Origin of the sequence: Vibrio sp. 10N.222.51.C5 (assembly GCF_041474575.1) — a bacterium.
In the GTDB taxonomy this organism is placed as follows: Bacteria; Pseudomonadota; Gammaproteobacteria; order Enterobacterales; family Vibrionaceae; genus Vibrio; species Vibrio crassostreae_C.
Genome location: NZ_JBFRUJ010000039.1, coordinates 1 through 115,343 on the forward strand (window position 1 = coordinate 1; position 115,343 = coordinate 115,343).

Annotated in this window: 99 protein-coding genes, 3 tRNA genes, 1 pseudogene and 1 riboswitch (1 of these 104 running past the window's edge); of the genes and pseudogenes, 46 read left to right on the forward strand and 57 right to left on the reverse strand. The window is 43.9% G+C overall.

Going from position 1 to position 115,343, the window contains the following annotated elements:
* Nucleotides 1-45: 45 nt before the first annotated feature.
* The 5 genes from aqpZ to AB4558_RS12695 form a co-directional block, all read right to left on the reverse strand.
* The gene (gene aqpZ / locus AB4558_RS12675) at nt 46-735 is read right to left on the reverse strand and encodes an aquaporin Z (protein WP_372126738.1); all 690 of its coding nucleotides are present in this window, start codon (nt 733-735) and stop codon (nt 46-48) included.
* 242 nt (nt 736-977) lie between these two features.
* Entirely contained in the window at nt 978-1,784 is an 807-nt protein-coding gene (locus AB4558_RS12680; RefSeq protein WP_019823193.1) for an endonuclease/exonuclease/phosphatase family protein, read from the reverse strand.
* 79 nt (nt 1,785-1,863) lie between these two features.
* Nucleotides 1,864-3,492 (reverse strand): PTS transporter subunit IIBC, encoded by a 1,629-nt coding sequence (locus tag AB4558_RS12685; RefSeq protein WP_017070319.1) that lies wholly within the window; start codon nt 3,490-3,492, stop codon nt 1,864-1,866.
* 59 nt (nt 3,493-3,551) lie between these two features.
* Nucleotides 3,552-5,285 carry an alpha-glucosidase gene (locus AB4558_RS12690; RefSeq protein WP_372158846.1) on the reverse strand — a complete coding sequence of 578 codons (1,734 nt, stop codon included), beginning with the start codon at nt 5,283-5,285 and terminating at the stop codon, nt 3,552-3,554.
* 68 nt (nt 5,286-5,353) lie between these two features.
* On the reverse strand, nt 5,354-6,319 hold the full coding sequence (locus AB4558_RS12695; RefSeq protein WP_017070321.1) for a LacI family DNA-binding transcriptional regulator: 966 nt from the start codon (nt 6,317-6,319) through the stop codon (nt 5,354-5,356).
* Between the two features lie 140 nt (nt 6,320-6,459).
* Between AB4558_RS12695 and AB4558_RS12700 the strand changes: the two are divergent.
* Nucleotides 6,460-6,801 (forward strand): annotated as a pseudogene (locus AB4558_RS12700) (DDE-type integrase/transposase/recombinase); the annotation flags it as partial.
* A gap of 20 nt (nt 6,802-6,821) precedes the next feature.
* Here AB4558_RS12700 and AB4558_RS12705 read toward each other — a convergent pair.
* A complete protein-coding gene (locus AB4558_RS12705) occupies nt 6,822-7,070 on the reverse strand; it encodes a YkgJ family cysteine cluster protein (protein ID WP_017059389.1) in 249 nt (82 codons plus the stop codon).
* Nucleotides 7,071-7,229: 159 nt separating this feature from the next.
* Between AB4558_RS12705 and AB4558_RS12710 the strand changes: the two genes are divergently transcribed.
* On the forward strand, nt 7,230-7,667 hold the full coding sequence (locus tag AB4558_RS12710; protein WP_017059388.1) for a YcgN family cysteine cluster protein: 438 nt from the start codon (nt 7,230-7,232) through the stop codon (nt 7,665-7,667).
* 105 nt (nt 7,668-7,772) lie between these two features.
* Here the strand turns inward: AB4558_RS12710 and AB4558_RS12715 are convergent, their stop codons facing one another.
* The 6 genes from AB4558_RS12715 to gap form a co-directional block, all read right to left on the reverse strand.
* A complete protein-coding gene (locus tag AB4558_RS12715; RefSeq protein ID WP_372075007.1) occupies nt 7,773-9,659 on the reverse strand; it encodes a BCCT family transporter in 1,887 nt (628 codons plus the stop codon).
* Between the two features lie 124 nt (nt 9,660-9,783).
* A complete protein-coding gene (locus tag AB4558_RS12720; protein WP_372075006.1) occupies nt 9,784-10,137 on the reverse strand; it encodes a hypothetical protein in 354 nt (117 codons plus the stop codon).
* A gap of 276 nt (nt 10,138-10,413) precedes the next feature.
* Nucleotides 10,414-11,367, reverse strand: a complete 954-nt coding sequence (locus AB4558_RS12725) for a ChaN family lipoprotein (RefSeq protein WP_017059385.1) — start codon at nt 11,365-11,367, stop codon at nt 10,414-10,416.
* A gap of 75 nt (nt 11,368-11,442) precedes the next feature.
* The gene (gene rlmA / locus AB4558_RS12730) at nt 11,443-12,258 is read right to left on the reverse strand and encodes a 23S rRNA (guanine(745)-N(1))-methyltransferase (protein ID WP_017059384.1); all 816 of its coding nucleotides are present in this window, start codon (nt 12,256-12,258) and stop codon (nt 11,443-11,445) included.
* A gap of 111 nt (nt 12,259-12,369) precedes the next feature.
* Entirely contained in the window at nt 12,370-13,254 is an 885-nt protein-coding gene (locus AB4558_RS12735) for a D-hexose-6-phosphate mutarotase (protein ID WP_017059383.1), read from the reverse strand.
* 242 nt (nt 13,255-13,496) lie between these two features.
* Complete coding sequence (gap, locus tag AB4558_RS12740) at nt 13,497-14,492, reverse strand: type I glyceraldehyde-3-phosphate dehydrogenase (protein WP_017059382.1); 996 nt, start codon at nt 14,490-14,492, stop codon at nt 13,497-13,499.
* A 319-nt stretch (nt 14,493-14,811) separates the two neighbouring features.
* On the opposite strand from gap, the gene msrB reads away from it, so the two are divergent.
* Nucleotides 14,812-15,249 (forward strand): peptide-methionine (R)-S-oxide reductase MsrB, encoded by a 438-nt coding sequence (msrB, locus tag AB4558_RS12745; RefSeq protein ID WP_080582205.1) that lies wholly within the window; start codon nt 14,812-14,814, stop codon nt 15,247-15,249.
* Nucleotides 15,250-15,424: 175 nt separating this feature from the next.
* On the opposite strand, the gene AB4558_RS12750 is transcribed toward msrB, so the two are convergent.
* Nucleotides 15,425-16,231: a DUF2989 domain-containing protein gene (locus tag AB4558_RS12750; protein WP_017059380.1), complete on the reverse strand. Its 807-nt coding sequence runs from the start codon at nt 16,229-16,231 to the stop codon at nt 15,425-15,427.
* Nucleotides 16,232-16,344: 113 nt separating this feature from the next.
* Between AB4558_RS12750 and AB4558_RS12755 the strand changes: the two genes are divergently transcribed.
* Nucleotides 16,345-16,626 (forward strand): YeaC family protein, encoded by a 282-nt coding sequence (locus AB4558_RS12755; protein WP_010437067.1) that lies wholly within the window; start codon nt 16,345-16,347, stop codon nt 16,624-16,626.
* 143 nt (nt 16,627-16,769) lie between these two features.
* Here AB4558_RS12755 and ansA read toward each other — a convergent pair whose 3' ends face one another.
* On the reverse strand, nt 16,770-17,786 hold the full coding sequence (ansA, locus tag AB4558_RS12760) for an asparaginase (RefSeq protein ID WP_017063439.1): 1,017 nt from the start codon (nt 17,784-17,786) through the stop codon (nt 16,770-16,772).
* Nucleotides 17,787-17,904: 118 nt separating this feature from the next.
* The gene (gene sppA / locus AB4558_RS12765; protein WP_029235699.1) at nt 17,905-19,755 is read right to left on the reverse strand and encodes a signal peptide peptidase SppA; all 1,851 of its coding nucleotides are present in this window, start codon (nt 19,753-19,755) and stop codon (nt 17,905-17,907) included.
* A 279-nt stretch (nt 19,756-20,034) separates the two neighbouring features.
* On the opposite strand from sppA, the gene AB4558_RS12770 reads away from it, so the two are divergent.
* From AB4558_RS12770 to AB4558_RS12780, 3 genes are all read left to right on the forward strand, one after another.
* Complete coding sequence (locus AB4558_RS12770) at nt 20,035-22,044, forward strand: NADPH-dependent 2,4-dienoyl-CoA reductase (protein ID WP_017070327.1); 2,010 nt, start codon at nt 20,035-20,037, stop codon at nt 22,042-22,044.
* Between the two features lie 207 nt (nt 22,045-22,251).
* Nucleotides 22,252-22,800 (forward strand): NAD(P)H nitroreductase, encoded by a 549-nt coding sequence (locus AB4558_RS12775; RefSeq protein ID WP_017059376.1) that lies wholly within the window; start codon nt 22,252-22,254, stop codon nt 22,798-22,800.
* Nucleotides 22,801-22,915: 115 nt separating this feature from the next.
* The gene (locus AB4558_RS12780; RefSeq protein ID WP_372158847.1) at nt 22,916-24,910 is read left to right on the forward strand and encodes a DNA topoisomerase III; all 1,995 of its coding nucleotides are present in this window, start codon (nt 22,916-22,918) and stop codon (nt 24,908-24,910) included.
* A gap of 38 nt (nt 24,911-24,948) precedes the next feature.
* On the opposite strand, the gene AB4558_RS12785 is transcribed toward AB4558_RS12780, so the two are convergent.
* From AB4558_RS12785 to AB4558_RS12795, 3 genes are read right to left on the reverse strand one after another with little or no spacing between them, the layout of a single operon-like run.
* On the reverse strand, nt 24,949-25,950 hold the full coding sequence (locus tag AB4558_RS12785; protein ID WP_372158848.1) for a DUF3080 domain-containing protein: 1,002 nt from the start codon (nt 25,948-25,950) through the stop codon (nt 24,949-24,951).
* Nucleotides 25,951-25,956: 6 nt separating this feature from the next.
* Nucleotides 25,957-26,643, reverse strand: a complete 687-nt coding sequence (locus tag AB4558_RS12790; RefSeq protein ID WP_372158849.1) for an SDR family oxidoreductase — start codon at nt 26,641-26,643, stop codon at nt 25,957-25,959.
* Nucleotides 26,644-26,668: 25 nt separating this feature from the next.
* Nucleotides 26,669-26,794 (reverse strand): hypothetical protein, encoded by a 126-nt coding sequence (locus AB4558_RS12795; protein ID WP_017063447.1) that lies wholly within the window; start codon nt 26,792-26,794, stop codon nt 26,669-26,671.
* A 110-nt stretch (nt 26,795-26,904) separates the two neighbouring features.
* Here AB4558_RS12795 and AB4558_RS12800 point away from each other — a divergent pair, with 110 nt between their 5' ends.
* Nucleotides 26,905-27,825: a histone deacetylase gene (locus AB4558_RS12800; RefSeq protein WP_017089854.1), complete on the forward strand. Its 921-nt coding sequence runs from the start codon at nt 26,905-26,907 to the stop codon at nt 27,823-27,825.
* Between the two features lie 193 nt (nt 27,826-28,018).
* On the forward strand, nt 28,019-30,145 hold the full coding sequence (locus tag AB4558_RS12805) for a methyl-accepting chemotaxis protein (protein WP_372075002.1): 2,127 nt from the start codon (nt 28,019-28,021) through the stop codon (nt 30,143-30,145).
* A 75-nt stretch (nt 30,146-30,220) separates the two neighbouring features.
* Here AB4558_RS12805 and AB4558_RS12810 read toward each other — a convergent pair.
* Nucleotides 30,221-30,311 (reverse strand) — tRNA-Ser (locus AB4558_RS12810).
* A gap of 570 nt (nt 30,312-30,881) precedes the next feature.
* Complete coding sequence (locus AB4558_RS12815) at nt 30,882-31,559, reverse strand: hypothetical protein (protein ID WP_102319804.1); 678 nt, start codon at nt 31,557-31,559, stop codon at nt 30,882-30,884.
* Between the two features lie 325 nt (nt 31,560-31,884).
* Between AB4558_RS12815 and AB4558_RS12820 the strand changes: the two genes are divergently transcribed.
* Nucleotides 31,885-32,430: a hypothetical protein gene (locus tag AB4558_RS12820; RefSeq protein ID WP_102319803.1), complete on the forward strand. Its 546-nt coding sequence runs from the start codon at nt 31,885-31,887 to the stop codon at nt 32,428-32,430.
* Nucleotides 32,431-32,460: 30 nt separating this feature from the next.
* Here the strand turns inward: AB4558_RS12820 and AB4558_RS12825 are convergent, their stop codons facing one another.
* The 3 genes from AB4558_RS12825 to AB4558_RS12835 all read right to left on the reverse strand — a co-directional run bounded on the left by AB4558_RS12825 (nt 32,461) and on the right by AB4558_RS12835 (nt 35,806).
* Nucleotides 32,461-32,949, reverse strand: a complete 489-nt coding sequence (locus AB4558_RS12825; RefSeq protein WP_102319802.1) for a hypothetical protein — start codon at nt 32,947-32,949, stop codon at nt 32,461-32,463.
* 309 nt (nt 32,950-33,258) lie between these two features.
* Nucleotides 33,259-34,236 carry a hypothetical protein gene (locus AB4558_RS12830; protein ID WP_102319801.1) on the reverse strand — a complete coding sequence of 326 codons (978 nt, stop codon included), beginning with the start codon at nt 34,234-34,236 and terminating at the stop codon, nt 33,259-33,261.
* A 64-nt stretch (nt 34,237-34,300) separates the two neighbouring features.
* Nucleotides 34,301-35,806, reverse strand: a complete 1,506-nt coding sequence (locus AB4558_RS12835; RefSeq protein ID WP_102319800.1) for a hypothetical protein — start codon at nt 35,804-35,806, stop codon at nt 34,301-34,303.
* A gap of 107 nt (nt 35,807-35,913) precedes the next feature.
* Between AB4558_RS12835 and AB4558_RS12840 the strand changes: the two genes are divergently transcribed.
* Nucleotides 35,914-36,066, forward strand: coding sequence for a hypothetical protein (locus AB4558_RS12840; RefSeq protein WP_157936679.1), 153 nt, complete (start codon nt 35,914-35,916; stop codon nt 36,064-36,066).
* 2 nt (nt 36,067-36,068) lie between these two features.
* Here the strand turns inward: AB4558_RS12840 and AB4558_RS12845 are convergent, their stop codons facing one another.
* From AB4558_RS12845 to AB4558_RS12855, 3 genes are all read right to left on the reverse strand, one after another.
* Nucleotides 36,069-37,166 (reverse strand): site-specific integrase, encoded by a 1,098-nt coding sequence (locus AB4558_RS12845; protein WP_102319798.1) that lies wholly within the window; start codon nt 37,164-37,166, stop codon nt 36,069-36,071.
* 626 nt (nt 37,167-37,792) lie between these two features.
* Nucleotides 37,793-38,350: a carboxymuconolactone decarboxylase family protein gene (locus tag AB4558_RS12850; protein WP_055024802.1), complete on the reverse strand. Its 558-nt coding sequence runs from the start codon at nt 38,348-38,350 to the stop codon at nt 37,793-37,795.
* A gap of 18 nt (nt 38,351-38,368) precedes the next feature.
* Nucleotides 38,369-39,187, reverse strand: a complete 819-nt coding sequence (locus tag AB4558_RS12855; protein ID WP_102319797.1) for a peroxiredoxin family protein — start codon at nt 39,185-39,187, stop codon at nt 38,369-38,371.
* A gap of 122 nt (nt 39,188-39,309) precedes the next feature.
* On the opposite strand from AB4558_RS12855, the gene AB4558_RS12860 reads away from it, so the two are divergent.
* From AB4558_RS12860 to AB4558_RS12885, 6 genes are all read left to right on the forward strand, one after another.
* Nucleotides 39,310-39,903, forward strand: a complete 594-nt coding sequence (locus tag AB4558_RS12860; RefSeq protein WP_102319796.1) for a TetR/AcrR family transcriptional regulator — start codon at nt 39,310-39,312, stop codon at nt 39,901-39,903.
* Nucleotides 39,904-40,068: 165 nt separating this feature from the next.
* A complete protein-coding gene (locus tag AB4558_RS12865) occupies nt 40,069-40,890 on the forward strand; it encodes an AraC family transcriptional regulator (RefSeq protein WP_198589006.1) in 822 nt (273 codons plus the stop codon).
* A gap of 141 nt (nt 40,891-41,031) precedes the next feature.
* On the forward strand, nt 41,032-41,832 hold the full coding sequence (locus AB4558_RS12870; RefSeq protein WP_102319795.1) for an SDR family oxidoreductase: 801 nt from the start codon (nt 41,032-41,034) through the stop codon (nt 41,830-41,832).
* Nucleotides 41,833-41,877: 45 nt separating this feature from the next.
* Nucleotides 41,878-42,189 carry an EthD family reductase gene (locus AB4558_RS12875; RefSeq protein ID WP_102319794.1) on the forward strand — a complete coding sequence of 104 codons (312 nt, stop codon included), beginning with the start codon at nt 41,878-41,880 and terminating at the stop codon, nt 42,187-42,189.
* Nucleotides 42,190-42,307: 118 nt separating this feature from the next.
* A complete protein-coding gene (locus tag AB4558_RS12880) occupies nt 42,308-42,952 on the forward strand; it encodes a DsbA family oxidoreductase (protein ID WP_102319793.1) in 645 nt (214 codons plus the stop codon).
* A gap of 65 nt (nt 42,953-43,017) precedes the next feature.
* Nucleotides 43,018-43,458: a YiiD C-terminal domain-containing protein gene (locus AB4558_RS12885; protein ID WP_102319792.1), complete on the forward strand. Its 441-nt coding sequence runs from the start codon at nt 43,018-43,020 to the stop codon at nt 43,456-43,458.
* A gap of 5 nt (nt 43,459-43,463) precedes the next feature.
* Here the strand turns inward: AB4558_RS12885 and AB4558_RS12890 are convergent, their stop codons facing one another.
* From AB4558_RS12890 to AB4558_RS12910, 5 genes are all read right to left on the reverse strand, one after another.
* Nucleotides 43,464-43,583: a transposase family protein gene (locus AB4558_RS12890; protein ID WP_102319791.1), complete on the reverse strand. Its 120-nt coding sequence runs from the start codon at nt 43,581-43,583 to the stop codon at nt 43,464-43,466.
* 362 nt (nt 43,584-43,945) lie between these two features.
* Nucleotides 43,946-45,223, reverse strand: a complete 1,278-nt coding sequence (locus AB4558_RS12895) for a site-specific integrase (protein WP_102319790.1) — start codon at nt 45,221-45,223, stop codon at nt 43,946-43,948.
* A gap of 88 nt (nt 45,224-45,311) precedes the next feature.
* Nucleotides 45,312-45,402: transfer RNA gene (locus AB4558_RS12900), tRNA-Ser, on the reverse strand.
* Nucleotides 45,403-45,540: 138 nt separating this feature from the next.
* A complete protein-coding gene (locus AB4558_RS12905) occupies nt 45,541-47,349 on the reverse strand; it encodes a DUF3413 domain-containing protein (RefSeq protein ID WP_136981682.1) in 1,809 nt (602 codons plus the stop codon).
* A gap of 28 nt (nt 47,350-47,377) precedes the next feature.
* Nucleotides 47,378-47,605, reverse strand: a complete 228-nt coding sequence (locus AB4558_RS12910; RefSeq protein WP_004734063.1) for a YejL family protein — start codon at nt 47,603-47,605, stop codon at nt 47,378-47,380.
* A gap of 84 nt (nt 47,606-47,689) precedes the next feature.
* Between AB4558_RS12910 and yejK the strand changes: the two genes are divergently transcribed.
* From yejK to AB4558_RS12925, 3 genes are all read left to right on the forward strand, one after another.
* Entirely contained in the window at nt 47,690-48,694 is a 1,005-nt protein-coding gene (gene yejK, locus AB4558_RS12915) for a nucleoid-associated protein YejK (RefSeq protein WP_017061190.1), read from the forward strand.
* A gap of 105 nt (nt 48,695-48,799) precedes the next feature.
* Nucleotides 48,800-50,203, forward strand: coding sequence for an Hpt domain-containing protein (locus AB4558_RS12920; protein WP_372158850.1), 1,404 nt, complete (start codon nt 48,800-48,802; stop codon nt 50,201-50,203).
* 76 nt (nt 50,204-50,279) lie between these two features.
* The gene (locus AB4558_RS12925) at nt 50,280-51,458 is read left to right on the forward strand and encodes a chemotaxis protein (protein WP_102394516.1); all 1,179 of its coding nucleotides are present in this window, start codon (nt 50,280-50,282) and stop codon (nt 51,456-51,458) included.
* A gap of 104 nt (nt 51,459-51,562) precedes the next feature.
* On the opposite strand, the gene nhaC is transcribed toward AB4558_RS12925, so the two are convergent.
* Nucleotides 51,563-52,999, reverse strand: coding sequence for a Na+/H+ antiporter NhaC (gene nhaC, locus AB4558_RS12930; RefSeq protein WP_017063453.1), 1,437 nt, complete (start codon nt 52,997-52,999; stop codon nt 51,563-51,565).
* Nucleotides 53,000-53,499: 500 nt separating this feature from the next.
* Here nhaC and asd point away from each other — a divergent pair, with 500 nt between their 5' ends.
* Entirely contained in the window at nt 53,500-54,618 is a 1,119-nt protein-coding gene (gene asd, locus AB4558_RS12935) for an aspartate-semialdehyde dehydrogenase (RefSeq protein WP_017061186.1), read from the forward strand.
* 152 nt (nt 54,619-54,770) lie between these two features.
* On the opposite strand, the gene AB4558_RS12940 is transcribed toward asd, so the two are convergent.
* On the reverse strand, nt 54,771-55,613 hold the full coding sequence (locus tag AB4558_RS12940; protein WP_029235134.1) for an ion transporter: 843 nt from the start codon (nt 55,611-55,613) through the stop codon (nt 54,771-54,773).
* 149 nt (nt 55,614-55,762) lie between these two features.
* Entirely contained in the window at nt 55,763-56,401 is a 639-nt protein-coding gene (locus AB4558_RS12945) for a YchE family NAAT transporter (RefSeq protein ID WP_017061184.1), read from the reverse strand.
* A gap of 638 nt (nt 56,402-57,039) precedes the next feature.
* On the opposite strand from AB4558_RS12945, the gene adhE reads away from it, so the two are divergent.
* Nucleotides 57,040-59,745 (forward strand): bifunctional acetaldehyde-CoA/alcohol dehydrogenase, encoded by a 2,706-nt coding sequence (gene adhE, locus AB4558_RS12950; protein WP_017061183.1) that lies wholly within the window; start codon nt 57,040-57,042, stop codon nt 59,743-59,745.
* Between the two features lie 186 nt (nt 59,746-59,931).
* Here the strand turns inward: adhE and AB4558_RS12955 are convergent, their stop codons facing one another.
* From AB4558_RS12955 to sodB, 3 genes are all read right to left on the reverse strand, one after another.
* Entirely contained in the window at nt 59,932-60,615 is a 684-nt protein-coding gene (locus AB4558_RS12955) for an SDR family oxidoreductase (protein WP_017061182.1), read from the reverse strand.
* Between the two features lie 278 nt (nt 60,616-60,893).
* Nucleotides 60,894-61,397 carry a VC2046/SO_2500 family protein gene (locus AB4558_RS12960; RefSeq protein WP_276605597.1) on the reverse strand — a complete coding sequence of 168 codons (504 nt, stop codon included), beginning with the start codon at nt 61,395-61,397 and terminating at the stop codon, nt 60,894-60,896.
* A gap of 247 nt (nt 61,398-61,644) precedes the next feature.
* Nucleotides 61,645-62,229: a superoxide dismutase [Fe] gene (gene sodB / locus AB4558_RS12965; RefSeq protein ID WP_004734050.1), complete on the reverse strand. Its 585-nt coding sequence runs from the start codon at nt 62,227-62,229 to the stop codon at nt 61,645-61,647.
* Between the two features lie 269 nt (nt 62,230-62,498).
* On the opposite strand from sodB, the gene AB4558_RS12970 reads away from it, so the two are divergent.
* On the forward strand, nt 62,499-62,837 hold the full coding sequence (locus tag AB4558_RS12970) for a Grx4 family monothiol glutaredoxin (protein ID WP_004741702.1): 339 nt from the start codon (nt 62,499-62,501) through the stop codon (nt 62,835-62,837).
* A gap of 98 nt (nt 62,838-62,935) precedes the next feature.
* On the forward strand, nt 62,936-63,565 hold the full coding sequence (locus AB4558_RS12975; protein WP_017061180.1) for a DsbA family protein: 630 nt from the start codon (nt 62,936-62,938) through the stop codon (nt 63,563-63,565).
* A 191-nt stretch (nt 63,566-63,756) separates the two neighbouring features.
* Here the strand turns inward: AB4558_RS12975 and AB4558_RS12980 are convergent, their stop codons facing one another.
* Nucleotides 63,757-65,082, reverse strand: coding sequence for a Na+/H+ antiporter family protein (locus AB4558_RS12980; protein WP_029235135.1), 1,326 nt, complete (start codon nt 65,080-65,082; stop codon nt 63,757-63,759).
* A 65-nt stretch (nt 65,083-65,147) separates the two neighbouring features.
* On the reverse strand, nt 65,148-65,792 hold the full coding sequence (gene rnt, locus AB4558_RS12985; protein ID WP_017061178.1) for a ribonuclease T: 645 nt from the start codon (nt 65,790-65,792) through the stop codon (nt 65,148-65,150).
* 188 nt (nt 65,793-65,980) lie between these two features.
* Between rnt and motY the strand changes: the two genes are divergently transcribed.
* Nucleotides 65,981-66,862, forward strand: a complete 882-nt coding sequence (gene motY, locus AB4558_RS12990) for a flagellar protein MotY (RefSeq protein WP_017063457.1) — start codon at nt 65,981-65,983, stop codon at nt 66,860-66,862.
* 95 nt (nt 66,863-66,957) lie between these two features.
* Here the strand turns inward: motY and AB4558_RS12995 are convergent, their stop codons facing one another.
* A complete protein-coding gene (locus AB4558_RS12995; protein WP_004734047.1) occupies nt 66,958-67,392 on the reverse strand; it encodes a DUF2753 domain-containing protein in 435 nt (144 codons plus the stop codon).
* A gap of 200 nt (nt 67,393-67,592) precedes the next feature.
* Complete coding sequence (gene gloA, locus AB4558_RS13000) at nt 67,593-68,009, reverse strand: lactoylglutathione lyase (protein WP_004734046.1); 417 nt, start codon at nt 68,007-68,009, stop codon at nt 67,593-67,595.
* Between the two features lie 754 nt (nt 68,010-68,763).
* Between gloA and AB4558_RS13005 the strand changes: the two genes are divergently transcribed.
* Entirely contained in the window at nt 68,764-71,517 is a 2,754-nt protein-coding gene (locus AB4558_RS13005) for a cation-transporting P-type ATPase (protein WP_136981685.1), read from the forward strand.
* Nucleotides 71,518-71,695: 178 nt separating this feature from the next.
* Here the strand turns inward: AB4558_RS13005 and nth are convergent, their stop codons facing one another.
* The 11 genes from nth to AB4558_RS13060 form a co-directional block, all read right to left on the reverse strand.
* On the reverse strand, nt 71,696-72,331 hold the full coding sequence (nth, locus tag AB4558_RS13010; RefSeq protein WP_048610522.1) for an endonuclease III: 636 nt from the start codon (nt 72,329-72,331) through the stop codon (nt 71,696-71,698).
* 164 nt (nt 72,332-72,495) lie between these two features.
* Nucleotides 72,496-73,188, reverse strand: coding sequence for an electron transport complex subunit E (locus AB4558_RS13015; RefSeq protein ID WP_012603531.1), 693 nt, complete (start codon nt 73,186-73,188; stop codon nt 72,496-72,498).
* A complete protein-coding gene (rsxG, locus tag AB4558_RS13020) occupies nt 73,188-73,817 on the reverse strand; it encodes an electron transport complex subunit RsxG (RefSeq protein ID WP_372158851.1) in 630 nt (209 codons plus the stop codon). Before rsxG ends, AB4558_RS13015 begins: the two co-directional genes overlap by 1 nt.
* A gap of 13 nt (nt 73,818-73,830) precedes the next feature.
* Complete coding sequence (gene rsxD / locus AB4558_RS13025) at nt 73,831-74,877, reverse strand: electron transport complex subunit RsxD (RefSeq protein ID WP_372158852.1); 1,047 nt, start codon at nt 74,875-74,877, stop codon at nt 73,831-73,833.
* Complete coding sequence (gene rsxC, locus AB4558_RS13030) at nt 74,877-77,057, reverse strand: electron transport complex subunit RsxC (protein WP_372158853.1); 2,181 nt, start codon at nt 77,055-77,057, stop codon at nt 74,877-74,879. The genes rsxD and rsxC overlap by 1 nt, the downstream gene beginning before the upstream one ends.
* A 7-nt stretch (nt 77,058-77,064) precedes the next feature.
* The gene (rsxB, locus tag AB4558_RS13035) at nt 77,065-77,658 is read right to left on the reverse strand and encodes an electron transport complex subunit RsxB (protein WP_004734040.1); all 594 of its coding nucleotides are present in this window, start codon (nt 77,656-77,658) and stop codon (nt 77,065-77,067) included.
* A 2-nt stretch (nt 77,659-77,660) separates the two neighbouring features.
* Entirely contained in the window at nt 77,661-78,239 is a 579-nt protein-coding gene (gene rsxA, locus AB4558_RS13040; RefSeq protein WP_004734039.1) for an electron transport complex subunit RsxA, read from the reverse strand.
* Between the two features lie 269 nt (nt 78,240-78,508).
* Nucleotides 78,509-79,513, reverse strand: a complete 1,005-nt coding sequence (locus tag AB4558_RS13045) for a substrate-binding domain-containing protein (RefSeq protein WP_136973536.1) — start codon at nt 79,511-79,513, stop codon at nt 78,509-78,511.
* A 284-nt stretch (nt 79,514-79,797) separates the two neighbouring features.
* On the reverse strand, nt 79,798-82,899 hold the full coding sequence (locus AB4558_RS13050) for a beta-galactosidase (protein ID WP_372158854.1): 3,102 nt from the start codon (nt 82,897-82,899) through the stop codon (nt 79,798-79,800).
* Between the two features lie 121 nt (nt 82,900-83,020).
* Nucleotides 83,021-83,923, reverse strand: coding sequence for a MalM family protein (locus AB4558_RS13055; protein ID WP_102321135.1), 903 nt, complete (start codon nt 83,921-83,923; stop codon nt 83,021-83,023).
* A 107-nt stretch (nt 83,924-84,030) separates the two neighbouring features.
* Nucleotides 84,031-85,275: a carbohydrate porin gene (locus AB4558_RS13060; protein WP_102321134.1), complete on the reverse strand. Its 1,245-nt coding sequence runs from the start codon at nt 85,273-85,275 to the stop codon at nt 84,031-84,033.
* A gap of 831 nt (nt 85,276-86,106) precedes the next feature.
* Between AB4558_RS13060 and AB4558_RS13065 the strand changes: the two genes are divergently transcribed.
* Nucleotides 86,107-88,224, forward strand: a complete 2,118-nt coding sequence (locus AB4558_RS13065) for an alpha-galactosidase (RefSeq protein WP_372074421.1) — start codon at nt 86,107-86,109, stop codon at nt 88,222-88,224.
* Between the two features lie 475 nt (nt 88,225-88,699).
* On the forward strand, nt 88,700-90,073 hold the full coding sequence (gene melB / locus AB4558_RS13070) for a melibiose:sodium transporter MelB (RefSeq protein ID WP_372074419.1): 1,374 nt from the start codon (nt 88,700-88,702) through the stop codon (nt 90,071-90,073).
* A 170-nt stretch (nt 90,074-90,243) separates the two neighbouring features.
* On the opposite strand, the gene AB4558_RS13075 is transcribed toward melB, so the two are convergent.
* Nucleotides 90,244-90,319: transfer RNA gene (locus tag AB4558_RS13075), tRNA-Asn, on the reverse strand.
* A 508-nt stretch (nt 90,320-90,827) separates the two neighbouring features.
* Here AB4558_RS13075 and uvrB point away from each other — a divergent pair.
* The 3 genes from uvrB to luxU all read left to right on the forward strand — a co-directional run bounded on the left by uvrB (nt 90,828) and on the right by luxU (nt 94,918).
* Entirely contained in the window at nt 90,828-92,858 is a 2,031-nt protein-coding gene (gene uvrB, locus AB4558_RS13080) for an excinuclease ABC subunit UvrB (protein ID WP_017062180.1), read from the forward strand.
* A gap of 302 nt (nt 92,859-93,160) precedes the next feature.
* Nucleotides 93,161-94,549 carry a quorum-sensing sigma-54 dependent transcriptional regulator LuxO gene (gene luxO / locus AB4558_RS13085; RefSeq protein WP_004734031.1) on the forward strand — a complete coding sequence of 463 codons (1,389 nt, stop codon included), beginning with the start codon at nt 93,161-93,163 and terminating at the stop codon, nt 94,547-94,549.
* A gap of 24 nt (nt 94,550-94,573) precedes the next feature.
* The gene (gene luxU / locus AB4558_RS13090; protein ID WP_017062179.1) at nt 94,574-94,918 is read left to right on the forward strand and encodes a quorum-sensing phosphorelay protein LuxU; all 345 of its coding nucleotides are present in this window, start codon (nt 94,574-94,576) and stop codon (nt 94,916-94,918) included.
* 74 nt (nt 94,919-94,992) lie between these two features.
* On the opposite strand, the gene AB4558_RS13095 is transcribed toward luxU, so the two are convergent.
* A complete protein-coding gene (locus AB4558_RS13095; RefSeq protein WP_017062178.1) occupies nt 94,993-95,880 on the reverse strand; it encodes a YvcK family protein in 888 nt (295 codons plus the stop codon).
* 194 nt (nt 95,881-96,074) lie between these two features.
* A riboswitch (molybdenum cofactor riboswitch) is annotated at nt 96,075-96,227 on the forward strand.
* Between AB4558_RS13095 and moaA the strand changes: the two genes are divergently transcribed.
* The 11 genes from moaA (at nt 96,216) to AB4558_RS13150 (ending at nt 106,367) form a co-directional block, all read left to right on the forward strand.
* Nucleotides 96,216-97,205, forward strand: a complete 990-nt coding sequence (gene moaA, locus AB4558_RS13100; protein WP_009848642.1) for a GTP 3',8-cyclase MoaA — start codon at nt 96,216-96,218, stop codon at nt 97,203-97,205. Its footprint overlaps the riboswitch before it by 12 nt.
* 86 nt (nt 97,206-97,291) lie before the next feature.
* Entirely contained in the window at nt 97,292-97,804 is a 513-nt protein-coding gene (gene moaB / locus AB4558_RS13105) for a molybdenum cofactor biosynthesis protein B (RefSeq protein WP_004734027.1), read from the forward strand.
* Nucleotides 97,805-97,816: 12 nt separating this feature from the next.
* A complete protein-coding gene (gene moaC, locus AB4558_RS13110; protein ID WP_004734026.1) occupies nt 97,817-98,296 on the forward strand; it encodes a cyclic pyranopterin monophosphate synthase MoaC in 480 nt (159 codons plus the stop codon).
* Complete coding sequence (gene moaD / locus AB4558_RS13115) at nt 98,293-98,538, forward strand: molybdopterin synthase sulfur carrier subunit (protein WP_017063465.1); 246 nt, start codon at nt 98,293-98,295, stop codon at nt 98,536-98,538. Before moaC ends, moaD begins: the two co-directional genes overlap by 4 nt.
* Before the next feature lie 2 nt (nt 98,539-98,540).
* Nucleotides 98,541-98,996 carry a molybdopterin synthase catalytic subunit MoaE gene (gene moaE, locus AB4558_RS13120; RefSeq protein WP_102321131.1) on the forward strand — a complete coding sequence of 152 codons (456 nt, stop codon included), beginning with the start codon at nt 98,541-98,543 and terminating at the stop codon, nt 98,994-98,996.
* Nucleotides 98,997-99,648: 652 nt separating this feature from the next.
* On the forward strand, nt 99,649-101,280 hold the full coding sequence (locus AB4558_RS13125) for an ABC transporter substrate-binding protein (protein WP_372074417.1): 1,632 nt from the start codon (nt 99,649-99,651) through the stop codon (nt 101,278-101,280).
* 114 nt (nt 101,281-101,394) lie between these two features.
* Entirely contained in the window at nt 101,395-102,315 is a 921-nt protein-coding gene (gene oppB, locus AB4558_RS13130) for an oligopeptide ABC transporter permease OppB (protein WP_017062174.1), read from the forward strand.
* Nucleotides 102,316-102,330: 15 nt separating this feature from the next.
* A complete protein-coding gene (gene oppC / locus AB4558_RS13135) occupies nt 102,331-103,233 on the forward strand; it encodes an oligopeptide ABC transporter permease OppC (RefSeq protein ID WP_017062173.1) in 903 nt (300 codons plus the stop codon).
* A 42-nt stretch (nt 103,234-103,275) separates the two neighbouring features.
* Nucleotides 103,276-104,247, forward strand: a complete 972-nt coding sequence (locus AB4558_RS13140; RefSeq protein ID WP_012603544.1) for an ABC transporter ATP-binding protein — start codon at nt 103,276-103,278, stop codon at nt 104,245-104,247.
* Entirely contained in the window at nt 104,244-105,230 is a 987-nt protein-coding gene (gene oppF, locus AB4558_RS13145; protein WP_017062172.1) for a murein tripeptide/oligopeptide ABC transporter ATP binding protein OppF, read from the forward strand. Before AB4558_RS13140 ends, oppF begins: the two co-directional genes overlap by 4 nt.
* 198 nt (nt 105,231-105,428) lie before the next feature.
* A complete protein-coding gene (locus AB4558_RS13150) occupies nt 105,429-106,367 on the forward strand; it encodes a glutathione S-transferase family protein (RefSeq protein ID WP_102321139.1) in 939 nt (312 codons plus the stop codon).
* A gap of 82 nt (nt 106,368-106,449) precedes the next feature.
* On the opposite strand, the gene pta is transcribed toward AB4558_RS13150, so the two are convergent.
* Together pta and AB4558_RS13160 are read right to left on the reverse strand one after the other, a co-directional pair.
* The gene (gene pta, locus AB4558_RS13155) at nt 106,450-108,615 is read right to left on the reverse strand and encodes a phosphate acetyltransferase (protein WP_017062170.1); all 2,166 of its coding nucleotides are present in this window, start codon (nt 108,613-108,615) and stop codon (nt 106,450-106,452) included.
* A 147-nt stretch (nt 108,616-108,762) separates the two neighbouring features.
* Complete coding sequence (locus AB4558_RS13160; protein WP_017062169.1) at nt 108,763-109,959, reverse strand: acetate kinase; 1,197 nt, start codon at nt 109,957-109,959, stop codon at nt 108,763-108,765.
* 341 nt (nt 109,960-110,300) lie between these two features.
* Here AB4558_RS13160 and yfbV point away from each other — a divergent pair, with 341 nt between their 5' ends.
* The 3 genes from yfbV to AB4558_RS13175 all read left to right on the forward strand — a co-directional run bounded on the left by yfbV (nt 110,301) and on the right by AB4558_RS13175 (nt 113,739).
* Complete coding sequence (gene yfbV / locus AB4558_RS13165) at nt 110,301-110,753, forward strand: terminus macrodomain insulation protein YfbV (RefSeq protein ID WP_017062168.1); 453 nt, start codon at nt 110,301-110,303, stop codon at nt 110,751-110,753.
* 302 nt (nt 110,754-111,055) lie between these two features.
* Complete coding sequence (locus AB4558_RS13170; protein ID WP_017062167.1) at nt 111,056-112,021, forward strand: ABC transporter substrate-binding protein; 966 nt, start codon at nt 111,056-111,058, stop codon at nt 112,019-112,021.
* Between the two features lie 251 nt (nt 112,022-112,272).
* On the forward strand, nt 112,273-113,739 hold the full coding sequence (locus tag AB4558_RS13175) for a sensor domain-containing diguanylate cyclase (protein ID WP_017069188.1): 1,467 nt from the start codon (nt 112,273-112,275) through the stop codon (nt 113,737-113,739).
* Between the two features lie 138 nt (nt 113,740-113,877).
* On the opposite strand, the gene dusC is transcribed toward AB4558_RS13175, so the two are convergent.
* Nucleotides 113,878-114,834, reverse strand: coding sequence for a tRNA dihydrouridine(16) synthase DusC (gene dusC, locus AB4558_RS13180; RefSeq protein ID WP_017069187.1), 957 nt, complete (start codon nt 114,832-114,834; stop codon nt 113,878-113,880).
* A gap of 175 nt (nt 114,835-115,009) precedes the next feature.
* Here dusC and AB4558_RS13185 point away from each other — a divergent pair, with 175 nt between their 5' ends.
* Nucleotides 115,010-115,343 carry the 5' portion of a YecA family protein gene (locus AB4558_RS13185; RefSeq protein WP_137002094.1) on the forward strand. It continues 287 nt past the right edge of the window, so the window shows 334 of its 621 coding nt (coding positions 1-334); its start codon is at nt 115,010-115,012; its stop codon lies off the right edge, out of view.

The following is a 115,343-nucleotide window of genomic DNA, read 5'->3' on the forward strand; positions in this document are numbered from 1 at the left end:
CGCGATGAACCTTTTTCTTTTATTGCTTTAGACGTTTTTCAGCGCTTAATCTGAACCTCTTACCGCTTTGTATATCATCGCGCCAATCACGGCACCAATAATCGGTGCAACCCAGAATAGCCACAATTGCGAAACGGCCCAATCACCGACAAATACAGCCACGCCGGTACTTCGAGCAGGGTTCACAGAGGTGTTGGTTACAGGAATACTGATAAGGTGAATCAAGGTCAAACAGAGACCAATCGCGATAGGTGCAAATCCAGCCGGTGCTTTCGAATCAGTCGCGCCCATAATCACGAATAGGAAAACCATGGTCATGACTACTTCACAAACGAGAGCCGCAGTGAGCGAGTAACCGCCCGGTGAGTGTTCACCATAACCATTGGAAGCAAAGCCAGAGGCAGCTGCATCAAAGCCAGCTTGTCCTGAAGCAATCACAAATAGCACGCCGCCCGCGATAATACCGCCAATCACTTGGGCAATAATATAAGGCGCAACATCCTTGCCATCAAAGCGACCACCACTCCAAAGACCAATTGTAACAGCAGGGTTGAGATGACAGCCGGATATATGGCCAATAGCAAAAGCCATGGTGAGTACGGTTAAACCAAACGCGAGGGAAACCCCGAGTAAGCCGATACCTACATCGGGAAAAGCAGCGGCTAAGACGGCACTACCACAACCACCTAACACCAACCAAAATGTACCGAATATTTCTGCGATATACCTATTCATAACGATCCTTATTAATCTTTACCAGTATCAATAAGATAGTTTAGATTTCGCAGAAGTGTGAAATCTTGTGTATATAGTTGAAAGAAAGAACAGAGAATCTTATGTAATCACTTCGAACTCGCACTAAAGATCGTTAAGGTCAGTCGTATTCTATCGCTATTTTAGCAAGTAAGAGTGACCTGATAATTAGCCGTATTTGTGTCAGTATTCTTTTTATTTAAACTACGATGAGTTGATAAAAATTAAGTAAGTTCTACTTCTACCAACACCCCAAAGTGATCTGATACAACCGGATAAAAATCGTGATTAAAAATCACCTTATGCTGCTTTACCACTACAGGCTGATTACTAAGTACTAAATCAATGCGTAACGCTTGGCTATTTTGCTCCCAACCATCAATGTTTTTAATGACAGTGGTTCCATCATCTTTGATTTCAGCAACTTCATAACAATCCATCAAACCGCGTTGTAATACGTAATCATAGCCTTCATTACGTATATGGCTTGGGTTGTTGAAATCGCCTAATAGAAAGCTCAACTCTGTTGGTAAAGTTGCCTTGATTCGGTCGAACTGATCCTCAAATGAGTTCTCTGAGTCATTCCACCAGCCACAATGACAATTATAAAGATTAAAATCACCCTGTTGAGAGGTCACTTTAATACGCACTGCTCGCCGATGTTTCCAAAAGCTCACATCATAGTTATCACTTAAATCAATGACCTCATGTTCGACAATCGGTAGTCGCGTTAAAAATGAGAGCCCCTCTTGATATACTTCATAACTTTGATGAACGAAATCCCACGTAAGTTGGTAGTGATGACCGTATTCCATGAGTTTTTTCTGTAATAAATAACCATAGTTATTCGCCAACACAGTGTGATTGGTTAATATATTGGCATCAACGGCCGGGCTATCTTGATGTTGATTCACTTCCTGTAATGCAACCACATCGCACCCTTGCTCGATAATGGCTTGCGCGACCACATCTAACTTTTCTAGCTGTTTTTCTTCTTGCCAACTGTGGGTATTTAGTGTCATTAACTTCATTATTATTCACTTATTTATTCTAGTGAGATAAAACGCAGCGCAAGGCTGCGTTTCTCGAGGTTATTTGATCTAAAAAGAATTACGCAGGTTGTGCTGAATATTTCTCTATTAACTTAGATTTAATAACATCCACCCCAGGGCCATAAATAACTTGTACACCCTGTTCTTTAATCACAGCACCAAGAGCCCCTGTCGGCTTCCATGACGCATATTCAGCAACCAACTTCGGATCATTAACTGTAATACGCAAGCGAGTCATACAAGCATCAATCTCAGCAATATTGGCACGGCCACCTAAATTCTGAATAATAATGTTCATCTTCTCATCTTCTGACATCGATTCTGAGCTTTCATCCAGGTAGTTACCCATACGACCCGGTGTTGGTAACTTCAATTTCACGATTAGGAAGCGGAACAATCCATAGTTAACCACAAAGAAAACAATAGAAACTAATGCAAAGCGAACCAGATCACCACCGATGCCCGCTGAAACCATCATAGGTATACGAGTGAGTAACTCAATCAAACCAAAGGCATGTACACGTAGGTCCATCACATCGACCAACGCAAATGCAACTCCTGTTAACACAGCATGTGCAACATACAAAACGGGAGCGATAAACATAAACATGAATTCAATAGGCTCAGTCACACCGGTTAATAACACAGCAAGACAGGCAGATAAGAACATTGGCTTATATTGTGCGCGCTTATCACTATCAACACAGTGATACATCGCAAGTCCAATACCAATCAATGAAGAGGCTGCGATAATAACTTGGCCTGCTTTAAAGCGTGCTGGGTGCACCGTATCTAACAGGTGTTGGTAAGTTGTCGGATCGCTTAATTTAAGATTATTTAAATCGCTGACCCAAGCAAGCCATAATGGATCTTGACCATAAACACTTGAGCCCGCATTCATCCCAGTCAAAAGCTCATAAGTACCACCCAACTCGGTGTAATTCATTGGAATAGTTAAAGTGTGGTGTAAACCAAATGGCAGTAATAAACGCTCTAACGTACCATACAAGAAAGGAGCAGTGATCGGCGCAGTGTCTTTAGAGGTAGCAATCCATTGACCAAAATCATTAAGCGCACCTTGAATTAAAGGCCATATTACAGATAAACCAAACGCAATAATCAGCGAATAGAAAATAACAACAAAAGGTACAAAACGCTTACCGTTGAAAAATGCTAATGCCTGAGGTAAGCGAGCGAAGTCATGATAGCGGTTAAATAAGTTGGCACCTAAATAGCCAGACATAATACCGATAAACACACCCATATTTAGGGCAGGAGCACCCAAAATATTCGTGAAGAATTGAGAGACAGGTAACTCAGAACCAAATAGGCTCATCACAACCGCTTCTGGGTCACTGAGCATAGCGTTATCCACGCCCAATATAACCCCAGTGATACGGTTGATTAAGATGAAGGCAATTAGCGCGGCAAATGCGCCACCTGCACGCTCTTTTGCCCACGAGCCACCAATCGCGACCGCAAATAATAGGTGAAGGTTAACAATGATCCCCCAACCTATGTTTTCCATTATAGCGCCTAGTGTTTCAATGGCACCAAACCCACCCGCATACATTGCGACCACTTTACCTAGTGATATCATGATACCAGCGGCAGGCATCACCGCGATAACAACGATAAGGGACTTCCCAAATCGTTGCCAAAAATCAAACGATAGTAACTTACTCATAAATAGTTCCTTGATTTAAATACAGGCTAACGTTATCAGCGCATAGCCATAAATATAATTTAGTGCTTTCTTGCAAATATATACGCGGCATAAGCGGGGGCTATTTGCGTTGTTATAAAATCTGAGCGAACGTGTTCATTGTTAATATTCTGATTATCAAGCATTAACTCGCCTAATTGGGTGCAGTCGATATCAACAACGCTCTCTTGTGGACTTAAATTGGTAATAATGGTCCATGTCATATCTTGAGCAACACGTTGATAAACATAGATATTAGGATCGTTAGCTAGCAGTAATTGATAACGGCCAACCACTAAGCTTTCATGTGACTTACGCAAAGCAATCAACTGCTTATAGAAACCTAAGATCGAATTTGGATCTTGCTGTTGTTGCTCAACATTGATATCTGCATACTGTTGATTCACCGAGAACCAAGGTTGCACCTCAGAAAAACCGGCAAAATCCTGGTCATTCCATTGCATTGGCAAGCGACTGTGGTCGCGGGATACTTGATTTAACAAGGCTAAGATATCGGCATCGCTCTGACCTTGTTGCGATAGCTTTTGAATTAAATTTCTCGCAGATACATCGTTAAATTCGTCAAGAGAAGTAAACTGATGATTTACCAGACCAATCTCTTGGCCCTGATAAATAAATGGAGTCCCTTTCATCAAGAAATAACAACTCGCTAACGCGGTAGCACTGGCATACCTAGAGTTAGGATCGGCAAAAGTATCAATACTACGAGCTTGATCGTGGTTTTCTAAATAAAGCGCATTCCAGCCTTTACCTTCTAAGGCATCTTGCCAACGCGATAAAATGCGTTTGAACGCCACGAGATCGAAATTCTCGTTGCTTTGTTCTTCCGACCATAGCTTCATGTGTTCAAACTGAAAAATCATGTTAAAAACACCACCTTGATCGTGCTCGGTCGCTTCAGCAACCCAAGGCAATGCGTTGTCGGCCGTCACCCCATTGGCCTCACCAACGGTCACGATATCAAAAGGCGAAAACGCCTGCTCTTTTAACTCATACAGATGTTTTTCAATCCCTGCCACATTCATATGATAATCGAATGAAGAGACATAGTTTTCACCCTTTGGATTGGGTAAAGAGGGTAAACCAGCTTGTTTTTGAATATGGCTAATTGCATCGACACGGAAACCATCAATACCTCGTTCCAACCACCAATGAATCATTTTAAATAGTGCTTGTTTAACTTCAGGGTTTTCCCAATTAAGATCTGGCTGTTTTTTAGAAAATAGGTGCAAATAATATTGTGCAGTTTTGTCATCATATTCCCATGCACTACCATGAAAAATACTTTCCCAGTTATTTGGTTCGCAAGTCGGCTTTTCAGCTGTAGGCTCACAACCATCACGCCAAATATACCAATCACGCTTAGGGCTATCTTTGTTATCTCGCGATTCGATGAACCATGGATGCTCATCGCTAGTGTGGTTTATCACTAAATCCATAATAATGCGAATGCCACGTTCATGAGCAGCAGTGATTAATTTATCCACATCCTCAAGGGTTCCAAAGTCAGGATGAATCGCTTGATAGTCACTGATATCGTAACCGTTATCATCATTCGGTGATGCGTAGAATGGGCAGATCCATATTAAATCAATGCCCAAATCAGCAAGATAATCTAGCTTAGCAATGATCCCATTGATGTCACCAATACCGTCCTGGTTTGTATCATAAAAACTACGGGGATAAATTTGGTAGGCAGTTGCTTTCTTCCACCACGCGAGTGGTTTTGAGTGTAGATTATTAGCGAGTGTCATCGGTTATACTATGTGTGTTATCGTTAACACATAGTGTTAAATGGAACCTATTTGGACTCAATACAATTTCAGAGAAACTGTGAACTTTCTCTCATTCTTATGTCGAATGTGCCTTCAACGGAACTGAAATCGCGCTTGAGCAATTTTTTGACAGCTTGGTAGCCCACTTGATAGTAGTTAAAAGCGACAGTAGTCAGGCTTGGGACTAACAAATCGCTGTAGTCATAGTCACCCATGCCTACAATCCATAAGTTATGACCAATCTTGAGTTGCTGTTCTTTGGCGCGACGATATAAACGAATAGCAATATTATCGGTGGCACAAAAGTAGACATGATTAGGCTGTAATTGAATTGCCTGGTAGCCGGCTTTGTCCTCCGAGTTGGCTAGAGCTTGTAGTGAAAAATTCAACTCAGGGACGGTGTCAGTAATGGTGGCTTGCATCAACTTAGTACGGCTGGAAAGCATACGCTCATCATAAATATAATGTACGGCTGCCAGCGGTGCCTGCTGTTGTTTTAACTGAGTGATGGTTTGGGAAACGAGTGCTTTAATTGCAGCATGGTCGGGGTAATATAAACAGCAATGGTGGGGGGTGTTTTTACCAATAAATAACACATTGTCTAAGGTTTGATAAAACGTCTCTTCGACACTGTGCTTTGAAGCAATAATAATAGTGCCCAATGCATTTAAGCCATTAAACTCTCTCACAGCTTGGCATTCTGACTCATGGTTAAACCCTGAGGCATGAAAAAGCATTCGTACTTGTGATTCATTGGCAGCCGCCAGTGCCCCTTTAATTACTAAACTGGTTGTATATGACTCAATGCGAGGAGCAACGAAACCAATAATATTAGATTGGCTACGAATGGAACGAGCAAATATATTAGGGGTATAATGATTTTCTTTGACGATAGCATCAATTTTAAGGCGATTTTCAGCCGAGACATAACCGTCATTAAAGTAACGTGACACGGTCATTGTTGAAATTCCAAGCTGTCTTGAAATCTCCGCCATGGTCATTTTTTTACTCATCACATTTTCCTTCCATAATGTATTATTGCCATATTATCCAATATATTGGCTGACAACAAAGTAAATAAAAACGCTACCTGATGATATACACATAGTACTTCAAGTTTATAAGATATTGTCCACTTCTTGACCTGAACTGAATACCCGTAGTTACGGCCTTGCTCGCTCAGGTCTTCAGTGCAACGACTGCTAATTTAAAAATGGGCAGGAGATATCACCGACGTAGCTACAAACAAATATTGGCTATAATTAGTTGCCATTATTGACCTTTATTCAAGGCAAGTTATTGGTTGGTTTATGGGTACGAGAATAAAGGCCTCATTGATCTGTGATGTCTTATCGATGGCTTTATTTCGCCGAGAGTTTCCTGAAACGGTTATTACTCATAGCGAGGTAGTCAGTATTGTTTGAAATACTATTGAGGCCTCATAAGCACCTATAACCTAAAGCAAAGTATGAGTAGGAAAAGAAATTGCTGGGATATAGAAAAGGGCTAATACGCTTAGGTAATAGCTTCTAACTCGATCAGGTTATCAAGGGCTTCTTGGTCGGTTTTACCACAAATGACAGGGCAAGCTTTGAATTGGTGACATACCTTCGGGCGTGAAGGTTGACCAAATAATTTGCAGAGATCTTGCTCATTTAATTGGATGCAGCGTACCCCAGCAGGCTTACCATTAGGCATTCCAGGAATAGCAGATGTAATACTTGGAGCGATACAGCATGCTCCACAACCTAGGCGACATTCCATCAAATTAAACTCACTAAATAACAGGATGCGCGATAGTAGCAAAAAATGATGAGAGTGACAGCTGTTGATTGAATCAAAGAATGAACAATTATTATCCTTGAACTTTTTATGGGCTAGCGGTATAACACGCACCCCAGTAAAAGAGTAAGAAGTAATCCTATGACGAATCCATTTTGGCAAGAAAAGACACTAGAACAGATGACCGAGAATGAGTGGGAATCACTTTGCGACGGTTGTGGTAAGTGCTGCCTACATAAACTAATGGATGAAGATAGCGATGAAGTTTACTACACCAATGTGGCGTGTAGCTGGTTAAACGACAAAACATGTTCGTGTAAAGATTACCCGAACCGCTTCACTTCAGGTGAAGAGTGTTTGAAGCTGACTCGTGACAAGATCGATGAGTTTCACTGGCTACCAGACACTTGTGCTTACCGTCTTCTATCAGAATCTAAGCCGATCCCTGAATGGCACCCGTTGATCACCGGATCAAAAACAGAGATGCATGCAGCAGGTGAAAGCGTTCGTAACAAAGTGGTATACGAAATCGATGTTGTCGATTGGGAAGATCACATCTTGAACCACCCGAACCGCTAGTTAACGAAGACTAGTCAATCACCCGAATAAAAAAAGGCTCACATTTCTGTGAGCCTTTGTCGTATTTAGGAGGGTCCAAATCAATGGACTGTGTCATGGCTAATGTCAAACAAGCGGTAAGTCTGCAACCACCTGGTTGAACGTGATACGAGCATTCTGAGCTTGCTCAGATAACTCGATCTTTTTCGCTTGTGCGGCACTAAGATTACTCTCGGCCTGCTCAAGTGCTTGTTGTAGATTCTCTGGTAACTCGTGAGTTTCCATTTGTGAACCTTGTTCTAGCACATAAGCGCGAATTTCTTTCTTCACTGCGGCAAGTTCTGTGTAAGCAACACGCTCAAGTTCTGCGGCTTCTTGTGCTGCATCTCTTTCTTTCTCAAACTGAGCCAACGCCATACCTTCAGCAGACCAAGGGTCCATGTCTGGCAGTTCTTCGATGTTGATCGTTGGCTCGATATACGCATCTTGATGGCGTAGGTCGAGGTTAGTCGCACGAACCGCTGAAATCATCAGCATCACAGAGATAGCAAGCAGTGGTAAGCCACCAACAATCGCCGCCGTTTGTAGCGTACTTAGACCGCCTAAGAACATTAGAATCGTTGGTAAGAACGACAGAGTAAATGCCCAGAACATACGGTTCCAGCGCATTGGCTCTTCGGTCACGTTGTTTTGTACAACAGACGCTAGGATGTATGAGATAGAGTCAAATGTTGTTGCCGTGAAAATGATACACAGCATTGTAAATACAGCGATAACTAGCGTGCTCATTGGCAATTGTGCAAGCATCGAGAAGATAGCTTTGGTTGCGCCTTCCGCATTCAAAATGGCAACGACATCTAGCTCACCAGAAAGCTGCAGTGATAGGCCGTAGTTACCTAAGATCATGAAGAACAGGAAACAACCTAGAGAACCAAAGAAGATCGACCCTGACACCATTTGTTTGATGGTTCTGCCGCGAGAGATACGCGCAACAAACAGACCCATACTCGGTGCAAATACTAGCCACCATGCCCAGTAGAAAATCGTCCAGTCTTGTGGGAAGTGAGTGTTTTCGAATGTACCGTAACCACCAAATGGTTCAGCCCACGTTGCCATCACGAAGAAGTTAGACAGTAGACGACCAATTGAGTCTAAGCCTGTTTCTAACATGAAGATTGTTGGACCCGCGATCAGAACGAAAGCCAGTAGACCCATCGCACCCCAGAAGTTGATGTTACTTAGGATCTTGATGCCTTTTTCCAATCCAGCATAAGATGAGTAAGCAAAAATCGCAGTACACACTAAAAGCACCATCACTTGCGTTAGGTTATTTTTAGGTAGACCAAATAGGTGATTTAGACCTTCAGTGATCAGAGGAGCGGCTAAACCTAATGTTGTTGCAGCGCCGCCTAATAGACCGAAAATGAATAGGATATCAACGATCTTTCCTGGTACGCCTTTACTACGGTGTTCACCAAGAACAGGCATTAATGCGCTTGAAATCTTTAGAACAGGTTGTTTACGTACGTAGAAGAAGTAAGCGATAGGAATTGCCGGGATTAGGTAGATAGACCATGCGATTGGTCCCCAGTGGAATAGGCCGTAGGTCGCAGCCCAGCGTATTGCTTCTTCACTGCCAGGTTCTAGTTGGAAAGGCGGTGATTGGTAGTAGTAAGCCCACTCAATACAGCCCCAATACAAGATACTTGCACCGATACCGCCACAAAATAGCATGGCAGCCCATGATGCAGTTTTAAACTCAGGCTCTTCATCAGCTTCGCCTAGTTTAATTTGTCCCATATCACTGAATACTACGTACACCATAAATGCACAGGCTGCGAGACCTAGAGCAAGATACAGGAATCCGAGTTGATCAGTCATGAATGTTTTCGCAACCGCAATCCAGTCTGCGCCCTGTGCAGGGAACAAAATGAGCGGGAAAACTATCGTGAGTAGGAGTGCTATAGCACCAAAAAAGGTTGGCTTATCGATAAGCTCAAAAGTGTTTTTCACGAGTATTATTCCATTAAAATGAGAGCGGAATTATGGAATGAACTCGTTTTTTAGACCTAATCGGGTCTATTATCGTGACGATAAATTGCTTTAATGTAGAGAAAGATTCAGTAACAGGGGGAAGCTAGATTAAAGCGAGTAGGATACCACCAACGGTTGCCGCTGCGGATAAGTATTGCCCTGCTGAATAAGAACCATCGTCTTCCTCTTCAATCTTGTCTGGGTGATCCATCCCTAATGCGCCATGGGCAAATGATTCAACCTTATCGGTAACGGTCGCGTTTTCAGCTTCGACTTTCTTGGCTTCTTTATCGATTTCTTTAAGCGCAGATAATAGTGCTTTACCTTCATCAGAAAGCTTTACAGTATTTTGCTCGACCTTAAGCGGTGCAGGCTTTTCAGCTTCAGTGCTTTTAGATTGTGCATTCATTTGCGAAGGCGAATACAGCTGAGTATTACTCGTTCCTACTGGCGTCATATAGCTCTCCTTACCTATCCTTAAACATAGTATCGGCAGAGGTGTGAAAAACTTGTGCAATTAATCATCGATAGTGATGTTTTTTTATTCGCACATTACATTTTCGTCTGCTTGGTTAAATCGTCTATTTACTAAGCAAGTCTTGTGCCGATAAGAATGTTTGATTTTAGATAGAGTTAGGATGAATGACGGGAACGTGATCAAGTTGTGACGATGGGCTAATTATCTAGGATTAGCCCATCGACTCTTTAGCTTAGAAGAGTGGATCAACAGATCCTACTCACACTCTAGGCTAGCGCTACGTTTTGACAGATGCTTGTATGCCTTCATTCGGTTCTCTTTCTTTACAAAGCGAGCCGGCGGCGAAAGCACTTCAAGCTGATAATCACCGCTATCCGATGAGATCGCTTCAACCGGGCTGATGATGGCGATTTTTAAATCAGGGTTACGACGTAGAATTGATGCCGCCGTCCCTAAACCACCCTCGGTGTGGAACTTGCCAGCCACGTGAATCACTTGTTTATCAGGGTTTGATGCTAGGTAATCCACAATCGACTCAGCCATGGTTTCGTCCCAGGTAACCTGAGCGGCAAACTGCTTTTCTGTTTGCTCTGGCGTACCGTGATGCATAGAAGCCATGAACTTTTCTTTGTAAGGGCTATCGCCAGTATCCACTTCGGCAGCAATCCATTGGCGTTGCTCGGTCGATAATTGGTCTAGGTAAGGCAATCCTTTACGGCCAATACACTGCACGAATGGCTTTGGTGCATTTGCCGCAATAACATCGACGTCGTTGGCTTTTGCGAACTCAACTAACGCGCGGTAATCACTTTCGTAATTTGGCCAAGCTGCCGCTTGAGACATGAGAATTTGTTCGCCAATTTCGCCGTTTAAGTATTGGTCAAGTGTGGCTTGGTGCTCTCGAGTGAACTGTTCCATTGAAAGCGCAATGTTTGATGTTGCGTTGCGGCGCGCTTTTAAGAAGTCGGTTTGGAAGCGGTGAATGGCAGAATGCGTGTGCCATTCGCCAATTAGAACCACATCAGCGTCAATCAGCTGCTCGGGTAATGCATCGAGAGAAAGTGTTTCGCCTTGTGGAGAAGCGAACTGGTAGTCATAGAATGTGGAAACGGATTCCGTTTGAGCCACTTTTTGAGAAGTGTCTTTTGCAGGTTGACTAGCACAAGCCGTGAGAAGAGTAGCTAATCCGATAAGAATAATACGTTGCATGAAATGCCTCCTTGAAGAACACGCATACTAAAGGAGGCAAGATAAGATTTCAATGCAAACGATAATCAATATCAATTAAATTTGTTTGCGGTACACTCGCAGCATAAAGTCAGCTTCACAGTTGAATTGCTCTGCCTCGGTGAGTTGTAGTTTAAACTCTTCACTCGCCTTCCAAGCAAACGGCGTCATCTGTAGCAGGTCGAATGCATCTGACCCCGATAGTTCCATCATATAGTTTAGTTGCTCTTGATGCTCAAGCGTAAAACCTTCGATCACTTCTGGATCTTCGTCGTGCAAGCGAACGCCATCATAAATTGCATCACGCAGTTGATACAGGTGTCGGCTAGCTGGTGTCACGGTGATCACCACACCATTATCTTTGATGGTGCGTTGTAACTCTTCAGCCTTGCAAGGCGCGTAAATGCGTAGAATTCCGTCTAAGCTGTTTTCAGCAAAGGGTAGGCGATGGCTTGATGCAACTGAGAAGTCGACAGCAGGGTAGCGTTTAGCGGCGTATTTGATAGCAATCTTAGAAATGTCTAGGCCAAAAGTAGCCCCTTTCTTTTCTTGAAGATTCACAGCAATTTCGTTGGTGTAATAACCTTCGCCACAACCAATATCCAATAGGCTAGGCGTCTCTTCTGGTAGATAGCGAGAACACAACGTCACCACCGCTTGGCGCATTGGGTCATAGTGGTTACCTTCAAGGAAGCGACGACGTGCCTGCATCATCTCTTTGTTGTCACCTGGATCTTTTGAGCGTTTGTGGTGCGCAGGCATCAAATTGACGTAGCCTTCTTTCGCTAGGTCGAACTGATGGTTCTTTTCACACTTAAACGTACGATCGTTTTGAGATAAAGGTTGGTGACACAAAGGGCATTGGTAAGTCATGGAGACCTCTAAAGGAGAATAGACAGCGCAAGTGTAACGAGCTAAAACCAAAAAGTAAAAGAGCGACATAAAGCCGCTCAAAAATCGTTTTTTATAACTGTATTTATACGGTTATTGGGCACTAATCACAGTGATCAGTTGGTGGTTTTCACCCGGCCGGAGTGTTTTACCGGCTTCTAGGCTTGGCGCGTGCAGTGTTGATTCTACGCACATCATAGTTAGGTAACCATCGTCTTGCATGTCGCCCATACTTGCAGCGCCTTCTGCCCACGGGTTCCACAGTACTGCAGAGTTATGACCGTGGTTTTCAACTGTTAGCGTGCGATCCAGCTTCTTGTCAGCAACAAAGATTTGCGCTTCTGGTTGCGTGTAAACGCGGTCAATCGTGTCGGTCAGTACCAGTTCAGATCCACCTTGGCAGTTCTTGCCACCTTGCAGGCTATCAATGTACTCAGCACCCATACCAGTGGTGGTTGTGTTGTGGATATCGCCAACGTTTAGGTAAGTGTGTAGTGCACCAGAGAAAGTCCATGGCTGAGAATCAGTGTTCTTCACGTCCAGCGTTACTTTTAGTTGTTCGCCGATCTCAACATTCAAGCGAGCATCAAACTGATGAGGCCATACTGCTAGCGTCTCTTCGCTTGGCTTCAGACCTAAGCTAACAATCACGCCAGCTTCGCTTTCACGGTGTTCAACCAATTGCCATTCACTTGAACGGGCAAAACCATGTGCTGGTGCTGCAATGCGACCAAACCAAGGCCAACATACTGGAATACCACCACGCAGAGCCGTTTTACCATCGAACTTAGCTTGTTGGCTCATCCAAATTAGGTCTTCTTGACCTTGCGGTTGGAATGACACCACATGGCCGCCAAACAGTGAAATCGCTGCGTTTGCTTTATCGTGGATAACGCGAACCAGTTTTACACCTTCGTGTTCAACGATAGTGACGTTGTCAGAAAGTACCGCCAGTGCAGGTAGAGTAGATAAATCCATTACATGATCCTTCTAAGGAAATTGAATTCAAATGCTGACTAGAGTGATGCTTGTGTTTTCATGAGTAACAAGCAGAGTCAGTATTAGAATTGAATTTTGCGTTTGGGCTATCTTGATGAGCTTAGACAGACGCGGTTTAAAAGATAGCAGGCATTAAAAAGGCGACACTAAGGTCGCCTTTTTCAAAGTCTGCTCAAAACAGTCTTCGCTAATGCTTATCTAAAGCGATTTCTAAAAAGAAATTACTTAGAGATGTGAGCGATTAGGTCTAGAACTTTGTTTGAGTAACCGATTTCGTTGTCGTACCAAGATACAACTTTAACGAATTTGTCAGTTAGAGCAACACCAGCTTTAGCATCGAATACTGAAGTTTGAACTTCACCGATGAAATCTTGTGATACTACTTGGTCTTCAGTGTAACCAAGAACGCCAGCCATTTCGCCTTCAGAAGCTTCTTTCATTGCAGCACAAATTTCTTCGTAAGATGCAGCTTCTTTTAGGTTAACTGTTAGGTCAACTACAGATACGTTAGCAGTTGGTACACGGAAAGCCATACCAGTTAGAAGGCCGTTTAGTTCTGGAAGAACAACGCCTACAGCTTTAGCAGCACCAGTTGAAGATGGGATGATGTTTTGAGAAGCACCACGGCCACCGCGCCAGTCTTTAGCAGAAGGGCCATCTACAGTTTTTTGAGTTGCTGTAGTAGCGTGAACTGTAGTCATAAGACCAGACTCAATGCCCCACTTATCGTTAAGTACTTTAGCGATAGGTGCAAGACAGTTAGTAGTACAAGAAGCGTTAGAAACGATGTCTTGACCAGCGTAAGATGCTTGGTTAACGCCCATTACGAACATTGGAGTTGCATCTTTAGAAGGACCAGTAAGAACTACTTTCTTAGCGCCAGCAGTGATGTGCTTACGTGCAGTCTCGTCAGTTAGGAAAAGACCAGTTGCTTCAGCAACTACGTCTACGTCGATAGCATCCCACTTAAGGTCTTCTGGGTTACGCTCAGCTGTAACACGTACAGTTTTACCGTTAACGATTAGGTTACCGCCTTCAACTTCAACAGTACCGTTGAAACGGCCGTGAGTTGAGTCGTACTTAAGCATGTATGCCATGTACTCTACGTCGATTAGATCGTTAATACCTACTACTTCGATGTCTGCACGCTCTTGAGCTGCGCGGAATACGAAACGGCCGATACGGCCAAAACCGTTAATACCTACTTTGATAGTCATTGTAGTTGCTCCACAACTTAATTTCTGATTAAAGATAACTGGTAGTAAAATTACAGAATCCAGTATACATCTGCAATAGATAATCCGACTTAACTTGTTTAATGTCAAAAAAAAGCGACGCTTTTCTTAACAATTGGGTGTAAGTGATTGAAAATTGACCATTGCAAGTGGCTCTGTACCCTTCCAGTTGGGTAAAATACCCCTAAATGATGATTCACTTATGAGTGTATATGTACAATGTTTCCTGGTGAGAAAGTATGTGCTACAAAACGACTCATATGCAAGCCTTTATAGAAAAAAGTAAATATAATAACTGAGAATGTGGAGAGATATTAACGTGATTCAAAAGGGAGGAAATATGATAAAGCCTGATGAATACTGGCGTGAGCGCCTAACGGACGACGAATTTTCAGTGTGTCGTGAGCGTGGTACTGAAGCCCCATATAGCGGCAAGTTACTGCACAACCATAAGACTGGCGTCTATAGCTGCACATGCTGTGAAAGCCCTTTGTTTCTGTCGGATAACAAATATGACTCTGGGTGTGGTTGGCCGAGCTTTGATGCCCCAGTGAATGATGAAGCAGTACGCTATATAGAAGATCTAAGTCACGGAATGAAGCGTGTAGAGATCCGTTGTACCGCCTGTGATAGCCATTTAGGTCACGTTTTTCCAGATGGCCCAAAGACCACAGGTGAACGGTTCTGTGTTAATTCAGTGTCGTTAATTTTCAACAAAAATGACGAAAGTACGAAATAACTTGTAACTATTGTCTAATCCTTACAGGTCGCATTTGTCGATTTAGGAATGCTGAAACGCCCAAGATTTCAGATTTAACTCTAGTACAAATAAAAACAGCTACCAAAAAGGTAGCTGTTTTTATTTGAAAGCAGGTGAATAAGAAGCTTAAGTAAGAACACTATAAATGAAGCGATCAGTAACTCGGGACGATTGAAGGGCTGTAAATTCCATCCTCAATCGCTTCGACGATGTTATCTGCGTCTTTATTTAGCTTCTTATAGGTTGCCTTGTCGAAATGGTACAACACCGTGAGCTCGGCTTCAGAAGCAATCGGCACGTCAAAGTCTTTGGCAACCATTGCCCAAACGTACGCTTTTTCCATATGTCCCAGGCTGTGGTTGATACTGGCCATCGACTTGAAGATTTCAGTGTTGGCTACCGAGCCATTAGAAAGCGTTAGCGCATTATTGAGTAGCTTAAGTGTCTTTATATGATTGCGGGTGGTATAGAAGGTTGCCAAGGCATATTGCATCTCAGCTGTGTTTAACGCTTCAGAGCCTTCTAGTTGTAGGAAACTGCGTCTGGCATTGGTGTCCCCAGTTTGCGACCACAAGAAGTAAAGCGTTTCCGGTGTATCAGATTTCGATAGCTCATCAACAATGCGCTCAGACTCTTCGATACTGTGCATTAAAGAGGTAAAGCGACGCTCTTGCAGCTTAGATTGATCGATCGTTTCGATCTGTGCCGCGAGCTCTAGGCACTTTTTGTAGGCAGTGACTAATTCGAATTCTTTAATTTTGTTGATTTCGGTGGGTTGCTTCTGAACTTCAAATCGATGCCAGATGAGGTCGGTACGTGCGACACGACATTGCCCATCGTTCATGTTCAATTGTTCACACTGAAGACCCGGATTGCTTTGGCACAGTTGATCGGTATTTTTGTTCCCTTCAAGACACCCAACCAGAGTGAAAGGCAATAGGCTAATCGCCAACCATTTCATAATTTTCATATTCCTTCACTTGTGATCAGATGCACTTATTATCGGTCAGGTTCTTGACTCAATTCTGTTACGGGTTATTTTCTGGTGAAAATTGTTAAAACTAAGGCTTTACCATGGATGCAGAACAACTTCTTAGCGCAATGACACCCGAGGTCTACGAACGTTTAACCTACGCAGTTGAAACGGGTAAATGGCCAGAAGGTACGGCGCTCTCAAAAGAACAGCGCGACTCGTGTATGCAAGCGGTTATGTTATACCAATCTAAACATAACTCTGAAGCTCAACATATGACAATTGCAGCTGGTGGTGAGATTAGCTTTAAATCTAAGTCTGAACTAAAGAAACAGTTTAAGTCAGATCAAGAAGACATTGTTAGGGTTAACCCGAATCATTAAGCTTAAATTACAACAAAGGGGTGGCAATGTGCCACCCCTTTTAGTTTAACTCGTTTATTTATAAGCAATAAAACGATTTAGTTCACGTTAAGCCGCCGTTACTTTCATAGAATAACTGGCTTTAACGTGAATCCTTGAACAGGTTATAAGCTCATCTCACCGCGCAATACTTGTTGCATCTGAGCCTTCACTTCTTCGTAGCCTAGGTTTTGGCTTAATAGATAATGCAACTTCGCCAGTGCCGCTTCTGGTGTCATATCGTAACCACTCACCACGCCCGCTTCTGCTAGTGCACAACCTGTCGCGTAACCACCCATGTTGACTTTACCAGCCAAACATTGAGTTAGGTTCACCACAATAACACCGCGCTCTGAGGCATCTTTCAGGTGCTGAAGCAGTTCTGGGTTTTGTGGTGCGTTACCCACACCGAAAGTAAGCAGAATCATCGCGTTAACAGGTTGTAATAGCGTGTTACGGATAACTTCGTGTGAGATGCCTGGGTACATTGTGATTACGCCGATAGGTTGCGGAGTAATGTTATGAACCTTGAAAGCACCTTTAGGTTGTTCGTTTACCTTTACGTTATTGCTAAGTTGGATATTGATACCCGCTTCTAGCAATGGATTCAGGTTTGGAGACGTAAACGCATTGAAGCCATCTGCGTGTGATTTTGTGCTGCGGTTACCACGCATCAACTTGTTGTTGAAGAACAGTGTCACTTCGTTGATAGGGTAGTTTGCGGCAATGTGTAGCGCATTCAGCAGGTTTGCTTGTCCGTCTGAACGAAGCTCTGCTAGTGGGATCTGAGAGCCCGTAACAATCACAGGTTTGCCGAGGTTTTCAAGCATGAAAGACAGTGCAGAGGCAGTGTAAGCCATAGTGTCTGTGCCATGCAGGATAACGAAACCATCGTACTTATCGTAGTTCGCGCGAATGTCATCAGCGATAGTCTGCCAATCAAGTGGCGTCATATCTGAAGAGTCCATTAATGGAGAGTATTCGTGAATGGTGTACTTAGGCATCTCTGGGCGATGGAATTCAGGCATGCCAGCTAGCTGCTTATCCATGAAACCTGCGACTGGAACATAGCCGTGGTCAATAGACTTCTGCATGCCAATTGTGCCGCCGGTGTACGCGATATAGATGTGTTTTCTTTCCATGGCGATTAATACTTAGTGTGATGTAGGGAACAGGGGGGCGATTATAGCGAATTATCATGCAATAAAAAGAGGCACCTCACACAGAGGTACCCCTTAGTCATTGAGTTATTGGCTCAACTTATTGAACTTGGCAATTTAAGCAGAAAGCGTATCGGCCTTGTGGGTCGTTAAAGCTGCCTAACAGCTGGCTATCTTGAGCTAACTGCTGAGTAACAGGCTGTAAACTGCTTGGTATCATCGATTGAATATCTAGGCCTATCGACATCTGAACTTGGTTCATAAATTCTTGAATAAATTGTTCAGTGGCCGAAAGTGGCTCTTCTACCCAGTAGATGTTGTAGCTTTCAAGCTCTGCAAGTGAAGCCGCAGCTGCAACCGCATCATCGAAATCACCAATCTCATCGACTAAGCCTTTCTGAATCGCATCTTGACCTGTCCAAACTCGACCTTGAGCAATCTTGTCGACAGCATCGACTTCCAGACCGCGATTTTCTCCAACTAGGCTGATGAATCGGCGGTATCCGTTTTCAATGCCCATTTGGAACGCGTCTTTCGCGCCATCGCTAAGTCCAGTTGTAATACCAAGACCTGAGAAAGGTGAGGTGCCAACGCCATCAGTGTATACACCAATATCGTTCAACCCTTTTTCGAAGGTGGTGATAACACTGAAGATACCAATTGAACCCGTTAGTGTGGTTGGCTGAGCTAGGATCTTATCCGCACCCATCGAGATCCAGTAACCACCCGAAGCAGCAAGGCTCGACATCGACACAACAACCGGTTTACCCGCTTGCTTGATCGCTTCTATTTCATTACGGATAACTTCAGAAGCAAAGGCACTGCCACCTGGGCTATCGACACGAAGTACAACCGCTTTCACTTTATCGTCGTTACGTGCTTGGCGCAGTAGGGCTGCTGTGGTATCGCCGCCAACGGTGCCACGTGGTTGCTTGCCATCCATAATTGCGCCGCTCGCTACAATCACGGCAACGTCGTGTGATTCACTAGTCATGTTTGGAAGCATGGTTGTACGGTATTCGTAGTAACCAAACGCGTTGTAGCTGTCTTGGCCGTCACTGCCGAAAACATCGGCAAGCTCTAGTCGAACTTGCTGGCGTGTCGCTAGCTCATCCACTAAGCCAAGTTTCTCGGCCAGTTTTGCAATGTCACCGTCCACAGACTCAAGTTCTTTCAAGAAGGTGTCCATGCTTGGGTTCAGTGTCTTAGCGTCTATTTGACGGTTGTTGCTGACGTCATCAACGTACGCACCCCATAGTTGGCTTAACCAACGAGAAGCGGACTCTTTCGCTGCGTCTGACATGTCATCACGAATGAAAGGCTCAATAGCTGACTTATAAGTGCCCACACGGAACACGTGCGTGTTTACGTCTAGTTTCTCTAACAACGTTTTGTAGTAAAGCGAGTAAGCGCTATAGCCTTTAAGAAGAACCCCACCATCTGGTGATAGGAAGACCTTAGTTGCGTAGCTGGCTAGGTAGTATTGGCTTTGGTTGTAAAAGTCACCCACCGCATAAATCGGTTTGCCTGTTGCTTTGAACTCATTCAATGCTTTAGCAATGTAGCGTAGCTTGGTCAGGTTGGTTTCTGGCAGCTCTTTGAGAGCTAAAACGATACCAGTAACCTTGTCATCGTCTTTTGCGTAGCGAATCGTTTCAACGATATCAAACAGGATGTTCTCTTTTGGAAGGTCTTTGCCAAGTAGTGAACCTGTGACCGAATCCATCGGATTGATATAGCGGCTTTGTTCCACAATAGGGCCAGACAGATTAAGCACTAAAGCCGAATCCTGAGGAACCGTCGGTTGAGCCGTATCTGAATGGAAGTACACAAAGTAGATGATGGCGATACTGAGTAAAAAGACTAGGTTAACCAGCGCAAGACGTACAAACGTAATGAGCTTCCAAATCCCTTTAAAGAACATGCCTATAAATTTGAATATTTTTTTCATTCTGTCTCCGCAGTGAGATTACGTCGCTTTAACAAGCCGTAGTACCATTAATCTCAATAATATGAACTGCTTAGTATCCTACGATAATTCCCAAGCTCAAACTACACCAAGAATTGTTAATCGATATATATTCTCATTAAGTGTAGTCAAATTAAGGGCTTCTGAACGATTAATACCTTCAGCATTATGATCGGTGTTACAAAAATGTAAACGGTTGTTTGAACTTTTGGTAATTGAACTATACTGTGGTCAGACCACAAGGATAAAATAATAGAAGTGATGTCTGCCATGTACCCACATTTACTTGAACCACTCGATCTTGGATTTACCCAGTTACGTAACCGTGTATTGATGGGATCAATGCATACAGGTTTAGAAGAAAATAAAGAAGGTCTCCACAAACTCGCCGCGTTTTATGAAGAGCGAGCAAAAGGAGGCGTTGGCCTTATTGTTACCGGTGGTTTCTCTCCTAATTTACGTGGCAGATTAACCCCATTTAGTGCTGAATTCAGTAAAGTGAAGCATGCAAAAGCTCACCAAGTTGTTACCGAGGCCGTGCACAAGCATGGCGGTAAGATTGCCCTTCAGTTGCTGCATGCTGGCCGCTATGCGATGCACCCATTCGCGCAAAGTGCTTCGGGTATTAAAGCGCCAATCGCTAAGTTCGCACCGAGTGAGATGAGCCCTCGTCAGATCAAAAAGACCATCGGTGCCTTTGCCAATAGTGCAGAGCTAGCTCAGGTTGCTGGCTATGACGGTATTGAGATCATGGGCTCTGAAGGTTACTTGATTAACCAATTCATCTGTAAGCGTACCAACATGCGTTACGACGAATGGGGCGGTTCTTATGAGAAGCGCATGCGTTTCCCGCTGGAGATTGTTAAATCGATTCGCGAAGCAGTGGGTGACGACTTCATTATTATTTTCCGACTGTCGATGCTGGATTTGGTTGAGCAAGGCAGCACCTTTGAAGATGTTGTTCTATTGGCTCAAAAGCTGGAAGAAGCAGGCGTGACTATTATCAATACCGGTATCGGTTGGCATGAAGCACGTGTTCCGACTATCGCGACGCAAGTACCACGAGGCGCATTCTCTTGGGTGACGGAAAAAGTGAAACCATACGTGTCGATCCCAGTGGTGACATGTAACCGAATTAATACGCCAGAAGAGGCCGAACGTATTCTTAGCTCTGGGCAGGCTGATATGGTGTCTATGGCGCGTCCATTCTTGGCAGACCCGGATTTTGTTAATAAAGCAGCTCAAGACCAAGCTCAGTTCATCAATACCTGTATCGGTTGTAACCAAGCTTGCCTTGATAACGTGTTTAAAGGTAAACGTGCGAGCTGTTTGGTGAACCCACGCGCTTGTTACGAGACTGAAATTGTTGTTCAGCCAGCGCAAGCGACTAAGACCATTGCGGTTGTCGGCGCAGGCCCAGCCGGTTTAGCCTGTGCAACGACTTTAGCTCAGCGTGGGCATAAGGTTGACTTGATTGAGAAAAATGACCGTATCGGCGGTCAGTTTAGATTGGCAATGCAGATTCCGGGTAAAGAAGAATTCAGAGAAACGATTCGCTACTTTGCTAACCAAATCGACGCATCAGGCGTGAACCTGAAACTGGATACTGAGGCAACGTTTGAGATGTTGTTGAAGTACGATGAAGTCGTGATGGCGGCTGGCGTAGAGCCAAGAAAGCTCGATATTGAGGGCATTGACCAAGAAAACGTGGTCGATTACCAAACCTTGATTCGTGAAAAGACACCAGTAGGCGAAAAGGTCGCGATTGTTGGTGCTGGTGGTATTGGTGTCGATGTGGCAACCATGCTGACAGAACCGACTTCACACAGCCTAGACGATTGGCTGCATGAGTGGGGCATCGATAAGAATATGGAACACCCAGGCGGACTTTACCCTTACCCTGATTCATTCAGCGATAAAACGGTGTGGGTGATGCAGCGTAAAGCGGGTCGTGTTGGTAAAGGTCCGGGCAAAACTACAGGCTGGATTCACAAACGCACACTAGAAAAACGCGGTGTTAATCTACTGGGTGGCGTGAGCTACAACAAGATTGATGACCAAGGTCTGCATATCAGCGTTGGTAAGAAAGAGCAGGTGCTGGATGCTGACTCGGTTATCGTATGTGCAGGTCAGGTGTCAGTTCGTCCATTCGAAGACATGTGGCAAGAGTTTGGTGGCAAACTGCATGTGATAGGCGGCGCCGATTACGCGGGTGAATTGGATGCAGTACGCGCAATTCGTCAAGGTGTTGAGCTAGCGATTAAGTTATAGAATCAGCTATCAAACTGTAATCTTATCAGTAGATATTGTTACTTAATTTGCTGAGTTAGATTTTGAACAAGGCTCCTAAGTCATAGATTTAGGAGCCTTTATTGTTTCTAATCTAGCCTAAATGGACAGCCGTTGAGATTTATTATCGTTTGTATTCTGTGCTAAAGTTCAAGTATACAAATAATAAAGAAATAGTAAGGACTTCAAATGGATGCTTTGGATCTATTGCTCAACAGACGCTCAATCGCAAAACTCTCTGATCCGGCACCTGAAGGTGTGGCGTTAGAAAACATCATCAAAGCAGGGCTGCGTGCTCCAGACCACGGTGCACTAACACCATGGCGCTTTGTTATCGCGCAAGGTTCAGGCCTACAAAAGCTTTCAGACATCTTGGTGCGCGCCGCTGAAGCGGATGACAGCGAAGAAGCGGTTATCGAGAAAGTAAAAAAAGCGCCGTTCCGAGCTCCGATGGTGATTACTGTGATTGCCAAAGTAACTGAGCACGAGAAAGTGCCTGCTATCGAACAACATCTGTCTGCGGGTTGTGCTGCACAGGCGATGCAAATGGCCGCAGTCGCACAAGGTTTCCAAGGCTTTTGGCGCTCAGGTAAATGGATGTTCCACCCAGAAGTACACCAAGCATTTGGCCTAGAAGGCGACGATGAAATTGTTGGCTTCCTATACCTAGGCACTCCAGGCTGTACACCAATGAAAGTGCCAGAGCGCGACTTCTCTAAGTTCGTTGAGTTTTTATAAAGAAAGCTGAAGCTTGAATAGTGGAATGCTAACTGTATAAACAACCAGTTTTTCTTGATTTATTAGAGCCACATTAGATAATGTGGCTCTAATTGTTTGTAGCATCTGGAAAAACATGTCTCGCCTTATTATTGCTGAAAAACCAAGCCTCGGCCGCGCGATCGCCGCTGCACTACCTAATCCACAAAAGAAAGACCAAGGGTTTATCAAATGTGGCAATGGGGATGTGGTGACTTGGTGTATTGGACACTTATTGGAGCAGGTTGAGCCGGATGCTTATGACGACCGTTATAAGAAGTGGAATTTAGCCGATCTTCCTATCGTGCCGGAGCAATGGCAGCTAAGACCGCGTAAGACTTCAAGCAAACAGCTGACGGTGATCCGAAAGCTATTGAAGGACGCGACCCAAATTGTCCATGCGGGAGATCCGGATAGAGAAGGGCAGCTACTGGTTGATGAAGTGATCGATTACTGCAAGGTGTCCAAGGCTAAGAAAGAGTCGATGGACAGGCTACTGATCAGTGACTTGAACCTACCAGCCGTAAAACGTGCACTCTCTCAAATGCGCAGTAACCGAGACTTTATTCCACTGTCTATTTCTGCTTTAGCACGCTCTAGAGCCGATTGGCTTTATGGTATGAACATGACGCGTGCTTATACATTGCTCGGTCAAAAAGCCGGTTACCAAGGCGTGCTGTCGGTCGGGCGAGTGCAAACGCCTGTACTTGGTTTGGTCGTAAGGCGCGATGAAGAGATCGAAAACTTCATTCCCAAAGATTACTTCACGCTGCACGCTTTGATCCCTTATCAAAATAACGGCCAGAGCTTTGATATTCGCGCGCGTTGGAAACCAAGCGAAGCATGTAAACCATGGCAAGATGAAGAAGGGCGCGTGCTCAATCGAAAGCTGGTTGAGAACGTGGCTAACCGAATTGCGAATCAACCCGCAACGGTAACGGAATCAGAGCAAAAGCAGAGTAAACAAGCGGCGCCACTGCCTTACTCGCTGTCAGCCTTGCAGATTGATGCGTCTAAGCGATTTGGCATGAGTGCGCAACAGGTTCTCGACACGTGTCAGTCGCTGTACGAGAAACACAAGCTCATCACTTACCCGCGTTCCGACAGCCGCTATTTGCCTAAAGAGCACTACTCGCAGCGAGAATCGATCGTAGACGCTATCGCTAACAATGCGAAAGAGCTGCAAAGCGGTGCTCAAGGTGCGGATCTTTCTCTTAAATCAAAAGCATGGAACGACAGTAAGGTCGATGCTCACCACGCGATTATTCCTACTCCGAAGAAGTCATCAGTGAATGGCTTATCTGCTAATGAGATGAAGATCTATCAGCAAATCGCTCGCCAGTATCTAATGCAGTTCTACCCACCTGCGGTTTTTGCTGATGCTAAGTTGGTGTTTGATATCGCTGGTGGTGTGTTCATTGCGAAAGGACGTCAGCTTATCAACCCCGGTTGGAAAGTGTTGATGGGCAAAACCGACACCGAAGAGAAAAGCGATGGCACGGATACAGTTCCGCCATTGGATAAAGGAACCGTGCTCACCTGCCGTGAAGGCGTGATAGGTGATAAGAAAACCGAGCCACCAAAACACTTCACGGAAGCGACCTTGCTGCAAGCCATGACAGGTATCGCACGTTTTGTCGCAAACAAAGACCTCAAAGCCATTTTGAAAGAGACCGATGGTCTTGGAACAGAGGCAACTCGAGCGGGTATTCTAGATACGCTATTTAAAAGGCAGCTGCTAACGCGCCAAGGTAAGAGCATTCACAGTAGCCCGGCGGGGAGAGGTTTGATTAATGCCTTACCTGAGGACTCAACCTTTCCAGATATGACGGCACACTGGGAGCATCAGTTGCAAGGCATGGCAGAACGAAATCAAGCTTATCAGCCTTTCATGCAAGCGCTAGAAAGCAAGATTGATGGTTTGATGGGCAAGGTAAAAACAGGCGAAGTACCTGAATCACTGCGTCATCTGCCTAAAGTCGAAAGACCTGCCTTTAAACGCCGTAAAGGCGGTGGTGCGAAGAAATCCTATGCCAAGACAGGTACGTATGCTAAGAAAGGCACTCCCGCTAAAAAGGGCACTAAAAGCTAAAAACTGAGAGCAAACCGCTGTTTAGGGCGATAATGGAATTAACGTCCGACTTTACGCCCGCAACGTTTAAACAACTGCTGCCAATAGTCGACATGGCGACGAGTCGATGCTCGAAAAGCTTGATGTGCATCTTGGATGGGAAAGTAATAATTGTGCAGATCAGGTTGCGCGTTAAACATCACGAGTTGCGGAGCTAACTGTTGATAGTAGCCGTCCAGCTGCGCCATGTAGGGCTGAACCTTACCTATGTATTGTTGCTCAAACACATTGTTGAGATAACGAAACTTGGTTGTGTCTCGCTGCTTGCCGCAGATGATGTTGTCATCAAAAGTTGTCAGTTGTGTGGTGATGGTATCAAGCTCAACCGACGCACGGGCGAGCGAGTAGTATAAATCGCCAAGCGTTGAACTCTTGTCTAATACTTCTTGAACCTCAGTGGTTTTGTCGGAAATGAGCGGAACGTTTAACGCTTGATTGATATGTTCTAAGGCATCACTGGTTTGTCGTACTTGATCGCCGATATCAGTGCGTAGCCACTGACTACCCCGCATCTGAGACTGCATCGCATCGCTGGCATAGATGAGATTCCATTGGTGCAGCGGAAACTGTGTGAGTTTCTGCTGCTCGATTTCTTTGAGTAGCTCTACGATCTCTGGGTCTAATTCATTACCGGACAAACATTTACCCACACCTTCCAGTAGCGCGACTTGATAATCATAATTACGAAATTCATCCGCGACCTTGCCTAGAACCGAGTTTCTTTCGGCTATCAGATTGAACAGCCCACATCGGCGAAGCTGATAGCTGTCGATGAGACCGATAGAGAGTGAGGGCACCTCAAGCAGCAGTTCTCGTTTTCTCGGTAGGCTTTCAAACTCCCAATCCTCTTTGAGTTCTTCAGCATCTTGTACTCTGGCGACCTTAGTTTGATAGTCGTCGAATAAGTTGCCGGGGCCATCACTGAAACAGCCAGCTAGCATCACCGTCAGACAAAGCAGCGTCAAGTGCTTAACTAGGTTTGAGAGAGGGCAGGCACTCATACAGGGTTACCAGTCTATTTCGCTGCCATCGAAGTTAAAGAAGTGACCACTTACTTCCGTATTTGCTGACTCGATAACGCTGATAAGGGCAGAAGCGGAAGTGTCGGTATCGATTAATGCATTCGGCCCGCCCATTTCAGTCTGTACCCAGCCAGGGTGCAGGGCTAATACCGTAAAGCCATTATCAGTTAAGTCGTTGCTTAAGCTCTTTACCACCGAGTTTAGAGCGGCTTTAGAGGAACGGTAGATGTAGCCGCCACCGGAGGTATTTTCGGCTATGCTGCCGACTTTTGATGACAAACAAGCGATCTTTTTAACGTGACTATTTTCGAGTAGTGGCAAGAGCATTTCGACAAGCTTTAGCGGGGCAATGGTGTTGATCTCAAAGACACGTCGCCACTCTTCGACATCGGTATTTCCCAACCCGTAACCTTTGGGGCCGTAGTAGCCAGCATTGTTAATTAAGATATCTATCGACGGAATTTGAGAGGGAAGTTGGCTCACCGCTTGGTAATCGGTTATTTCTAACTGAATGCAGGTTAGGTTGCTGTTGTGGTCTGCGAGTGAGAGCAGTTCTTTTACTGAAGAGGCGTCACGGTAAGTTGCGTACACCTTGTGGCTACCTTCCAAGTATTGTTGAGTCAGGCTTAAGCCAATGCCGCGATTTGCTCCAGTAATGAAAATAACGCTCATGGTGATTCCTTTTTAGTTCAATTAGTTAAGTTTGATGGCTTAACACGAGAAAATCAACGCTCCACCAACTGGCCATTAGCATTCCTACAAAAATCATTACTGCTGCCGCTGAGCCGCAGATCACCCCAAAGATGAGTATTACGTTTTTCATTGTTGTCTCTTTTTGAAAATCAAGTTAATGATAACTATTATCATTAATTAAGGTTGTCGCCTAGGCTGAGACTGTTATGATTTTGAGAAAGATATGCAATTAACCTGATTATGATTCCTTTAATTTACCACCCAATCTATTCGCAGTTACCTTTACCAGAAGGTCACCGTTACCCGATTAACAAATATCAGTTGTTACACAGTGCTGTTGAAGCGTTAATGGACCGCGATCCTCTATGGAAGAGTCAGTTTGAAATCTTCCAACCAACGCCGGTTTCGGTTGAACAGGTAAAACAGGTTCACGATAGTGAGTATGTGGATTTGCTTGTTTCTGGTAATTTGCCCGCAGCAAAGATGAGACGTATCGGTTTCCCGTGGAGTGAACAACTTATTGAGAGAACACTCTACTCAAGTGGTGGAACCTGCTTGGCCGCTGAAATGGCGATAGAGAGTGGTTTAGCGATTCATTTGAGTGGTGGTTATCATCACGCGCATCATGATTTTGGTAGTGGCTTTTGTTTGTTGAACGATTTGGTGTTAGCGGCAAAGCATGCACTGACCTTTGAACATATCGATAAAGTGCTGATCGTAGACAGCGATGTTCACCATGGTGATGGCACAGCAACTCTTTGCCAAGAGAATGACGACATCATTACTCTGTCATTCCACTGCGACAAAAACTTCCCTGCACGAAAACCGCTGTCTGATTTAGATGTACCGTTAAGTCGTGAAACAGAAGATGAAGAGTTTTTGCGTTGTTTTGAACAAGTCACTAAGTTAGCGATTGCTCACCATCAACCTGATCTGATTATTTATGATGCGGGGATCGATATCCATCAAGACGATGAACTGGGTTATTTGAATGTCTCTACACAAGGGATATTTGAGCGCGACTGTTTGATGATTGAGTTAGCGAAATCAGAGTCTATTCCGATGGCCTGCGTAGTCGGTGGCGGATATCGAACTCAACATCAAGATTTGGTGCCGATTCACATGCAGCTGTTAAAAGCGGCTTATCATGTTTACGGTTAACCTCTCAAATTAGCGCCTGATAGCTCATTGAAATGATGGTGTGAAATAAGCGTATCTTGCACCATAAAAGACACGCTTGCACCATTGTGATTCATATAAAGTGCTTTTTTATTAATTAGTTACGTATTTGTGTGATTAATTGTGGTCTGTAAATTGCTTTACCCATGTGTCTATAAAAACACAAGGGATAAAAATGAACCTGACGGACAAGGAACGTAGTTGGCTTAATTGGTTTGGCGCAACAGGAAAACTGGCTATGCGCAGAGCTTGCTTCCTCAATCGAAGTAGGACGGAAGAGCTTGAACAAGCTTTTGAAAGTATTGCTCACACGCGAGTTCAACTTCTGCATAACTGGGTCAAGAATCAATGGGATTTTTTAGAAGACTCTGCTGTTTATTTGGCAAGTCGAACGGAAGAGCAAGCACAGGGGACGTTATCTAGCCTTCTTAAACGCAGTACGGATTTTTCTGAGTTGGCGATCGTCGATGCTAAGGGGATCGCACAAGCATCGAGTTTTCATGAGCATGTCGGGGTTACTCTTGGAGATAAGAAGGCTTTAGTTGAAGGGGCTTCAAAGCGTTATCTTCATGGGCCGTATATGGATCAACGCACGTTGAACGTAGGGGCTTCGAGTTCATCGTTTCATGACCAAGTGACGTTGATGTTTTATGTCCCCTTTTCTCGGGATGAAGGGGCGCCGCAATTCCTATGTGGTCGTGTTCCAAATGATGTTATTGGTGACATTATTCAAAGAGAAGCGGGGCATATTTATAGCGAGTCGGGTGATAACTATATCTTTATGGTCGACTCCATTCATGATCCTCATACTCAGCCGGGTGTTGCGCTCTCTCGTTCTCGCTTTGAAGATAATACCTTTTCACACGGCGAGAACTTAAAGCAAGGGGTTCATACTGATTGGGGAACGGTTAAGATCCAGCACCACACCGAATTTGAGATTCGCTTTACAGACCCAGCCACTAATCAGCTTCACCCAGGCGTAAGAGAAACCATTAAAAATGGCAATAACTTGTTTATTGGTTATCCGGGGTATTCTGACTATCGCCACATACCCGTTATTGGCAAAGGTATCACTTTTCAATTGGATGGTTCACCAGATACCTTTGGCATGATGTGTGAGTCCGATTTAGAAGAGGTCTACAGAGACCGAAGTCTAAGTTATACCTTATCTAAGCACTTTATCAGCTGCATGCTACTGCCTCTATTTGTTCCATTACTGTTTGCCAACCTTTATACACTCACACCTTTTATGCAGAGTGGCATTATGTTCGCTTGCGCGTTGCTTTCATTGGGCTTATTCCGTTTAGTTAGCGCCAAACCACTAGCGAAGAAGATTCATGAAATGACCGGGGTAATGCAGACCTTAGCTGAAGGTGATGGCAACTTAAGTCGGAGACTTGATCCCACCACATTCAGTCATAATGAACTTGGCAACTTAGGGCGCTGGACTAACAGTTTTATCGACAATTTAGATAACACGGTGAGTGAGTTGATCCATGCGAGTCACGAAGTTAGAGAGGTTTCGGAATCGATGTTTCGTCGCAGTGTCGTGATGAAGCAAACCAGTGATGATGCATCACAAGCGTTAAGCAATATGCTTCAGTTGAGTCAGTATCAACAGAGCGAAATTACTCATGCGAGTGTCTCAGCAACGCAAATGGACACGGTGATGAAACAAGCCGTTCTGAGTGCGGAGAAGGAGTACAATCAGTCCGTCGAAGGCATGGAGATTGTTCGCAATATCGTAGAAAGCTCGGCGCATAGCGTGAATGAGGTGAATAATGAAATGACCAAGGTGTCTGACATTATAGATATCATTACTGACATTACCGCGCAGACTAACCTTTTGGCCTTGAATGCGGCCATTGAGTCGGCAAGAGCAGGTGAACACGGGAGAGGGTTCTCTGTCGTCGCTTCTGAAGTAAGAACTCTGGCTGACCGCACTTCACAAGCTGCTAACCATATTAGTGACCTAATGAAAGAGCTGCATAGTAAGTCTCGCAGTGCTGTTGAGTCTATGGAGCGAGGCGTTGAGAATGTGAGTAAAGGAAACTTAACAGTCGACTCAAATGCTCGCAGTGAGCAAATTCAATCAGCGGTGAGTGACCTCTTTACCACGATGTATAACTTAGATGAAAACAGTCAGAAAAATGGACAAACGGCAGATAAAGCCCAACGTTCAATATCTGACTTACAACTGTCTACTAAGCAACTCGCACGTCGAGTGTCCTTGATGGGCAATGCATTGAGCCGTTTAGACCAATTGATTGGGCGTTTTGAAGTGAGCCGAAAGGTGGCGTAGTGGAAAATACGTAAGTTCTTTACGCAAACGCCAGATACAAAAAAGCCGCTGATTTCTCAGCGGCTTTCTTTAATGTGGTGGAGGGATAGGGATTTGAACCCTAGAACCGCTATTAACGGTTGCCGGTTTTCAAGACCGGTGCTTTCGACCACTCAGCCATCCCTCCAATGGCGCGTATAATATAAGGGTGGCTTTCGCTTGTAAATACCCTTATTAACTGACTGCTTTTTTTATGAACGCTTTTTGGTGTTTTTGTTCTGAATGATTATTTATTGTTCGGTTTATTAAGAAGCCGACAAAATCTAATATTCAATAAGCCAAGTATTCCCAACTTTTGTTATACGTGAAGTGTTTCTGTGCTATTAAAAAAGAAAGTATCTAATTGGCTTGCAGGTAAAGTTATGAGGGGAGTGGCTTAGGTGCATGAACTTTTAGTTTAGAACGGTGAGATCGGAATTTAAAACTAGGTATAAAGTGAATGGGTTTGAAACTGGGACTGTAGAGAGTTTTGTTAGATGAGCTTTATATTTTAAAAAGCTTCAGATGCAAAAAAGCCGCTGATTTCTCAGCGGCTTTCTTTAAAGTGGTGGAGGGATAGGGATTTGAACCCCATATCCAACACAAGAAATTAAATAAAACCGTTTTATAACAATACCTTAAAGCAAGGTGTTATAGTCACTTAAAACAATTGTATAATGCAATTGACTATATCGTTTATTGTAAGAATGTCAATTAGTTAATCGCTATAGTGAACCTTAGAAAACCATGCTCCCACAAAATCATGATCTTCATACCCTGGAATATTAGCCAATACGCACTCTAAGTTTTTGCAGCTTGACTTTGATAAAGCAAAGCAAACCATTTGAGTCCCACTCTTCCAAATCAACTTGATTAGCTTCTCAAGCCGTTTACTTATCTTGTCAGACTGAATATATCTCGCACACTCCAAATCTCGTCTTAACTTTGGGTCATCTAATGCTTTAATATTGTAGACTTTTCCTAGTTTTTCTAGTCCTAGAGTGGATAAATCAACCACATCGAGAATATACATTTTCTCATCTCGGAAAAAGAAAAGTATCGAAAGGTTAAGGTCAAATGCATGAATTTGGTAAATATGACGATGTGTCGATATTAACTCTTTGATTTGACTTACAAAGTCAGTTTGCAAAATTAAAGGACAGAAGTGTGGTTCAGTGTTCGATAGGACTGAGTAAAACATGCGAAGCTGATTTTCACTGAATTTTCCGAATTTTCGATGAACTATCGTATGTAATTGTTCTCGAAAAACTACTGAAGTACTTAAACTAGTTAGCGAACGTCGTTGTAGAAAGCTATCAACCGCTTTGTTTAAATCTTTACTGGTTACAACTGTCGATGCAAAAGGAGAAATGGGTTGTATGTATGATGTAGTCATTGTTTATTTTCCATTATGTCCCACAACATTTTGAATGTGTGTCGCTCACAAAATCAAAAGTTACAGAACAATGAAAATACTAAACAGATTTTTAAAGGGACACGTATTGTTTCACTTTAGCGACAAAAGTAGGCTCTCCCAGAGCCTTGATTAGGCTATACGACGCACTTAAATACGTCAAGCTATAATGTTACCTTTCTCTTTTAAAACAATTATTTAAGTTATAATAATTCTATTTCTCTTGCTCATAAATCACTTGCACTTCTCGTGTTTATACCTCATGTTGTATTCCGATTTATGATAGCCAACCCAACTGAGTATTGTTATGGACGAATATTTTAACGGATGGTTCAATCGAGAACGCCAAAAACAGCGAGAAAGCATTGTTAATGAAAACCATTTCTTAACTTTATCAGAGTTTAGCTCTTCAGTTGGGCTGTTAGAAAAGCATGTCATACATCATTGTAAGAAATGCGAATTACTTTTTATTAAAGATGAGGCGGGAGGGATATGGCTCCCGACCTGTCAGGTTATTGATGGCACACTAAATGAGTTAATGATGTCGTCAATTAAGCGTATAGCATCAAAGTTTGATGCTATTGATGCGCTTGACTTTATAACCGATAAAAAAAGTGACGGTTTAGTATTACATCATTTTTTAGTGAGTGATTTATCTATTCAGCGTTGTAAAACACCAGAAGACCTTATTAAAATTGGATTAGAATTAGATCGTTTAAGTGTACGATTCCATGGAAGTTTGGTGGATGCGGTGTCACAAAATAATGAAGCAGCGGTTGAAGCTTTCATACAAGATGTACTAACTGGAAGACAGCGCTCAGTCAAGACCACGACCGTTGATATTGATGTGTAATGTTATGACTATTATTCCATTTTCTCTCTGTTAGATGTGAGACAGTTTGTTAATTTGAGATATCAAACTGTCGCTTACACCTTCATTTATTGCACTTAAAAGCGCTTTCCCTGTAAATGCTTTAAGTCTATCGTCTGTCGCAACGTCTCCGCAGATAAACCAAGTCGCATTTAAAGCATTGGCGTGAGCTAACATTAGACGCACGGGATCTCTATCATCAAGCCTAACTTTATAGGTCAAATCAACAAACGCTGCTAATTGATTTTCAGTAAATACAGTATGCTTAATTAACAATTCACGCGTGAATCGTTCTCCAGTCGGGTACAAAAGAAAGCCTACACTGTTTGCTGCATCAGCCAAACGCTGTGCACCTTTTCTATCGGGTGTCACATTTTTCATTAGCAAATCAGTATTGCTTAAAAATGGCTGTAACTCATAAATACGACGAACGTCATCGTTTTGATTTAAATAGTTCGAAGAGTAAAGAAGAGAGCGCGGGTCAAAATATAAAATGTTCATTGGTTCTACCGAAAGTGATTTTATGCTCTATCTATAAGTACACCATAATGCACTTATAGGTCATCTCGATTGAAAGCATGGCTAAAAGTCCATTAAAGTGGACTTTTAGATTTTAAGTGACTGATTAATATTAAAATATATCACACCATACATTCGAGGGATTAACCATCATAGAATTTTCTTTTGGGTGGCACCAACTCTTTGAAAAGCGTTCCCAGTTCCCCTCTCGTTTCTTAGCGATTCTTAGGCGATTTAAGAATTCTTAATTTCATTGGTCTCCTTCACCTACTGAAATAAAGTTCAAGGATTTCAAATTGTTGATTTTCCATGTTCTACGAGATCGTTTTCTAGGCGTTGTTTTTGTTCATGCAGCAAGGCAATTTCGTTTTCAGCTTCTTCTAGGCCCTTCTCCAATAGGCGATGACTCGTAGCCAGTTCGCGGTTTTCTTCTCGTAGAATACTTATTTGATTGTCTGATTCATTCAGTAACTTCTGAGTTGATTTAAAAAGGGTTGAAGTTTCTGTTAACTGCGCTCTGGTCGTTTCATGCAGCTCAGATAAGCCTGATAACTGAGATTGAAGTTGATTGGCTTCATTCATGGAATATTCCAGTTTTACCTGAGTGGCCGTGTGAGCCTTATCTATATCCGATACTGTTCGTCTTAATTCATCCAACGAAATCTGCTGTTGAGCGGCCTTTTCCGTTGTCTTATTGAAAGAGTCAGTTAGTTGACTAATGGTTTGTATCAAATCTGATCTTTCGCTTTTTGAACTTGTTAATCTGACCTCTAAGTTATCGATTTGATCTTCTAGTAGCTCATTACGCTCAACTTGTTTCTGTAGTCGCACTTCAATATCAAGAGTATCTTGCTCAGCCATCGCTTGAGCTTTTACCAATATATCAGATTTAGCATCTAGCTCTCTGATTCGCACTTCCATCAAGGATTCATAATGAATGTGTGCTTTGTCATTAATTCTGATAGTCATATCACGAAGTATTTTCCCAAGCTCTTGTTCATTGAGTGACAGCATATCTTGAAGCTCAACAGGCAACTCAAAAGTCGATGCCACTGCTCTCTGGTCAGGATTAGTATCTACTGTCGATTGTTTTATTTCGGGAAGCCTGCCTTCTCCGATGAGGCGCTCAAGGTCAGTCTGTATAGAAGCAATTTTTCCACGTCCAAGAGCTTCTTTAATGAGCCACCCCGAAGGTTGTCGACCTTCATCGGACAATTGAGTTGCAATGCGTATAACATCTTCATCCGCATAAGATTTTGGTCTAGCCATATGGTTTATACCTTTGTTTTAATTATTATGATGGTTAGTTAGTAAAGTAAGCTGCGTGACTAACTTACTTATTAGGATGATCTGTAACGGTATGGTCATTGTTCGGTGCCACTGCTTCAGGCGCTTTCAGCAAAGCCACCTCATTTACGATTTTATCTGATAGACCTGGTGGTAGGTCTAGCACTGAGTTCAAGACAGAACTCAGGTACTCGCTTTGTTTTTTTAATACGCCTCTGTCTTTAGCATTGATCGCAAGTACCACTTTCTTAAAGATATCAACCAGTTTTGGCACTACGGTTTGTGTTAGCGATTGAGTGAGAATAGTCAGCCTTGATGATTCAGCTTTGAGATCTGACAACTCAAGTTGCATCGTATCTCGCTCAACCTGTAATTGGTTTAGCTGTACTTCTACCAGTGCAGTATCATCTATCAACTGTGATAGTTGTTGCTCGGTTTTTTCATTCTCATCTAACAAATAAACACGTTTCTTTTCTGCCAACTTTATTTTTCCCTGAGTTAGATCTAATTGGTGTGTGTGATAATTATGGCTGCGCTCCAATTTAGGTAATGAAGCCTCTCGATTCATATCTCTTCTTTTTTCAGATCTTCGCTCTGACTCTGGAGCAAGCTTTGCTACCAAGCCTTTATCAACAAATAGGTGCTGATTAGCATAGTCAAATAACATTTTTTGAAAGTAACGACCAAATTTTTGACTCAACTTCCTCGTCAGTTTCCCATCATCAGGTAATAATTTGGTGTCAGGTGCCGTTCGCTTAATATACTCATTGACGACCTTAATCTGAGTCTTTCTCAAGTCATATTTACCTGTCTGGTTGTTTCGACCAGATAAATAGTAGTGCGCATGTGCTCCCGTTTTGACATCCACACTTCGTTCGTCGTCATGCCCGATAACCGCTTTAACCTCGTAATCGGGAAAATATTCCATTAAGAACTGACTAGTAAACGAAACGTACTCTTCTAAGCTAATTACATCCGTTCCAACCCCCCATTGGTGGGGGATTTTAAAAAGACCTTCTTGAACATACAGATTGTTGGCTGGCGGCTTCTGGCATAACTGATTGTGAGCATTCAGATATGTTTCTAACATCTTAATTCGCTGCTTTTTGCGTTGCATTGTTAGCTTTGCAAACGCATCGATACGTGAGTAAGGAACGTACTTATCCATATCCAGTACAGCCTGTAAAAATTGAGCGGCAGCCTGATTTCCTTTTTTAAGCTCACTATCAACTGCTGTCTTTACCTTTTTGCGATACTGACGAAGTTGTGTTTGCAGCTTCGCTTGATTTGCCTTTTTAGGCGACGGCGCAATCTCATACAACAACTCTAGCCGTTGCTCTTCAGACCATTCTTTAAGAGACGATTGTTGACCATTCGTCCAGATCACGTTTTTTTCAAGCAGCTCATGATTCCACTCTAATTGCTTCGATTTCTTTGCCGCAGTGGGTGGTGATATGCGTAATGAATGAGCTAAAGAATGTTCGCACTTTACACGTTCAGCGGGCTTCGAACTAAAGTTGAACCGACGGTGAAACAATCGAATCTCTTTCATGCAATCCTCCTAAGAGGTGCGCATGGTAGAGAGTCAAGAGGCACTTCTCTTGCCCGCAGCTCACGTGCATCTTTTGCGAAGTAAAAGTGTGACGGGAGCGCAGCGGGTTGCCTTGTCGTATCACTTTTGAAGTGAACGACTTTGGCACTGTTAGTGCCATTAATGGCAGTACAACAGCCATTGTTGACAGCGAAAATGGCAACGGTGGCATCGATAATGCCATTGGTGGCATCGATAATGCCATTGGTGGCAGTGCTTAGAATCATTTCGCACCACCAAGTGTAGCCTTAAGAACCGCTAGCAACTCAGGATTAGACTCTAATTTAGCAACCAGATCCGCTGTTTCAACCGATATCGCAGAAGAAGATGGAGCCGTTACAGGTGCTTGTCCAAAGGCTTCGGCTAAGTTATCGGCTGCCAAACGAGCACAATCTGGAGCATCAGAGGCAATCCAACGCCCATAATGCTTATCAACCATATGAGTACCTGAATGCCCCATCTGAGCAGCAATCCACTCTTTCGATATACCCGCAGTTAAATTTTGTGAAGCAAAGGTATGCCGTAATTGACCAACTCCACGGTGATTAACCTCTGCTTGCAGCAGAAAAGCATCGAAGAAATCTTTGGCAAACTGTGCTGCATGTAAAAATGGCTTACTGGTCTTACTGTTATAAAAAACGAACTGCACAGACTCTTTTTTGAGCGTTTTGTTATCTTCTTGCCTAACCGATATTTTCCTTAGCTTCTTCTTGCCAGTAAGTTGCAACTGCTGTTTCAAGAGGTCAATAGCAAGTTGGTTAAGCTCAACGGTTCGCATTGACCCCTCAGTCTTGGGCACTTTGTATTCTTGAAGAACTTTGGCTCTACGAACGTACATTTCCTTACGTTGCCAAATGATATCATCCCAGCTGAGCGCAAGTAATTCACTGATCCTCAAACCTGTGAGAGCATTAAATAAGCACGCATTTTTCCCACTTTGACACGATACATCAGTATCATGGAGCTTTTTCAGCTCTGCTTTTGTAAACGGTGCAGGTTCGGATGTTGTAACTTTCAGATTTTGAATACCCGTCATAGGGTTTCGTTCGAGCGCACCGTCCAGCTCCGCAAAACGAAAAACCGCTCTTAGGATGATCAGGAACTCATTGATGCTTTTGTTTTTATAATGCTTATGCAAACCATCAATAACGGCAAGGATGTCGCTGTGTGTAACACTCGCAATCTTTCTATGACCAATGCGCTTTGATAGCTTTAAGGCTTTACTCTTCTCTGATCGAAGAGTCGATGGGGCAACGCGGTTTACGCGACTTGCAATGTATTGCTCTATATAGTTTTTTACTTTTTTCTCTTGTTGATTCACGTCTCAATCTTATGGCAGCTTTGGCTGCTCTGCTGTCTTGTGAACAAACTACAAGAGTTCTTTAGCATGATCAAATATGAAAAAGCCAATAATATTAGTTACTTATTATGAAAAATCACGATTACAATGATTATCAACAGGTTAGAAAGTTAAATTTTTTTGAAAAATTTCCATATGAAACTCACACACTAAACTTTCCCCACCCAAACATCTTACGTTGGCATATTGATTCGAATAGGTGTGATATTCACTTCACATGATGCATCTCATTGGTGCGGCTGTAACTATCTAGTGATAATCAAGGCTTGTGTCTCATATTGCTGTATGTGGGTAGAACGCAAGAAAACTGATTGGGGTTCATCACTATTGTTCACCTTGTGTCGATGGCATAACTATAAAGAAACCAGATCATCCTACGACAATTACCGCACCTCATAACTCAGAAGTGCCCCATAACAAGCTAGAGCAGGAATGAGGCTATATTAAAGGTTTGTAATTTGACTTACTTTTCTTTATGCCTAGAGTTCTGACTATGTGGCCAAATTTACTAATCCACAACACATATACTTATGAAAATACACGGCCATTAAAAGAGAGTATCAGTAGATACTCTCTTCAGATTGATCTTACCTCTCTGAAGGGTGAGTCCAGTCAAAAGCCTTTAATGGGGCATCAACTGGTGTATGAGATAATGCATTGGTGAAATTTGAAATAAGTTTGCAAGCTAGGCCTGTCAACACTTCAAGCGCATGCCGCTCTGTGTATCCTACCGTTAGAAAGTTCTGCAACTTTTCATCACCTATATGACCACGATTATCTAGTAGCTCTTTAGTAAAGACATGCAACGCTTGTAGTTTGACATCAGGTAACTCATTTCCTTCCCGTAGTGCTTCAATAATGCTTTCTGGCATATTAGCTGATTTCATGATCCACGTATGACCAGGAACGCAATAGTGACAGTTGTTTTCAAAGTTTGATGTCATCAGAACCACTTGAGCTTCGAGTGGACTGAATAGTGTACTTTGCGTGAATAACTCATAAGTCTTCAAATAAGCTTGATAAGTTGCAGGAGCATCTGCTAGCACTTTATGTAAATTTGGAATTAAACCAAGTGATTTTTTAGATTGCTCCATCATTTGCTTTGATGCTTCTGGTGCTGTTTCAATATTGTGGTAGTTAAACATAATAATTCTCTCGGTTTATTATTTATTAATGGTGAAAACGTTGCGTAAGGCTTGAGTTAATCGTTCTTCGCTTGCTCTTAGTCGATAGTCTTCAGATTGATCTATCCATTGGATGACACCATGTTCATCAATTAAGATCGATGTTGGGATAGACATTGATTTGTATTCAAATGAAGTAGGAAATGGCAGCCCTAATACTGTTTTTGTTTTAGACGAGTCAGCCCCTAAAGCCTTGTGGTGTTCAACGCCGTATTGTTTAACTACTTTGAGTTCTGGGTCTGACAAAAGAAGAAGATCTAAACTATCTCGTTCGATGTGCATTTTTGCTTGTTCTGCCGTATCTCCCGACAACGCAACGACCTTAACTCCATATCGATCCAGAGTCGGTTTCATATCGTTAAACATTTTTAATTCAGCACTACAGTATGGACACCAAGCACCTCGGTAAAACTTAAGTAGAACACGTTGATTTTTTAGGTCATCAGTCGAATAAATCTCGTTGTCATATGTGGTTGATTCGAATTGTGGGAACTTATCTCCAATTGCAACCTCAATATCACCTAGAGGAGTATCTTTTTGACTGAATACCCAAATGAATTTACCACCAAGAAATATGGAAAAGCTGGACATTAAGACAACGAAAACAAAGCTCCAATGCATATTTATAATCCCACTGATAATTGCACCTAGCCCCAAAAGGACACCTGCGGCAAGTGCTAGCATAAGGATGATAGGATTTTTGGGCGGCTTGTTCTTTTTTACTTTTAGAAAGTAATGCAAACTTCCAATCACCGTTGTGGAAAATCCAAGTAGTGATAGTGCTATAGCTGAATACATCGTTTGTTCCTCATTGTTTTGCCTAATTGTTTTGCCTAATTGTACTAGTTAGTACATTTGCAATTAATGTACTAACTAGTACAATAGGTGTCAATAAGAATTTTATGTAGTTGTATAGATAAATGGCAAAGAAAAGACAGTTTGACGAGATAGAAGTGCTTGGAGTTATGGCCAAATATTTTTGGCAGCATGGTTATGCGTCGACTAAGGTGGATCAATTATCGACCGTTACAGGATTAACGAAAACCAGTATTTACAACGCGTTTGGCAACAAAGAAACCGTGTTTAAATGTATAGTAGATTTCTATGTTGAGCATCACATGTCTGTGGTACTCAGGAAACTCGACTCAAATAAATCAATATCAGAGAATCTTCAATATTTATTTGATAGTGAGTTCTTAAATCCAGAGAATGATCTACTCACTTACGGCTGCTTAATTACAAACAGTATTGTTGAATTAAAATCAAACGAACCAGCCCTCTATGAGTATGTTATTAAGAAGTTTGAACAAGGTCGTATTGCAACACTGGCATTTTTTACTCAATATGAGAAAACAGAACGACTTATTGATGGTATAGATGCAGAGCATTTGACCGACTATTTCCTTACGTTTCGTCAAGGACTCAAAGTTCAATCAAGAGGGCAAAGACCACATGAATCTCTCGCTCGATCTATACATGCATTCATGCTTGTATTGAGTACATTTGAAAAATAGATTATGCGTAGACTATTCTCGAGCTTTAGCTTTGTTGTCGAGTTTTAGATGTCTAATGATTATGAGTGCAGCACCGTAGCAACACGATTCTAGTTGAGCCAATTATTTAATCGAGCAGGTAGACTGCTTTATCCTTATCGCAATACTATTGAATGGTGCCTTTAAATGAAAACAATAAAATATAATGGACGTATTGTTTTTCAAAAACAAGATATACCCAGTTTCAAACGTATGCCGCGCGTATTTGTAGACAGTGAAGCGTGTTTTGCGTTTGTCACAAATGGCGATTTTAACGTCAGGGAACAGACAGAATCTGCTTCATTGAACAAAAACTGCGGAATACTGGCAAAATGCACCAACTACTTTTATGAAAACACTAGCTATCATAATGATGAAGGTGCAGGTGAAGCGATTGGTATCCTTCTCTATCCTGAAATATTTCAGTCACTGTTTAACTTTGATATTAGCCAGTCAAAATACAGGGTCGATTATAATATTTTGCAGGTTGAAGTGGACAAATTGCTAGAGCACTATCGTGATAGCATCAGTATATTGCTGGATTCTCCAGAGTTGGCGGATGATTTGCTTATCGAGAGCAAACTACGTGAATTTGTCATTCTTATGGCGAAAAGAACCAGCGCACCTTCTGAACTCGATTTTCTTGCTTCTATGTTTAAACCTAACTTTGCCAAATTTGAAGATATTATCCAAAGTAATCTGTATGCGGATCTGAGTGTGGATGAGTTGGCAGCATTGTGTCATATGAGTGTTTCTACTTTTAAACGTAAGTTTAAAGAGGTGTATTCAGAACCCCCAATAAAATACATTACCAAATTAAAAATCAACAAAGCTAAAGTGTTACTGAAAGATAATAGCTTACGTATCTCCGACATCGTTTTTGAAACGGGTTTCGAGTCGATTTCCACGTTTAACCGTGCCTTTAAAGGACAAACAGGCCTATCCCCTTCTCAATTTCGTTTAACCTGACACCAACGCATTTTAACCTTTCCATTCAGGTTGGCTCGTTTGAACTAATGTGAGCAATTTTTGAACTTTTATGGAGAGCCCTGTACCTCCAAATTCCATATAGTTACCCCATCAACTAAACACAGAGAAAGGTAACGAATTATGGGTATCAGCTTTAAAGAAAAATATGGTGATTGGGCACTTATCACAGGGGCAACATCAGGCATTGGCGCAGAAATGGCAAGCCAGATTGCAGCAAAAGGATTGAACGTTGTTTTGGTCGCTCGTCGAGAAAAAGAGCTTGAAGAGCAAGCTACGTTGCTTACGGAACGCTACGGAATTAAAGCAACGACCGTTTCTGCTGACTTAAGTACGTCAGAAGGCGTCGAAAAAGTTAAGCAAATTGACAAAAGTATTGGGCTACTTGTACTAGCCGCTGGTATTGAAGTTAATGGTTCGTTTGCTAAATCATCTCTAGAGCAAGAGTTGAAGATGATACAGCTTAATGTTAGCTCTGTGTTGCAACTGACTCACCACTTTACACCAACAATGATCGAAAGAAAAAGAGGCGGTATTTTAATGGTATCAAGTCTTTCTGGTCATATGGTTTCCCCATATTTTTCAAATTATGCAGGTACCAAAGCCTACGTTCTTCAGCTAGGTGCATCTCTTCATGGCGAACTTAAACCCAAAGGTATTGATGTAACGGTTCTTTCTCCTGGGTTAACAACTACACCGATGACAGCTGATAATGGTGTTGACTGGTCAAAATTACCAATGGTTGCAAAAGATCCAGCGGAAGTAGCAGAAATAGCTATCAATGGTTTGGGTAGAAAAGCAGTTGTGGTTCCAGGTAAACGTAATCGAATGACCGCTATTCTTTCTGGGATCATCCCCCACCAAAAGCAGGCAATAATGGGTGAATCAATGATTGGAAAAGCAATGCCCAATAACAAAATGTAACCCCCAACAGTTTAAAACTTTAGTGAAAGAAAAAGGAAAAAAGCAATGATTAAAGTATACGTAATATACCCAAATAACGATGATGTGATTTTTGATTTTGATTATTACTGCAACAAACATGTTCCTATGATAGGAGAGCTTCTGGGAGACGCACTAAAAGGGGCGACAGTAGATGCAGGGTTAGCAAGTGTTGTTCCTAGTGAAGCAGCGGCATATGTGGCGATTAGTACAATTTCATTTGAATCTATAGAGTCATTTCAAACGGCATTTGGCCCAAATGCAGACAAGATAAAAGCTGATGTACCGAACTTCACTAATACCGTTCCATCAATTCAGCTTTGTGAGCAAAAAATATAGAACCGCAACTCTCTACGGTGAAAATGAGCAGGATACCGAATAATAAACAATTTGGGTTCTGCTTAGTGTTATTTAATGAAAAAAATTGAAGCTAAACGCTTGATAAAAAGAGTTAAATATGAATATGAAAATCAAATTGGATATTGTGTCAGATGTGATTTGTCCTTGGTGTATTATCGGTTATAAGCGTTTAAATACCGCGATAAAAGAGCTTGGTATAGAAGATCGCATTGAGATTGAGTGGCAACCTTTTCAGTTAAATCCAGATATGCCGCTTGAAGGTGAAGACCTACGTGCCCACCTTAAAAGGAAGTACGGTACTACATTAGAAGATAGCATTCGTTTCAGAAAAGAGATGACAGAGCTTGGAGAAGACGTTGGGTTTAAATTCGACTACTTTGACGGACTAAAAGCTGTAAATACCCTTGATGCTCATATTCTTCTGGAGCATGCAAAAAGTGTAGGCAAGCAAACCGAGCTTAAAAATCGGTTATTTGCTTCGTTTTATAGCGAGCAAAAAGATATATCCAGCAAGAGTACCCTCGAGCAAGAGTTGCAAAGTCTTGGTATTAATGTTGACGAAGCAATGCAATGCCTAGATGACGATAATATGCGAAGTCATGTCCAGTCGCTGGAACAGAAATGGAAGCAAGCGGGTATATCAGGTGTTCCAACAGTTGTATTCAATCGCGAGAGCGCTATTTCTGGAGCCCAATCAGTGGATACGTATAAGCAAGTATTAACTGAATTAGCTAAAGTGTAATTCCTGCATCCCTCTAAAACGGACTTTTGCAATATTTTGGCGGTCTGAAAAAGGCAACGGTCTATATGAAACATAGAGAGCTTGAAGTCTACCTTCATCATCATATACCAGTATCAAAGTCTCTCGGTATCTGTGTGAATACTTGTAGCAGCAAAAATATCGAGATTACTGCACCATTGAGAATGAATACCAACCACATGAATACGGTGTTTGGCGGCAGCTTATCTGTTGTTGGTATTTTGGCAGGTTGGTCTTTAGTTTATGCCCAGTTGGAGGGTAAAAAACATCAAATTGTTATTCAAGAAAATAGCATTCGATACCTGAAACCCGCCAGCAAAGATGTAACAGCAGTATGTAAATATGACAACCTTACGGCGTGGTCTCGGTTTCATCGTGCGTTTCAACGCAAGGGAAAAGGTCGTGTTCAAATAGCCTGCAATCTATTTTGTGCGGATGAGTTGGTTGCTACTTTTGAGGGAATATACGTCGTTTTTAATAAAGAGTAATAAGGTCAAAATGCAATGAAAACTAAAAACTTACGCAACCAATCCAGTTTGTCACGCCCGAACTCTTCAATTTCTTCCCAACCTTGACTCCCTGCAATCACAACGCTAATGGTAAGGAACAGAATATCTAAGAGTTTATTTACAACTTATCCTGATTGGCGTGTATCTTCAATGGCTACAAAGTATTTGAATAAATTGAGCTCAGACATGGTTGACTTGGTTTGTTATCAAAAAGAAGTATAAGATAAAAAACTTAGCTTAAGGTAAAGCTTCGTGATCTTGCCCTGTACTCTACGGCTAACGTTCACCGCTCGTTTTGTAGATAAAGAGGGCGAAACTAATTATAGATCTTTGATAATTTTGGATATTTTTTCTAATCAATATTAGTCGACTTAGACAGAGTACTCTAAATGATTCCTGTCCAAATATGAGCTAGCTCGGTAAATAGCTAGCTCGGCTTTTCTTAACATTGAAATAGCACACGGCACTACAGCTTAAAAGTAACCTTGTTTAATGCCTTCGCAAGCTCCTTCAAATTCAACTGTTTGCCGTAGCGATCATACGTTACCCCTTGCTGCTTATGGCCTACGATTTCAGCTGTAATCAACTCAGAAACACCCTTTTGCTTCAACTCATCAATAAAAGTATGTCTGAATCCATAACTCGTTGGGCGGTGGCGTGGCAGCATACCAATAGATGTCTGGTACTTGGTCATTTTATTAAGGTAGGCCTTAGACCAATCGGCAAAGATGTTTTTTGGCTCATAGCTGAATAGATTATTGGTACCGCTGGACTTCCTAGTTGCAATGTACTGCAGCAATCCAAAATTAATTAGTTGACCATGGACAGGGATTTTGCGGATGCTGTTGCTATTTTTGACGTACTTACCTTCATCGTCAACATTGACAGCGAAATAGTAGCTCCCATCAGCCTCTTTTATGTCATTCACTCTTAGTTGACACACTTCAGATGGACGCATTCCTGAGTAAAGCAATATCCACGAGATCCAGCGGAACTCTACATCCTGTTCAACAAATTTTTGAGACTTGAAGAATAGCTTAAGATCCTTGAGTGACCAGCGTTCACGTTCTTCACTAGTAGGCTTGAGTGGCTTGTTATCTACCTTAATGCCGTCAAAGGGGTTCAGTGCGATGTAATTCATCATCTTAGCAAACTTAAAAAACTGAAAAGCAGCAGCAAGGTACTCTTTGTTTGTCTTATAGCTACGCCCTTCCTTGAGGAGTTGGTCACGGTACACCAACGCATGAGCCGAAGTAACAGGATCCACGGATTCAACGGGTAACAGGTTAATACAGTGACTGGCACGAGCATTTAACTGATGCACTGTTAAAGGTCTGATATTTTGCAACTTCTTACTAGCGACAAAAGCGTCTAGCGCCGCTTTTAATGAAACGACAGGGTGATTCTTTCGGTGAACTGTAGAAGTTAAGTCCCGATGTTCTGCTTTACGAACTGGAGCGGCAGATACCTCAATATCAGGTTGATTCGATTCAAACTTACTACGAACCTCATCGATAATCGCATCACAATCCGCTTTAAAGCCTTCTACACAACTTTGCCCATGAGTTTTAGTTATTAACTCTTTTAGACTAGCAGCAACGGTTAGATTGCGTTCAGAAGCAAGTTGACGGTTCTTGGTTAGTAAAGATACTTTCAGATCGAACGGAAAGCCATTATCTCGAAGTTTTTTCGGCAGACAAACACGTGTGTAGTAGGTGCAATTTGGGGCGCGGAAAAGGTACATTGTCTGAGTCAATCCTTATGGTTTGACTTGGCACCTTGCAGATATGAAAAAAGCCGTTGTAATACAACGGCTTATCTCATTTTTAATGTGGTGGAGGGATAGGGATTTGAACCCTAGAACCGCTATTAACGGTTGCCGGTTTTCAAGACCGGTGCTTTCGACCACTCAGCCATCCCTCCAGTGGCGTGAATAATATAAGGGGTGGAGGATCTTGTAAACCCTTAATTTTCATAATTTTGTTTTGTTGCTTGTTTTCTAATCATTCACGGCAATAAAAAAGGGAAGCCATTGGCTTCCCTTTGCTGTTTGCTGATTATTTAGTCATTTTTTGTGTAGAAACGCTGTAGCTCTGTCAGGCCTTGCATCAACACAGGTAAGCGAGGGCTTACGTTTTTCAGGCGCTTGTAATTTTGGTCGTACAATTTGTAGTTACCAAATTTATCCAACACCGTTGTTTGCTGGTCAGTAACAAGAGCAAGTTCACGAGAGTCGCCCGCGAGAATCCACTTTCTGTTACGTTCATTAAACAGGCTGCGACCACTACTGAAATCTGTTGGGTTCGAAGATACACCCAATAGCTCTTGCATCAGTGTTACTGACACGTCTAGATGACTAGAACGGTGGGTGTATTCAGAAGCAGACTTGCCAGGCCAGCTGATAAACAGTGGTACTTGTAACTGATAACGACTGTAGTTGGAGTTTGCACCCCAGCTGTTGGTTTTGGTTTCGTTAAACTCAGTACCGTGGTTAGAGGTAATGATAACCACCGTGTTATCGGCAAGCTCTAAGCGTTCCAGTTCAGCGTAGATAGTTGCTAGCTGAGCATCGGCAGCTGTCGCCGACTTTTGATAGTCTGCTGCAAAACGCTCTGCTGTCGTTAGCGTAGAGTCCGACTCTGAACTTGAATTGTAGCTGGCGAAGTTATCCAGTGTGGTTAATTCAATAAAGTTAAACCAAGGGCGTTTAGCTTGCGGTGATTGAATCCAGTTAGACCAAGCTTTTATGGCACTCTGGTCATCATAAGTTGCTTGCTCTGGCATCACATCACGGCCTCGGAAGATGATATCCGAGTACAGTGCATCACTAAAGTTGTCGCCACTGAAAGCAGCGAACTTGTAATCGTGATTCTCTAAAACATCGAGCAATACTGCGCTTGACCCCTGAGCTTCAATGCTGCTTGCGTAGCTGCTCGGTAGGCCGTAGAACAAGCCAAAAATACCAAACATATCGTTACTTGAACTGTAGTGGTTGGTGAAGTTGATCGACTGTTGTGCGTAGGCATAGCTGTTTGGCATCGCTGTCGCATTAAGAGCGTCAGAGCGAAGGTTGTTCACACTCACCATCAGGATATTAAGATCATCACTGCGGCGGTTGTATTGAATTTTTTCTAGCGGGTAGCTAACTAGGTTTACATTCTCTTTGTTCGCTTCTAAACGCTCAAGGTACTCTTCACGGTCTAATAGGCCATGTTTTTCCATAAAGCTTTTCGCTGTCATTGGGTAAGACAGTGGGAAGTTCGCTTTCTGGCTAGTAATTGGGTTATAGAAGTACGCATCAGCCCACATGTAGGTCAAGTGGCTGCTGATGAAACACAAGAAGAAGACGGCAGTAATCGGACGGCCAATGTGTTTATGAGACAGTTTACGCTGCTTACGCCAAACCCACTCAGATAGACCGAGTTGCAGCAAGAAGATAAGCGGCATAACAATGAAGAGGTGCTGCAAATCAGACGTGAATGCAGATTCCTCTCCACTGAATAAAACCTCCCACACGACAGGCGTCAGGTGGAGGTTTATATTTTGATACGTTTGGGTATCAATCAGTAGGACAGTTAAACCTATGGTCGCGAAGATAACGGCAACCAAACGTAATAACTTCCTCGACGGAAGAATAAAAGTGAGCGGGAACAGCACTAATAGATAGAGCGCGAACACTAAAAAGCCAAAATGACCAACCCACGATGCAGCCAAATAGAATTGGCCTAGCAAGGTTTCTGGCCAAGCAGATTGAGTAATATAACGAGTACCAATCAACATCGCAGCAATGATGTTGAAAAATGCAAACCAGTGACCCCAACCAACCAGTCGAGATACACGATCGCTATATGAGTTTGCGCTGTCTACCATTTATAATTCTTTTATCCGTCAATCAAATTTAGTGAGACTTTTTATCTTCAAGAGAAGAAATTAAAGCCTCGGCAAATTTTTCAGCAATTCCTTTGCGTTGTGAAGCAGCAACATTCTGATTTAAGACATTGGTTGCGATATTTCCAGCGATCATCAGTGAAAGTTCTGGCGAAGCTTTGTGCTTAGTTAGTACAGCACCTACTTCAGCTAGGATTTTTTCAACTTGATCATCTGTGTATTTAGATATAATCGGCATAAGGACTCTAATAATGATAGTAAAAGCGGCTTATGATAACCTACTATGCACGACAACTGAAACCTGAACGGTAATATTTTCACTATGAGCCTTCACCTTTCCAACGTAATTTTACACCAGCTGAGCAAGAACGATCAGGATGAGCTGATTGTTAACTATCGTGCTGAATCTCTAGAAAACGATGCTTCATCTGAAAGCCTAGTTGCTGAACTTCACCGTGTTTTTAATTCAAAAGCAGGCAAAGGGTTTGGTTCTTTCAAATCTGACAGCGAATTCCAGCAGTGGTTGCATCAACTTCGTGCTGGTGAGACAAACTTTTACGATTTTTCTCAAAAGAGTGCGCAACGTCTAAAAGACGAACTATCAAAGTACCCATTCGCTGACGAAGGTATCTTGGTAATGGCTGAATATCAGTCACTTGCAACAGATTACCTTTTCATTGGTTTATTGCCTTCAAACCAAAGCCTAAAGGTAACTGAAGGGCTTGATATTAGTGCGACTGACTACCTTGATATCTCAAAAATGGATATCGCGGCTCGTCTAGACCTTTCAACTTATGAGACTGATAAAGAATCAAACCGTTACTTAACTTACATTAAAGGACGTGTTGGCCGTAAAGTCGCGGATTTCTTCTTAGATTTCTTACAAGCTGAAGTTGGTTTGGATGCGAAACAGCAGAACCAAGTACTGATGCAAGCGGTAGAAGACTTCGTTTCTGACTCTAAATTAGAGAAAGAAGAAGCGATCAGCTACAAAAAGCAGGTTGCGGATTACTGTAACGAGCAGCTTAAAGCGGGCGATGAAGTACAAGTTCGTGAACTTTCTGGTGAGTTGCCAGCAAGCACTGATGGCACAAGCTTCTTTGACTATACTAGTGAGCAAGGCTACGAGTTAGAAGACAGCTTCCCAGCCGATCGCGCAACTATGCGTAAACTAACAAAATTTGTTGGTGCTGGTGGCGGTTTGAATGTTAGTTTTGATAGTCTGCTTCTAGGCGAACGTATCTTTTACGATCCGGAGACAGACACGCTAACGATTAAAGGCACTCCACCGAACTTACGTGACCAACTGACTCGCAATAAGTCATAGTCCGAAGTTAACGGATAAAAGCGGCAGCAGGACGTTGTCGCTTATTTTGTGCTTAATCTTTTAGCTACGGTCATGGCTTCAAGTTAACACGCACAAGGAATATAGATGGAACAATCAGTAGCAAAGCCCAAACGCTTTAAAAAACCAGCCACCTTTTTGGTTGTGCTCTTGGCTCTGTGGTTACTTCCTTCATTGGCTCTTCTTAATCTAAGCCGTTCCTACACCAATTCTCTAGCTCAAATCGAAGAGCTCGCTATTCGAGTCAACGAATTGAGGCAATCGCTTTATTTCTCAGAACCGCTTCGAGTCTCTCGTATCAATGATCTCGCACTCGATGCTCAGTTGGTTTATTCGATCCGACTGCAGATTGAATCTGATTTCCAACACGCCTTGTTTCGTCCTGATGTCAACCAACTGTTGTACGTAGCTGATCAGTTCCTAGAAAAGTTCGATGAGTTCATTCCAATAGAAAGCCAAGTTCAAGACATCGTTGATAACATTAAGATCTTGCGTGCTGATAAAGAGCTTTCCCCTCAGCTAAAACCGCTCCTCAACGAATTCGGTGTTGTGGTATTTGAAGCCATGTATTCTGAAAATCAAAGTTCGTCAGCGACTTATCGCGCCTTTGATTCCATTCTAGAAAAATCTTATTCCTTAGAAAACGAAGAACAAGATGCACTCCAACAACTACTGGCTGATGCGTCAGCATTGTTGAGTGATTACGCTCAGCTTAACTATTTGGTTGATAAGATTAAGAAAAACTCAGTAAATGAACAGATCATAAAACTCGAAGCTGAGTTCCATGATCGTCAATTCAACCTATTGTTGGTGATGCTAGGCTTAAGCTTGGTGGCGATGAGCGGGATAGTGTTTTGGGGCGTTAGGTCCACAAAAACGATGAAAGAAGCAGACCAAGAACTCAGCTCTGAACTAGAAATTAATTCAAGTAAGGAAGACGCTTCTTATAGCGATGTTGTTTCCTCAGCAGTGAAACAAGCAGATAGTGACGCTTATGTATCCGAGAACAAGCCAACGCGCCAGTCTTCCGACTCTCAACCTCCGCAGAGCGTTAACGTTACAAGCCAACCCGTTGTACCGCAATACTCTATTCAGCAAGTCCCTGAACAGGCGCCAGTAGTAGAGAAACACGTTGCCAGTGTCACAGATTCAAAGCCTGCGATTGATATCGAAGACATGTTAGAAACGCTCGATGGTGATGCTGAGTCTGTCGAACTCTTGCTTGGTGTGTTTGTACAAGACCACGCAGGTGACTACGAGAAGTTTAAGTCTTTGTTGACTAAAGATGAAACCTCCGCGGCTCGCATTGTACATAGCTTAAAAGGCGTGGCTGGCAGTATTAAAGCGTCTCGGTTAGCCATCATTGCCGCAACCATTGAAATGACAATGAAGCAGTCCAGAGCGATCAGTGAACATGATTTAGCTGAACTAGAGCAGGCTATAAAAGCCTCTGTGGATTCTGCTCATGAATATTTAGACAGTCAGCGTTAACTTTTACAGGGTTTTTGACAATACTCTGACGAAGCGCTCATACAATCCGCGCCCTTAGTCTTTTTCAGAGGTTTATATGTTACGAGTTTCGAGTCGAAGTTGGATGGTGTTGGTGCTTAGCATTGTGCTAAGTGGTTGTTCTCTCTTAGAAGTTAAGTTAGATAGTCAAACGACGCCTCTCACTCAACAAGAGTTAAATGCTCGGCTCATGACGCGTGAATACGCCAAGATGTTTTTTACACGAGTAGAAGACTCGGCTGATTTAATCGCGCAATTTTATCCTGCTGATGACACTTTACATCAATCTTATGTGTTGCTTTGGAAGATCCATGCAGAGCAGGGATTACAACAAGCGGCTTACCAAACTTCCCCAATGTCTGCGTTAATTGACTCGTGGGTTTTCACTGCCCAAATGAATCAGTTTTATAGCCAAGGCGATGGCGCGGACCTATTCGCGACGGATGATGCGGTAGAGGCTGCTCGTTTTCTTGACCAAGAAGCAGATAAATTGGCAAAGGGTGTATTGAACTCCAGTGATTTCAAAAAAAGCAAAGCGTTCGTTGCTCAGTTTGCTGCTAGCCACCCATTTAAAGACCTCACATTCAGAAGCACACCAGCTTACCGTGAATGGCTAAGTTACCTTGGTAAAGACGAATCGCAAATCGTTCAGAGCTTAGGCACCATGCCAGAAGCCATGAGTGACGCATCTGATCGTTTAAGCCTTATGGCTGACCAGACACCAAAACTGATGTCGTGGAAGGCGGAGTTGGTTGCATTGAATAGCTCACTAACGGGTGAAGACCTATCGATGACGCTGGAAAGCCTTCGTCAAACATCAGCAAGCATGCAAGACTTCATTGAGAACAACCCGGAGTACATGCAAACACTGGCTTCTATTATGTCGACAGAAATGCAACCATTGCTCAACGACCTCAGTGATAAAACCGACCAAAAATTAGCGATGCTGAGTGATGAACGTGTGGCATTAGAAAAAATGGTGACACGTGAGAGAGAAGCTCTAGTAGAGATGATTGCGAAAGAGCGCATCGAGATTGCCGGCATTGTGACTTCAGAAAGAGAACTGTTCACGCAAGACCTTGATCGCGTCTCTCAAGAGGTGGTGGTACTGGCGATTGATAAGCTAATGGAGTTAATCAAAGGTGTGATTATCTACTTCATCCTGTTTATCTTAGTAGTGTTCTTTGCACCGTTAGGCATCGGTTACTGGTTGGGTAAACGAACCGCCAATAAATAGATAAATAAGTAAATCAGCAGATCAAAAAAGAGCGCTCTAGGGCGCTCTTTTTGCATTTATCCATTAACGTTTTGAGTTACGTTCGAAAGCGTTAGCTCCTGAACTTAAGCTTGTTGCTTGCTTAACTCGGTCGCTTCTTCAGCTTCAAACGCTGGTGCTGTTGGTTCACACTTATCAACGAACCAACCCATGTAAGATGTCACGATAGTCACGATGATACAGATGAAGCTTAACCACATGAAGGGTGCGTAAGACAGCGTCGCAACACCAAGAATACTCGCCATGTAGATACCGTTATCACTCCAGGGAACCATACCCGACGTTAGCGTGCCACCAAACTCAGCATTACGAGATAGGTTCTTACGCTTGTAGCCTAAACGGTCGTAGTTTTTCGCACAGATTTTTGGCGTAAGGATTAACGATACGTACATTGCAGAACCGAACACGTTACCCATGAAGGCCGTACCAATTGTGCTCGTCGCTAGTGAGCCTGCGCTGTTTACGCGGCGCTCAAACACCTTAGCGATTGTCTCTAGTACGCCCACTTTATCCAGTAAGCCACCGAAACCTAGACCAAATACGATAACCGCAACTGAACCTAGCATTGAAGACATGCCGCCACGGTTAAGAATCGAATCAATAAACTCTACGCCAGATGAGATTGAGAACGGTGCCCAAGCCGTGTTGAATGCCGTTAGGAAGTCGATATCTTGGATCATGACTGCCCAGATAATACCCAGCAGAGAACCAAAACTGATGACCGGGAATGAAGGCATACGGAAAGCCAACAGACCAAGCACGATAAGTACCGGAACGAATGAGTAAGGCGTGATGTAGAACTGAACTTCCATCGCTTTGATGACAGAGTCTACTTGGCTCATGTCAACGTTGCCCGCGTAGTGGAAACCAAACGCAGTAAACATGATGCCTGTAATCACGTAGCTGATTAACGCAACTGGAAGCATGCCCTTGATGTGTTCAACCACTTCAACACCAGACATTGAAGAAGCCAGAATCACTGAATCAGAAAGAGGAGACATCTTGTCACCGAAGTAACAGCCTGACAGCACGGCACCTGCAGTAATCGGTGCTGGAACACCTAGGCCTTGGCCGATACCCATCATCGCGATACCTGCTGTACCCGCAGCACCCCAAGAAGTACCGGTCGCCAATGCAGTTAGAGAACAGATGATCATGGTCGCTAAAAGGAAGATAGAAGGGTGGATAGCTTTCAGACCATAGTAAATGATAGTAGGTACGATCCCGCCTGAGATCCAAGTACCAACAAGAGCGCCAACGGCTAAAAGTATTAAAACCGCGCCTAAGCCATTGGATATTCCTTTGAGTGCTGCTTTTTCTAAGTCTTTGTATTGGTGTCCAAGACGAATACCAAGAACCATGATAATGAACCAGCCAATATACAAGGCAAGTTGAATTGGAAGGTCAAGCTTTGCAGTAAAGGAAAAAGCAAGGGATAGAAATAGTCCTAACGCGATGAATACCTGCAATAGGTTCGGTAGGCGAGTTTTACTCTGCTTCATAAAAGCCTCTTGTGATTTCGAGCATTTATAGTGCTTCGTTATAGTGTGTGGTGCAAAACGGACACTACAGTAATTAGTTTATTATATCGAAAAAATACGCCCGAGTTGTGATATTTGACTGTTAACTCAATCAATTGTGGTTTCATAATCTAAATTTTTGTTACATTCATGATTGTTACATGTTGAAATCTGTCGCACGTTGTTTTCGTTTTGTAAAATAAAACTCTGATTAACCTTGGTTTAAAAGAGGGATTTACTGTTTGTGATGAGCGTCGATTGAATCGACTTTGGCGATGTAAATGTTTGAATTTGACGATAATGGACGCTTAATCAATGAGGTGGAGATGGAATGTCGATACAGAGATAACTGCACGATTCATTACGTTCACTTAAAAGAAACGAAAAAGTTACACTTTTTGACAAAAAGCACTTGAGTTCTGTTTCTGAAAAACTTATAGATGGGGGAGAGCAATTTTTAATTTATACATGGAGAGTGAGCGATGAGAGTAGGTCTAGTTGGTTGGCGCGGTATGGTTGGTTCTGTACTGATGCAACGTATGGTTGAAGAGAAAGACTTCGACTTGATTGAGCCTGTTTATTACAGCACATCTCAGATTGGTATTCCTGCCCCTGTTTTAGGTGGTAAAGATGCGGGTCTACTTCAAGACGCTTTTGATATTGATAGCCTAAAACAGCTTGATGCTGTGATTACCTGTCAAGGCGGCGATTACACATCAAAAGTATACCCAGCACTGCGTCAAGCAGGTTGGAAAGGTTACTGGATTGATGCAGCATCTACTCTGCGTATGGATGCTGATTCAATCATCACTCTTGATCCTGTTAACTTGGCTCAAATCCAGCAAGGCATTCACAGCGGCACCAACACGTTCGTTGGCGGTAACTGTACTGTGAGCTTAATGCTTATGGCTCTAGGTGGTCTGTACGAGAAAGGCATGGTTGAGTGGATGAGTGCCATGACTTACCAAGCAGCTTCTGGTGCGGGTGCTAAGAACATGCGTGAGCTGATCTCACAAATGGGTGTGATCAACGACAGCGTAAGTTCTGAGTTAGCAAACCCTTCAAGCTCAATTCTTGATATCGATAAGAAAGTGGCTGATACGATTCGTTCATCTTCATTCCCAACAGACCAATTTGGTGCTCCGCTTGCAGGCTCACTGATTCCTTGGATCGATGTGAAGCGTGAAAACGGTCAGAGTAAAGAAGAGTGGAAAGCCGGTGTTGAAGCGAACAAGATTCTTGGTCTAGATGGTCAGCCAATCCCAATTGATGGTACTTGTGTACGAATCGGTGCAATGCGTTGTCACGCTCAAGCACTAACGATCAAGCTTAAGCAAGACGTGCCAATGGACGAGATCGAAGAGATCATCGCAACGCACAATGATTGGGTTAAAGTGATTCCTAATGACCGCGACATCACGGCACAGGAGCTAACACCAGCGAAAGTAACAGGCACAATGTCTGTACCTGTCGGTCGTCTGCGTAAGATGTCGATGGGTAACGACTTCCTAAACGCCTTCACGGTTGGTGACCAACTACTTTGGGGTGCTGCAGAACCACTACGTCGTACTCTACGCATTATCCTTGCTGAGAAATCGTAATAGGCAAGATTGCTTAAATTCTATTAGCTGATAAACCGAAAGGGTTGACGACAAACGTCAACCCTTTTTAGTTTATTGCTACCTCGTTATTCGGCCCTCGAAACTGCCCTTAAATCTCTTCGCATCTCGCTACTCGAATCTCGTGTCTGCTTTTATTTCTCGTCGGTGACGACACGCTTGTCTGGATCCGCTAATTCGCTAGCACAGTGCTTGCAATACATGGCGTCTGAATCATGACCCGCTCGGTTACAGTTCGGGCACTTAACCAATTCTTTGTGCGAGTTCATCTCATTACTGAGTTCTGCAGTAATGATCCCGGTTGGCACTGCTAAGATAGAGTAACCCAATAGCATGGTCAGTGATGCTATGGCTTTACCAAGCGCGGTCTGCGGCACCATGTCACCATAACCTACCGTAGTGATAGTCACGATGGCCCAATAGATACTGTGAGGAATACTGGTGAAGCCATTGTCAGGACCTTCAATAACAAAGATCAAGGCGCCAAAGATAACCACCAAGATGCCGACGGTGCTAAAGAAGATCAGTATCTTTCGTCGTGCCATTAATAGTGAGCGCAACAGAATATTGGAATCTTGCAGGTAGCGAACCAGCTTTAGAATTCGGAAGATACGCATCACACGCAGCAGTCTCACCACACCCATAAATGAAGCGCCTGGGAAGATGATTGCTAGGTAGGTCGGAAGAATCGCCAATAGGTCAACGACACCATAAAAACTGGTGGCGTAAGATTTTGGCTTTGGGGAGCAATAGAGCCTTAACAAATACTCAAGAGTGAAGAGTGCAGTGAAGGTGTATTCGATATAACGCAGCTGTTGTGACCATTCGGTCATCACATTAGGGATGGATTCTAAGATCAGAACCAACAGCGAAGCCAAGATTGCAACGATCAGAGTTATATCAAATGCACGTCCGGCTGGCGTGTGAGTACCAAAGATAATGACGTACAAATGATGCTTGAGTGGCTTGCGTGACATAAGGAGAGGTTCGTCTTCTGTTAAATGCATTAACAGTCATTATACAAGCTTCATAATAACGAGGCGAGTGAAAGCCCAATTGCTTTACTCGCCTCATCTATATTTCAATATTGTTGCCCTTTATAGAGCAACCGAAATGTTGTTAAACGTTATGCCAAGCCTGGGAACAGATTACGTAGGCCATTGGCGATGAACTCGATGCCCAATGCGCCAAGAATCAGACCCATGATACGAGTGATCACGTTGATACCCGTTTGACCTAAAAAGCGAACGATAACCGGCGCTGAACGGAACAAAAGCCAAGAGCACGTTGCGAATGCGATGATGCTAATGCCGATGCCGACCGTATCAATAGCAGCAGGGTAGCGAGAACCATAAACAATGGTCGAGCTGATTGCACCTGGGCCTGCCATTAGCGGCATAGCAAGTGGAACAACGCCGATCTGCTCTTTGCTGATGTATTCAGACTTCTCTTGTTTGTTCTGCTTATCTTCACCGAGCTTACCGCTCATCATCGAAAATGCGATGCTCAATAACAGTAAGCCACCAGCAACGCGGAATGAATCCAACGAGATGCTAAACATATCAAGAAGCATTTGCCCTGCAACAAGTGACATAATCAAGATCACGGCAACAGCAATATTTGCTTGTAAGGCTGTCCTGTTCCTCTCTTCTGGCGGCATATGAGCAGTAAGAGAAACAAAAACAGGCATGATGCCGATTGGGTTTACGGCAGCAACAAGCCCAAGGAAGAATTGCATAAAAATTGCGAGTTCTAAGCCTTGCATGAGAGCGATCTCCAGTTAGCGTACTTAAGGTTGAAGGGTTGATCTGTGAATAGTTTAGGCGCGTAATGTAAGGGACAAACTCAATTTACGCGAATGAAAAAAACTAACTTGAAATGGGTGATTCTTTTTAGAAAAACTAATTGAATCTCACTTTTGTTTTAAGCCTGTTGCAAGCTAGCTGGTAGTGTTTCATTTTGTAATTTATTATTGAGTAACTGTTAACCGACGCACGAAATTAATAAAAATTATGTCAGAATCTAGCCCGTACAACGCTATGGATATACTCTCAGTAGCACGAATATAGCTGTATACATGTAATTTAACGGACTAAAAATGAAACTTTTTTACAGTTTATTACGCTATGTAGAAAAAAGTTGTCTGTTTGCTTGTTTTTTGTGCGAACGAAAAGTGTGAGTTTAATCTATATAAATCATGCTCTTAAGTTCATTTTTGCGATTGCCTTACTACTTTCTGGTTAATTCTTTTTGGGTAACTGATCTGGGTCAATTTTTTTCACACAGTGAAATAATATACTCAGCCCTGAAAGCAATTTACTAAGAACGCTGGTGTTTAAGGTTAACGGCAAGCAGCGAATTTAATAAAAAGTTTTTAATATTTATTATTTTAGGAGATCCACCATGCCTGTAACTAACTTAGCGGAACTTGATGCTCTAGTAGCTCGCGTTAAAGCAGCACAAGAAGAGTTTGCAACATTCTCTCAAGAGAAAGTAGACGCAATCTTCCGCGCAGCTTCTCTTGCTGCTAACCACGCTCGTATTCCACTTGCTCAACAAGCAGTTGCTGAATCTGGAATGGGTATTGTTGAAGATAAGGTTATCAAAAACCACTTTGCATCTGAATTTATCTACAACAAATACAAAGACGAAAAAACATGTGGCATCTTAGAAGAAGATGACAACCTAGGCACAATGACTATCGCTGAGCCTGTAGGTATCATCTGTGGTATCGTTCCAACAACGAACCCAACTTCTACAGCAATCTTCAAATCTCTAATTTCTCTTAAGACACGTAACGGCATCATCTTCTCGCCACACCCACGTGCAAAGAACTCAACTAACGACGCAGCGAAACTAGTTCTAGACGCAGCTGTTGCAGCTGGTGCTCCAAGAGACATCATCGGTTGGATCGACCAACCATCTGTAGAGCTTTCTAACGCGCTTATGAAGCACGACGGTATCGCACTTATCCTTGCTACTGGTGGTCCAGGCATGGTTAAAGCAGCATACTCTTCAGGTAAGCCTGCTATCGGTGTTGGTGCTGGTAACGTTCCTGTCGTTATCGATGAAACAGCTGACATCAAACGTGCTGTAGCATCTATCCTTATGTCTAAGACTTTCGATAACGGCGTAGTATGTGCTTCTGAGCAAGCTGCAATCGTAGTTAGCGAAGTATATGACGAAGTTAAAGAGCGTTTCGCTTCTCACAAAGCTCACGTTCTATCTAAAGCTGACGCTGATAAAGTACGTAAAGTTCTGCTTATCGACGGCAACCTAAACGCTAAAATCGTAGGTCAACCTGCTCCAGCAATCGCTGAAATGGCTGGTGTTAAAGTTCCTGCTGATACAAAAGTACTTGTAGGTGAAGGTCTTGGTAAAGTTTCTTACGATGACGAATTCGCTCACGAGAAACTATCTCCAACTCTAGGTCTATTCCGCGCAGATGACTTCGAAGACGCAGTTGCTCAAGCGGTAACTATGGTTGAAATCGGTGGTATCGGTCACACATCTGGTCTTTACACTAACCAAGATACTAACGCAGACCGCATCCGTTACTTCGGTGACAAGATGAAGACTGCTCGTATCCTAATCAACATCCCGACTACTCACGGTGGTATCGGTGACCTGTACAACTTCAACGTTGCACCTTCTCTAACTCTAGGTTGTGGTTCATGGGGTGGTAACTCTATCTCTGAGAACGTAGGTCCTAAGCACCTTATCAACAAGAAAACTGTAGCGAAGCGAGCTGAAAACATGTTGTGGCACAAACTACCTAAGTCTATCTACTTCCGTCGTGGTAGCCTTCCAATCGCAATGAGCGACCTAGAAGGTAAGAAACGCGCATTCCTAGTAACTGACCGTTTCCTATTCAACAACGGTTACGCAGATGACGTAGTTAGCTTGCTTAAAGCACAAGGCATCGAAGTTCAAACTTTCTTCGACGTAGAAGCGGATCCAACGCTATCTGTTGTTGAGAAAGGCGCTGAAGCAATGAAGAGCTTCCAACCTGACGTAATCCTTGCTCTAGGTGGCGGTTCTCCAATGGATGCTGCTAAGATCATGTGGGTTATGTACGAGCACCCAGAAACTCACTTCGAAGAACTAGCAATGCGCTTTATGGACATCCGTAAACGTATCTACAAGTTCCCTAAAATGGGTCAAAAAGCTGAGCTTGTATGTATCACTACAACTTCAGGTACAGGTTCAGAGGTTACTCCATTCGCTGTTGTTACTGACGACAAGACTGGTGCTAAATACCCACTAGCTGATTACGAAATCACGCCAAACATGGCTATCGTTGATGCGAACCTAGTAATGAACATGCCTAAGTCTCTAACAGCGTTCGGTGGTTACGATGCAGTAACTCACGCTCTTGAAGCTTACGTATCTGTTCTAGCGAACGAGTACTCAGACGGTCAAGCTCTTCAAGCTCTTAAGATGCTTAAAGAATACCTACCATCAAGCTACAAAAATGGTGCGGCTGACCCAATAGCTCGTGAGAAAGTACACAACGCAGCAACTATCGCTGGTGTAGCATTTGCGAACGCATTCCTAGGTGTGTGTCACTCAATGGCTCACAAAATTGGTGCTGAGTTCCACCTACCACACGGTCTTGCTAACGCACTACTTATCTCAAACGTTGTACGTTACAACGCGAACGATAACCCAACTAAGCAGACTGCATTCTCTCAGTACGACCGTCCACAAGCACGTCGTCGTTACGCTGAAGTTGCTGACCACCTAGGCCTAAGCCAAGCTGGTGACCGTACAGCTCAGAAGATTGAACGTCTACTGACTTGGTTAGAAGAGCTTAAAGTTGACCTAGACATCCCACTATCTATCCAAGCTGCGGGTGTTAACGAGTCTGACTTCATCGCTAAACTAGACGAGCTAGCTGTTGAAGCGTTCGATGACCAGTGTACAGGTGCTAACCCACGTTACCCTCTAATCACTGAGCTAAAAGAAGTTCTAACAACTTCTTACTTCGGCCAACCATACGTTGAAGGCGAAACTTTCGAAGGTACTACAGTTATCCTTAAGAAAGCAGACCAAAAGCCAGCTGAAGCGAAAGCGCCAAAAGCTAAAAAAGAAAAAGCTAACGCATAATAAGTAAGCATTAGTTTTGAGATAAGTTTTCGCTAGCACGATACTTATCTATCGGGAAAAGATGAAAGCCCCAGTCGAGAGACTGGGGCTTTTTTTATGTTTGGTTCGTTTGTAAAACGGATTGAGAGGCAATAGCTCTGCTACTTAATATGAGCTGAGCCAGTCATGTTCAATTGGAATAGGGAGTTAAACCTCTGCCGCGACAACTCGCCCACTGAAGTAGTCATTCGAGACAATGTATTCGGTTGTTCTGGTCAGCTCGTCTTGCAGCTGCGCCCAGTGACATCGGTTGAGCTTGCCATCGGAGTTATGAACGGCGGGAACAACGCCACCGACTCGAATGCCAAAGGGAGTCAGCTCTTTCGCCCAACTATGGGTAAAGCCAGTGATCATTGAGTTTGCGCTCTCTAAGCCAGACACATCGTGAAAGTCATCATGAGATATCACATTCACAATCACGCCTTCCTTATCTTCCTCTCGCAATCTCTCAGCACTGATTTGCCCAAATGCGAACAGGGTCGATGCCATCGATGAGAGATCATTAATAAAGCTGCTCACAGGCTGATCGCCAATTAGGCTAGGCATTGGGGAGCTTATCCAGTTATTGACCAGCACATCGGGTGTCGTGTTGAAGGTGGTTTGAATAAAATCATATACGCTGAGAATCGCTTGGCTGTCATTGCCTTTGAGCGTGTAGTGGTAAACAGAGTCAGAAAACCGGGCACACTGTAGATACGTCGCTTTAAGTGCTTCCGTGTCTTTATCACAAAGGATGACGGTGGCTCCAAGGTTAACAAAGTGGTTTGCAATCGCCCCCCCCAGTCGCGAGCCGGCAGATGTCACCAATATGATTGAGCTTTTTATTTCCATCCCAGTACCTAAACAAATCGTCCATGTCGGATAAGGATGGGTTAAAATTTATACAACGGGTGTGAATTGGTTCAAACTAAGGTGTGCCAATTAATAAGTTTTTATGAAGTTAGTGGCACGTCACATTTTGTAGTAACTTCAAGCGGTAACCGACATCAGGTGTTTTTAGGTTGCCTAAGGCTAGTGGTTCATATCATTCGTGTGAATACTTTGAAGTGTGCGAGTTAGTCGAAGAAGAGCTATGGATAGACAGCGAAAAAGGGAAAGGTAGGCGACCGCTATACTTGAGCTTGAATTTGATACTGACGTTGCGCGGTGGTTAGCTCATTGTAGAGCGTGGCATGTGGCAAATCAGGTAAATGCTTGTTTGCGAGTTTGCGTCGGTCATGACCAGAAAGGTTTTGGTAAACCTCTTCGGGTAAGTCGGCTGTATCTTCAGGCATGAAGGCAAGCGCTTCAGGTTTCAAGTAATGGCTGAGCTTGGCGCTGGCAAGGCTAGCTTGATGAAAATGATTAGATTGCTGAGCTGAAATCTCATATGAAGACTGGTTTGAACGCAGTTGTTGAGGTTCTGCTATGCCAAATTGTTTGCGCAGGCGATCTTCATTTGTCTCTGTGATTTCAATGGTGTCAATTGGCGTGCAATCACGGACATCATTAGAAAACATAGATAACAGCAACGCGAAATCTGCACGGCGACCTTGCTCAACCGCTTGGCTGATCCCGATGCCGAACTTCAGTTCGTTGATGATTCCTGGTTTGTCTAAAGTATGTATTTGCATGTCGCCTCTCATTGGATACACCTTTAACGGCATGGAGTCGGCAAACTTTAGTGTTTAATTACAGGCAAATAGAGAATTTATGTAGGGTTGGGAAGAAGGCTATCAATAGTTCGAGAAATAAGCGCTATTGGCGGGTTTATTACGAAATGTTTAGATTTTGTGGAACACGACAGATACAAAAAAGCTCACGCCGAGGCATGAGCTTTCAATAGATAACTCGCTATAAATAGCGCAGCGTAAGCAATAATTACTTAGCTAGGTTCTCTTCTACGAAAGACCAGTTTACTAGGTTCCAGAATGCAGCCATGTAGTCAGGGCGAACATTGCGGAAATCGATGTAGTAAGCGTGTTCCCATAGGTCAACAGTTAGAAGTGGAGTAACACCTTCTTCTGTTAGAGGAGTAGCAGCGTTAGAAGTGTTAACGATGTCTAGAGAACCGTCAGCTTTCTTAACTAACCAAGTCCAAGAAGAACCGAAGTTGTTGATTGCTGAATCAGTGAATTTCGCTTTGAATTCTTCGAAAGAACCGAATGCAGCGTTGATAGCTTCTGCAACAGCGCCAGTTGGTTCGCCGCCCGCTTTAGGAGCAAGACAGTGCCAGTAGAACGTGTGGTTCCAGATTTGAGCAGCGTTATTGAAAACACCACCAGTAGAAGTCTTAACGATCTCTTCTAGTGTTTTGCCTTCAAACTCAGTACCTGGGATAAGGCCGTTTAGCTTAACAACGTAAGTGTTGTGGTGCTTACCGTGGTGGAAATCTAGCGTTTCTGCTGAGATGTGTGGTTCTAGCGCGTCTTTCGCGTAAGGAAGAGCCGGTAGTTCAAATGCCATTGCTCAATTCTCCATTGATATGAAAGAGTTAACTCTTTCGATTGCTTCCAGTGATATTATTATTCATGGCTCGCTATACTGCCAACCATGGTCAATTTGCTGACTTGCGATATAGTTTAGCAAGTTTTTACTTTATTAAAAGCTTATTTCATTACTTTTGTGTGAATTGTTAGCTTAGCTTGTTAACCGCTTTTTTTATATGGTTTTTATTCTTTTAGTTTGGGGTAGAATAAAGGCAATAAAAGCCGTAATCCATTAACGAGGAAGCAATGGAAACTATCGATAAAATCAAACAGCAAATTGAAGAAAACACTATTCTACTGTACATGAAAGGTTCTCCTAAGCTACCTAGCTGTGGTTTCTCTTCTCAAGCGTCTCAAGCTCTAATGGCATGTGGCGAAAAATTTGCTTACGTAGATATCCTACAAAACCCTGATATCCGTGCAGAGCTTCCTGCTTACGCACAGTGGCCAACTTTCCCACAACTTTGGGTTGAAGGTGAGCTAATCGGTGGTTGTGACATCATTCTTGAGATGTTCCAAAAAGGCGAACTTCAGCCAATCATCAAAGAAGCAGCGGCTAAAGTTGCTGGCGATGACGCTGAATAAGTTCTAGCCTTTGCGCTGAATAGTTAAAATGAGGGGCCTTAATCAGGCTCCTTTTTTGTTTGAATTGATCGAATCATTGACTCGATAAGGAATGAACAATGAACGTAAAACTTCATTATGTGCATGATCCAATGTGCAGCTGGTGTTGGGGTTACAAGCCAACACTTGAGTTATTGAAACAACAATTGCCTGCGAGCATTGAGTTTAACTATGTAGTGGGTGGTTTGGCCCCGGATTCTGATGAGCCAATGTCAGAAGAGATGAAAGGCAAGCTGCAAGCGATTTGGAAGCAGATCGAAGCTAAGTTGGGTACTGAGTTTAACCATGATTTTTGGACAGAGTGCCAACCTGTTCGCAGTACTTACCCTGCGTGCCGTGCCGTGATTGCTGCAGGTTTTCAAGACCACTACGAAGCGATGCTTGAAGCGATTCAACATGCTTACTACCTTCGTGCGATGTTGCCACATAGCCAAGACACACATTTGCAGTTGGCTGAAGAGCTAGGTATGAATGTTCAACAGTTTGAAAATGACCTTTCTAGCAAGTTATTGGAAAGTGAGTTAGATGACCAGCTAGGCTTTAAAGAAGCGATGGGTGTATTTTCTTACCCGACCTTAATGCTTGAAGTGAACGGCATCTTTAGTGAAGTTGAATTGGATTATCATTCAACGGAAGCGACGCTTAAGTCTATTCGCGAAATTTTAGTGAGTAATGCTCCCGCTGCGTAATTCAGCGAGAGTCATCTGTATTCGCAATGATTTCTAAGGCTTACTCATCAGAGTAAGCCTTTTTTGTTTGGTGTCGCTAGTTCAATGAGAGTGAGCGGAAGGAAGAGTAGAATGAATCTCAGAGACAAAAAAGACCGCACGAGGCGGTCTTTATAAAAGTGAGCGTAGGACTGTTTAACTACAGAACCTAATTACAGAACCATGGCTGCAATCCAACCGAATACGATCAGTGGGATGTTGTAGTGCAGGAACGTCGGTACTACGGTTTCCCATACGTGCTCGTGTTGACCATCAGCATTTAGACCAGACGTTGGACCTAATGTTGAGTCAGAAGCCGGAGAGCCCGCATCACCAAGTGCAGCAGCTGTACCTACTAGAGCGATTGTTGCCATTGGCGAGAAGCCAAATGCTGCTGCTAGTGGAACGTAGATAGTTGCAAGGATTGGAATCGTAGAGAACGAAGAACCAATGCCCATAGTAACCAATAGACCAACAATTAGCATAAGTAGTGCTGCTAGAGGCTTGTTGTCGCCGATGCTTGTTGAAAGTGCTTCAACCAAAGATTCAACGCCACCTGTTTGCTTCATAACTGCCGCGAAACCTGCTGCTGCAATCATGATGAAACCGATCATTGCCATCATGTGAACGCCCTTGGTGAAGACATCTTGTGTCTCTTTCCAAGCAATAACGCCACCGAAGGTAAATACCATGAAACCCGCTAGAGCACCGATGATCATAGAGCCAGTCGATAGTTGAACTGTTAGCGCTGCTACGATACCAGCTGCTGCTACTAGGATGTGCTTCTTGTTGATCTCTTTCACTTCTGTTGAAACAACAGTGTGAGAGGTTTCTTTGTATTGGCGAGGCTTACGGTAAGTAAAGAATACTGCAGTAAGAAGACCGAAGATCATGCCCGCAGCGGGTAACAACATCGCCATTGGCACTTGGCTTGCTACTACGTTTTCAAGACCATTGTCGTGAAGGTTTTTAAGCAGAATGTTGTTTAGGAAGATGCCACCAAAACCAATCGGTAGCACCATGTAAGGTGTAATCAGACCAAAAGTAAGTACACACGCAACTAGACGGCGGTCTAGGTTCATTTTTGCGAATACGCCTAGTAGAGGTGGGATTAAGATTGGGATGAAGGCGATATGTACTGGAATCACGTTTTGCGAAGACATGGTCACTAAGATCAACGACGCAAGCATGCCGTATTTAAGACCAGTCGATGCCGCACTGTTCTCTTTGCCGTGAATGCGTTTGATAACACTTTGAGCAAGGAGATCTGTGATACCAGAACGTGAGATAGCAACAGCGAATGTACCAAGCATAGCGTAGCTAAGTGCAATCGTTGCACCGCCGCCTAATCCACTTTCGAAAGCCGCGACTGCGTCGTTCAAGCTCATACCAGAGGCTACGCCACCGATAATTGCACTGAACGTCAGAGCAACGACTACGTTTACGCGCATCAAAGCTAAAACAAGCATGATGCAAACTGAAATTACAACAGGATTCATATTATTCTCGGGATGTTGTGTTTTTTATGAAGGCAATACGAAAAAACGTTTACCGACTCTATTTTTTATTCTTCGTCAACAAGAGGCCAACCACCAAGGGCTTTCCATTTGTTTACAATGCCGCAAAATAACTCTGTGGTTTTTTGCGTATCATACAAAGCAGAGTGTGCTTCTTTGTTGTCAAATTCCATCCCTGCAGTGCGGCAAGCTTTAGCCAAAACGGTTTGACCGTAGGCAAGACCACTAAGAGCTGCAGTGTCAAAAGTAGCAAATGGATGGAAAGGGACGCGTTTAAGCTTACAGCGCTCACTTGCCGCATTAACGAAGTTCAAATCGAATGTAGCGTTGTGAGCAACCATGATTGCGCGACTGCAATCTGAAGCTTTTTGTTCTTTTCTCACTAGCTTGTAGATTTCTTTAAGGGCTTCTTGTTCCGACACAGCACCACGTAATGGGCTAAATGGGTCTTTAATTCCGTTAAAGTCTAATGCTGCCTGCTCTATATTTGCGCCTTCAAAAGGCTCAATGTGAAAATGAAGCGTTGATGCAGGGTGCAGATCTCCGTTCTCATCCATTTTTAATGTAATGGCACAGATTTCTAATAATGCATCGGTTTCAGCGTTAAACCCTGCGGTTTCCACGTCGATGACCACTGGAAAATAGCCGCGAAAGCGTTTTTTTAGGGTCAGAGCTTCGTTTTCTACAGTCATGTTAGCCCAAATAAGTGTGATTAAGGCTGCATTATTGCAGATAATAGCAGTGATAAAAACTAGGGAAGGGCAATAAATCTTAAATTACCCAACCCATTACGGCTTGATAATTGCATATTTAAACGTGAGAGAAAAATGCGGCAATTGGCTGCATTGTTAAACGAATTGCTTAAGAGATACTCCACTTTATGAAGAAACAACTCATAACAGGTTCAATGCTATTTTCGCTACTTGTGTCGTCATCGGTCATGGCACAAGAAAAGCGTTACGGAGCATCTCCTCAACAGTCGACATGGGAGATGGTAGCCAACACGCCACTTGAATGTCGCTTGGTCCACCCAATTCCAAACTTTGGTGATGCTGAGTTCTCATCTCGCGCGAGTAAAAAAATCATTTTGGACTTTGAGCTTAAAATGCGCCGTCCAATGGGTGCGACGCGCAATGTAAGCTTGATCTCTATGCCGCCACCTTGGCGTCCGGGTGAAAGTGCTGATCGTATGACAACCATTAAGTTCTTCCAGCAATTTGACGGCTATGTCGGCGGTCAAACAGCTTGGGGCATCTTGAGTGAGTTGGAGAAAGGGCGTTATCCGACATTCAGCTACCAAGAGTGGCAGAGCCGAGATCAACGTATCGAAGTGTCGTTGTCGTCGGTGTTGTTCCAAGAAAAATACAATGTGTTCAGTGACTGTGTTGCTAACTTGCTGCCTTACAGCTTTGAAGATATCTCTTTCACTATTTTGCATTACGACCGCAACAGCGACCAGCTGAACAAGTCGTCGCGCAAAAGGCTGAGCCAGATTGCCGATTACGTTCGCTATAACCAAGACATCGACCTTGTGTTGGTGGCAACGTACACCGACTCTGTCGACAGCAAAGGGATTAGCCAAAACCTTTCAGAGCGCAGAGCAGAATCGTTAAGAGAGTACTTCAAATCTCTAGGCCTGCCAGAAGATCGTATCCAAGTGCAAGGCTATGGCAAGCGTCGTCCGATTGCGGACAATAACTCGCCAATTGGTAAAGATAAGAACCGACGTGTTGTGATCTCTTTAGGTCGCACACAGGTTTAAGCTAAACAACAGCTTGTTTTGAAATGACAAAGCCCGTCTTGATGACGGGCTTTTTTATGTTTTAAATTTGGAGTCGTTGTTTTAACGGAACTTGTTTAATTCAAGCGGAAGCGGGCGATCATTTCACAGTTGGTCGCGGTATCGATCTTTTCCACCATAGAGGCAATTTTAGGGTTTGGGTGGCGTTTCATGAAATCGATCAGCGCTTTCTTACAGCAACCAATAGAATCGATAAAGCTTGAACATTGAGTATTAGGGCACTGAGGGATCAGTGTGAGTACCTTTTCAGAAGCCAGTTGAAGATACTTGAGCTCGTATTCAGTGTCGCCAGCCCAACGCCAGAATTGAGCAAGATTGTGGCAAGAAATCACCGAGATCAGTAAGCGTTCATCGGCTTGAATATCGGTGCGTTCTGTAATTTCTTCACTTAAGTTCAAAGCCTGCTGATAATGAAGAATACTTCGTACAGGATCGTCGAGCTGCAATGCAGTATCGGCAAGTAACGTGTGTTTTTCCCATTCGCTAATCATTGTATTACCTCACTAATCAATAGGTGGTTAATTTAAATGATAATCATTATCATGTAAAGTTTCATCAATGAGATTGTTAAGAATAATTGGTAAAGAATATCGATTATGGTGAGAGTGATAAAAAAGAAGCGAGCATAGTGCTCGCTTCGTTTTTCATTTCTTCAGGCGTTCAAACCCAACTTCTCAAAGAGGTTAAGGAATTAACCTTCTAGACCTGCGCTTGCTTGTTTGTTCTGAATCAGCTCAATCATGTAGCCATCAGGATCTTTCACGAACGCAATGTGTGTAGAGCCGCCTTTAACCGGACCCGCTTCTCGCGTTACGTTGCCGCCAGCTGCTTTAATCGCATCACACGTTGTGTAGATGTCATCAACACCGATAGCAACGTGACCAAAAGCAGAGCCAAGATCGTATTCCGTGGTGCCCCAGTTGTAAGTCAGCTCAATCACTGCGCCTTGAGATTCGTCGCCAAAGCCAACGAAAGCCAGTGTGTATTCGTACTCTTTGTTTTCGTTCTTACGTAATAGCTGCATGCCCATTACATTGGTGTAGAACTCGATAGACTTGTCTAGATCACCCACGCGTAGCATGGTGTGTAAAATACGACCGTTTGACATGATTTGCTCCTAGCTTGTTATTGGTTGTTTCTTTTATAGCACTATATATGAGCAAGCTCATAAGCAACACCAAAGAGATGATGAGCTTGGTCATATTTTCTTATTCTCATCATCTATCTTACTCTCCCTCTCTAGATTTTTCTTATTTGTATTACAAGAAAATGAAAGTAGACGGCCTTCTTGATTTGTCAGTCACTATTGATTAATTCGAAGTTTTGCATAAATAGTAAGTTTGAGTATTGGTCTTTTTTGTAATGGCCTTGGTTATTGGATTGTGATTTATATCTCCATCTTGTTACTGATTTCCCTTCGTTTTTACAATTGGCATCTAACTTTCCATTTTATCAATTTATGATTACGCCAACATCTCCCTGTTTATAGAAAGGTTATTCCGATGTTTTACTTCGTTATTAAGGAATTTTCGATAAAATACGCCGATAACCAATGGTTTTTACGAAAGTGCAAAGGGTGTCTATTTTTTGTGCTTATCTTTTTTAAACAATAGTTTGGGCTTGTATTGTTTGTTTTATGTTTGATGTTTGATGTGGTTGTGTTTTCAAAGTAGTTGTCAAGTGTGTATCAAGTGTATCTTTTGCGATCTTTGCTAAATAGACAATCCTTACTATATAGTTTTCCAAGCGCACCAAATCGACTAAATATTCACTTTTGATTTGTGCGATTTTTCTATCACATAAGAATAAGTATTATTTTATTACATTAGCCTCGGCGTGAGGCATTGATGTGGAGTACTCAAATGACGAGTAAATGGTTTACACAACAAAGTTCAGATGTTTTAAACGAACTGAACGCAGATCAAACGACAGGTTTATTAACTTCTGAAGCGGATGCACGCTTAGAGAAGCACGGCACTAACGAACTGACTGCACAAGAGTCAGCTTCTGCGTGGGAACTGTATATTCATCAATATAAAAACCCACTGATTTTTATTCTAGCTGTTGGTGCAATCGTTTCTTGGTCTACTGGCCACGCGATTGATGCTATTGCTATTGCAGTGATTATCCTTATCAATACTGGTATCGCGTTCTGGCAAGAATTTAAAGCTCAGAAAGGGATGGAAGCGCTAAAAGAAATGGCAGCTCCAGAAGCCGAAGTGATGCGCGATGGTAAATGGATCAGTGTTCCAGCTAAAACCCTCGTTCCTGGTGACATCATCAAAATTAATACTGGCGATATTCTGCCTGCTGATGTTCGTATTCTTGAGTCAAACCGTCTGACGGTAGATGAGGCTGCACTGACCGGTGAATCTGAGCCAGTGAATAAGCAGTCTGAACGCCTTGAAGATGAGACCCTTGGTCTTGGCGATCAGAAAAACATGGGCTTCATGACAACAATCGTGACTACAGGTACAGGCCTTGCTGTGGTAACAAGCACAGGTATGCAAACTGAAGTTGGTCACATCGCTGATATGATGAACCAAACGGAAGAGACGAAAACACCAATGCAAGAGCGTATGGACACCATCGCACTCGCATTATTGGTTGTTGCTCTTGTGGTTGTTGCTATTGTTTGTGCTATCGGTGTTTACCACGGTATGCCATGGTTAGAAATCCTAACAACAGGTATCTCTTTATCGGTTGCCGCTATTCCTGAAGGTTTACCAACGGTGGTTACTATCGTATTAACGATGGGCTCGACTAAGATGGTTAAGAATAATGCTTTGGCTAAACAGCTAGCAGCAATCGAAACGCTTGGTTCTACAACCGTTATCTGTTCAGATAAAACCGGTACGCTAACACAAAACCAAATGCAGGTGATGAAAGCGTACGATGTGTCTGGTCGTTACTGGGATGTGTCAGGTAAAGGTTTTGATCCTAAGGGTGAATTCATTACCAAAGGTCACAATGTCGAAGCGACAAACAGCCCTGCAATGATGAAAGGTCTTGTTGTTGCAACGCTTTGTAACGATGCTGAATATGTAAATGCTGATGGTAAATGGACGGTTCGTGGCAACCCGACAGAAGGTGCACTAATTGTTGCAGCTGCAAAAGCAGGTCTTAAACAAGATGAAATGCTATCAACGGGTGGCTACTCAATCGTTAAGAAGTTCCCGTTCGATTCTGGTCGTAAGATGGCTTCTGTTATCGTTCGTGACCCACAAGGTAAGCACTTCCTAGCATTGAAAGGTGCGCCAGATGTTGTTCTTGGTAAATCAACCAGCTTCATGGTTGACGGTGGTTTCGTACCAACGGTTGGCTGTGAAGTTTCAGGCAACTTGGCTCTCGATACCGCACCGTCTCAAGAGCTTCATTTAAACTTTGAAGCGGCAATCCAAACCTTTGGTGGTGATGCTCTGCGTACACTTGCCGTTGGTTTCCGTGAATTAAAAGAAGAAGAGCTTGAGTTAGATTTCCCTGAGCTTGAAAAAGACGTCAGCATCCTGGGTATCTATGGCATCATGGATCCACCACGCCCAGAAGTACGCGATGCAGTAAATAGCTGTTATAGCGCTGGTGTTCGTACGGTAATGATTACCGGTGACCACGCAGTCACGGCAGCAGCGATTGCTCGTGAAATCGGAATCATCCGTAGCGAAGACGATCTAGTGGTAACGGGTGCTGAGCTTGACCAAATGGATGACGAGAAGCTGTTGTCTATCTGTTCTCAGGTTGCAGTATTTGCCCGTGTTACTCCAGAGCACAAGCTGCGTATCGTAAAAGCGCAGCAAGAGAACAATGAAGTTGCCTCTATGACCGGTGACGGCGTGAACGATGCGCCAGCACTGCGTCGTGCAGACATTGGTGTTGCGATGGGTATTACAGGTACGTCTGTTGCGAAAGACTCAGGTGACCTTATCCTGTTGGATGACAACTTCAGTACTATCGTGAAGGCGGTACGTCAGGGTCGTCAAATTTTCGATAACCTACGTAAGTTTATCCGCCAAGCACTTACAGCGAACGTGGGTGAGGTTTCGGTAATCCTATTTGCATTCCTACTCATGGGACCAGATGTAGTACTTCCGCTAACTCCACTAATGATTTTATGGGTTAACCTCGTTTCTGATGGTCTACCAGCACTCGCACTCGGTGTTGAGCCAGAAGAGAAAGATCTCATGGAGCGTAAGCCAGGCAAACGTGACCAAGGCTTCTTCTCTAATGGTCTAGGCGCTCGTATCCTAACTCGTGGTCTCGCATTAGGTGGTCTAAGTTTTGTGACATTCTCTTACGCACTCGACGGTGGTTACAGTGCTCAATACGCACAAACCGTTGCGTTTTTAACACTGATCTTTGCTCAACTTTGGAGCTTGTTCGATGCACGTACGTTTACAACGATTTATCGTAAGAATCCGTTCACTAACCACTACCTACTTGGTGCGGTGGCAGTATCGGCTATCTTGTCTTTAAGCGTTGTGTACACAAGCTTCGGTCAGTTGGTATTCAGCACAGAAGCGCTAGAGTTTAATCACTTAATATCGTTAATCTTCATTGCAGCAGTACCAACATTTGTTCTATCTGCTATCAAAGAAGTGACTAAAGTGAAGTTTATCTAAGACAGACTTCTTAGCTAAATAATTGAATCCCGCCATAAAGGCGGGATTTTTATGCCTGTTATCTTGGGAACGCAGAATTAGAAATGAAAACTGATGTAGAGGCGGCTTCTAGAGAGTGGCAACAAAAAAGCAGCGCTTTAAGCGCTGCCGTATTGATTAATCGTTGTGAACGGAAAGACTAATCTTCGCTCTTTTCTTTGAACTCACAGAGGTCTTCAATGATACAGCTGCCACAGCGTGGTTTACGTGCGACACAGGTGTAACGTCCATGAAGAATGAGCCAATGGTGGACATCCAGTTTGAATTCTTTTGGGATAACTTTAAGTAGCTTTGCTTCGACATCGTCGACGGTTTTACCCATCGCTAGCTTAGTGCGGTTTGATACACGATAGATGTGAGTATCAACGGCAATGGTTGGCCAACCGAATGCGGTATTTAACACTACGTTTGCTGTTTTACGACCGACACCTGGAAGGGCTTCTAATGCAGCGCGATCTTCCGGTACTTCACCATTATGTAGGTCAAGCAGCATACGACACGTTTTGATGGTGTTTTCTGCTTTTGAGTTAAATAGGCCGATGGTCTTGATATACTCTTTTAAGCCATCAACACCTAGGTCGAAAATTGCTTGCGGAGTATTGGCTACAGGGTACAGCTTATCCGTCGCCTTGTTCACGCTGACATCGGTTGCTTGTGCAGACAATAGAACGGCAATCAGTAGTTCGAATGGACTGTTCCAGTTAAGCTCAGTCTCTGGCTTTGGATTGTTTTCTCTTAAACGCTCAAGTATTTCTACTCGTTTTACATTGTTCATAGCGACATTACTTTCAAATAGTTAGGGCATGAAGCTTGGATTGCTTCTGCTTTATCATCGGTTACGCGCTCTTATGAGCGTCATTATTATATGTACTGTTTAGATCTGATTTTCCCCGCTGAGTGATTGAGCCAACTCAGCGGGGTTTAAGCTAATTTAACTTATTAGGCATTGGTAACGCGAGCGCGTTCAATGACTGGTTTTTCTTGTTTTGGTTGTCTAGATTTTGCTTGGTTATCGATGATGTTTTTCAAAGCAATTAAGAAACCAACACCAATGAAGGCACCCGGTGGAAGCAGGGCTAACAAGAAGCTGTTATCAAATTGGAATATCTGGATTCGTAACACCGAAGCCCAGTCACCAAGCAGCAGGTCTGCGCCATCAAATAGGGTCCCGTTACCAATAATCTCACGCATCGCACCTAACACGACCAATACTGATGTCATGCCTAGACCCATCCAGAAACCATCTTGAGCCGCTGGTAGCACTTCATTTTTTGAAGCGAAGGCTTCCGCACGACCAATGATGATGCAGTTGGTTACGATCAGCGGGATGAAGATACCCAAAGAGAGGTAAAGCCCATAGGCGTAAGCGTTCATCAGCAATTGAACACAGGTTACTAGCGAGGCAATGATCATTACGAATACTGGGATACGTACTTCTTTTGGCACATGATTACGAACCAAAGAAACAGAAACGTTTGAGCCGACCAGTACAAGCAAGGTAGCAATGCCTAGCCCAAGTGCGTTAGTGACTGTTGACGATACAGCCAGCAGCGGACATAACCCAAGAAGTTGCACTAGGGCAGGGTTATTGGCCCACATGCCATTTTTGATCAATGTTTTATGGTCACTCATTATTCACCACCACAATTTAGAGGTTGAGCAAGCAATGCTTGGTTGTTTTGGTTAACGTACTGGACCGCTTGTTTGACTGACTTCACGACTGCTCTTGGCGTGATAGTAGCGCCAGTAAACTGGTCAAAATCACCACCGTCTTTACGAACCTTCCAACGGTCTAGATTAGAATCCGTCACTTGCTTACCTGCAAACGAAAGAATCCAATCACTCACACGCAGATCAATCTTATCACCCAAGCCCGGAGTCTCTTGGTGAGAAAGCACGCGAGTACCTAAAATAGTACCGTCAGTTTTCATTCCAACAATGACTTTAATCGCGCCATTGTAGCCGTCTGGTGCAATCGCTTCGATCGCAATCGCACTCGGCTCACCATTGATTTTAGCAATGTAAGCCGGCATCGCTTGCTCAGTACCAAGCTCTTCTGCTTGAACCAAAGTACAAGACGAAAACAGCTCGTTGTCGTGCAGATCGTGCGGGATCACTTGATTAAGAACAGACAGTAACTGAGCCTGTTCTTGTTGTTTGATCTGATCTTTGGTCAGGTAGTGAGTTACCGCGACCAAACCCGTCGAAGCACACGCAAAAATCGCGAGTACAAGGCCGTTTTTCTTAATTGCATTTAGCATGGTATCCGCTCCCTTAGTGACCGTATGTGCGAGGTTTGGTGTAGTAGTCAATCAGTGGAACACACATGTTGGCTAACAATACAGCAAACGCCACGCCATCAGGGAAACCACCCCAACTGCGGATGATAAAGACTAAACCGCCGATCAGAGCGCCAAACACTAAGCGACCTTTGACTGTCGTGGATGCTGAAACTGGGTCGGTTGCAATAAAGAATGCACCAAGCATAGTCGCGCCAGACAGAAGGTGAATGGTTGGAGAAGCGGTTTCACCAGGAGTGAGCACTAAGAACACTAAGCTAAACAGAGTAAGAGTGCCGATGAAAGCCACAGGGATATACCATTGAATAACACGTTGCTTAATCAGCACTAAACCGCCGATTAGGTAAGCAAGGTTTACCCACTCCCAGCCTACGCCAGCTAACCAACTAAATTGAGGTTGAGATAGTGCTTCTGAGGCAGTATTGCCTGCCGTTAATGCCGTTTTGAATGCATCAAGCGGCGTCGCCATTGTGGTGCCATCAATGCCAAGGCGTGCTTGTTGCAGAGACAAACCTTCGTTATTGAAGCCAGTAAAGATCATCAAGAATGAGTCAATAAAGCTTGTTGCTTCTGCTGTCAGGCTCGCGGGAGCATTCCAACTGGTCATTTGAACTGGGAATGAAATCAGCAAAACAACGTAAGCGACCATCGCAGGGTTAAATGGGTTCTGCCCTAGGCCGCCGTATAAGTGTTTCGCGATAATAATAGCGAAGAACATACCAATGACGAGGATCCACCACGGAGAGTGTGGGGGAATCGCGACACTCAGTAGCCAAGCGGTTACAACAGCACTGTAATCACGCAGTGCCATTACTGGCGGGCGTTTTCTCAATAGCATGACGGCTGCTTCAAAGGTAACAGCAAGTGCAATAGCAAATACTAACTGGATGAGGGTACCCCATCCAAAGAAGTAGGTTTGAGCTAGTAGACCTGGCAATGCACAAATAGCCACCCATTTCATTAGATCTGGGGTGCTTCTACGGCTATGCGCGTGCGGTGAGCTGGCGATAAAGAAGGCCACTACTCTTTCTCCTCATTGTTCTTTTTATCTAGCTCTTGCTGGGCTTTTTTCGCTTTAGCACGAGCGATAGCTGCAGCAACAGCAGCTTTCTTAGGGTCGACTTGCTCCGATTGAGTCTCGGTTTCAACTTCAACCACTGGTTCAGATGTTTCTGCTTGCTTCGCTTGCTGGGCTTTTTTGGCTTTAGCACGAGCGATAGCGGCAGTAACAGCATCTTTCTTGGCATCGCCGGATTTTTCAGCAGGAGCTTCAGCAGCAGATTCAGCTTGTTGAGCTTTCTTGGCTTTAGCACGAGCAATGGCTGCAGCGATAGCATCTTTCTTAGCATCGCCAGAGCTTTCAACAGGAGCATCCGAAGCAGATTCCGCTTGCTGTGCTTTCTTCGCTTTAGCGCGAGCAATCGCAGCAGCAACGGCGTCTTTCTTCGTATCGCCTGAGCTTTCTGCAGGAGTATCGGCTGCTGCTTGTTGTGCCTTGCGCTCTCTCGCTTGACGCTTGCGCTCTTCACGCAGTTTAGACATTTCAGAGTTGTCTGGTTCAGCGCCTTCCGCTTTTTGAGCTGCAGCTTGTTTCGCTTTTGCCTTCGCAATAGCGGCAGCAACCGCAGGTTTCACTGCTGGTTCTTCATTCGGAGCCTGATCCGCAGCGGCTTTTTGTGCTTTAACACGAGTAATCGCAGCAGCAATAGCATCATCACCGCCGGATGTTTTCATATCTTTACGGCGGTTATCTGCGGCTTTTTTAAAGCGGTTTTCACGTTCGGCTTTATCACGCTCCATACGAGCGTTCTTCTCTTCAAAACGAATCTTGGCGCGTTCTGCAGCAGCGGCTTCATCTTTTCGAGTTTTGATTTCAGCTTTTGCTTGGCGATAGTACTGAACAAGAGGGATTTCGCTTGGGCAGACAAATGCACATGCACCACATTCAATACAGTCTTTAATATTTAGCTCTTCACACTTATCCAACTCGTTGGCTTTGGCGTGCCATTGCAGTTGTTGAGGAAGTAGAGACGCAGGGCAAGCTTCAGCACATGCGCTGCAACGGATACATTCCATCTCGTAAGTGCTTGGTGAGATCTCACGACGCGTTGGCGCCAAAATACAGTTCGACGTTTTGGTGATTGGCACATTGGCATGCGGCAAGGTAAAGCCCATCATCGGGCCGCCCAAAATTAAACGCGGCAGTTTTTTATCTGCTTTGTAGCCAAACTCTTCAAGTAACTCATGTACTGGTGTGCCTAATAGCGCCCAAACGTTACGAGGTTGCTTAAAGGTTTTACCGGTTAATGTCACAACGCGGTTAACCACAGGTTCGCCGTCAATTACCGCTCGCTTAATCGAGTAAAGAGAGCCGACGTTCTGAACCAAAACACCAATGTCTGCAGGAATGCCGCCAGCTGGAACCTCTTTGTTGGTGAGGATCTTGATAAGTTGCTTCTCACCACCAGAAGGGTATTTGGTTGGGATAACGCGAATGACGATATCTTTGTCTTTCGCTGCAATCTCAAGTGCTTTTATCGCATCTGGTTTGTTGTCTTCAATGCCGATAACCGTCAGCTTTGGTTGAAGAATGTGTTCAACCACTTCGATGCCGTTTAATACTTCGTCGGCATGTTCTTGAAGCAACTTGTCATCAGAGGTGATGTAAGGTTCACATTCCGCAGCGTTGACGATCAAAATGTCGGTACGACCTAAGCCTGATTGAAGCTTCTTAGCCGTAGGGAAACCTGCGCCGCCCATGCCTGAAATACCAGCTTGGCGAATCACATCAAGCAGTTCGTCAGAAGTCTTTGTCGAAAAATCTTCAACTGGATTTTTTTCAATCCAAGTGTCTAGGCCATCAGGTTTAATAACCACGCATATTTCGCTCAAGCCTGAAGGGTGAGCGGTAGTTCGCGGTTCGATAGCGGTAATCACACCCGATGTTGGTGCGTGTACTGGCAAAGTAAAACCTGTGTCTAAGGCCGTAAGTTGCTGACCTTTTAACACAGTGTCGCCAGCAGCAACCAATAGGTTCCCCGGCTTACCGATGTGCTGTTTCACAGGAAGAACGATTTCTTCTGGAAGCCTTGCATGGACGATATCAGTAGTATTCGACTGTTTCTTGTTTTCAGCAGGGTGCACGCCACCAGGGAAGTTCCAAATAGAGCCCGTGCGAATTTGTTCAATTAAAGAGATCATACTAACCCTATGCTTTAGGCTCTGACGCAGTCGCATCAGTCGCTTGGTTAGTGATATCAGTAACAGGGATGATGTTCATCTGCCATTTCCAATTTTCAGTCGTTGTTGCCACTGGAATCATTTCAATACAGTCAGTAGGGCACGGTGCGACACATAGATCACAACCTGTACATTCATCTTTAATTACTGTGTGCAGTGCCTTGGTGCCACCAACAATGGCGTCAACAGGGCAGGCTTGAATACACTTGGTACAGCCGATACACATATCTTCGTGAATGAAGGCAACGGTTTTTACTTTGTTATCTAAGTCATGAGCGGAGTCTTCAACTTCTACGCCCATTAAATCTGCTAGCTTCTCAATGGTTGCTTGGCCGCCCGGAGGACATTTGTTGATCTTGTCTCCGTTAGCGATCGCCTCTGCGTATGGGCGACAGCCAGGGTAGCCACACTGGCCACATTGAGTTTGCGGTAAAATGGTGTCGATTTGATCGACGATAGGATCAGCTTCAACTTTAAAACGGATAGAAGCAAAGCCCAAAATAGCGCCAAAAACAGCGGCTAAAACGGCTAGCGCAATGATCGCAATTAAAATGGTACTCATGTTTATTTCACCAACCCAGTAAAGCCCATGAATGCCAGAGACATTAGGCCTGCTGTGATCATCGCAATCGATGCGCCTTTGAATGGCATTGGAACATCAGCAACCGCAATACGTTCACGCATTGCAGCAAATAAGATCAATACAAGAGAGAAACCCACCGCTGCGCCGAAACCATAGATGATCGACTGAATGAAGTTGTGGTTTTCATTGATGTTCAGAAGTGCCACACCTAATACCGCACAGTTGGTGGTGATAAGAGGCAGAAAGATACCCAGCAGGCGATAAAGAGTCGGGCTGGTTTTGTGAACGACCATTTCCGTAAATTGAACAACCACCGCGATAACCAAGATGAAACTCATGGTACGCAGGTATTCAATACCCAGAGGGGTAAGGATGTAGGTTTCTACTAGGTATGCAGAGACCGACGCTAACGTTAGAACGAAAGTCGTCGCGAGGCCCATGCCAATCGCAGTCTCCAGTTTCTTGGAGACTCCCATAAATGGACATAGTCCTAAAAACTTCACTAGCACAAAGTTATTGACCAGCACTGTGCCAACCAACAACAAAAGGTATTCGGTCATAATGGATTAATTCTTGAGATTCCGATCCCGATATTATCCTGCTTTGCTCACCTAATAACAACCAAGGATCACTAGGGATTTAGACACTTGGTGAAAAAATCAACGGGTAACCGTTTGATTAAGATGGATCAGGTTAAGTATAGGTGGGTATTTGCGGGGAATGAAAAATAAGATTAACTCAATGATAACTCATCGAATCAATCCTATTTTCTTTGTTGTAAAAAGTGTCGAGGAACGAAATGACTTAGTCTTTATGAACCTGAGCTTTCTCAATTAATGTTTCGAACAGAGGCTCTGCGCACCAAAATTGGCATAAATAGCTTATGTTCCGTGTGTTCTTTTGGCTCGTCACTTGCGAGTTGCAGAGAGAGCTTAACCGCTTGATTAGCCATGACTTGAATTGGGTAACGAATGGTGGTCAATCGAGGGTAGATGAAGCGAGCAATGTGGCCGTCATCAAACCCAATAACTGATATATCTTCTGGAATACGAACGCCATTTTCTTGTAATAACGCCAAACAGCCTGCTGCCATGTAGTCGTTATACGTTGCAATGGCTGTGATATCTGTGTTTTTTGCCATTAAGTTAACCATGGCTTGCTCACCGCCTAGCTCGTCAGGTTCACCATATTCGATGTACTCATCGTTCGATTCAATACCGTGATCTTTCAATGCATCCAAATAGCCACCTAAGCGGTCGTGAGCATCTTCAATATCGTGACTCGAGCAGATGTAGCCAATGTGCTTGTGGCCGTTTTTAATCAAATACTCAGTCGCGATGTAAGAGCCGCGGCGGTTGTCGAGAGCAATACAGCGGTGTTCGATATCGGGAACAATTCGGTTGATGAGAACTAAGCCGGGCACTTCATTGGCTAGCTTAACCAATTCTTCGTCGCTAATGCCTTTGCTATGAACCACGAGTGATTCGCAGCGGCTGTTGATCAGCAAGTTAATCGCATTACGCTCTTTGGTCGCGTCATGGTAGCCGCTGCCAATCAGTAGCTGCTTTTCTTGCTCACTTGCCACGGTATCAATGGCTTTGATCATCGAGCCGAAGAACGGGGCAGAAACATCATTAACCAGTACACCAATCGCGTTTGAAGATTTGCTGACCAATGCACGGGCGTTGGCATTTGGGCGATAGCCGAGTTTTTCCATAGCGGCTTTTACCGCCGCAATTGCGGTTTCACTGGTGTGAGGTGCATTGTTGATTACTCGAGAGGTGGTCGCGATTGATACGCCTGCTTCCTTCGCAACATCTTTAATGGTAGCCATTCCGCTCTCTTATTCTGAATATAATGCTGTGTGCTGGTGGTTGGACATTTAACAACGGATAGTTAGGCAATTCAAATATTAAACATCAAATATGACGAGGTTTGATGGTTTATTTTTGGTTGGCTGATTAGTTTGAAAATAAAAAGCCAAGCTCTAGATTTGAGCTTGGCTTTTGAGTCACATTGGCGTGTGAGCTGTTGTCGCGTGAAGTAAGGTAATCACAGGTAACCCAAAGTAATAGGGAACCAAGTGGCTTTAGAGCAAACCACTTGGCCCGAATCTACTTACGATGCGCTTGTTAGCGTAACCTGATAACGATATTGATTGTCGGTGAGTTGAAACTCTTGGTGAACACTTGGACTCCAAGAATCATCACCACCAACGCCCATATGTTGGTTATCTACGCGTACATAGATTTTCTCTTCACGAGTCAGGTCATTGGTATGCTTAGCATCCGTTAATTGTTGCTGGCTGTACTGACTCACACTGAATGAAAAATCGCCTTCGATCCCGATATTTCCAACATTCAAGTTTTTGGTTCCGCAACGTAAACCGCTATCGGTTGGGAATATATACGGCGTGTGCATCTGATCCAGTGTCTGACTGTGTAAACCGAATCGAGCAGCAGCCAAACGGTCTGGATAGTTTTCAAAAGGACCTAATCCCTGCCACGAAACCGGAGTTTCATTGGCTGTTTCGAGTGGTAAAGGTAGCTCCATCTCAAGACCAATGCGTGGCATCGGTGGTAAGTGATCGGCTAAGTTGACATCAACCGCGATATTCATTTCGCCTAGGTTATTTAAGGTGTATTGCCATTTGGTAATCGCTTGGATTTGGCCATTAAATTGGTAGGCGAATACTGACGCCACTTGTACTGAGTCTGCGAGCGCTTGCACGACACAACTTGTACACTGACGCTCCCATTGACCAATGCCTGCAAGTTCCCAGCGACAAGCCCATGCATTTGGGTCGATGTTGTCTATCTCACTGATACCAATGTCGTTATCAAGTGGCGCGCGATAGAAGTTATCGACAGGTGCCTTGATAACTTGCGGTTGCCCATCAACGATCCAGTGGGTCAACAATCCACTCTCTGTATCCCATTGCCATTGATGTGTTTCATCTAGGCTAGACACGACCACTTTATTGTCTTGCTGATGTAACTGGGGAGCCAAAGCATTTGCCGTGATCGGGAGTTGCAAGCCAGCATGGTTACGTAAAGCAAATTGCTCCGTCGCACAAACATGGCCTTCTTCTGCCCACTTGGTTGAATGAGTCAGAGTAATATCGGTGTTGAGATGATATTCGGCTTGTGCTTTTGGTGTGAAAGCGAGGTCAATTACCAGCTCTTGTTTACTATCTTCAGCAACGGATAAGACTTGTTGCCCTGATTGAATCACGATGCCATTTTCGAGCAATTGCCAGCGTAAGATTTCATTGTCAGTCGCTCGGAACAGGTTTTCATTGGTTACCGTTAGGCGGCATTGATCTTCAGTTTGCTCTGCTAACGTCACATTGATCATTCTCTGGCAGTATTTCGCCTCTTCCAAGGTCGGGTGTACGCTGCGATCTGGGAAGATCAAACCGTTGATGCAGAACTGACGGTCGTTGATGACATCGCCAAAGTCTCCACCGTAGGCCCAGAAGTGTTCACCGTTTTCATCCCATTGGCTTAGTCCTTGGTCAACCCAATCCCAGATGAAACCGCCTTGTAGGCGAGGATATTCTCGGAATGCATCCCAGTAATCATTAAAGCTACCCAAACTGTTACCCATTGCGTGTGCGTATTCACAAAGAATAAGCGGGCGTTGCTCGTTAGGCAGAGAAACCCATTTCTTGATAGACCATTTTGGAACGGCATCGTCTTCGATAGTGCTGTTAACGCGTGCGTACATTGGCGCAATGATATCGGTCGCTGTGGTATTTGAACCACCGCCTTCATACTGTACCGGGCGAGAAGGATCGTACTGTTTCGACCAAGCATACATCGCATTGTGGCTGCTGCCGTGCCCTGACTCGTTGCCCAAAGACCAGATGATGATAGAAGGGTGGTTCTTATCACGCATGACCATTTGCGTATAGCGACTCATATAAGCGTGTGCCCATTGCGGGTCCGCAGACAAGCGATTCATAGGCTGCATGCCATGGGTCTCGATGTTCGCTTCATCACACACATATAAACCGTATTCGTCACACAGCTCGTACCATCGTGGGTGGTTAGGGTAGTGAGCGGTGCGCACAGCATTGAAGTTGTACTGCTTCATTAGACAGATATCGCGGATCATGTCTTCTTCTGTCATCACATGCCCCAACTCTGGGTGATGCTCATGACGGTTGACGCCGCGAATCAATAGCGGTTTGCCGTTTAGCTTTAGCTGACCGTCTGTCATTTCGACTTTACGGAATCCAACTTGATAAGCTTCACTTTCTATGTGGTTACCTTGCCTATCAAGCAATGACACGACAATTCGGTAAAGGTTAGGAACTTCTGCGCTCCATTTCTTCGGATCTCGAACATGAAGAGTTTGGAATACCACATCATCGTAGGTGCCACGCTCGTCAATTCGTCGATTATGAGGGCGATCGATAAGCGGTTCAGTCACCGCGTTTTCACCGTCAAACAGTTGAACCTGAACTTGGTAAGTGTCTGGTGCCGTAATTTTGGTGACAATAGACAGTGAACCATCGCGATAGCATGCGTCTAAGTCCGGCGTAACGAACACATCTTCAATGCACTGCTTTGGTTTAGCTAGTAAGGTCACATCACGGAAAATACCGCTTAGCCACCACATATCTTGGTCTTCTAAATAGCTACCATCACACCAACGTATCACCATGACAGAAAGCGTATTGTCGCCAACCGTTAGATACTGAGTTAAGTCGAACTCGGCAGGTAAGCGGCTATCTTGGCTGTAACCAACCCAATTGCCATTACACCAAAGATGAAAAGCGGAATTGACGCCATCAAAGATAATACGTTGGGTGTTCTTTAGGTCATTTTTAGTCAACGTAATTTGAGTGCGGTAACAACCGGTTGGGTTTTCTGCCGGTACAAACGGTGGGTTCACTTCAAATGGGTATTTTACGTTGGCGTAGATAGGTTTATCGTAGCCTTGCATTTGCCAGTTCGATGGTACGGTAATCTCGTCCCATTGTGAGTCATTGAAACTTGTTTCGATAAATTCACCGTCAACTTGTTCAGGTGCATCAAAGTATTTGAACTTCCATTGTCCATTAAGAGATTTACGTTGTGACTCAATGCCGTCTCGAGCGTGCTTAAGGTTGCGGTAGCTTGATAATGGGCTGTGCGCATTAAGGCAGTGGATATTCACAGACTGTGGGTTTTCCCAATCGCGTCTTTGGATGATGTTTGAAAATGCCTTCATGGTATTCCTACTCTTAAAGTGTTCAATATGGGTAATAATTCTATTAAGTCATCGGTCTTTTAAGCCGTGATGACCGTTATCAAATCGTTGGTTATGCGTATTGTTCTGTTGGCTTATTCAGCTATTCAGCGAGCTGTTTTAATAAATAATCTTTTGCTTCGGGTATGCCCTGTTCGGCCGCTTGATTAGCAATAAATGCAGCTTGTTTGATGTCATTGTTGTTTAGGGCTTGGTCAATGTCTTTTTGGATATTCAGCCATTGCGCCTTTTGATTGGTTTCAATTGTCTGATTTGATGGTTGAGAAACTTGCTTTGAACCTAAGGTTTCGGGTTCATTGTCGGATGAAACACCAAGCTCAGCCAATAGAGTCAAAACCGCACTGTTTGTTGATTTGCTTGCCGTAACATCAATGACACCTACGTTGCTCAACGTCGCAGTCAACGGCAGTTGCTTATTGCCAATAATCTGCTGAGATTCTGAATACAGATCTTCAGGATGAATTCGATTGATGGCGCTATCTAACTTAGTGCTATCGGCGCTGACCACAATAAATTGCGCGTTGTCTCGTTGAGGTTCGAGTGCAATTGATGCTTCAATTCTTTCTAACCCTTGCATCGCTGTCGGGTAGTAAGTGAAGTCGTTAGTACTGTATTGACCAAGCAGTCGCCATTGTTTGTCAAAGACATAAATAGACGGTGCGAATAGCGCATCATTTTTAATGTATGAACGAATGAGTAAGGACAGCGATTCTGTCGTGTCACTGATTTGGTACGCGATGGTCGGAAAGCGTTGGCTATCCGCTTGTGTATTGTCATTTAACAATGAAGAGGAAAGGGTCGGTAAATGACCGTCCATAATCACTTGTTGGTGGAATGGAACAGACAATTGCGTCATTGGCAGCGCACTCAGCTGAGAGCAGCATGCACTCTCATTGAAATCAGTATTAAGTTCCTTTTCAGGTATTCCGCTGCATGCGCTAACTGTGAGTGCCGCGACAATGATCACCAATGATTTTAATTTCATCTGATTGCTACCTTAGTAAAGGGGAAAACATCGGCTTTCCCCGTTAAATTGCTATTCCAGTGTTGAGCGTCAATTGGTTGATTGAACAGACGCTCGGGTGTGGTGGTTTACCACCAAGTCTCTACGTTGAAACCAAAGGTAATCTCGTCAACAGTCTCGGCATTGATGCTTGTTGCCGTTCCATAAGTCTCGTTACCACGATCCCATTCGTTGTTGGATTCAGAGTACGTCGCAAAAATACGAATAGATGGACGAGCCCATACCCCTTTTCCAGCTTGGAACATTTGAGCCACGGTCACTTTATACATATCGTTGGTGCCCGAGCCGTTTTGAGCTTCTACCGTTTCGTAACCCACCTCTAATGCTGTCGACATGTAATCTGTCCAAGCATATTGAGGACGAGCTCCGACACTGAACCACTTCTCACCATCGTTGTTATCTAGGTTTTTGTCTTGATAAGCGATGGAGTACATCACTTGAACATCTTCACTGATATTCAAGTCACCGTGGTTAAATAGGCGCCAGCTAGAACCATCGTGTTCCACACCCGTGCTGTATTTTCTGTTTGATCCACCTTCAGCACTCATTAATCCACCTGCCAACGCATCGGTACCATATTGGAAGGCCAAGGTGTTTGAACCGTAGTTCCAAGCTTGACGGTAAAGAGCAGAGAGCATTGCGCCAGAAGTAGTAATGTCTTTATCGTCGTAGCTTGAGTTCTGCGTGGTTACGTAGTTTAGGCCGAGTGTTAGGTCTGCTGTTTCACTTAGCTCAATGCCACTTAAGCGGGCATCGATGTTATGAAGGCTGCGTCCATCGTCACTTGAAGAGTTTGGTGCCATCCAAGCTAAGTGAGCATCAGCAAAGCCGAGATCCCAATCTTCAATACCAAGACCGGTGCTGGATGTATCCCAGTACTTCACATCTATCATGTGGACTTCGTGGCGACGGTAAAAACGTTCACCTGCCCAAATTTTTGCGTTGGGTTGGCCGTCGATAAGCCCATGGCCTGCTGACCAAAGCTGAATCGTACTCACGTCTCCCCAGCTATCTCCACTGCCTAGATAAATCGTGGTGTCAAAATAGGCGTCATTGTCACGCCATACATCGGCTTTCACTCCCGCTTCCCACCAATTTAGTTCATTACCTAAACGGTAGTTACCGTAACCTTGGCCCGCTCGAATAACGTCGTTGCGTTCTCCTTTGCCGTCGTTATGTTGGTCATTATCGGTGTAGATGTTGCCCCATTTTGCATAACCAAAATACGTTACGTTCTCCACTGCAGCGAAGCTGACTAATGGGGCGAGGGACAGAGTGAATCCTAATGCTTTGACTAGCATTTTTTGTTTCATGAAGTGTCTCCATTATTTTTTATTTATGGATATTTTTATGTTTGAGTCCTAACTCGAGCGAGAGTGTAAATAAACTCTGGAAACGTTTTCATGATGAAGTTGGCATTTTTATGCTATTGATGGGTTTGTGATTATTTTGTGTGATTTTGATCTGATTATTGGGCTTGTATAGGTGTTTTTACGCTAGGTTTTGTGATTTTAAAGTGGAATCGTTTTCTTTACTCAGTGCTATGTGGTGGTTTAGAGGGAGTGATTATGCTGTTGGTTGTCTTGGAATTTGAGGTGAAGCGGGTTTGAGGTACTTTGAGTGTCGGGTTGTTCGAGGGCTTTGAGGAAAAGCAGCCCAGTTAATGATAACTGGGCTCGTGAGACAAGGAAGTAAGTATCAAAGCAAATGCAGCAGCAAGGCTACAAGCATCGTGTTCTGTACCGTCAAGCTGGAATGTAAAAGTTAGGACCCAGAGAGACACTTCATAGATGTACTCGAAGATCTAAGAATACGAGTGTGATGTGATCAGTTCAAGAGGAAATGTATTTTAGCCTATGTGTTAATGGGAACTTTGATTTAATATACTGAATTTAAAAGATTAAATTGCCATTAATTATCGTTTTATATTGCTTTATTTAGAGTGGAAAGTTCAATTCTACCTAGAGGTAGGCAATATGAGATGGAATGGTGGTCAATCTAAATCTTTGAATTAGGAGTTATTTACCAAAGTTATCAGTCTTGAATATTTACTGGAAACGTTTTCATGATTTCGAGTTTGATCACAGAAACTCTGGGCTTAATAATTATGATACTGGGTAATTAAACGCGTTAAGGTTAAAAAAATGACGAATAAATCCCTAATTGATATTACCGGTCAACACTCGCAACTGATTGTAGAACTTGGCGATTTTGCCGAAATTCTTCATTGGGGAGCTCCCGTTCGTGGTGATTTAGCTAGCTTCCGTGTTTCTCTTGAAAGACCGGTTCCATACGGCCGCCTTGATAATGATGTTGCTATGTCTCTGAGCCCAGAGCTCGGGCGCGGTGTTTTCAGCAGTCCGGCATTAGAAGGGCACCGAGACGGATTGGACTGGGCGCCTGTTTTCTCTATTACGGATGTTCAACAAACACCATCTAGCCTAATCATTGAGAGTGAAGATATACGTGCAGGCTTACGTTTAACAACCGAGTTATGCCTCGATAAACATGATGTTGTGAAATCTCGTCACACCTTAACCAACGTTAAAGCCGGCCTTTATCAGGTGAACCGTCTCGCCAATACTTTGCCATTACCAGCAAGAGCTAATGAGTTGATGACGTACTACGGCCGCTGGGTACATGAGTTCCAAACGGTGCGTCAACCCTTACAGCAAGGGGGCTATCAGCAAGAAAATCGTCGCGGAAGAACGTCTCATGAACATTATCCAGCGATGGTTGTCGGTACCGCTAACTTTAATGAAATGGCAGGTGATGTGTGGGGGATTCACTTCGCTTGGAGTGGTAACCACAGACTGCGCGCGGATGTAAAAGCAGACGGTCGTCGCTACGTGCAAGCGGAAGTTATTTATCTACCGGGTGAGATTACATTGGATGAAGGTGAAAGCTTAACGACACCTTGGTTATATGCCAGTTTCAGTTCGGAAGGCTTAAATGGAATGAGCCATCAGTTCCACTCCCATGTGCGTTGTTCCATCTTGCCGGAGTCTTTCGCACAAAAGCCTCGACCTATCCATCTTAATACTTGGGAAGGCATCTATTTTGACCATGATCCTGATTATATTATGTCGATGGCTAGCCAAGCCGCGGATATGGGAGTAGAGCGTTTTATCATTGACGATGGCTGGTTCAAAGGGCGCTGCGGAGACAAGGCTGCGCTAGGGGATTGGTTCTTAGATGAAGAAAAATACCCAAATGGTTTAGATCCGATAGTTGAGCACGTTAATCAGTTGGGTATGGAGTTTGGATTGTGGTTCGAACCTGAGATGATCAATAAGGATTCTGACTTATACCGAGCCCATCCAGACTGGTTGCTTGCGGTTGACGGCTATGACCAACCAACGGGTCGTAATCAATATGTTATCGATCTTCAGAATCAACAAGCATTCGACTTTTTGTTTGAGCGTCTTGACCACTTCTTAAGTCAGTACAACATTGCTTACATTAAGTGGGATATGAACCGAGAAGTTGTACAACCTGCGCATCTAGGCAGGGCTGCGGCTCATCAACAAACCGCTCGTTATTATGAGTTGGTCGATAAAGTCCGAGAGAAGCACCCAATGGTTGATATTGAATCGTGTGCGGCTGGTGGTGGTCGTATCGATTTTGAGGTTCTTAAGCGTACGCAACGTTTTTGGGCGTCTGATAACAATGACGCGCTGGAAAGACAAACGATTCAGCGTGGGATGAGTTACTTCTTCCCCCCTGAGGTAATGGGAAGCCATATTGGTGCGAGCCACTGCCACAGCACTCGTCGTCGTCATAGTATTGAGTTTCGTGGTCTAACAGCACTGTTTGGTCATATGGGGATTGAATTAGATCCTGTGAAAGAAGTGCAAGAAGAGAAGCAGGGCTTTGAACACTACATCAAGCTACATAAGATGCTGCGCCCGTTACTGCATAGCGGGAGAACTTGGCGAGTTCCAACGGACGATAGTGCCCATCAAATCCATGCGGTCGTCTCCGAAGATGTGTCAGTAGCTGTGGTGATGATTGCACAGCTTGCGATGCCAACCAATTCATTGAGTGGTCATTTGCGTATACCTGGGCTAGATCCACAAAGTTTATACAAGGTATCTGTGATTGATAAACCGTCAAATTACGATGATATTGTGAATTATCAACCGCCATGGACAGAGTCTTGCTGTGAATTATCAGGTGCTTGGTGTGCCGAGGTGGGGCTGACGATGCCAATACTTGACGCAGAAACAGCGATGCTGATTAAGTTTGAACGTATCGAGTAAGTTTTAGCATAGGCTTTATATTTGATGAACCGCGTAGGTGAAATTACGCGGTTTTTTATTGCCTTTAATAAGCCGTCATGAACTATCAAATCAATTTGATGTGCCCGTATAGATTGGAGAACTGTAGGTATTCCCAGCGTGATACTGTACTTATGTAATCGTTCTCATGCGTTACTTCACACAATGAACTGTTTTGAGCACTTTAATTAGCGATATTCTCTATCAATTCGAGGGTTTTATTGTTCGATCTCTCACTTTGGATATTTGACTGAAAACGTTTCCATGGAGTGGTTGTTGATCACAGTATCTGTTCGTTGGAATGGTTACATTAGCATCGGACTTGATACTTGAGTGTTTTAAGAAGCGACCACAGAGTGGCTCTAAAACAGAACTTGAGTGGATAAATTATTATAAATAAAAGGTAAGCGTTTCAACGTCTGTTAGGAGATGAAGTTACGCGCCTGAAGGAAATACTATGTCTGATCAAATTACTCTACAAACCAAATTATCGTATGGACTTGGGGCTTTAGGTAAAGACTTTGCCTGTGCTCCAATCTACATCTTCTTAATGTTTTACTTCACCGATGTTGCTGGGCTGTCAGCGGCATTTGTGGGTACTATCTTTTTGGCCGCACGCATTGTCGACGCGGTGACCGACCCAATGATGGGCGTTATCGTTGATAACACACGCTCTAAGTTTGGTAAATTCCGTCCTTGGATAGTGATTGGAACCCTGTTAAATGCTGTAGTGCTTGTTGGTCTTTTTAGTACGCATATGTTTGAAGGCACTACGTTATACATTTATGCAGCGGCTGCTTATATTCTGTGGGGCCTTACGTACACTATTATGGACATTCCATATTGGTCTTTGATTCCTGCACTATCGAGCTCTCGTCAAGAACGTGAAAAGCTGGTTGTTTGGCCACGATTATTTGCTAGCTTGGCGTGGTTTATTACGGGTACTTACGGGCTACATATTGTCGGTAAACTGGGTGACGGCGACCAAGGACAAGGTTTCTTCAACGTTGCTATGTTGATTGCTGTGCTGTTCGTGATGAGTGCATTCTTGATTGCTCGCAACGTAAAAGAAAAATCGGCACCAGCAAATGCGAAACCAGCTGAGCGTTTCAGCTTTAAAGATGTAATGGTTATCATTGGTAAGAATGACCAACTAAAAGCACTTATTGGTACCGTATTGTCGTTCCAAATAGCAAACTTGTTGGTGGGTGGTTTTGCGATTTACTACTTCTCTTACGCTTTAGGCAACGCTGACTTGTTCCCCGTTTATATGATGGTGGCAGGTATCGCTGAAGTTGCAGGCGTATTCTTGTTCCCTCGTATTGCATCAGTGTTACCACGCAAACACCTATGGGTTATCGCTTGTGGCTTCCCAGTGCTGTCTTGTACCACTCTACTTATCATGGGCTTTATCGCTCCAGGTAACGCGATTCTAATCGGTATCGCAGGTGCTGCTATCAAGTTTGGTGTGGGTATCGCTAACGCACTGCAAACTGTAATGCTTGCCGATGTTGTTGATTACGGTGAACACAAAACGGGTCGTCGCAGTGAGAGTGTTATCTTCTCTGTTCAAACGATGCTTGTTAAGTTTGCAGGCGCGGCTGGTGGTTTTATTGTTGGTATGGGCTTGTCTGTGGTGGGTTATGTACCAAACGTGGAACAGTCTGACAGCACTATCATGGGACTGCAGTTTATGATGGTAGGTTTACCAGCGATTCTAATGACGGTAAGTGCTCTTGTTTATAAGCGCTACTACCACCTGCATGAAGGGTTTGATAAAGACCAAGCGGGTAACGAGACTCAGACGAATGTTGTTGCAGCAGAAGCATAACCGCTAAAACGACGTCGAATCTAGAATAACGCTCAGTTTAGTCACTAAGCCCAAACGCCTCCTTGTGAGGCGTTTTTTATGGATGTGAGTTAATCAAAGCTGTGCCTGTAGGGCTTTTGTTTCGACTAAAACGCAAAAAGCCGCATCGAATGATGCGGCTTCTTTAAATTTGGCTCCCCTTGCAAGACTTGAACTTGCGACATACGGATTAACAGTCCGCCGTTCTACCAACTGAACTAAAGGGGAATTGCTTGTTAGCGACGCGAATTCTAATAATTGTCCGGATTTCTGTCAATAAAAAATATCAGAAAAAAGTAAGATAAAAAACTTTACTTTCTTGAACGCCTTATAGGATTTAGCTTTGCTTTAGTTATCCACCAAAATTGTGGATAAGTGTGTGTGTGAAACTTTAACAACAATAATCGGGATAAATCGAAAAATGTAAAAACCTTATCTAACGTAATGTATTTAAAAGATTTATAGCAAAATGTCGCAATTGTATAACTTTTGTAGATTATAAAACGAACAGTAAAACAAGCGGTATTTTTAGGTTTTTTGGGGAAAAGTAGTGGATTAAAATTCGAGTAATTTAGCTGGGGAAACTTTGCAGGGCACGAATAATACCAAGTTCTAAAAATAAAAGCTATAACTGATCTCTGATCTTAAGATGCATTTCTTTAGATAATTGTTGCAACGACACTCCTCCTAGAGTGACAATGACCTGATTAAAAAAACAGTATGGAAATGGCGACCTATGAGTAAACTCTTTGACTTGGTATCGGACTACAGCCCGTCCGGTGATCAGCCGACAGCGATAACCAAATTACTAGACGGATTAGATTCTGGTTTGGCACATCAAACTCTACTAGGGGTAACGGGCTCAGGTAAAACCTTTACCCTTGCCAACGTCATTTCCCAATCTCAAAGACCTGCGATTCTGTTAGCGCCTAACAAGACATTGGCGGCTCAACTTTACGGTGAGATGAAATCTTTCTTTCCAAACAATGCCGTTGAGTATTTCGTTTCTTACTACGATTACTACCAACCTGAAGCCTACGTTCCAACCACGGACACGTTCATCGAGAAAGATGCGTCTGTGAACGCTCATATCGAACAAATGAGGCTTTCGGCAACCAAAGCCTTATTAGAACGAAAAGACGCCATCATTGTGGCTTCTGTGTCGGCTATCTACGGTCTGGGTGATCCTAAGTCTTATTTGAAGATGATGCTTCATTTGAGTCGTGGCGAGGTGATGGATCAGCGAGACATCCTGCGTCGATTGGCTGAGCTGCAATATTCAAGAAACGATGTCGCCTTTGAACGTGGTCAGTTCCGTGTTCGTGGTGAGGTGATTGATATCTTTCCGGCTGAATCTGACCAAGATGCGGTTCGAATTGAGATGTTCGATGACGAAGTGGACTGTATTAGTATTTTTGATCCTCTGACTGGTGCGGTGAAACAAAGAGACTTGCCGCGCTTTACGGTTTATCCAAAAACTCACTATGTAACGCCAAGAGAAAAAATCCTTGAGGCGATTGAGAACATCAAGGACGAACTGCGCGATCGTGCTCAATACTTAAAAGACAACAATAAGCTTTTGGAAGAGCAGCGTATCTCTCAAAGAACTCAGTTTGATATTGAGATGATGACTGAGCTTGGCTTCTGTTCCGGTATCGAAAACTATTCACGATACTTGAGCGGCCGTGCGGAAGGGGAAGCGCCGCCAACGTTATTTGACTACCTGCCTGATGATGGTTTGCTGATCATCGATGAGTCACACGTGACTGTGCCGCAAATTGGTGCGATGTATAAAGGTGACCGTTCTCGTAAAGAAACCTTGGTCGAGTTTGGTTTTAGACTGCCTTCTGCATTGGATAACCGTCCAATGAAGTTTGAAGAATTTGAGTCTATAGCCCCACAAACGATTTTTGTGTCGGCAACACCAGGTAATTACGAGATTGAAAAATCAGATGGCGAGATTGCTGATCAAGTGGTACGTCCTACTGGTCTGTTAGACCCAATCATCGAAGTAAGACCTGTCGCGACGCAGGTGGATGACTTGCTGTCTGAAATCAGAATCCGTTCAGTGAAAGAAGAGCGTGTTTTGGTTACCACGTTGACCAAGAGAATGGCAGAAGACTTAACCGAATACCTAAGTGAGCACGGCGTTAAAGTGCGTTACTTGCACTCGGATATCGATACCGTTGAGCGTGTAGAGATCATCCGAGACCTACGTTTGGGCGAGTTCGATGTGTTAGTGGGCATTAACTTACTTCGTGAAGGTTTGGATATGCCTGAAGTGTCGCTGGTGGCGATTCTTGATGCAGATAAAGAGGGCTTCTTGCGTTCTGAGCGTTCTCTGATTCAAACCATTGGTCGTGCTGCGCGTAACTTGGAAGGTAGAGCGATCCTTTATGGTGATTCGATTACTAAGTCGATGAGAAAAGCGATTGATGAAACCGATCGTCGTCGCGAGAAACAGCAAGCCTACAACGAAGAGCAAGGTATCACGCCGCAAGCGTTGAAACGCAATATTAAAGACATTATGGAACTGGGTGATCTAACCAAGTCGAAGCAGCAGCGCCAATCGAAGCAAGTTCCTTTATCTAAGGTGGCTGAGCCTTCTGAAAGTTATGCCGTACTTACGCCGCAACAGCTTGATAAAGAGATCAGTAAGCTAGAAGCTGCGATGTATCAGCATGCTCAGAATCTGGAATTTGAATTGGCAGCACAGAAGCGTGATGAAATTGAGCAGCTAAGAAAGCAGTTTATTACCAACAGCTAATCTCACTTTTCATTCGAAGAATTGTTCCCCTCAATACAAGAATTGAGAGTGTTTCAGGCAAAAAAACAGCCAGTAGTAAATGTTCTACTGGCTTACGTTTGTGAACACTCGGTCCACTAACAACGTCAGTTGGCTAGGTGACCCGAAGGTCATTTAAACCGTTGCATCGTTCGTGCCAGATAGATAAAACATTGATTGTTTGAAGTAAGTAAAAAAACACACTACAAATATTGTTGCTAATTTGCATAATGCAAAGCGGAATGCGACTATAATAAGAAATGCAAATTATAAATGGCTAGGATATGCAATCAAAAACGCTAGATAACAAATCGAAGTATTTGTTGATGGTAGAGGATACCGCTTCGGTAGCAGCTTTATATCGCTCGTATCTTACACCGCTCGAAATTGATATCAACATTGTCGGCACTGGCCGCGATGCAATCGAGAGTTTGAATCATCGAATCCCAGACCTTATTTTATTAGATCTACGTCTGCCTGATATGACGGGTATGGACGTACTATTTGCTGTAAAACAAAAATACCCTGAAGTTCCAGTTATCTTCATGACGGCTCACGGCTCTATCGATACCGCTGTAGAAGCGATGCGTCATGGCTCTCAAGATTTCCTTATCAAACCGTGTGAAGCCGACCGACTCCGTATTACGGTGAATAATGCGATCCGCAAAGCCACCAAGCTTAAAAATAGCTCGGAACACCCGGGAAACCAGAACTACCAAGGTTTTATCGGCAGCAGCCAAACCATGCAGCAGGTTTACCGAACTATCGATTCTGCTGCATCGAGTAAGGCGAGCATTTTCATTACTGGTGAAAGTGGTACCGGTAAAGAGGTATGTGCAGAAGCCATTCATGCGGCGAGTAAGCGTGGCGATAAGCCGTTCATCGCGATTAACTGTGCCGCTATCCCTAAAGACCTGATTGAAAGTGAGCTGTTTGGCCACGTTAAAGGTGCCTTTACCGGTGCTGCGACCGATCGCCAAGGTGCTGCTGAGCTTGCTGATGGTGGAACACTGTTCCTTGATGAACTGTGCGAAATGGACTTAGAGCTGCAAACCAAGCTGCTGCGCTTTATCCAAACCGGTACTTTCCAAAAAGTCGGCTCTTCGAAGATGAAGAGTGTCGACGTTCGTTTTGTGTGTGCGACCAACCGTGACCCTTGGAAAGAAGTACAAGAAGGTCGCTTTAGAGAAGATTTATACTATCGTTTATACGTGATTCCATTGCACTTGCCGCCATTGCGTGAGCGTGGTGAAGATGTCATCGAGATCGCGTATTCTCTGCTAGGCTATATGTCGGTCGAGGAGGGGAAGGCGTTTGTACGTTTTGCTCAGGAAGTACTTGATCGCTTTAATCAATATGAGTGGCCGGGTAACGTTCGTCAGCTACAAAACGTGTTGCGGAACGTGGTGGTTTTGAATAACGGCAAAGAGATTACTCTCAACATGCTTCCACCACCGTTGAACCAACCGATTGAAAACAGTCTGCGATTGAAAGAGAAGCAGAATGAAGACATCACGGTAAAAGATATTTTCCCATTGTGGATCACTGAGAAAACGGCTATCGAGCAGGCCATTAAAGCGTGTGATGGCAACATCCCTCGTGCGGCAGGTTTCTTAGATGTCAGTCCATCGACGATATACCGTAAGTTGCAAACGTGGAATGCGAAGCAGTAATCAACAAACAATAAGAAAATAATAATGACGAAAGTATTAAATCAGCAAAAAGTTGATGAGCTTGCCGGCGAAATAGGCCAAGAGAATGTCCCGGTTTTACTGGAAATCTTTTTAGGTGAGTTGAAAGGCTACTACGAACACCTAGAGATAAATAAAGAGTCGGATACCTCTAAGTACTTGGCTGATATCAGTCATGCGCTTAAGAGCAGCGCAGCAAGCTTTGGTGCGGATTCTTTGTGTAGTTTTGCGATTAGCTTAGACGCAAAAGTGAAGCAAGCGTTGCCTGTAACCGAGATTGATTTTCAAGATATGCAAGACCTCCTGTTATCGACGTACACTGAATATCAGCAGTTGATGACGGACCTTTAAAACAGCGAGTTATTACTGAGATTAAAAAAGGAGCAGCATGCTCCTTTTTTGTTGTTTGTCGCTTGAACCTATGGCTACGCCAACTGGGCTTCAATGGCTTGTTGAAGCTTCACACGGTCGTGTCGCCAATCTCGGTTTGCCGATGCAAGATCTGTGGTCACACAATTCCATTGCACTTCTAGTTCCGGGTGAGGTTCATTGCCTAACACGATGTCTATTTTCCTTGCCTTACAGGTACGTTCACACCACTCCAATTGCTCTTGAAGCGTCATTTTCCCTGCGGGACCGTGCTCTGGTGAAAGGTTTTCAACGAAGATAACTTTTGCCTTGGTGTTCTCAGAGATTGCTTTGCCAATCTCTGGAAGGAGAAGAGGGGGCATCACACTGGTTAAAAAGCTTCCAGGGCCAAGGACAATGCAGTCTGCTTGCTCAACGGCAGCAACGGCTTCTTTGGTTGCTGGCACTTCTGGAGACAAGTCCATCATGCGCAGCTTTTCCGTCATGTCATCAACGTTGGTTTCGCCGGTAACCCAGCGGCCGTCCATTGATAGAGCCGTGAGGTCTGAAGGATGCTCAGTCATCGGCACGATATTGACATCGACCTTGAGCATATTTCGAATCAGGTTAATTGCTTCCAATGGGCGAACGGAAAGGTTGTCTAACGCCGTCAGCATTAGGTTACCCAAGTTATGACCGTCTAGCTCACCTTGACCACGAAAGCGGTATTCGAACATCATCGAACTGATTGAAGGCTCTGTGATTAATTGGTTGATACAGTTGCGTGTATCTCCCCATGCGATGCCACCTTGGCAATCTCTAATACGTCCGGTGGAACCGCCGTTATCTGTCGTTGCAACAATGCCAGTTGCGTTGTTACCAAAGTCTTTTAATGCAGCTAACATGCGACCTAAGCCATGGCCACCGCCGATTGCTACGACTTTCTTTGAAGAGTAAATATTCATTTATTGTTCTTGTTAGGTTATTACCAACTATAATTTAGGTTAAATGCTTCTCGCTATATACTCAACAAGAGTTATTTTGAGCGTTTGATACGTTTTTTTTGCCGATGTGACCCGTTTTTTACCATCAGAGCTAGATTCACGTACAAATATTAAGTATTTTATTACTCAGCTACTGCGCGTGTGAATATAACGCTCAGTTGCCATAACTCCGAGCTCTCGCATGCTAAGTCGCACAGTGGTATTTGCTGTACCGATACGCATCAAGAGCCAGTGACATGTTGTCACAAGGGCTTAATTGGAAATGATTATGCCTCCCGTGTTTGGAAAGGTGTTCCGTGGCGCAACAATTCGAAGATAGATTCCATCGCAAGTTTTATTACTTGCGCTTGTCGGTTACAGACGTCTGTAACTTTAAATGTACTTACTGCTTGCCAGATGGTTACAAACCGTCAGGGCAAAAAAACTCGTCTTTTTTAAGTGTTCCCGAGATCAAACGCGTTGTTAAAGCGTTTGCAGATTGTGGTACCTCAAAGATCCGCATTACAGGCGGAGAGCCGAGTCTGCGTAAAGACTTTCCTGAAATCATACATACCGTTGCTTCTACTCCAGGCATCGAAAAAGTAGCCACCACAACGAATGGCTACCGCATGGAGAAACAAGTAGGGCAATGGCGTGATGCTGGTTTAACCCATATAAACGTGAGCGTGGATAGTTTAGATTCGCGCATGTTCCATCAGATCACTGGTGAGAATAAGTTTACTGAGGTTATGCGAGGCATTGATAAAGCGTTTGAGGTTGGCTTTGAACAAGTCAAAGTCAACGTCGTATTAATGAAAGACCTCAATAGTCAGGAATTACCAGCCTTCCTTAATTGGATCAAAGACAAACCTATTCAATTACGTTTTATCGAGCTGATGAAAACCGGCGAGATGGACGAGTTGTTCGATAAACATCATGTGTCTGGCGTTGCGATTCGCAACCAGCTTATTGCTAATGGTTGGCTGTTAAAAGTCAAAGCCGTTAACGATGGCCCGGCGCAAGTGTTTGTCCACCCAGACTACAAGGGTGAAATCGGTTTGATCATGCCTTACGAGAAAGACTTTTGTGAGAGTTGTAACCGACTGCGCGTTTCTGCGACCGGTAAACTTCACTTATGTCTGTTTGGCGACCATGGTGTTGAACTGAGAGATCTGATTCAAGAAGATCAACAAGAGCAAGAACTCATTGATCGAATTCAGGCTCAGCTTCAAACCAAGTCCGTTAGCCACTTCTTACACGATGGCAACAGCGGCATGACTCCAAACTTGGCGTCAATCGGCGGTTAACCCGCTACACACTCTAAAGCATTTTATCGCTCAGCTTCTTCAGGCTGGGCGAATCAGTCTAATGAAAAATTTATATAGGTGAACAAATGGGTCACGCAGAAAGCAAATTCCAAGCAGCAAACATCGCAGTACTAACGGTTTCAGATACTCGTACAGAAGAAAACGACACTTCAGGCGGTTACCTAGCAGAGCATGCTAAAGAAGCGGGTCACAACGTGGTTGATAAGCAAATCGTTATTGATGACATGTACAAGATCCGTGCGATCGTATCTAAGTGGATCGCTGATGAAAGCGTACAAGCGATCATGATCACTGGCGGTACGGGCTTCACTTCTCGCGACAGCACGCCTGAAGCGCTTAAGCCACTATTCGACAAAGAAGTAGAAGGCTTTGGTGAGCTATTCCGTCAAGTATCTTACGAAGAGATCGGTACATCGACCATTCAATCTCGTGCGATTGCGGGTTTTGCTAACCACACGGTTATCTTTGCGATGCCAGGTTCTACAGGCGCTTGCCGCACCGGTTGGACTAAGATCATCAAGCAACAGATGGATGCTAGCCACCGTCCTTGTAACTTCATGCCACACCTTTCTGTATAAGGCGGTTTGAGTATGAGCCAATTTACACACATTAACGCGTCTGGCGAAGCAAACATGGTCGATGTATCGGCTAAAGCGGAAACAGTACGCGAAGCGAGAGCGGAAGCCTTCGTTCAAATGTCGGCAGAAACGCTAGAGCTGATTGTTTCTGGTAGCCACCATAAAGGTGATGTTTTCGCAACGGCACGTATTGCGGGTATTCAAGCGGCGAAGAAGACGTGGGATCTGATTCCCCTGTGTCACCCTCTGCTATTAACTAAAGTAGAAGTGCAGCTTGAAGCTATCGAGTCTGAAAACAAGGTTCGCATCGAATCTGTTTGTAAGCTTGCGGGTAAGACGGGCGTAGAGATGGAAGCGCTAACGGCTGCTTCTGTGGCTGCGTTAACGATTTACGATATGTGTAAAGCTGTTCAGAAAGACATTGTTATCGAAAACGTGCGCCTGCTAGAGAAGACAGGTGGTAAATCTGGTCACTTTAAGGTGGAGTCATGATTACAGTACTTTTCTTTGCTCAAACTCGTGAACTTGTTGGTGTGGACAGCGTTGAAGTTGATGCACAATTTAAGACGATTGAAGCGATTCGTAGTCATCTTGTGACACAAGAAGGCAAATGGGATATCGCATTGGAAGAGGGGAAGCTTCTGGCTGCACTTAACCAATCAATCGTACCTCTGACAGCTGAAGTGAAAGACGGCGACGAAGTGGCTTTCTTCCCACCAGTGACTGGAGGCTAAGCATGGATCCAAGAGTATTAGTGACAGCTGAGGATTTCTATGTAGGCGACGAATACGACTACTTGGCTCAAGGTACAGCTGCCGGAGCGATTGTGACGTTCGTTGGTAAAGTGCGCGACATGAACCTTGGCGACAATGTGATAGGTTTGTCTCTGGAGCACTACCCGGGTATGACAGAGAAATCACTGAGCGAGATCTGTGACCAAGCTGAGGCTCGCTGGCCTATTCAGAAGATGCGTGTTATCCACCGTGTAGGTGACTTAGATATCGGCGACCAGATTGTTTACGTTGGTGTATCCAGTGCACACCGTGGTGCTGCATTTGAAGCCTGTGAATTCGTTATGGACTTCCTGAAAACCAAGGCTCCCTTTTGGAAAAAGGAACGCACGACCGAAACGACGCGTTGGGTTGATTCTCGTGATTCAGACACGAAAGCAGCGGAACGCTGGGAGAAGTAATTTCTCTTAAAGTGATGTTGCTTCAGCATTTACTCATTTGTATATGAGACAGTCAAAAACCGACCACTTAGGTCGGTTTTTTTGTACCTGCTATAAATCTATTTATAGATAATCATTGATTTGATAAATGATAATTCATTGTGGTTGCATATAAATTCAGCGCGTAATTTTGTCTTGATTGGTGCATTGGATAACCCGGTTTGGTGCAGAGCATTATGCTGTTTTGTATAAAGTGATAATCCTCACAAATAGTGGAGTCTATTTAGGGGATATGTGATGTGCAATTAGATTTCATGTGGCATTAATGTTAATTTGCTGACCGTGTTCTAGCATAAGATGCTAAAAAAAAGTATCAATACAGATACATCAACACTAAAGGCTGTTTTTTAATTAATCCCTATGTGTAACTCACTATTCATTAGGTTTTTATTAGAGATTTACACTGTTACCTTGAGTAATTCGGAGAATTATCCGATTTTTTGCGACTTGTTTATGGCAAATTACTTCAATGGTTGATAGTGTGTGCCTCAATCTTTGTAAGGTTTTAGATTTTTATGCTTAAAATTTGAGCTAAATAAATCTAAATCACTGCCGTTCAGTGAACCAAGCAAAGAAGTCATGGATGCAATACGGAAAACTTGGAGTTTATTAAATGTACAAGAATAAAATCACTCAGGCCCTTCTTCTAGGTGCTGGTTTGGCAGTGGCTGCCACTTCTACTCTTTCTATCGCTGCTGAAGTTCCAGCAGGCACAGAACTGGCAAAAGTTCAGGAACTGGTTCGCGGTAACGGTACTGAAGTTGCGACTATCGACCCACACAAATCTCAAGGTGTACCAGAATCTCACGTAATTCGTGATCTTCTAGAAGGTCTAGTGAACCAAGACGGCGAAGGTAATACTATCCCTGGTGTTGCTGAAAGCTGGGAAACGACAGACAACAAAACATTCACTTTCCACCTACGTAAAGATGCAAAATGGTCTAACGGCGATCCTGTAACAGCTGAAGATTTCGTTTACAGCTGGCAACGTGCAGTTGATCCTGCAACGGCTTCTCCATACGCTTGGTACATGGAATATACCAAGATGGCGAATGCGAAGGACATCGTAGCGGGTAAGAAAGACAAGAGTGAGCTAGGCGTTAAAGCTGTAGATGCAAACACGCTTGTTGTTGAATTAGAAACAGCGGTACCATACTTCGTAATGATGATGGGCCACACGACAATGAAGCCAGTACACCAGGCAACTGTTGAAAAATACGGTGACCAGTGGACTAAGCCAGAGCACTTTGTTGGCAACGGTGCATTCTCTGTTGATAAATGGGTTGTTAACGAGCGTCTAGTACTCAAGCGTAACGAACAGTACTGGGACAACGATAAAACAGTTCTTAACAAAGTAACGTTCCTACCAATCGAAAACCAAGTAGCGGAAATGAACCGTTTCCTATCTGGTGAAATCGATTTCACAAACGAACTTCCAACTGAGCACTTCAAGCGTCTTCAAAAAGAGTACGCAGAAGATGTATCTGTAGCGGGTAACCTATGTACTTACTACTACATCTTCAATACGAAGAAAGCACCATTTGATGATGTTCGTGTTCGTCAAGCAATCTCTTACGCGATCGACCGTGATATCGTAACAGGTGCTATCCTAGCGCAAGGTCAAAAACCTGCGTATTTCCTAACGCCTGAAATCACAGCTGGCTTCGATCCTGAGCTACCTGCTTACGGCAAGATGTCTCAGAAAGAGCGTAACGCAGAAGCGGAACGTCTTCTTGAAGAAGCGGGTTACGGTAAAGACAACCCACTTAAATTCAACCTGCTTTACAACACTTCAGAGAACCACAAGAAGATTGCTGTAGCGCTAGGTTCTATGTGGAAGAAAACACTGGGTCTTTCTGTAACACTTGAGAACCAAGAGTGGAAAACGTACCTATCTTCTAAAGATTCTGGTGACTTCGAAGTAGCACGTGCTGGTTGGTGTGGTGACTACAATGAAGCGTCTTCGTTCCTAACGCTAATGAAGAGTAACAACACTACCGGTGGTGTTCACTACGACAGCGCGGCTTACGACCAGATCATCGATAAAGCACTTAACTCAACTTCAGAAGAAGAGCGTAAAGCACTTTACCTAGAAGCTGAGGCGCTAATGGCAAACGACATGCCAATCGCTCCTATCTACCAATACGTTAAATCTCGTCTACTTAACCCGCATGTTGGTGGTTTCCCAATCAACAACGCGGAAGACAAGATCTTCTCGAAAGACCTATACATCAAAGCTCAATAATAAGCTTCGATTCTAAAAAGTTAATATAACTATAACGATACAGGCACTACATGCGCAGGGCGCGCATGTAGCGTCTTTCTAATTTTAATTGTCACAGACTGAAAGAGTGAGTTTATGCTTAAATTCATTATGAAACGGATATTTGAAGCGATTCCAACCATGTTGGTGTTGATCACTATATCTTTCTTTCTCATGCGTTTCGCACCGGGTAACCCGTTTTCGAGCGAACGTCCATTACCGCCAGAAGTTATGGCTAACATCGAAGCTAAATACGGCTTAGATAAACCAGTATTTGAACAATACACCACGTATTTGACAAATATCTTACAAGGTGACTTCGGCCCCTCGTTTAAGTACCAAGATTACACAGTAAATGAGCTGATCGCGGTTGCACTTCCAGTATCTGCGAAGGTAGGTTTCGTTGCCTTTATCTTCACACTATTGATGGGGGTCACTGTCGGGACGATTGCTGCCTTGAAGCACAACACCTGGGTCGACTACACCATAATGTCGACCGCTATGCTCGGGGTGGTAATGCCATCTTTCGTGTTGGCACCGGCGCTTATTTACCTTTTCTCCCTGCACTGGAACATATTCCCAGCAGGTGGTTGGCATGGCGGTACATTCATGTACATCGTGCTGCCTGTTATCGCGATGTCTCTTCTTTACGTAGCAACCTTTGCTCGTATTACTCGCGGTAGCATGATTGAAACGCTAAACAGTAACTTTATCCGAACTGCGCGTGCAAAAGGTCTAAGCTACCGTTATATCATTCTAAAACATGCACTTAAGCCAGCAATGCTACCTGTTGTTTCTTACATGGGACCTGCGTTCGTAGGTATCATCACAGGTTCAGTTGTTGTTGAAACCATCTTCGGCCTACCAGGTATCGGTAAGCTGTTTGTTAACGCCGCGTTTAACCGTGACTACTCGCTAGTAATGGGTGTAACCATCTTGATTGGTTTCCTATTCATCTTGTTCAACGCAATCGTTGATATTTTGCTAGCGCTTATTGACCCGAAAATTCGCTACTAACAGGGACGCATGGTTATGTTGAAGAAAAAAGAAAATTTAGAAGCGATCGAAAAGTTCTCTGAGAGCTTAGAGATTGAAGGTCGTAGTTTGTGGCAGGACGCGCGCATTCGTTTCATGCGAAACAAAGCTGCGATGGTGAGTCTGTTCATTCTTACGCTTATGGTACTGGCAGTTATCTTCTTACCAATGCTGGCTCAGTACACTTATGATGATACTGACTGGTACGCAATGCACGTTGGTCCGAATGCGGATCACTGGTTTGGTACCGATAGCTTAGGTCGTGATTTGTACGTTCGTACTCTTGTCGGTGGCCGCATCTCATTGATGGTTGGTGTGATGGGTGCCTTCGTAGCGGTACTGATTGGTACGCTTTACGGTGCAGCTTCAGGCTTCATCGGCGGTCGTACTGACCGAGTGATGATGCGTATCCTAGAGATCTTGTACGCAGTACCATTCATGTTCCTAGTAATCGTACTGGTAACGTTCTTTGGTCGTAACATCGTCCTAATCTTCGTTGCTATTGGTGCGATTGCTTGGCTAGATATGGCGCGTATTGTACGTGGTCAAACGTTGAGCCTACGTAGTAAAGAGTTCATTGAAGCTGCACACGTATGTGGTGTAAGCAAATGGAAGATCATTACACGTCACATCGTACCGAACGTACTGGGTATCGTAGCGGTTTATTCTACGCTGCTTATTCCAAGCATGATCCTTACAGAATCATTCTTATCTTTCCTTGGTCTTGGTGTTCAAGAGCCTATGACAAGCTGGGGCGCATTGCTTCAAGAAGGTTCGCAAACAATGGAAGTTGCAATCTGGCAATTGACATTCCCTGCGGCATTCATGGTAGTTACGCTGTTCTGCTTTAACTACGTAGGTGATGGTCTGCGCGACGCGCTTGATCCAAAAGACAGATAACGAAATAGCAATTAAAAGCTATAAAAGATTAAGGAAGCAATAATGAGCTTATTAGATGTCAAAGATCTGCGCGTCGAATTTACCACACAAGATGGTATCGTAACCGCAGTAAACGACTTGAACTTCTCACTTAACCAAGGCGAAACGCTGGGTATTGTTGGTGAGTCGGGTTCAGGTAAATCACAAACGGTATTTGCACTGATGGGGCTGCTGGCTAAGAACGGCATCATCTCAGGCAGTGCAAAGTTTGAAGGCAATGAAATTCTCAACCTGCCTGAAAAAGCACTGAACAAGGTTCGTGCTGAACAGATCGCGATGATCTTCCAAGATCCAATGACCTCACTGAACCCTTACATGAAAGTAAGTGACCAGCTGATGGAAGTACTTATGCTGCATAAAGGCATGGGTAAAGCAGAAGCGTTTGAAGAATCAGTACGCATGCTTGAAGCGGTGAAAATCCCTGAAGCACGCAAGCGTATCACTATGTACCCGCACGAGTTTTCGGGCGGTATGCGTCAGCGTGTGATGATCGCAATGGCACTGCTGTGTCGTCCTAAATTGCTTATCGCTGATGAACCAACAACGGCACTGGATGTAACCATTCAAGCGCAAATCATGGAATTGCTGAACGAACTAAAAGATGAGTTCAATACAGCAATCATTATGATCACCCATGACTTGGGTGTTGTTGCTGGTTCTTGTGACAAAGTACTTGTGATGTACGCGGGTCGTACAATGGAGTACGGCACGGTTGATGAAATCTTCTACGAGCCAAGCCACCCATACGCGGAAGGCCTGCTTAAAGCGATTCCTCGTTTGGATACCGAAGGTGAAATTCTACCGACGATTCCAGGTAACCCACCTAACTTACTTCGCCTACCAACAGGTTGTCCTTACCAAGACCGTTGTCACCGTGTAATGGACCGTTGTAAGCAAGAAGCACCGATTTTGCAGCCATTTGCTAAAGACCGTCAGCGTGCTTGTTTTTCAGACTGGGAGACTTGGACAAAATGAGTAAAGAATTACTATTAGATATTAAAGACCTGAAAGTTCACTTTAGCATTGCAGCTAAGTCTGCTTGGCCTTGGGCAAAACCATCAAACCTTAAAGCGGTTGATGGGGTTGATGTTCACCTTTACGAAGGCGAAACGCTTGGTGTAGTAGGTGAGTCTGGTTGTGGTAAGTCGACTTTTGCCCGTGCGATTATCGGCTTGGTTGAAGCGACTGAAGGGCAAGTGATGTGGTTAGGTCAAGACCTAACTAAGATGCAGGAAGTGAAGCGTCGTGAGACTCGTAAAGAGATTCAGATGATCTTCCAAGACCCGCTAGCGTCGCTTAACCCACGTATGTCAGTAGGCGATATCATTGCTGAGCCTCTAGAGACTTTCTTTCCTGAACTTTCTAAACAAGAAGTGAAGGACAGAGTTAAAGAGATGATGGCAAAGGTTGGCCTACTACCCAACGTAATCAACCGTTACCCACATGAATTCTCTGGTGGTCAGTGTCAGCGTATTGGTATTGCACGTGCGCTTATCTTGAAGCCTAAGATGATCATCTGTGATGAACCGGTTTCTGCACTCGATGTATCTATCCAAGCTCAAGTAGTTAACCTTCTGAAAGAGCTACAGAAAGAACTTGGTTTGTCTTTGGTATTCATCGCGCACGATTTGTCGGTTGTTAAACACATCTCTGATCGCGTATTGGTGATGTACCTAGGTAATGCGGTAGAACTTGGCGAATCAGATGCATTGTTCTCTGATCCTAAGCACCCATACACCAAAGCGTTGATGTCTGCAGTTCCAATTCCAGACCCACGCTTAGAGCGCAGCAAAACCATTCAGATGTTGGAAGGTGATCTCCCATCGCCAATCAATCCGCCATCAGGTTGTGTGTTCCGTACTCGTTGCCCACAAGCAACAGAGGCGTGTGCGCAAACTAAGCCAACGATTCAAGGCGATGACGTTCACGCAGTATCTTGCTTGCACGTACAAGTCTAGAGCCTATTTAAAACGGTTCAGCCTGTGACAGGCTTAAGCGCGACTAGTTATTAGAGTCGCGCTTTTTTTGTCTTAGGCTTATTGGTTCGCTCAACAAGCTTCATCAAAATATTCGAACAACTAAGCCAACTTCTTCTAGTTTTGAAAAAGTTGGCTTTTTTTATACTAGAGAAAAGTTTCGATGACAGAGGTTTGGATATGGGTAAGTTAGTTGAAGGTGTTTGGCACGATGTGTGGTACGACACCAAAGAAAGCGGTGGTAAGTTTGTTCGTGAAGATGCGGGCTTTCGTCACTGGATAGAGAACAAACCGGGCGCGCAGTTTGAGCCTGAAAGCGGCCGTTATCACTTATACGTATCATTGGCTTGCCCTTGGGCGCACCGAACCCTTATCTTCCGTGAGCTGAAAGACCTAACCGATCACATTGACGTGACGGTTGTTTGCCCAGACATGATGAGTGAAGGTTGGCAAATGGGGTTACCTGAACCTCTATTTGGCCATACCCGCATGCACCAAATCTACACTCAAGCCAAGCCTGACTACTCGGGTAGAGTAACGGTACCTGTGCTGTGGGATAAGAAAACCAACACCATTGTGAGTAACGAGTCGTCTGAAATCATTCGCATGTTTAACTCAGAGTTTAATGAGCTAACGGGTAACACCGATGATTACTACCCGTGGGAGTTGTCCAAGAAGATTGATGAGTGGAATGATTATATCTACCCAAACATCAACAACGGCGTATACCGAACCGGCTTTGCGACAACACAAGAAGCCTACGAAGAGGCGTATGAAGCGTTATTTGAAGCGTTAGATAAAGTGGATGCGCATCTTAGTGAGAAACGTTATTTAGCGGGAGAGCAGATTACTGAAGCGGATTGGCGGTTGTTCACGACCTTGGTTCGATTCGATGCTGTGTATGTGGGTCACTTCAAGTGTAACAAGCAACGAATTGCGGATTACAAACATATCCAAGGTTATCTAAAAGAGCTCTATCAAATAGAAGGTATTAAAGAGACGACGGATTTCTACCACATCAAGCGCCACTACTATTACAGCCATACGGGCATCAACCCGACTCAAGTGGTGCCTAAAGGGCCTGATCTGGATTTAGATTCGCCTCACGGACGTGGTTAGAATCATTAATTAATCCGCTTTTCTTCAGGCGTAAAAAAACCCTAGATAAACATCTAGGGTTTTTGCTTTCTGAAAAAGAAAATTAGTTAACTACTTTTTCTTCAGCTTGCGCAGCTTGGTCTGCTTGGATAGCCGTTAGAGCTACTGTGTAAACGATGTCGTCTACTAGAGCGCCACGAGACAAGTCATTTACTGGCTTGCGCATACCTTGAAGCATTGGACCGATAGATACTAGATCTGCTGAACGTTGTACCGCTTTGTAAGTCGTGTTACCAGTGTTTAGGTCTGGGAATACGAATACAGTCGCTTTACCAGCTACTGGAGAGTTCGGTGCTTTAGAAGCAGCAACGTTTTCCATGATAGCAGCATCGTACTGTAGAGGACCGTCGATCACTAGATCAGGACGCTTCTCTTGAGCAAGTTTCGTTGCTTCACGTACTTTATCTACGTCTGCACCCTTACCAGATTCACCAGTAGAGTAAGAGATCATAGCAACGCGTGGGTCGATACCGAATGCCGCAGCAGAATCTGCAGATTGGATAGCGATTTCAGCAAGCTGTTCAGCTGTTGGATCTGGGTTGATCGCACAGTCACCGTATACAAGAACTTGATCAGGCAGAAGCATGAAGAAGATCGAAGATACGATAGAAGCATCAGGAGCAGTCTTGATGATCTGGAATGGAGGAACGATAGTGTTCGCCGTTGTGTGAACAGCACCAGAAACTAGGCCGTCAACTTCGCCAGCTTCAAGCATCATAGTACCTAGGAATACTGAATCTTCTAGCTTCTCACGAGCAACAACTTCAGTCATACCTTTAGCGCCACGAAGTTCTACTAGACGAGCTACGTAGTTTTCGCGAACTGATGCAGAATCGATGATCTCAACGCCAGCGCCAAGCTCAACACCTTGCTGCGCTGCAACGCGACGGATTTCTTCAGGGTTACCTAGAAGTACACACGTTGCGATACCGCGCTCAGCACAGATAGCCGCAGCTTTAACTGTACGTGGCTCATCACCTTCAGGAAGAACGATGCGCTTAGCCGCTTTACGAGCAAATTCAGTTAGCTGGTAACGGAATGCTGGTGGGCTTAGACGACGGATGCCTTGAGTACCTTCAGATAGAGAATCAATCCAAGGGCCATCAATGTGGCTTGCAACGTGATCGTTAACGAACTCGATACGCTCTTTATCGTCTGCAGGAACTTCTAGGTTGAAGCTCTGTAGGTTTAGAGATGTCTGCCAAGTGTTACCTTGAGCCTTGAAGATCGGTAGACCTGAAGCGAATGCTGGTGCACAAAGGTTAGCAATGCTTTCTGGAATGTCGTAACCGCCAGTAAGCAGGATTGCGCCAATCTCAACACCGTTTTTCGCAGCAAGAGCCGCAGCAACGATAACGTCAGGACGGTCTGCAGAAGTTACTAGCAGTGAGCCTGGTTTGAAGTGCTCAATCATGTGCGGTAGAGAACGTGCACAGAAAGTGATGCTCTTAATACGACGAGTTGAGATTTCACCTTCGTTAACGATTTCAGCGTTAAGGTGCTTAGCCATATCAACCGCACGAGTTGCGATTAGATCGATGCTCCATGGCACGCAGCCAAGAACACGGATAGGGCTAGAGTTGAAGATTTGCATTACTTCAAGGTTCGCTTGCTGAGCGCTGTCTGCATCATCAAAGATTTCAGATAGGTCAGGGCGAGTACGGCCAGCCTCATCAACAGGAGCGTTAAGCTTGTTGATGATTACGCCTTTGATGTTTTTGTTCTTAGTACCGCCGAAGTTAGAACATGCTACTTCTATACGCTCTTTAAGCTGCGTAGGGTTGTCAGTACCAGGAGTCGCAACGAATACGATCTCCGCGCCAAGTGTTTTTGCGATTTCCGCGTTCACTTGGTTAGCAAATGGGTGCTTACGAGTAGGTACTAGACCTTCGATTAGCGTAACTTCTGCGTCTTTGTTGATCTTGTTGTATTGCTCAACAACAGACTCAAGAAGCTCGTCCATTTTTTCGCTACCGATCAAAGCTTCAGCTTTAGTCATTGCGATTGGCTCACCAATCTTAATGTCGCTGTTTGCGCTGATGATAGTAGACGTTAGATCTGGTTGGTTACCACCGCTGCGAGGCTGAGCGATTGGCTTGTAGAAAGAAACACTTACGCCCTTACGCTCCATAGCGCGAAGAACACCCATGCTAACACTAGTAAGACCAACACCAGCGCTTGTAGGGATAAGCATAATAGTACGTGACATTGACGAACACCTTTGACTATTGGAAATAAAAAAAGCTCAACTGCTATTCCCACCGATATTTAAATTGGGGTAGGAATAGAAGTTGAGCCCCATTTTCTTGATATGAAAAACTGACTAGCTTCGAATGAAGCTAGTCAGGAAAATCAATTAAAGACCTGCTAGTTTCGCAGTGTCTTCAGCAATTACTAGCTCTTCGTTAGTAGAGATAACCATTGCAGGGATACGGCTGTTAGCTGTAGTGATAGTACCTTCGCCGCCGAAACGAGCTTTAAGGTTAGCTTCACCGTCAACTTCGATACCGAAGATGCCTAGGCGGTTAAGAACCATTTCACGGATTGGGCCTGAGTTCTCGCCGATGCCGCCAGTGAAAGTGATTGCGTCTAGACGACCTTCTAGAGTTGCAGTGTAACCAGCTACGTACTTAGCTAGACGGTGACAGAACACGTCCATTGCACGAGTTGCTTCTTCTTTCTCACCGTAGTTGTCTTCAACGAAACGACAGTCAGAAGTCACTTCAGTTAGACCAGCAAGACCAGACTCTTTAGTTAGCATGTTGTTGATTTCTTCAACAGAGTAACCAAGTGCGTCGTGTAGGTGGAAGATGATTGCAGGGTCTAGGTCACCACAACGAGTACCCATTACAAGACCTTCAAGAGGAGTAAGACCCATAGAAGTGTCTACAGATTTACCGTTCTTGATTGCACATACAGAAGCGCCGTTACCTAGGTGACAGTTGATGATGTTAACTTCTTCAACTGGCTTGTTTAGTAGGCCTGCAACTTCACGAGTGATGAATAGGTGAGAAGTACCGTGCATGCCGTAACGACGGATGCCGTGCTCTTTGTACAGGTTGTACGGTAGAGCGTATAGGTAAGACTCAGAAGGCATTGTTTGGTGGAACGCAGTGTCAAAAACAGCAACGTTTTGTAGACCAGGGAAGTTCTGTTGAGCCGCTTCGATACCGATAAGGTGAGCAGGGTTGTGAAGAGGTGCGAAAGTCGCAGCGTCTTGAATACCCTTAAGAACTTCATCAGTGATAAGTGCAGAAGAAGTGAACTGCTCGCCACCGTGTACGATACGGTGACCGATAGCGCCAAGGTTAGCTTTAAGCTCAGGCTTAGAAGCAAGAATAGTTTCTACCATGAAAGATAGTGCTTCTACGTGAGCTGCGCCCGCGCCTAGTTGTGCTTCATGCTTGCCATCAAGTTTCCACTTCATACGAGCTTCTGGAAGACCTAGACACTCAGCAAGACCAGTTAGGTGCTCTGCACCTGTTTCTGCATCAACAACAGCGAATTTAAGAGAAGAACTACCACAGTTTAAAACTAAAACTAGCTTAGACATTAATGACTACCTGTTTATTTTTCTGATCGAAATCAGTTAAGGATGAAAATTAATCTCAAGAATAGTCGAAGCACATAGGCTTGCGTACTAACCTTGGTCAAAAAAACGTTAATTTCCGTATAAAGTGAAAGCGCTCTTTATCAAAAAGAGGCTTGTGCATTCCTTGCAGAAGTCTTCTCAAAGTTGCTTAAATTGTAAATAAGGGCAACAATGAGATTGAGGTCTGCAAATAATAGCGATATTGTGCAAATATAACAAAAAAATTTGAAAGAATATTATTTTTCGTCAAATTTTTGTGTTTTTAGTTGATGATTTCAACTTTTTTTTAATGGGAGACTCATATGAGCAATAGAGTTGGTTTAGCTAGTAGTTTAAAAGATGGCCAAAAGTACATGGATCTCTGGCCCGTCCGAAAAGAGTTAAACGCGATCTTCCCAGAACAACGCATTATTAAAGCGACCCGCTTTGGCGTGAAAGTGATGCCTGCGATTGCCGCTATCAGTGTTCTTACACAAATGGTCTTTAATAATTACCAAGCGATGCCACAGGCTGTGGTTATGGCTTTGTTTGCGATCAGCTTGCCGCTTCAAGGTATGTGGTGGTTGGGCAATCGCTCAAATACACAACTTCCGCCGGCGCTAGTATCGTGGTACCGCGAACTGCATGAAAAGATCACTGAAACGGGTTTTGCGTTAGAGCCTATGAAGCCGCGCCCTCGCTATAAAGAATTGGCAATCATTTTAAATCGTGCCTTTCGTCAGTTAGATAAATCCTCAATGGAGCGTTGGTTCTAAAGAATCCCAGCTCTCCCTCTTGTCTGAGAACAACTATTCATCTTCTATAGCTTGTTCTCAGATTTGCTCCTCTTTTTGTTACCTCGCTTACTTTCCGTTTAGCTTACCTGTCCTTATTCACTTGGTTTCTTACCTTCCTCCGAAGTCAATATAACCTTTCTCACATAACTCGAGCCTTGTTGTATTTTTGTTAAATATCACTTCAAGTTATCAATGGTTACTGGTAATAATGTCAATAGTGATTTTGATGTTGTTCTCTTTGAGCGAGTAATGACGGGTAGAGCTTGATTCAGGGAGCGATAATGAGTTCTGTAAGAAAGGTATTGGCAGCGGTTTTAAGTTGCTTGATGTTGCTATGGACTGGCAATGCAATGGCAAACGTTGCCAAAGTGTCGGTTTCACAAGTTGTTGACCATCCAGATCTGAATGCGACACGTTTAGGGCTTCTTGAAGGATTGAGAGCCAATGGTTATGAACCCGGTAAGAACTTAGAATTCTCCTATGAAATGGCGAATGGTAACCCGGCTCAGGCAGCCAAGATTGCCAGAGAGCTCGTCAGTGAAAATCCACATGTACTTGTTGGTATCGCGACACCGACTTCACAAGCCTTAGTGTCGGCGACTCGCTCGATTCCTATCGTGTTTACCGCGGTTACGGATCCTATCGGCGCTAGGCTCGTTAAACAATTAGAAAAGCCGGGGCGTAATGTCACGGGGCTTTCTGACTTATCTCCGATCACTCAGCATGTGTCATTAATCAAAGAACTGCTCCCTGAAGCTAATTCAATCGGTGTAGTTTACAACCCAGCAGAAGCAAATGCCGTTGCGTTAGTTGGGTTATTGAGAAAGGCAACTCGAGATTTCGGTTATACACTTCACACCGAAAAAGCGCTGACTGTTGACGATGTCGAAGCAAAAGCAGAATCCATTGCTAAGAAGTCCGATGTTATCTATGCCTTGACCGATAATACGGTTGCAAGCGGCATGGAGGGTCTTATCAAAGCGGCTAACCATGCAGATACGCCAGTCGTCGCAGGCGCCACATCTTATGTCGGAAAGGGAGCGATTGCTGGTTTAGGTCTAGATTATTATGATGTTGGGGTTCAGACCGCGGATTATGTCGCAGCCATTCTGGAAGGACAGAAGCCCGGGAAGTTGAGTGTCAAAACTGCGCAGAGCTCTCAGCTGGTGGTCAACCTAGATGCTGCTCGTGAGCTTGGCGTGACAGTGCCTCAATCTGTGATTGAGCGTGCGGTCATTAGCCGGTGAATTGAGTTTGGTGTTAGGTGAGCTAATAGGCCATAAGTCATATTATTAACAGCATTGAAATGGGCTCAGATAACAAACTCACCTGCTCTATATGTTGGCGCTTCTCTATTTTATTCATTTGTAAGCGGTTATTTGACCGTTAGGTGTGTCGTTAATATCAATTTACATTATTTTACGTCGAGCGAATTGCCGATTAATGTAATAATATTAATGGGGAAAATGAAAATAGCTGAACGCTAAGAGCACATTATATGAAAGTAAATAGGCACTTTAGCCTAACCTTTGTTTTCGGGTTTCCCGCTGTGATCGCCGCGATGTTACTTGGCCTAATAGGAAAGAATCATTTTGACGCGGTAGAAAAAGATATCAGTAGTGAGTTTCATCGTATTGAAGATGTGTTCAAAAGAACCACAAAAGTGGCGACAGCCCTAGACTACAGCTTCTCCAACTATTATAAATCAGGAAACCCTCTCTTTCTTGATCACAACAAACATGTTGTGGATGGTCTTTGCCAAATCTGGCCTATTGATGTATTGCTACTTGCCGACGGTAAAACCTCAGACATTCCCTCTGTCGATATCGACTATATGCTAATTGGTCAAGAGTCTCTTTGTTCTGAAAGCAGTGATAGTTATAAGAGCGCGTCAGAAAAAATAGCGTTAGCTCCTATTCTTTCATTTTTATCCCAGCTTGATGAATACCATGCCGGCGTGCACTTTATTGATACGAGCGGCTATGTGATCTCTTCACCTGAAGGTTTTGCCAAAGGGCTGAGCAAAGAGTTACTCTCGACCATAAAGAGTCGTCCTTATTGGCAGAAAACAGCCAACAACCCTGACCAACTTACCCTTTCAGGCCCTGGTTATCGTTTTGATTCCCTTGACCGTATAATCAGTATGACGATCCCTGTATTCCATAAAGGCGTTCACCAAGGGATGCTGTCGGTGGATATTAATGCTGACAAGCTGCTCGCAAACTCGAATGAGCATCTTGCAGGTCGGATCGATATCATTGATACCACTTTAGCGACTCCGGTAGATTCTGCGGCTTTTTATCACGAGATCAAACTGGATGGTGTCTCGTCTCACCATGCGATGTATTACAAATTAGACATCGCGAAAGAGGTTGAGCACTTTTTCGTCTACGAGAAAGACAGCCTTATTGTTGCCATCATTGTGTATCTGTTCTCAGTAACCATCTTCTTCTACGTCAATTCCAATATTGAACGTGGTTACTTCAAAGATCTCGCAGCCAAAGACCCTATGACAGGGTTATTGAATCGTCGTGGCTTAGAAGCGTTCTGGCGCAGTGTAGAGCACGATCAACTGTTTGCATTAACCGTCTTCGATATTGATGATTTTAAGTCAATTAACGACACCTACGGCCACGATAAGGGGGATGATGTGATTCGTTATATGTCGCGTCAGATCAGCAACAGTATTCGAAGCAGTGACGTTGCAGCACGGTTTGGCGGTGAAGAGTTTGTCGTTTATATGAAAGGCGAAGATCGTGAAACTTTGATGAGAACATTAGAGCGAGTGAAGAATGCGATTTGTTCCACTTCAGCCGACATTATTCCAAATGGATTTACGGTGTCTGGCGGTGTCTGCATTGTTGAAACTGAGCAAAGTAAACTTAACTTCGATGAGATATTTAAGTACGCCGATGAAAAGCTGTACGTGGCTAAGACGACGGGCAAAGACCGTCTTAAATTTTAACCACGTTATTGAATCGATGCTTTGTATGAAAATGAGAATGAAAATGAAAGAGGGAAGAGCGAACGTGTCTACCAAGCAAAGCTTATTTGCACCGGTAAACACGTTTGTAGCGTTGGGTATTTAACCCTAAACATAATCTTAAACAGGTTGGCGGCGTTCTTCTTGATAACGCTGAAGGCGTTCTACAATCGGTGGCGCCTTTTTGAAAGTACGAATTTCTTTAAACAGTTCGTTCGCTTCAGGGTAGCCTTTACTTAGATAAACAAACCACTGCTTCACTCTATTGGGGTAGTACATGCCTTTGTCCCCTTTAATTTGAAACTCTGAATAGCGCAGCAAAAGTTCAATGACTTTATCCCACGGCATTTTCTGGTGGTTGTGCTTAACGACGTTACCAAGGTTTGGAATATTGAAAGCACCACGGCAGACCATTAATGAATCGACGCCTGTTGCTTCTATGCAATCTTGACCATCTTGATAGTTCCAGATCTCCCCATTAGCAATCAACGGCAGAGATGTTTTTTCTCTTATTTGATTGATGAAGTCCCATTTGATTTCGCTGGCTTTATAGCCGCCAACTTTGGTTCTTGCATGCACGGTGAGTTCGTCAGCTTTGGCTTGTTCGATGGCATCGACGATTTCAAAGCACTCTTCCGGATGCTCCCAACCTAATCGAATCTTTGCGGACACAGGAATGTGTGCCGGTACCGCTTCTCGACAGGCGTTCACCACTTGATAGATGAGCTCTGGCTCTTTTAGCAATGAAGCGCCACCATTACTTTTGTTGACCGCTTTTGCTGGGCAACCAAAATTAAGATCGATCCCTTTCGCGCCTAAGCTAGCAGCTTGAAAAGCATTCTCGGCCATCCAATTTGGGTGTTGCCCTAGAAGTTGGAGATGGATTGGCACACCAGCCATGGTCTGAGAGCCTTGATGTAGCTCAGGGCAAATACGGTGGAACACATGCGGGGGAAGAAGTTGATCTACGACGCGCACAAACTCTGTCACACAGAGATCGTAATCATTAATCTCTGTGAGAATTTCACGCATTAGGTGGTCTAGAACGCCCTCCATAGGGCCAAGTATTACGCGCATGTTGCTTTACCAAAACTGAATGAACCGAAAAATTCGAGGCGTGATTGTACGGTGTGCTTACAGAATTGTCACTATGAGTGTGGTGCATGTCTTAATGATGGTTTCGTCTCTTAATAGCGACATCTTTGGGAGGATGGCGTTATAATATCGAAAATGCCCAATATCCAGAGCTTTCATGACATATCAATTATTAAGCCTACCAGAATCAATCACTGACATTACTCCGCAGTTTATGGAAGGTGCAATCCTTGCCTCTAACTTAGCGACCAAACCACTCGATCCAGAAGAGTGGCTGGTTATCGTTGCGCCTGAAGCGGGTAAAGAGCTGGTAAAAACGGTGACAGAACAGATTAATCGCCAGCACAACCTGATTCAGCGTAATGAATACCTATTAACAGACGTACTGGCTGAAGGTGACTTTAACGAACAGTTCGCTGATTTTTCTGAAGGCTTCATGATGGTTTGGCCAACAGTGGAAGAGCAGTGGCAGAGCGTGACAGTCGCGGATG

Coding starts and splice junctions, on each gene's coding strand:
- aqpZ (WP_372126738.1), bottom strand. CDS start 735: ATGAATAGGTATATCGCAGAAATATTCGGTACATTTTGGTTGGTGTTA.
- AB4558_RS12680 (WP_019823193.1), bottom strand. CDS start 1,784: ATGAAGTTAATGACACTAAATACCCACAGTTGGCAAGAAGAAAAACAG.
- AB4558_RS12685 (WP_017070319.1), bottom strand. CDS start 3,492: ATGAGTAAGTTACTATCGTTTGATTTTTGGCAACGATTTGGGAAGTCC.
- AB4558_RS12690 (WP_372158846.1), bottom strand. CDS start 5,285: ATGACACTCGCTAATAATCTACACTCAAAACCACTCGCGTGGTGGAAG.
- AB4558_RS12695 (WP_017070321.1), bottom strand. CDS start 6,319: ATGAGTAAAAAAATGACCATGGCGGAGATTTCAAGACAGCTTGGAATT.
- AB4558_RS12705 (WP_017059389.1), bottom strand. CDS start 7,070: ATGGAATGTCGCCTAGGTTGTGGAGCATGCTGTATCGCTCCAAGTATT.
- AB4558_RS12710 (WP_017059388.1), top strand. CDS start 7,230: ATGACGAATCCATTTTGGCAAGAAAAGACACTAGAACAGATGACCGAG.
- AB4558_RS12720 (WP_372075006.1), bottom strand. CDS start 10,137: ATGACGCCAGTAGGAACGAGTAATACTCAGCTGTATTCGCCTTCGCAA.
- AB4558_RS12725 (WP_017059385.1), bottom strand. CDS start 11,367: ATGCAACGTATTATTCTTATCGGATTAGCTACTCTTCTCACGGCTTGT.
- rlmA (WP_017059384.1), bottom strand. CDS start 12,258: ATGACTTACCAATGCCCTTTGTGTCACCAACCTTTATCTCAAAACGAT.
- AB4558_RS12735 (WP_017059383.1), bottom strand. CDS start 13,254: ATGGATTTATCTACTCTACCTGCACTGGCGGTACTTTCTGACAACGTC.
- gap (WP_017059382.1), bottom strand. CDS start 14,492: ATGACTATCAAAGTAGGTATTAACGGTTTTGGCCGTATCGGCCGTTTC.
- msrB (WP_080582205.1), top strand. CDS start 14,812: ATGTGGAGAGATATTAACGTGATTCAAAAGGGAGGAAATATGATAAAG.
- AB4558_RS12750 (WP_017059380.1), bottom strand. CDS start 16,231: ATGAAATGGTTGGCGATTAGCCTATTGCCTTTCACTCTGGTTGGGTGT.
- AB4558_RS12755 (WP_010437067.1), top strand. CDS start 16,345: ATGGATGCAGAACAACTTCTTAGCGCAATGACACCCGAGGTCTACGAA.
- ansA (WP_017063439.1), bottom strand. CDS start 17,786: ATGGAAAGAAAACACATCTATATCGCGTACACCGGCGGCACAATTGGC.
- sppA (WP_029235699.1), bottom strand. CDS start 19,755: ATGAAAAAAATATTCAAATTTATAGGCATGTTCTTTAAAGGGATTTGG.
- AB4558_RS12770 (WP_017070327.1), top strand. CDS start 20,035: ATGTCTGCCATGTACCCACATTTACTTGAACCACTCGATCTTGGATTT.
- AB4558_RS12775 (WP_017059376.1), top strand. CDS start 22,252: ATGGATGCTTTGGATCTATTGCTCAACAGACGCTCAATCGCAAAACTC.
- AB4558_RS12780 (WP_372158847.1), top strand. CDS start 22,916: ATGTCTCGCCTTATTATTGCTGAAAAACCAAGCCTCGGCCGCGCGATC.
- AB4558_RS12785 (WP_372158848.1), bottom strand. CDS start 25,950: ATGAGTGCCTGCCCTCTCTCAAACCTAGTTAAGCACTTGACGCTGCTT.
- AB4558_RS12790 (WP_372158849.1), bottom strand. CDS start 26,643: ATGAGCGTTATTTTCATTACTGGAGCAAATCGCGGCATTGGCTTAAGC.
- AB4558_RS12795 (WP_017063447.1), bottom strand. CDS start 26,794: ATGAAAAACGTAATACTCATCTTTGGGGTGATCTGCGGCTCAGCGGCA.
- AB4558_RS12800 (WP_017089854.1), top strand. CDS start 26,905: ATGATTCCTTTAATTTACCACCCAATCTATTCGCAGTTACCTTTACCA.
- AB4558_RS12805 (WP_372075002.1), top strand. CDS start 28,019: ATGAACCTGACGGACAAGGAACGTAGTTGGCTTAATTGGTTTGGCGCA.
- AB4558_RS12815 (WP_102319804.1), bottom strand. CDS start 31,559: ATGACTACATCATACATACAACCCATTTCTCCTTTTGCATCGACAGTT.
- AB4558_RS12820 (WP_102319803.1), top strand. CDS start 31,885: ATGGACGAATATTTTAACGGATGGTTCAATCGAGAACGCCAAAAACAG.
- AB4558_RS12825 (WP_102319802.1), bottom strand. CDS start 32,949: ATGAACATTTTATATTTTGACCCGCGCTCTCTTCTTTACTCTTCGAAC.
- AB4558_RS12830 (WP_102319801.1), bottom strand. CDS start 34,236: ATGGCTAGACCAAAATCTTATGCGGATGAAGATGTTATACGCATTGCA.
- AB4558_RS12835 (WP_102319800.1), bottom strand. CDS start 35,806: ATGAAAGAGATTCGATTGTTTCACCGTCGGTTCAACTTTAGTTCGAAG.
- AB4558_RS12850 (WP_055024802.1), bottom strand. CDS start 38,350: ATGTTTAACTACCACAATATTGAAACAGCACCAGAAGCATCAAAGCAA.
- AB4558_RS12855 (WP_102319797.1), bottom strand. CDS start 39,187: ATGTATTCAGCTATAGCACTATCACTACTTGGATTTTCCACAACGGTG.
- AB4558_RS12860 (WP_102319796.1), top strand. CDS start 39,310: ATGGCAAAGAAAAGACAGTTTGACGAGATAGAAGTGCTTGGAGTTATG.
- AB4558_RS12865 (WP_198589006.1), top strand. CDS start 40,069: ATGAAAACAATAAAATATAATGGACGTATTGTTTTTCAAAAACAAGAT.
- AB4558_RS12870 (WP_102319795.1), top strand. CDS start 41,032: ATGGGTATCAGCTTTAAAGAAAAATATGGTGATTGGGCACTTATCACA.
- AB4558_RS12875 (WP_102319794.1), top strand. CDS start 41,878: ATGATTAAAGTATACGTAATATACCCAAATAACGATGATGTGATTTTT.
- AB4558_RS12880 (WP_102319793.1), top strand. CDS start 42,308: ATGAATATGAAAATCAAATTGGATATTGTGTCAGATGTGATTTGTCCT.
- AB4558_RS12885 (WP_102319792.1), top strand. CDS start 43,018: ATGAAACATAGAGAGCTTGAAGTCTACCTTCATCATCATATACCAGTA.
- AB4558_RS12895 (WP_102319790.1), bottom strand. CDS start 45,223: ATGTACCTTTTCCGCGCCCCAAATTGCACCTACTACACACGTGTTTGT.
- AB4558_RS12905 (WP_136981682.1), bottom strand. CDS start 47,349: ATGGTAGACAGCGCAAACTCATATAGCGATCGTGTATCTCGACTGGTT.
- AB4558_RS12910 (WP_004734063.1), bottom strand. CDS start 47,605: ATGCCGATTATATCTAAATACACAGATGATCAAGTTGAAAAAATCCTA.
- yejK (WP_017061190.1), top strand. CDS start 47,690: ATGAGCCTTCACCTTTCCAACGTAATTTTACACCAGCTGAGCAAGAAC.
- AB4558_RS12920 (WP_372158850.1), top strand. CDS start 48,800: ATGGAACAATCAGTAGCAAAGCCCAAACGCTTTAAAAAACCAGCCACC.
- AB4558_RS12925 (WP_102394516.1), top strand. CDS start 50,280: ATGTTACGAGTTTCGAGTCGAAGTTGGATGGTGTTGGTGCTTAGCATT.
- nhaC (WP_017063453.1), bottom strand. CDS start 52,999: ATGAAGCAGAGTAAAACTCGCCTACCGAACCTATTGCAGGTATTCATC.
- asd (WP_017061186.1), top strand. CDS start 53,500: ATGAGAGTAGGTCTAGTTGGTTGGCGCGGTATGGTTGGTTCTGTACTG.
- AB4558_RS12940 (WP_029235134.1), bottom strand. CDS start 55,613: ATGTCACGCAAGCCACTCAAGCATCATTTGTACGTCATTATCTTTGGT.
- AB4558_RS12945 (WP_017061184.1), bottom strand. CDS start 56,401: ATGCAAGGCTTAGAACTCGCAATTTTTATGCAATTCTTCCTTGGGCTT.
- adhE (WP_017061183.1), top strand. CDS start 57,040: ATGCCTGTAACTAACTTAGCGGAACTTGATGCTCTAGTAGCTCGCGTT.
- AB4558_RS12955 (WP_017061182.1), bottom strand. CDS start 60,615: ATGGAAATAAAAAGCTCAATCATATTGGTGACATCTGCCGGCTCGCGA.
- AB4558_RS12960 (WP_276605597.1), bottom strand. CDS start 61,397: ATGCAAATACATACTTTAGACAAACCAGGAATCATCAACGAACTGAAG.
- sodB (WP_004734050.1), bottom strand. CDS start 62,229: ATGGCATTTGAACTACCGGCTCTTCCTTACGCGAAAGACGCGCTAGAA.
- AB4558_RS12970 (WP_004741702.1), top strand. CDS start 62,499: ATGGAAACTATCGATAAAATCAAACAGCAAATTGAAGAAAACACTATT.
- AB4558_RS12975 (WP_017061180.1), top strand. CDS start 62,936: ATGAACGTAAAACTTCATTATGTGCATGATCCAATGTGCAGCTGGTGT.
- AB4558_RS12980 (WP_029235135.1), bottom strand. CDS start 65,082: ATGAATCCTGTTGTAATTTCAGTTTGCATCATGCTTGTTTTAGCTTTG.
- rnt (WP_017061178.1), bottom strand. CDS start 65,792: ATGACTGTAGAAAACGAAGCTCTGACCCTAAAAAAACGCTTTCGCGGC.
- motY (WP_017063457.1), top strand. CDS start 65,981: ATGAAGAAACAACTCATAACAGGTTCAATGCTATTTTCGCTACTTGTG.
- AB4558_RS12995 (WP_004734047.1), bottom strand. CDS start 67,392: ATGATTAGCGAATGGGAAAAACACACGTTACTTGCCGATACTGCATTG.
- gloA (WP_004734046.1), bottom strand. CDS start 68,009: ATGTCAAACGGTCGTATTTTACACACCATGCTACGCGTGGGTGATCTA.
- AB4558_RS13005 (WP_136981685.1), top strand. CDS start 68,764: ATGACGAGTAAATGGTTTACACAACAAAGTTCAGATGTTTTAAACGAA.
- nth (WP_048610522.1), bottom strand. CDS start 72,331: ATGAACAATGTAAAACGAGTAGAAATACTTGAGCGTTTAAGAGAAAAC.
- AB4558_RS13015 (WP_012603531.1), bottom strand. CDS start 73,188: ATGAGTGACCATAAAACATTGATCAAAAATGGCATGTGGGCCAATAAC.
- rsxG (WP_372158851.1), bottom strand. CDS start 73,817: ATGCTAAATGCAATTAAGAAAAACGGCCTTGTACTCGCGATTTTTGCG.
- rsxC (WP_372158853.1), bottom strand. CDS start 77,057: ATGATCTCTTTAATTGAACAAATTCGCACGGGCTCTATTTGGAACTTC.
- rsxB (WP_004734040.1), bottom strand. CDS start 77,658: ATGAGTACCATTTTAATTGCGATCATTGCGCTAGCCGTTTTAGCCGCT.
- rsxA (WP_004734039.1), bottom strand. CDS start 78,239: ATGACCGAATACCTTTTGTTGTTGGTTGGCACAGTGCTGGTCAATAAC.
- AB4558_RS13045 (WP_136973536.1), bottom strand. CDS start 79,513: ATGGCTACCATTAAAGATGTTGCGAAGGAAGCAGGCGTATCAATCGCG.
- AB4558_RS13050 (WP_372158854.1), bottom strand. CDS start 82,899: ATGAAGGCATTTTCAAACATCATCCAAAGACGCGATTGGGAAAACCCA.
- AB4558_RS13055 (WP_102321135.1), bottom strand. CDS start 83,923: ATGAAATTAAAATCATTGGTGATCATTGTCGCGGCACTCACAGTTAGC.
- AB4558_RS13060 (WP_102321134.1), bottom strand. CDS start 85,275: ATGAAACAAAAAATGCTAGTCAAAGCATTAGGATTCACTCTGTCCCTC.
- AB4558_RS13065 (WP_372074421.1), top strand. CDS start 86,107: ATGACGAATAAATCCCTAATTGATATTACCGGTCAACACTCGCAACTG.
- melB (WP_372074419.1), top strand. CDS start 88,700: ATGTCTGATCAAATTACTCTACAAACCAAATTATCGTATGGACTTGGG.
- uvrB (WP_017062180.1), top strand. CDS start 90,828: ATGAGTAAACTCTTTGACTTGGTATCGGACTACAGCCCGTCCGGTGAT.
- luxO (WP_004734031.1), top strand. CDS start 93,161: ATGCAATCAAAAACGCTAGATAACAAATCGAAGTATTTGTTGATGGTA.
- luxU (WP_017062179.1), top strand. CDS start 94,574: ATGACGAAAGTATTAAATCAGCAAAAAGTTGATGAGCTTGCCGGCGAA.
- AB4558_RS13095 (WP_017062178.1), bottom strand. CDS start 95,880: ATGAATATTTACTCTTCAAAGAAAGTCGTAGCAATCGGCGGTGGCCAT.
- moaB (WP_004734027.1), top strand. CDS start 97,292: ATGGGTCACGCAGAAAGCAAATTCCAAGCAGCAAACATCGCAGTACTA.
- moaC (WP_004734026.1), top strand. CDS start 97,817: ATGAGCCAATTTACACACATTAACGCGTCTGGCGAAGCAAACATGGTC.
- moaD (WP_017063465.1), top strand. CDS start 98,293: ATGATTACAGTACTTTTCTTTGCTCAAACTCGTGAACTTGTTGGTGTG.
- moaE (WP_102321131.1), top strand. CDS start 98,541: ATGGATCCAAGAGTATTAGTGACAGCTGAGGATTTCTATGTAGGCGAC.
- AB4558_RS13125 (WP_372074417.1), top strand. CDS start 99,649: ATGTACAAGAATAAAATCACTCAGGCCCTTCTTCTAGGTGCTGGTTTG.
- oppB (WP_017062174.1), top strand. CDS start 101,395: ATGCTTAAATTCATTATGAAACGGATATTTGAAGCGATTCCAACCATG.
- oppC (WP_017062173.1), top strand. CDS start 102,331: ATGTTGAAGAAAAAAGAAAATTTAGAAGCGATCGAAAAGTTCTCTGAG.
- AB4558_RS13140 (WP_012603544.1), top strand. CDS start 103,276: ATGAGCTTATTAGATGTCAAAGATCTGCGCGTCGAATTTACCACACAA.
- oppF (WP_017062172.1), top strand. CDS start 104,244: ATGAGTAAAGAATTACTATTAGATATTAAAGACCTGAAAGTTCACTTT.
- AB4558_RS13150 (WP_102321139.1), top strand. CDS start 105,429: ATGGGTAAGTTAGTTGAAGGTGTTTGGCACGATGTGTGGTACGACACC.
- pta (WP_017062170.1), bottom strand. CDS start 108,615: ATGTCACGTACTATTATGCTTATCCCTACAAGCGCTGGTGTTGGTCTT.
- AB4558_RS13160 (WP_017062169.1), bottom strand. CDS start 109,959: ATGTCTAAGCTAGTTTTAGTTTTAAACTGTGGTAGTTCTTCTCTTAAA.
- yfbV (WP_017062168.1), top strand. CDS start 110,301: ATGAGCAATAGAGTTGGTTTAGCTAGTAGTTTAAAAGATGGCCAAAAG.
- AB4558_RS13170 (WP_017062167.1), top strand. CDS start 111,056: ATGAGTTCTGTAAGAAAGGTATTGGCAGCGGTTTTAAGTTGCTTGATG.
- AB4558_RS13175 (WP_017069188.1), top strand. CDS start 112,273: ATGAAAGTAAATAGGCACTTTAGCCTAACCTTTGTTTTCGGGTTTCCC.
- dusC (WP_017069187.1), bottom strand. CDS start 114,834: ATGCGCGTAATACTTGGCCCTATGGAGGGCGTTCTAGACCACCTAATG.